The 109930-nt window shown below is 67.5% G+C and carries 92 protein-coding genes and 1 riboswitch (1 of these 93 only partly in view); of the genes, 40 read left to right on the top strand and 52 right to left on the bottom strand.

Annotated elements, in window-relative coordinates; genetic code table 11:
- Positions 1-3384: autotransporter outer membrane beta-barrel domain-containing protein (locus SOM47_RS14955; RefSeq protein ID WP_320506020.1), on the bottom strand; the 3384-nt coding region annotated here is incomplete at its 3' end.
- 616 nt (positions 3385-4000) lie between these two features.
- On the opposite strand from SOM47_RS14955, the gene SOM47_RS14950 reads away from it, so the two are divergent.
- The 3 genes from SOM47_RS14950 (at position 4001) to pnuC (ending at position 8085) form a co-directional block, all read left to right on the top strand.
- Positions 4001-5137 (top strand): phosphotransferase enzyme family protein, encoded by a 1137-nt coding sequence (locus SOM47_RS14950; RefSeq protein ID WP_320506019.1) that lies wholly within the window; start codon positions 4001-4003, stop codon positions 5135-5137.
- Between the two features lie 41 nt (positions 5138-5178).
- A riboswitch (TPP riboswitch) is annotated at positions 5179-5274 on the top strand.
- Positions 5275-5341: 67 nt separating this feature from the next.
- Entirely contained in the window at positions 5342-7513 is a 2172-nt protein-coding gene (locus SOM47_RS14945; RefSeq protein WP_320506018.1) for a TonB-dependent siderophore receptor, read from the top strand.
- Positions 7510-8085 (top strand): nicotinamide riboside transporter PnuC, encoded by a 576-nt coding sequence (gene pnuC, locus SOM47_RS14940; protein WP_200888434.1) that lies wholly within the window; start codon positions 7510-7512, stop codon positions 8083-8085. The genes SOM47_RS14945 and pnuC overlap by 4 nt, the downstream gene beginning before the upstream one ends.
- Positions 8086-8223: 138 nt before the next feature.
- On the opposite strand, the gene SOM47_RS14935 is transcribed toward pnuC, so the two are convergent.
- From SOM47_RS14935 to SOM47_RS14920, 4 genes are all read right to left on the bottom strand, one after another.
- Entirely contained in the window at positions 8224-9579 is a 1356-nt protein-coding gene (locus SOM47_RS14935; RefSeq protein ID WP_042614722.1) for an EAL domain-containing protein, read from the bottom strand.
- Between the two features lie 49 nt (positions 9580-9628).
- Positions 9629-11404: an amidohydrolase gene (locus SOM47_RS14930; RefSeq protein WP_320506017.1), complete on the bottom strand. Its 1776-nt coding sequence runs from the start codon at positions 11402-11404 to the stop codon at positions 9629-9631.
- 149 nt (positions 11405-11553) lie between these two features.
- The gene (locus tag SOM47_RS14925) at positions 11554-11901 is read right to left on the bottom strand and encodes an RcnB family protein (protein ID WP_042614720.1); all 348 of its coding nucleotides are present in this window, start codon (positions 11899-11901) and stop codon (positions 11554-11556) included.
- An 81-nt stretch (positions 11902-11982) separates the two neighbouring features.
- Positions 11983-13485 (bottom strand): FAD-dependent oxidoreductase, encoded by a 1503-nt coding sequence (locus SOM47_RS14920; protein WP_320506016.1) that lies wholly within the window; start codon positions 13483-13485, stop codon positions 11983-11985.
- A 46-nt stretch (positions 13486-13531) separates the two neighbouring features.
- Between SOM47_RS14920 and SOM47_RS14915 the strand changes: the two genes are divergently transcribed.
- The gene (locus SOM47_RS14915) at positions 13532-14017 is read left to right on the top strand and encodes a MarR family winged helix-turn-helix transcriptional regulator (RefSeq protein ID WP_320506015.1); all 486 of its coding nucleotides are present in this window, start codon (positions 13532-13534) and stop codon (positions 14015-14017) included.
- A gap of 219 nt (positions 14018-14236) precedes the next feature.
- On the top strand, positions 14237-14812 hold the full coding sequence (locus tag SOM47_RS14910) for an OmpO family porin (protein ID WP_192084792.1): 576 nt from the start codon (positions 14237-14239) through the stop codon (positions 14810-14812).
- Between the two features lie 317 nt (positions 14813-15129).
- Here SOM47_RS14910 and SOM47_RS14905 read toward each other — a convergent pair whose 3' ends face one another.
- From SOM47_RS14905 to SOM47_RS14885, 5 genes are all read right to left on the bottom strand, one after another.
- On the bottom strand, positions 15130-16155 hold the full coding sequence (locus SOM47_RS14905) for an NAD(P)H-dependent glycerol-3-phosphate dehydrogenase (RefSeq protein ID WP_320506014.1): 1026 nt from the start codon (positions 16153-16155) through the stop codon (positions 15130-15132).
- 20 nt (positions 16156-16175) lie between these two features.
- A complete protein-coding gene (gene secB / locus SOM47_RS14900; protein WP_042614716.1) occupies positions 16176-16694 on the bottom strand; it encodes a protein-export chaperone SecB in 519 nt (172 codons plus the stop codon).
- A 108-nt stretch (positions 16695-16802) separates the two neighbouring features.
- Positions 16803-17240, bottom strand: coding sequence for a rhodanese-like domain-containing protein (locus SOM47_RS14895; protein WP_057509246.1), 438 nt, complete (start codon positions 17238-17240; stop codon positions 16803-16805).
- 113 nt (positions 17241-17353) lie between these two features.
- Positions 17354-17782 carry a hypothetical protein gene (locus SOM47_RS14890; protein WP_042614715.1) on the bottom strand — a complete coding sequence of 143 codons (429 nt, stop codon included), beginning with the start codon at positions 17780-17782 and terminating at the stop codon, positions 17354-17356.
- Between the two features lie 47 nt (positions 17783-17829).
- Positions 17830-18297 (bottom strand): YiiD C-terminal domain-containing protein, encoded by a 468-nt coding sequence (locus SOM47_RS14885; protein WP_042614714.1) that lies wholly within the window; start codon positions 18295-18297, stop codon positions 17830-17832.
- A 35-nt stretch (positions 18298-18332) separates the two neighbouring features.
- Between SOM47_RS14885 and SOM47_RS14880 the strand changes: the two genes are divergently transcribed.
- The 3 genes from SOM47_RS14880 (at position 18333) to SOM47_RS14870 (ending at position 21549) form a co-directional block, all read left to right on the top strand.
- On the top strand, positions 18333-19127 hold the full coding sequence (locus SOM47_RS14880) for a uroporphyrinogen-III synthase (protein WP_042614713.1): 795 nt from the start codon (positions 18333-18335) through the stop codon (positions 19125-19127).
- A gap of 131 nt (positions 19128-19258) precedes the next feature.
- Entirely contained in the window at positions 19259-20248 is a 990-nt protein-coding gene (locus SOM47_RS14875) for a uroporphyrinogen-III C-methyltransferase (RefSeq protein WP_320506013.1), read from the top strand.
- Positions 20245-21549 carry a heme biosynthesis protein HemY gene (locus tag SOM47_RS14870; protein ID WP_192084802.1) on the top strand — a complete coding sequence of 435 codons (1305 nt, stop codon included), beginning with the start codon at positions 20245-20247 and terminating at the stop codon, positions 21547-21549. The genes SOM47_RS14875 and SOM47_RS14870 overlap by 4 nt, the downstream gene beginning before the upstream one ends.
- A gap of 84 nt (positions 21550-21633) precedes the next feature.
- On the opposite strand, the gene SOM47_RS14865 is transcribed toward SOM47_RS14870, so the two are convergent.
- The gene (locus SOM47_RS14865; RefSeq protein WP_101101594.1) at positions 21634-22929 is read right to left on the bottom strand and encodes an acetyl-CoA C-acetyltransferase; all 1296 of its coding nucleotides are present in this window, start codon (positions 22927-22929) and stop codon (positions 21634-21636) included.
- Positions 22930-23022: 93 nt separating this feature from the next.
- Here SOM47_RS14865 and SOM47_RS14860 point away from each other — a divergent pair, with 93 nt between their 5' ends.
- The gene (locus SOM47_RS14860) at positions 23023-23910 is read left to right on the top strand and encodes a hypothetical protein (protein ID WP_042614710.1); all 888 of its coding nucleotides are present in this window, start codon (positions 23023-23025) and stop codon (positions 23908-23910) included.
- 235 nt (positions 23911-24145) lie between these two features.
- Here the strand turns inward: SOM47_RS14860 and SOM47_RS14855 are convergent, their stop codons facing one another.
- The 9 genes from SOM47_RS14855 to glnA all read right to left on the bottom strand — a co-directional run bounded on the left by SOM47_RS14855 (position 24146) and on the right by glnA (position 32782).
- Entirely contained in the window at positions 24146-24778 is a 633-nt protein-coding gene (locus tag SOM47_RS14855) for a superoxide dismutase family protein (protein ID WP_042614734.1), read from the bottom strand.
- A 45-nt stretch (positions 24779-24823) separates the two neighbouring features.
- Entirely contained in the window at positions 24824-25393 is a 570-nt protein-coding gene (locus SOM47_RS14850; RefSeq protein WP_042614709.1) for a superoxide dismutase family protein, read from the bottom strand.
- Between the two features lie 93 nt (positions 25394-25486).
- On the bottom strand, positions 25487-26950 hold the full coding sequence (ntrC, locus tag SOM47_RS14845) for a nitrogen regulation protein NR(I) (protein WP_320506012.1): 1464 nt from the start codon (positions 26948-26950) through the stop codon (positions 25487-25489).
- Entirely contained in the window at positions 26943-27998 is a 1056-nt protein-coding gene (locus SOM47_RS14840; protein ID WP_320506011.1) for a two-component system sensor histidine kinase NtrB, read from the bottom strand. Before SOM47_RS14840 ends, ntrC begins: the two co-directional genes overlap by 8 nt.
- 87 nt (positions 27999-28085) lie before the next feature.
- Entirely contained in the window at positions 28086-28361 is a 276-nt protein-coding gene (locus SOM47_RS14835) for a hypothetical protein (protein ID WP_042614706.1), read from the bottom strand.
- Between the two features lie 70 nt (positions 28362-28431).
- Positions 28432-29175 (bottom strand): N-acetylmuramoyl-L-alanine amidase, encoded by a 744-nt coding sequence (locus tag SOM47_RS14830; RefSeq protein WP_320506010.1) that lies wholly within the window; start codon positions 29173-29175, stop codon positions 28432-28434.
- A gap of 98 nt (positions 29176-29273) precedes the next feature.
- On the bottom strand, positions 29274-30701 hold the full coding sequence (locus tag SOM47_RS14825) for an ammonium transporter (RefSeq protein ID WP_192084811.1): 1428 nt from the start codon (positions 30699-30701) through the stop codon (positions 29274-29276).
- Positions 30702-30721: 20 nt separating this feature from the next.
- Positions 30722-31060 carry a P-II family nitrogen regulator gene (locus tag SOM47_RS14820; RefSeq protein ID WP_042614733.1) on the bottom strand — a complete coding sequence of 113 codons (339 nt, stop codon included), beginning with the start codon at positions 31058-31060 and terminating at the stop codon, positions 30722-30724.
- 312 nt (positions 31061-31372) lie between these two features.
- Entirely contained in the window at positions 31373-32782 is a 1410-nt protein-coding gene (gene glnA, locus SOM47_RS14815) for a type I glutamate--ammonia ligase (protein WP_042614703.1), read from the bottom strand.
- A gap of 224 nt (positions 32783-33006) precedes the next feature.
- Here glnA and SOM47_RS14810 point away from each other — a divergent pair, with 224 nt between their 5' ends.
- On the top strand, positions 33007-33801 hold the full coding sequence (locus SOM47_RS14810) for an undecaprenyl-diphosphate phosphatase (RefSeq protein ID WP_192084813.1): 795 nt from the start codon (positions 33007-33009) through the stop codon (positions 33799-33801).
- Positions 33802-33874: 73 nt separating this feature from the next.
- Complete coding sequence (locus tag SOM47_RS14805) at positions 33875-34693, top strand: META and DUF4377 domain-containing protein (protein WP_042614701.1); 819 nt, start codon at positions 33875-33877, stop codon at positions 34691-34693.
- 481 nt (positions 34694-35174) lie between these two features.
- Here the strand turns inward: SOM47_RS14805 and SOM47_RS14800 are convergent, their stop codons facing one another.
- The 9 genes from SOM47_RS14800 to SOM47_RS14760 form a co-directional block, all read right to left on the bottom strand.
- A complete protein-coding gene (locus SOM47_RS14800; protein WP_042612215.1) occupies positions 35175-35783 on the bottom strand; it encodes a YbhB/YbcL family Raf kinase inhibitor-like protein in 609 nt (202 codons plus the stop codon).
- Between the two features lie 5 nt (positions 35784-35788).
- A complete protein-coding gene (locus tag SOM47_RS14795; RefSeq protein ID WP_042612214.1) occupies positions 35789-37858 on the bottom strand; it encodes a tetratricopeptide repeat protein in 2070 nt (689 codons plus the stop codon).
- Positions 37859-37926: 68 nt separating this feature from the next.
- A complete protein-coding gene (locus tag SOM47_RS14790; RefSeq protein ID WP_080335016.1) occupies positions 37927-38949 on the bottom strand; it encodes a YheT family hydrolase in 1023 nt (340 codons plus the stop codon).
- Between the two features lie 28 nt (positions 38950-38977).
- On the bottom strand, positions 38978-39769 hold the full coding sequence (locus SOM47_RS14785; protein ID WP_042612213.1) for a lysophospholipid acyltransferase family protein: 792 nt from the start codon (positions 39767-39769) through the stop codon (positions 38978-38980).
- 130 nt (positions 39770-39899) lie between these two features.
- Positions 39900-40334 carry a hotdog fold thioesterase gene (locus SOM47_RS14780; protein WP_042612212.1) on the bottom strand — a complete coding sequence of 145 codons (435 nt, stop codon included), beginning with the start codon at positions 40332-40334 and terminating at the stop codon, positions 39900-39902.
- A gap of 13 nt (positions 40335-40347) precedes the next feature.
- The gene (locus tag SOM47_RS14775) at positions 40348-42393 is read right to left on the bottom strand and encodes a phospholipase D family protein (protein WP_249404491.1); all 2046 of its coding nucleotides are present in this window, start codon (positions 42391-42393) and stop codon (positions 40348-40350) included.
- A gap of 5 nt (positions 42394-42398) precedes the next feature.
- Positions 42399-43022: a YceI family protein gene (locus tag SOM47_RS14770; protein WP_042612210.1), complete on the bottom strand. Its 624-nt coding sequence runs from the start codon at positions 43020-43022 to the stop codon at positions 42399-42401.
- A gap of 4 nt (positions 43023-43026) precedes the next feature.
- A complete protein-coding gene (locus SOM47_RS14765; protein ID WP_042612209.1) occupies positions 43027-43503 on the bottom strand; it encodes a SixA phosphatase family protein in 477 nt (158 codons plus the stop codon).
- 34 nt (positions 43504-43537) lie between these two features.
- Positions 43538-44170 (bottom strand): nucleotide-binding protein, encoded by a 633-nt coding sequence (locus SOM47_RS14760; protein WP_320506009.1) that lies wholly within the window; start codon positions 44168-44170, stop codon positions 43538-43540.
- A 126-nt stretch (positions 44171-44296) separates the two neighbouring features.
- Here SOM47_RS14760 and SOM47_RS14755 point away from each other — a divergent pair, with 126 nt between their 5' ends.
- Positions 44297-45781, top strand: coding sequence for an AAA family ATPase (locus tag SOM47_RS14755; RefSeq protein ID WP_042612207.1), 1485 nt, complete (start codon positions 44297-44299; stop codon positions 45779-45781).
- A 48-nt stretch (positions 45782-45829) separates the two neighbouring features.
- On the opposite strand, the gene SOM47_RS14750 is transcribed toward SOM47_RS14755, so the two are convergent.
- Complete coding sequence (locus tag SOM47_RS14750) at positions 45830-46465, bottom strand: tetratricopeptide repeat protein (RefSeq protein ID WP_192084819.1); 636 nt, start codon at positions 46463-46465, stop codon at positions 45830-45832.
- A 163-nt stretch (positions 46466-46628) separates the two neighbouring features.
- On the opposite strand from SOM47_RS14750, the gene SOM47_RS14745 reads away from it, so the two are divergent.
- From SOM47_RS14745 to SOM47_RS14735, 3 genes are all read left to right on the top strand, one after another.
- On the top strand, positions 46629-50318 hold the full coding sequence (locus SOM47_RS14745; protein ID WP_320506008.1) for an indolepyruvate ferredoxin oxidoreductase family protein: 3690 nt from the start codon (positions 46629-46631) through the stop codon (positions 50316-50318).
- 107 nt (positions 50319-50425) lie between these two features.
- Entirely contained in the window at positions 50426-50920 is a 495-nt protein-coding gene (locus tag SOM47_RS14740; RefSeq protein ID WP_320506007.1) for a helix-turn-helix transcriptional regulator, read from the top strand.
- A gap of 18 nt (positions 50921-50938) precedes the next feature.
- Positions 50939-52228: a type II toxin-antitoxin system HipA family toxin gene (locus SOM47_RS14735; protein WP_042612204.1), complete on the top strand. Its 1290-nt coding sequence runs from the start codon at positions 50939-50941 to the stop codon at positions 52226-52228.
- Here the strand turns inward: SOM47_RS14735 and SOM47_RS14730 are convergent, their stop codons facing one another.
- Positions 52229-52846, bottom strand: coding sequence for a DUF938 domain-containing protein (locus tag SOM47_RS14730; protein WP_042612203.1), 618 nt, complete (start codon positions 52844-52846; stop codon positions 52229-52231).
- Between the two features lie 124 nt (positions 52847-52970).
- Between SOM47_RS14730 and SOM47_RS14725 the strand changes: the two genes are divergently transcribed.
- From SOM47_RS14725 to SOM47_RS14670, 12 genes are all read left to right on the top strand, one after another.
- Entirely contained in the window at positions 52971-54602 is a 1632-nt protein-coding gene (locus SOM47_RS14725; protein WP_320506006.1) for a TldD/PmbA family protein, read from the top strand.
- A 33-nt stretch (positions 54603-54635) separates the two neighbouring features.
- A complete protein-coding gene (locus tag SOM47_RS14720; RefSeq protein WP_320506005.1) occupies positions 54636-56270 on the top strand; it encodes a TldD/PmbA family protein in 1635 nt (544 codons plus the stop codon).
- A 21-nt stretch (positions 56271-56291) separates the two neighbouring features.
- Positions 56292-57626 (top strand): TldD/PmbA family protein, encoded by a 1335-nt coding sequence (locus tag SOM47_RS14715; protein ID WP_191769083.1) that lies wholly within the window; start codon positions 56292-56294, stop codon positions 57624-57626.
- A gap of 76 nt (positions 57627-57702) precedes the next feature.
- A complete protein-coding gene (locus SOM47_RS14710; protein WP_320506026.1) occupies positions 57703-58377 on the top strand; it encodes a DUF4159 domain-containing protein in 675 nt (224 codons plus the stop codon).
- A 49-nt stretch (positions 58378-58426) separates the two neighbouring features.
- Positions 58427-59410, top strand: a complete 984-nt coding sequence (locus SOM47_RS14705) for an AAA family ATPase (RefSeq protein WP_320506004.1) — start codon at positions 58427-58429, stop codon at positions 59408-59410.
- Positions 59411-59426: 16 nt separating this feature from the next.
- Entirely contained in the window at positions 59427-60323 is an 897-nt protein-coding gene (locus SOM47_RS14700) for a DUF58 domain-containing protein (RefSeq protein ID WP_320506003.1), read from the top strand.
- The gene (locus SOM47_RS14695) at positions 60320-61468 is read left to right on the top strand and encodes an N-terminal double-transmembrane domain-containing protein (protein ID WP_524539293.1); all 1149 of its coding nucleotides are present in this window, start codon (positions 60320-60322) and stop codon (positions 61466-61468) included. Before SOM47_RS14700 ends, SOM47_RS14695 begins: the two co-directional genes overlap by 4 nt.
- Positions 61465-63636, top strand: a complete 2172-nt coding sequence (locus SOM47_RS14690) for a hypothetical protein (RefSeq protein WP_320506002.1) — start codon at positions 61465-61467, stop codon at positions 63634-63636. The genes SOM47_RS14695 and SOM47_RS14690 overlap by 4 nt, the downstream gene beginning before the upstream one ends.
- Positions 63633-65465 carry a hypothetical protein gene (locus tag SOM47_RS14685; RefSeq protein WP_320506001.1) on the top strand — a complete coding sequence of 611 codons (1833 nt, stop codon included), beginning with the start codon at positions 63633-63635 and terminating at the stop codon, positions 65463-65465. Before SOM47_RS14690 ends, SOM47_RS14685 begins: the two co-directional genes overlap by 4 nt.
- A gap of 318 nt (positions 65466-65783) precedes the next feature.
- Positions 65784-68273, top strand: coding sequence for a DEAD/DEAH box helicase (locus SOM47_RS14680; RefSeq protein ID WP_042612196.1), 2490 nt, complete (start codon positions 65784-65786; stop codon positions 68271-68273).
- Positions 68270-69307: a ribonuclease H-like domain-containing protein gene (locus SOM47_RS14675; protein WP_320506000.1), complete on the top strand. Its 1038-nt coding sequence runs from the start codon at positions 68270-68272 to the stop codon at positions 69305-69307. Before SOM47_RS14680 ends, SOM47_RS14675 begins: the two co-directional genes overlap by 4 nt.
- 81 nt (positions 69308-69388) lie before the next feature.
- Positions 69389-69712 (top strand): I78 family peptidase inhibitor, encoded by a 324-nt coding sequence (locus SOM47_RS14670; protein WP_101101658.1) that lies wholly within the window; start codon positions 69389-69391, stop codon positions 69710-69712.
- Between the two features lie 44 nt (positions 69713-69756).
- Here SOM47_RS14670 and SOM47_RS14665 read toward each other — a convergent pair whose 3' ends face one another.
- The 3 genes from SOM47_RS14665 to SOM47_RS14655 form a co-directional block, all read right to left on the bottom strand.
- On the bottom strand, positions 69757-71625 hold the full coding sequence (locus SOM47_RS14665) for a M56 family metallopeptidase (protein ID WP_320505999.1): 1869 nt from the start codon (positions 71623-71625) through the stop codon (positions 69757-69759).
- Between the two features lie 3 nt (positions 71626-71628).
- Positions 71629-72015 (bottom strand): BlaI/MecI/CopY family transcriptional regulator, encoded by a 387-nt coding sequence (locus SOM47_RS14660; RefSeq protein ID WP_042614135.1) that lies wholly within the window; start codon positions 72013-72015, stop codon positions 71629-71631.
- Positions 72016-72183: 168 nt separating this feature from the next.
- Entirely contained in the window at positions 72184-73317 is a 1134-nt protein-coding gene (locus tag SOM47_RS14655; RefSeq protein WP_320505998.1) for an SDR family oxidoreductase, read from the bottom strand.
- Positions 73318-73499: 182 nt separating this feature from the next.
- Here SOM47_RS14655 and SOM47_RS14650 point away from each other — a divergent pair, with 182 nt between their 5' ends.
- Entirely contained in the window at positions 73500-73844 is a 345-nt protein-coding gene (locus SOM47_RS14650) for a hypothetical protein (protein ID WP_320505997.1), read from the top strand.
- On the opposite strand, the gene SOM47_RS14645 is transcribed toward SOM47_RS14650, so the two are convergent.
- Entirely contained in the window at positions 73822-74892 is a 1071-nt protein-coding gene (locus SOM47_RS14645; protein WP_320505996.1) for a DNA topoisomerase IB, read from the bottom strand. The two genes, SOM47_RS14650 and SOM47_RS14645, sit on opposite strands and share 23 nt — an antisense overlap.
- A 117-nt stretch (positions 74893-75009) precedes the next feature.
- Between SOM47_RS14645 and SOM47_RS14640 the strand changes: the two genes are divergently transcribed.
- From SOM47_RS14640 to SOM47_RS14630, 3 genes are all read left to right on the top strand, one after another.
- Positions 75010-75405, top strand: a complete 396-nt coding sequence (locus SOM47_RS14640) for an I78 family peptidase inhibitor (protein WP_042612075.1) — start codon at positions 75010-75012, stop codon at positions 75403-75405.
- Positions 75406-75751: 346 nt separating this feature from the next.
- Entirely contained in the window at positions 75752-80206 is a 4455-nt protein-coding gene (gene gltB, locus SOM47_RS14635; RefSeq protein WP_320505995.1) for a glutamate synthase large subunit, read from the top strand.
- 70 nt (positions 80207-80276) lie between these two features.
- A complete protein-coding gene (locus SOM47_RS14630) occupies positions 80277-81722 on the top strand; it encodes a glutamate synthase small subunit GltD family protein (RefSeq protein ID WP_320505994.1) in 1446 nt (481 codons plus the stop codon).
- Positions 81723-81741: 19 nt separating this feature from the next.
- Here SOM47_RS14630 and SOM47_RS14625 read toward each other — a convergent pair whose 3' ends face one another.
- Complete coding sequence (locus SOM47_RS14625; protein ID WP_320505993.1) at positions 81742-83835, bottom strand: hybrid sensor histidine kinase/response regulator; 2094 nt, start codon at positions 83833-83835, stop codon at positions 81742-81744.
- A 141-nt stretch (positions 83836-83976) separates the two neighbouring features.
- On the opposite strand from SOM47_RS14625, the gene SOM47_RS14620 reads away from it, so the two are divergent.
- Positions 83977-84867 carry a methylglyoxal synthase gene (locus tag SOM47_RS14620; RefSeq protein ID WP_320505992.1) on the top strand — a complete coding sequence of 297 codons (891 nt, stop codon included), beginning with the start codon at positions 83977-83979 and terminating at the stop codon, positions 84865-84867.
- Between the two features lie 207 nt (positions 84868-85074).
- Here SOM47_RS14620 and SOM47_RS14615 read toward each other — a convergent pair whose 3' ends face one another.
- Genes SOM47_RS14615 through ttcA form a run of 3 tightly spaced genes read right to left on the bottom strand, consistent with a single transcriptional unit; the run spans position 85075 to position 87718 of the window.
- Positions 85075-85854, bottom strand: a complete 780-nt coding sequence (locus SOM47_RS14615) for a M48 family metallopeptidase (RefSeq protein WP_320505991.1) — start codon at positions 85852-85854, stop codon at positions 85075-85077.
- 58 nt (positions 85855-85912) lie between these two features.
- Positions 85913-86818 (bottom strand): recombination-associated protein RdgC, encoded by a 906-nt coding sequence (locus SOM47_RS14610; RefSeq protein WP_042612080.1) that lies wholly within the window; start codon positions 86816-86818, stop codon positions 85913-85915.
- A 12-nt stretch (positions 86819-86830) separates the two neighbouring features.
- Entirely contained in the window at positions 86831-87718 is an 888-nt protein-coding gene (ttcA, locus tag SOM47_RS14605; protein WP_320505990.1) for a tRNA 2-thiocytidine(32) synthetase TtcA, read from the bottom strand.
- Positions 87719-87808: 90 nt separating this feature from the next.
- On the opposite strand from ttcA, the gene SOM47_RS14600 reads away from it, so the two are divergent.
- Entirely contained in the window at positions 87809-88012 is a 204-nt protein-coding gene (locus SOM47_RS14600) for a YdcH family protein (protein WP_042612082.1), read from the top strand.
- A gap of 72 nt (positions 88013-88084) precedes the next feature.
- Here SOM47_RS14600 and plsB read toward each other — a convergent pair whose 3' ends face one another.
- On the bottom strand, positions 88085-90718 hold the full coding sequence (plsB, locus tag SOM47_RS14595) for a glycerol-3-phosphate 1-O-acyltransferase PlsB (protein WP_320505989.1): 2634 nt from the start codon (positions 90716-90718) through the stop codon (positions 88085-88087).
- Positions 90718-91686, bottom strand: coding sequence for a hypothetical protein (locus SOM47_RS14590; protein WP_192084859.1), 969 nt, complete (start codon positions 91684-91686; stop codon positions 90718-90720). Before SOM47_RS14590 ends, plsB begins: the two co-directional genes overlap by 1 nt.
- Positions 91687-91957: 271 nt before the next feature.
- Between SOM47_RS14590 and SOM47_RS14585 the strand changes: the two genes are divergently transcribed.
- Positions 91958-92773 (top strand): S1 family peptidase, encoded by an 816-nt coding sequence (locus tag SOM47_RS14585; RefSeq protein WP_192084861.1) that lies wholly within the window; start codon positions 91958-91960, stop codon positions 92771-92773.
- Positions 92774-92867: 94 nt separating this feature from the next.
- Positions 92868-93683, top strand: coding sequence for a S1 family peptidase (locus tag SOM47_RS14580; RefSeq protein WP_192084863.1), 816 nt, complete (start codon positions 92868-92870; stop codon positions 93681-93683).
- A gap of 41 nt (positions 93684-93724) precedes the next feature.
- Here SOM47_RS14580 and pyrF read toward each other — a convergent pair whose 3' ends face one another.
- The gene (pyrF, locus tag SOM47_RS14575) at positions 93725-94447 is read right to left on the bottom strand and encodes an orotidine-5'-phosphate decarboxylase (RefSeq protein ID WP_192084865.1); all 723 of its coding nucleotides are present in this window, start codon (positions 94445-94447) and stop codon (positions 93725-93727) included.
- Complete coding sequence (locus tag SOM47_RS14570; protein ID WP_042612088.1) at positions 94444-95364, bottom strand: 5'-nucleotidase, lipoprotein e(P4) family; 921 nt, start codon at positions 95362-95364, stop codon at positions 94444-94446. Before SOM47_RS14570 ends, pyrF begins: the two co-directional genes overlap by 4 nt.
- A 99-nt stretch (positions 95365-95463) precedes the next feature.
- Here SOM47_RS14570 and SOM47_RS14565 point away from each other — a divergent pair, with 99 nt between their 5' ends.
- Positions 95464-96123, top strand: coding sequence for a YceH family protein (locus SOM47_RS14565; protein ID WP_320505988.1), 660 nt, complete (start codon positions 95464-95466; stop codon positions 96121-96123).
- A 46-nt stretch (positions 96124-96169) separates the two neighbouring features.
- On the opposite strand, the gene SOM47_RS14560 is transcribed toward SOM47_RS14565, so the two are convergent.
- Both SOM47_RS14560 and SOM47_RS14555 read right to left on the bottom strand, forming a co-directional pair.
- Positions 96170-96697 carry a GNAT family N-acetyltransferase gene (locus tag SOM47_RS14560; RefSeq protein ID WP_320505987.1) on the bottom strand — a complete coding sequence of 176 codons (528 nt, stop codon included), beginning with the start codon at positions 96695-96697 and terminating at the stop codon, positions 96170-96172.
- 47 nt (positions 96698-96744) lie between these two features.
- Positions 96745-98721, bottom strand: a complete 1977-nt coding sequence (locus tag SOM47_RS14555) for a UvrD-helicase domain-containing protein (protein ID WP_320505986.1) — start codon at positions 98719-98721, stop codon at positions 96745-96747.
- Positions 98722-98823: 102 nt separating this feature from the next.
- Between SOM47_RS14555 and SOM47_RS14550 the strand changes: the two genes are divergently transcribed.
- Together SOM47_RS14550 and SOM47_RS14545 are read left to right on the top strand one after the other, a co-directional pair.
- Complete coding sequence (locus SOM47_RS14550) at positions 98824-99546, top strand: SEL1-like repeat protein (protein WP_320505985.1); 723 nt, start codon at positions 98824-98826, stop codon at positions 99544-99546.
- A gap of 28 nt (positions 99547-99574) precedes the next feature.
- Positions 99575-100189, top strand: a complete 615-nt coding sequence (locus SOM47_RS14545) for a thymidine kinase (protein ID WP_320505984.1) — start codon at positions 99575-99577, stop codon at positions 100187-100189.
- A gap of 123 nt (positions 100190-100312) precedes the next feature.
- Here SOM47_RS14545 and SOM47_RS14540 read toward each other — a convergent pair whose 3' ends face one another.
- From SOM47_RS14540 to SOM47_RS14520, 5 genes are all read right to left on the bottom strand, one after another.
- Complete coding sequence (locus SOM47_RS14540; protein WP_042612094.1) at positions 100313-101914, bottom strand: OpgD/OpgG family glucan biosynthesis protein; 1602 nt, start codon at positions 101912-101914, stop codon at positions 100313-100315.
- A gap of 50 nt (positions 101915-101964) precedes the next feature.
- Positions 101965-104424: a serine/threonine-protein kinase gene (locus SOM47_RS14535; RefSeq protein WP_320505983.1), complete on the bottom strand. Its 2460-nt coding sequence runs from the start codon at positions 104422-104424 to the stop codon at positions 101965-101967.
- Positions 104425-104439: 15 nt separating this feature from the next.
- A complete protein-coding gene (locus SOM47_RS14530; protein ID WP_042612096.1) occupies positions 104440-105003 on the bottom strand; it encodes an ECF-type sigma factor in 564 nt (187 codons plus the stop codon).
- A gap of 69 nt (positions 105004-105072) precedes the next feature.
- Positions 105073-105885: a bifunctional DNA-formamidopyrimidine glycosylase/DNA-(apurinic or apyrimidinic site) lyase gene (gene mutM / locus SOM47_RS14525; RefSeq protein ID WP_320505982.1), complete on the bottom strand. Its 813-nt coding sequence runs from the start codon at positions 105883-105885 to the stop codon at positions 105073-105075.
- 111 nt (positions 105886-105996) lie between these two features.
- On the bottom strand, positions 105997-106293 hold the full coding sequence (locus SOM47_RS14520; RefSeq protein WP_320506024.1) for an EF-hand domain-containing protein: 297 nt from the start codon (positions 106291-106293) through the stop codon (positions 105997-105999).
- A gap of 253 nt (positions 106294-106546) precedes the next feature.
- On the opposite strand from SOM47_RS14520, the gene SOM47_RS14515 reads away from it, so the two are divergent.
- Positions 106547-107332, top strand: coding sequence for an ABC transporter ATP-binding protein (locus SOM47_RS14515; RefSeq protein ID WP_042612184.1), 786 nt, complete (start codon positions 106547-106549; stop codon positions 107330-107332).
- 32 nt (positions 107333-107364) lie between these two features.
- On the opposite strand, the gene SOM47_RS14510 is transcribed toward SOM47_RS14515, so the two are convergent.
- Positions 107365-108567, bottom strand: coding sequence for a DUF4785 domain-containing protein (locus SOM47_RS14510; RefSeq protein WP_320505980.1), 1203 nt, complete (start codon positions 108565-108567; stop codon positions 107365-107367).
- Positions 108568-108578: 11 nt separating this feature from the next.
- Positions 108579-109451 carry a lipase family alpha/beta hydrolase gene (locus SOM47_RS14505; protein WP_320505979.1) on the bottom strand — a complete coding sequence of 291 codons (873 nt, stop codon included), beginning with the start codon at positions 109449-109451 and terminating at the stop codon, positions 108579-108581.
- Positions 109452-109681: 230 nt separating this feature from the next.
- Here SOM47_RS14505 and SOM47_RS14500 point away from each other — a divergent pair, with 230 nt between their 5' ends.
- A protein-coding gene (locus SOM47_RS14500) for an acid phosphatase (RefSeq protein ID WP_320505978.1) crosses the window boundary here: on the top strand, positions 109682-109930 show its beginning. 591 nt of this gene lie beyond the right edge of the window; the window shows 249 of its 840 coding nt (coding positions 1-249); the start codon lies at positions 109682-109684; its stop codon lies off the right edge, out of view.

Below are 109930 nucleotides of genomic sequence, written 5' to 3'. Positions count from 1 at the left end.
CATCGACTGGCGGCTGGCCACGTCCAACTGGCCTTCGCCCGCGTTGAACCGGGTGTGGTCTGAGGTCGTGCGGACCCAAGCCGAGTTGAGCGTGTAGTCCGACTTCAGCCGCTGCGCAAGGTTGGGCTCGCCCAGACGCTCATGCAGGGTCATGTCGAACATACCCACTGCTGCGGCCTGGTTGGCCAGGTAGGCGCCGGTTTCCGGGCGGTAGATCTTGGTCGGCGGCGGCACGACCGGGGGATCAACGATCTCCGGGTCCACCGGTGGGTCGATGACGATCGGGTCGGTCGGCGGATCAATCGGGTCAACCGTATCGACGGGATCGACTGGCGGATCGACCGGGTCAACGGGATCCACCGGATCGACCGGCGGATCGACAGGGTCGACCGGTGGCTCAACCGGCAGCTCCGAGCGCAGGTACCAGTCACCATCGGTTGGATCAGTCAGCCCGCCCTGATGCAGGAAGTACTCGTACGAGCCGCCCACCGCGCGGCCCAGCAGGTTGAACACACCCGCCGAATCGCCATCCACCTGCACCAGCTGGATGCCATCGAAGGTCTCCGCGCCCTGCCCGCCCACGTTGTTGACCAGGATGCTGCTCTGGCCGGAGGTGCTGCCGAGCACGTGCAGTTTGTCGGTCAGCGAGGTTTCGTCACCGAGCACGGTGTTCATCTGCAGAACCGCGTTGTCGGCCACGTAATCGCCGGTCACGGTCAGGGTCTTGAATGCCCCGTCGTCATGATTGAACGCGATGGTGCTGTTGCTGGCTGACAGCGTTCCGACCAGCGAGTCACCGGTCATGTCCCACGCGCTGTCTTTCAGGTCCATCAGGGCAACGTTCTGAGCGGCACCCTTGAGCGTGGTTGCCTCAGACAGATCGACAACCGCGTCGTAGCCATCACTGAACACGATGTCGCCCACGAGCTCCGAGCGCTGAGCCTGCAGCACGCTTTGGCCCACTGACCCCGCACCGTCGGTCATCAACAGGCCGCCGCCGCCTTCGATACGAGAGTTCGTCACTTCGACACGGGAAAGACCTGCATCGCGCACCTCGATGGCGGCGGCCGAGCCGGTCAGGATCTGAGTGTCGGTCACCCGCACCGAGTTGATATCCGTGGCCCCCGCCGTGGAAAGGATACCGCGCGCATCCGCGCCCAGCGCCCTGATATCACCGCCAGTGACGTCGATCGTTGCACCCGAGTTGGCATTGATGCCCATGGAACCGGCACCCGACGTCGCCACCCTGATGTTGTTGGCGGTCAGCGTACTGCCCTGGTTGGCGAACAGGCCATCCGCGCTGTCACCGGTGGTGGTGATGTCCACGCGGTCCAGGTCAATGCCAGAGCCTGCAATGGCCATCGCGCCGAAGGACTGCAGCCCACTGGTATGCACTGCAGTGTTGGTCGCCGTGATCGTCGAATCCACGCCGTCACTGAGCAGGCCACGAGACCGCTCTCCGGTGGTCGTGATCGATGCATTGGCAAGTTCGGCCGAACCGCCGGTGGCCACATACACACCGTGCGCGTCCCGCCCCTCAAGCGCGGCGGTGCCGAGGATCGTGCCGTCCACCGTCACCTTTGCACCACTTTCCGCCGAGATCGCCCTGGCCGCACTTCCCGTCGTGGTGATTTCACCGCCTGACAAGGAAACCAGCGAATTCGCGCCCTCGGCTTTCACCCCATAAGCATCCTTACCTTGGGTGCTGATTCCAGAGCCCACCACGGTTGTCTGGCCGCCCGACACGGTGCGCACGCCGTTGGAATAGTCCCCGGTGGTGGAGAGGGTGGAGTTGGCGATGGTCATCGTGCCGTCCCCAACGCGCACTGCATCACCCATCTCACCAGAGGTGGTCACGGTCATGCCGGTCGCGTTCATTTCGCCGCCCGTGCTCGCAAAAAGCCCCGATCCGTTGTAGCCGGACATATCGACCGTCGTGTTGGATGCAGCGACACGGCTTCCCGCGTCGCGTGCATCAAGCCCATGCTGGGTGGTGCCGCCGCCCAACATGATTAATGCATTGCGCACCTCCACCTGCCCGCCCGTGTTTGCGCCCGCACCGATCACATAGGCGCCCGTCCCAGCGATCTCCGTGCCGTCGATCTGTACCGTAGCCCCCTGCGCAGCCTCCGCTCCGTCCGAAGACTCGCCTTCGGTCCGGATGGAGCCACCGGTGAAAACGGCGCTGCTGCCAGTGCCTACGGTTTTGATGCCATAGGCCACTCCACCTTGAGTGAGAATATCGACATTCGTAGCAATCACCGTCCCCCCATCCTGGATATTGAGCCCATCGGCCAGGTTGGACAGGGTTTCGATGCGGGTGTCGGCAAGCTCTGCCGCCCCGTTTGCAGACGCCACCACGCCATGCGCATTGGCACCGAGCGTTGTGATCGAGCTTCCCTGCACGTCCAGCGAGCCACTCTGCATCACCCGCAGTCCAAACGCATCGGCCTGGGTGGTCGTGAAGTCGCTGTCCGTGATGACACCTGAACCTCCCTGCCACACATCCAGACCATGGCCCGCAGACTCGAACGACGAGCCGATGATCACACCAGTGCCGCCCTGTAGGTCCACGCCCTTGCTGCGTGCGCCGGTAGTTTTAACCTGCATGCCCGTCATCTCCAGGAGCGCACCGTCGCGCGCACGGGCGCCGTGGGCCACCATCCCTGAGGTGGCAATCGAGCTGTCAGAGATCGTCAGCCGCGAGCCGGCATCGCCCGTGGCCACGCCACGCGACTGGGCGCCGGTCGTTTCAATCTGCAAGCCTGTGCCCGTAAAGCTTGATCCCCCCAGCACGTGCACGCCGTCACTTACTTCTTCGGTCGTGGAGATACGAGCATTGGCGCCGGTCATGGTGGCCTGCTCCATGACGAGCATGGCATGACTACCGCGTCCGCTTGTCGCGATATCCACGTCAGAGAAGGCAACTGCAGATCCCTCAGTTATCGACTTCATTCCCGCCGACTGGGTGCCCGACGTGGAGAGAGCTGCACCGGAGACAACCACCATTCCGCCAAGGCGCGCGTTCACTGCATTGCTCTGGAATCCCGCGGTGCTTGATTCGCCGCCGGTGAAGTCGATACGGCTTCCGCTTCCCTCGGCGTGGACGCCGTGGGAGCTGTTTGCCCCGTTGCCTGCCGCGCGGACATCGGTCGCAGTGATCGTTCCGCCATTTACCGCCGACAGGCCGTGACTCCAATCCCGCACGTCGCTGTCAGCGTCAATGTCCGACACCTCGCGGTGTACGCCATCGGCCACCACCGGTGTGGCGCCAGTGTTCCAAGAGGTCATCAGGAGTGCGCTGCTGACCGCAAGCGCTAAAGCGTGTCGATTGGAAATCGAGGTTTTCATGTCGTCAGCCGATTTGGAGAATTCAGGCTTCACGATATTTTCTGCTGCTTTCGTGCGGTATCGAAGAACTTCTAAATGGTCCGTGACAACGCTGACGAATCGTCATCCATTAGGCGCAGAGTCATGTCCTCCCGCTGCTGCCCATCCACCACCGCGAGCCAGCCCTGCCGCCTCGAAAGAAAAAGGGCCGGCGGGGGGCCGGCCCTTACCACCACTGCCCCAAGGGGTTCAAGGCAGCAACGGGGCATCGCTGAACGAGAGACTGACCAGCGTTGACACCGTACCGTCGGGAAACGGCGGGTATGTCATCTCAACGCAACGGCGCAGCCGATGCCATGGAAGCAATTCGAAAGTAAATCTGCTGTATCCCTGCGCCGCGAAGGCGTAACGCCGTGGGATGTACCTCGCCGGATCGGGACGGGAGCACTCATGCATGGGAGGGCTGCTGAAAGCCCAGAACGGGCGTCCAACTACCTGGCCTCCAGGATCAAGCGCATCTGGTATCGCCCGGTTGCGCAGGGGGTAGGCCGCCTATTGGACACAGAAACATGATTCTGCGCACCGTCCCACGGGTGGCCCGACGGCTTACCATGTGAGCGCCGCGCGGGCAGCTTGCCGTGCGCATGCCCCCTCGCCCGACCGATATCCGATGAACAGCCCCGCCCACCACGTCCAAGGTCTCGACAACGACGAGGTCCCACCCGACTGGCCTGCGATCAGCGCCGGCGAGATCGCGTGGCTGCAGCGGCGTTTCGTGGAGCTGCAGGGCGACTGCCGGTTGCTGTGGCACAGCCCGCGGCCGTTTTCCGCGGCGGCGCTCGTGCAGGCGCCGCAGGGGCGGTTTTTCATCAAGCGCCACCACTGCAGCGTGCGCAGCGCCGCGGTGCTGTCCGAAGAACATCGCTTCATCGCCCATCTGGCGGCCCAAGGCCTGCCGGTGGTGCAGGTCATTGCCGATCAGAATGGCGCGACCGCACTCGAGCACGGCGTCTGGACCTTCGAAGTGCACGCCGAAGGCATCGGCCAGGACCTGTACCGCGACGTGCCCTCATGGACGCCACCGGCCAGCGTCGAACAGGCCTGGCAGGCCGGGCGCATGCTGGCCCTGCTGCACACCGCCGCAGAAGGCTTCCACGCACCGCAGCGGGCCACGCACCTGTTGGTGGCCCGCGATGATCTGATCCGCGCCGAGGACCCGCTCGCGGCGCTCACCGCGCAGTTGCCCGACCGTCCCGGGCTGGCCGCTTACCTGGCCGACACGCCGTGGCAGGCCGAGCTGCAGCGCGCGATCCTGCCCTGGCACATGGGACTCGCCACGCGGTTGGCCGCCGAGCCTCGCCTGTGGGGGCACAACGACTGGCATGTGTCCAACCTGCTTTGGCAGATCGGCAGCGGCGCTACCACGGTCAGCAGCGTGCTCGATTTCGGGCTGGCCTCGCCCACCAGCGCGCTGTACGACCTGGCCACGGCGATCGAGCGCAATGCCATCGCGTGGCTGCAACTGGACCGTGGCGCGCAGGCGGTGCGCGGTGACATCGCACTGGCGCTGCTGGTCGGCTACCGCGATGCGCGTGCGCTTTCGGCCGACCAGGTCCGGCTGCTGGCCGACCTGCTGCCCGTGGTGCACCTGGATTTCGCGCTGTCTGAAGTTGAGTATTTCCACGCCATCACCGGCTCCCGCGCCAACGCCGACGTGGCCTACCGCACCTTCCTGCTCGGCCACGCCGACTGGTTCCGCACGCCCGCCGGGCAAGGCCTGCTGGCCACCCTCCGCAGCGCTGCCTGAGCGGCTGATTCGCTTCTTCGGCCGTTTTGGTGTGAAATGAGCGCCTGAAGCGGGGGTGCCTGGTTTGACCAGGCTGAGAGAGTCCCTTGGAACCTGATCCGGTTTGCACCGGCGTAGGGAGCTTTGAGCTGCAAGCACATGGACCCATCGGGTCACTGCGCGCGCGCCGTCGCTTCGTCTTTCTTCCTGTTGATGACGAATCGAATGAACCGCTGCCTGCGCCCCACGCTGTTGACCATTGCCCTCTGCGCCGCGCTGCCGCTGCACGCGGCCGATGCCACTGCCGATGTCCCCGACCGCTCACCGACCGAACTGGCTGCCGTGCGCGTGCAGGCCCAGCAGGCGCCGGCCGCCACCATGCCGTCGAGCAGCTTCGGTGCGGCCAGCTGGAAGGACACCCCGGCCTCGGTGAACGTGCTGGACCGCACCCTGCTGGACAGCCGCCAGGTGCGCACGCTGAGCGAAATGGCTGCCAACGATGCCTCGCTGGGCGACAGCTACGCACCGGTTGGCTACTACCAGAACATCGCAATCCGCGGCTTCGCGCTGGATACCGCCACCGGCTACCGCTTCAATGGCCTGGCCACCACCGGCGAGCAGCGCCTCGCGCTGGAGAACATCCAGCAGGTGGAAATCCTGAAGGGCGAAGCCGGGCTGGCTGCCGGCGTGATGGCGCCGGGCGGCATCATCAACTACGTCGGCAAGCGCACCGCCGAAGTGCGCACCGTCACCCTGGGCACCGATTCGGAAGGCACCCGTTACACCGCCGTGGACGTGGGCCACTGGCTGACGCCGCGCTTCGGCGTGCGCGTCAATGCCGCATGGGAAGACAGCGCGTCCTACATCGACCACGCCGACGGGCGGCGCAACTTCTATTCGCTGGCCGCGGACTGGTTGATCGGCGAACGCGGCAAGCTGGAAGTGGATGCCAACTACCAGACCAGCGCACAGCGCTCGGCATCGGGCTTCCAGCTGCTGGGCGCAACCGAGCTGCCGCGCGGCGTGGACCGCTCCAAGATGCTCGGTTACCAGCCGTGGCAGCAGCCGGTCGGCATCGCCAGTACCAACCTGACCGCCCTGCATACCTTTGAGCTGGGGCCGCGCTGGCAATCGCGGGTGTCGGCCAGCCACAGCCGTTCGGTGATCGATGACAACGTGGCCTTCGCCTACGGCTGCTACTACGCCGCGCAGTGCGCCGACGGCAGCGTGCCGGGCAACTACTTCGCGCCCAACGGCGACTACGACATCTACGATTACCGCAGCCCGGACGACACCCGGGTCAACCAGGAACTGCGCGCCGAGCTGCGCGGCAGCGTCGACATCGGCCGCGTCACCCATCAGTTGAGCATTGGCGCCGACACCTTCCGGCGCACGGTGGACAAGCGGCAGAACGTCAACGAGTACGTCGGCACGGCCAACATCCATGACCCGCAGGTACCGGTGTTCGCGCCTTCCCCGTTGCAGCCCGGTGCCTCCGTGCGTCGGCTGGACAGCCGCCAGGATGGCCTGTTCGTGCTGGACCGCATGCGCTTCGGCGATGATTGGCAGTGGCTGGCCGGTGGGCGCATGGTGCGGCTGCACGAACGTGCCTACGACAAGCGCGGCAACCCGGAACGCCACAGCCGGATCTCACGCTTCCTGCCGCAGACCGCGCTGATCTGGAACGCGACCGACCAGGTGAATGCCTACGTCAGCTACGTGCGCGGCATTTCGCTGGGGCAGGAGGCCCCGTTCTGGACGTCCAACGAGGGTGAGTTCCTGCCGCCGGTGCTGTCGCGCCAGCTGGAAGTGGGGATCAAGTACGGCGCCACCGATGCGCTGACCCTTGGCGCGGCGCTCTTCCGCACCAGCCAGCCTTTCCAGTACGCCCGTGCCGATGACAGCGATGCCGGCTTCACCTTCGTGCAGGAAGGCCAGCAGACCCACACCGGGCTGGAGCTGACCGCCAACGGACACCTCACCGAACAGCTGCAGGTCACGGCCAGTGCCAGTGTGTTGCAGGCGCGTGCACGCGATACCGCCACCGCCGCTTACGAAGGTCACCAGCTGGTCAACGTGCCAAAGACGCGGGCCACCGTGCACCTGGACTACGCGCTGCCGTTCGCCGCCGGCGTGGGCGTCACCGGCGGCTGGCGCTATGCCTCATCCAACACCGCCACGGTGGATGGCAGCGTGCGCGCGCCCAGCTACAGCGTGGTCGACCTGGGCCTGCGCTACCAGCACACGCTGCGCCAGCAGCCGGTGACATGGCGGCTGGCGGTGGACAACGTGTTCGACAAATTCTACTGGCGTGACACCGGCAGCAGCGCCGGCGATTACTACCTGTTCGCCGGTGCGCCGCGGCAGGCGCGCCTGTCGGTCACCATCGCGCTATGAACGCCGAACTGTTGGAATGGTCGGCTGCGGCGCTGAGCATCGTCGGTGTGTGGCTGATGACCCGGCGGCGGTTGATTGGCTGGCCGATCGGGCTGGCCTCGGTGGCGCTGTATGCGCTGGTGTTCGCCGAGGCGCGCCTGTACTCGGACACGCTGCTGCAGGTCGTGTTCGGTGGCTTCCTGGTGTACGGCTGGATGAGCTGGCGGCACAGCGCGCAGGCCGATGGCCGGGTGAGCATCGTGCCGCTGCCGGCGCAGCATGTAGTGCGTGATCTCGGCATCGGCGTGGCCTTCGGGCTGGCGCTCGGTGCCGGCATGCACACCCTCACCGACGCGGCGATTCCGTGGCTGGATGCGCTGCTGGCGGCGCTGAGCCTGGTCGCGCAGTGGTGGCAGGCGCGCCGGCACGTAGCGGCGTGGTGGCTGTGGATCTTCGTCGATGTGATCTATATCGGCGTGTACCTGTTCAAGTCACTGCACGTGACCGCCGCGCTGTACGTGGTGTTCATCGGCTTGGCGATGCTGGGCGTGCGCTCGTGGTCGGCCAGCGCCCGCCAGCCGGGATACCGGTAGCGCCGAGCCGTGCTCGGCGGCCGTTCGTTGCCGCGTCACGATGCCCCCGCCGAGCATGGCTCGGCGCTACCAAGGGCATGCTGCGAACCCAGCCGGGTAGCGCTGGGCCATGCTCGGCGAGCGCGCATGCGCAAACCATCAGACCAGCGGCGCCACATGCGCGGCATGGAAGTCATCGGCCGGCATTGGCCGGCCGAACAGATAACCCTGGAACACCCGGCAACCCATGCTGGCCAGCCATGCGCGCTGCTGCTCGGTTTCCACGCCTTCGGCCACGGTGGACACCCCCAGGATGGCAGCGATCTCGATGATCTTGCGCACCAGTTCGCGGTGGCTTGCGTCTCCGCCCATCCCGCTTACGAACGTCTGGTCGATCTTCAGCTCATCCAGTGGCAGCACCTGCAGCAGTGACAGCGAGGAAAAGCCGGTGCCGAAGTCATCCAGCGACCAGGAGACGCCGTCCTCGCGCAGGGCGTTCATTGTTGAAGCGATCTGCGTGTGGTCGTGGGCGAGGGCGGATTCGGTGATCTCCAGGCGCAGCCGGTTGGCCGGCGCCCCGGTGCCGCGCACGATCCCGCGCACGTCGTTGACGAAGCTGTCCGAGGCCAGCTGCAGCGGACTCACGTTCACCGACAATACCCACGTATTGACGCCCGGCAGCGTGGCCCATGCGGCCAATTGCACGCACGCACGGCGCAGCGCCATCAGGCCGATTTCGTGGATCAGCCCGGTCTGCTCGGCCAGCGGAATGAAATTGGCGGGCGACTGCAGCCCGTGCCCGGGCCGGTCCCAGCGCAGCAGCAGCTCGGCCCCCACGACCTGGCCGTTGAGCGCCACCTGCGGCTGCAGGTAGCCGCGCAGTTCGCGCTGGGCGATGCCACGCACCAGCGCGGCATACTGGTCCATCTGGGTGCTGAAGTCTTCGCGGAAGATCGCCAGCACCCCGACGGTCAACGCCATGGCCGTCACCGTATTGAGGCCATGGCGGACCCGGCGCACGGTGTCCGACAGCAGTTCCAGGCCGGCACCCAAGCTGGCCGGGCTGATCGCCAGCCAGGCCAGCGCGACCACGCACAGCGTCGGCAGGATCCAGCGCAGGTAGACGCCTTCGCTGCGGAACAGGAAGAAGGTCGCTGCACCGATCGGCAGCAGGAACAGATGGGTGGAGCGCGCCGCCGCCAAGGTAGGCGTTTCAGCCAGGCTGACGAAGATGGTCATGACCACCAGCACGTGCGCGATGAGCACCATCGGCAGCCGGTCGCGCCGGCGGGCGATGATGAAGCATCCGATTCCCACCAGCGTGAGCGCGCTCAACACCCATGCCAGCACGAGCATGCCGTGACTGCCGTAGTAGGCTCCCCACGCCACGCCATGCAGCACGCAGACCATCCCGCCAAGGTGCAGCAGGCGCTTCACGCGCGGCCATTGCGAGTGATCGGGGAACTTGCGGGTGACCCATTCCCGGCTGCTTCGCGCACTTCCTGTCTCGAGCATGCAAGATCCCTTTTTTTTCCGTCATGGTACTGGTGCAGCGTTGCAGGTGTTACCCACGTTCGGGGCTGGCGATGCCCGGAGATCGGTCATGCGCTGCCCGGTAGATCGTCCTGCCTTCCTTGATGGTCTCGACCACCTTGATGTCCTTGATCGCGCCCGGGTCGACCGTGAGCGGGTTGCCGTCAAGAATCACCAGGTCGGCCAGTTTTCCCGGTTCGATCGAACCCTTTTCCGCTTCTTCGAAGTACGCGTGGGCGGCATGGATCGTGATCGCCTTGAGTGCGTCCAAGGGATTGATCCGTTCATCGGGCCCCAGGATGTCTCCGCTGCGTAGTCGGCGATTCACAGCTGACCACACCACCATCATCTGATTGATCGGCGCGACGCTGAAATCGGTGTGATTGGTCGGCTTGAGCCCCATCGCGATGGCCGTCTTCATCGGGCTGATGAACGATGCCTGCGCGATACCTCTGTTCTTGATGTGCGCCTGCCCGAAGAAGAAGGTGTGCTCGGTATAGAACGAGGGAATCAGCTGATGGTCCACGTACTGCTTCAGCTGGTCCCGGCGGACGAACTGGGAATGGATGACCACCGTGCGACGGTCCTTGGGTGCGGTGCCGGCGGTGGCGGCCGCATGCGCGCCGAGGACGATGTCGATGGCAGCGTCGCCGTTTGCGTGGGCTATGACCTGAAGCCCCCGGTCATAGCAGGTCCTGAACATGCCATCGAGAATGTCCCGCGGAAAAGTGGGCTCCCCTTTCCAGTCTGTTTCTCCGCCGGGGCCTCCGGTCAGGTACGGCGTGGTGAAGTAGGCCGTCCTGCCCTGCGGTGAACCGTCGGCCATGATCTTGCAGCCCCCCAGCTTGAAGCGCTTGTCGTAGTGACCGAATGTCCTGGCGGGGTGTGCCTGCAGGACCTTCTCCAGTTCGCCGATGAACGGGTAGGAGATGATGTCGATGAAGAGCTCACCGCGGTCCGCAGCGCGCTTCAGCACCTCTACCTGTGCGGCCATCGTGGCGCCGTCCTGGGCGGTGGTGACCCCTGCGGCGGCGTACAGGTCCTGCGCATAGCGGAGCTGGCGCGGCTCCTGTTCCTGCGAAGCAGCGGGCATCTGTTCGTGCAGCGATATCCAGGCTGTTTCCATCAGCAGCCCGGTCGGCTCCCGGGTGCCGGGCCGGCGCGCGATGATGCCGCCGGGCGGCGTGGGCGTGGCGGCCGTGATACCGAACTTTTTCAGCGCGGCCGAGTTGAGTACCGCGCCATGCGTGGACACGTGCACGACGACCACGGGAGTGTCCGGGAACGCCGGATCCAGGTCATCGCGGGTCAGCGGGTGGTCGCCGGGAAGCAGGTTCTCGTCGTACCCATAGCCCATGACCAGGTCACCGGGCGCCTTGGACTTCGCTTTCGCGAAGCGCTGGAGTTCAGCGACGATCTCGGCGGCCGTGCTGGCCGGACCCACCGGCGGGGCGGTGACGTTGGCCTGGTCCTCCATCGTCATGGCGTTGAGGAAGTGGCTGTGCGGGTCGATGAAACCCGGCAGCATCGTGGTTCCTGTCATATCGATCAGTTGCGTGCCAGCGCCCTGTGCGCGGGCGACCAGCTCCTGCAGGCGGCCAACGGCAAGAATCCTGCCGTCCTTGATCGCCACCGCCTCTGCCGTGGGTTGCGCGTCGTTCACCGTGACGACGTCACCGCCGAAGTAGATGACGTCCGCGGCATCCTGCGCGGCGGCCATCGTGGCGGGCGCGGAAACCGGCTTGGGCGCGTAGCCCGCACAGCCGCACAGAAGCAGGACGGATAGACCCGTGGCAAGACGTTTCATCTTGGTTCTCCGAGCGGGATCCAGCGCGGTATCCGCCAACGCAGCCTTTGCGGAAAGAGCGGGCCGATGGTGTCTGCAGGGAAGTGCCTGGCGCTGGCCGGACCGATGCGTCGATCCAGCCAGCCTCCTCGTCGCTCATTCGTGTTGAATCACCGATGCAGGGCGTCGATGATCAGGCCAGAGGCGATTTCCACCAGCAGATACTCGCTGTCGGACTGCCGGACCCAACGCTCGCCGCGCCCGGGATCGCGCAGCCGGTAATGCGCGTAATCGTCGACCCAATAGCGACGATCCACCTCCGCCCATTGCAGGCGCTCACCCCGCCGCCACGCCTTCTTCTGCCAGCCGGGCGGCGGCGCTTCGCGGTTGTGCGGTCCGCCAGCATGGGCAGGAGGCCCTTTGCCCTTGGCGTGGTGCGGCGGGTCGGCCCAGGCAGGGGCCACGGCCAGCAGTGCCGCCGTGGTCAATGCAACGCCCAGCAGTCGTGCGCTTGTCATGTAAATCTCCCGACCCGGCCGCGGCGTGCGGCCTGTTGGGGCCGAATATAGATCAGCTGACGTGAAAGAAACCAAGCGGGCTCACTGACCAGGAAACACGCCTGCTTGGTGGCAGCAGTATTGCTCCAGGTGGTCCTGAAGCGCGGCGAGCTCATCCTTGGCAAACGTCCCGGCAAGATATCCATCGGGTCGGATCAACGCGGACGCCTGCTCGTGCAGCCCGTAGAACTGGGCGAAATGGCCCAGTTGATCCTCCATCTCCAGGCCGGGCCCGATGCTGTGGATGTGCAGGCCAGCCCGTGGTGCAACTCTCGAGGGGCCATTGACCAACAGGGTCCAATGCGTGCCCTTGAACAGCATGAACAGACGCGTTGGACTGCCAGCTGCGCCCTGTACGAGGGCATCGGGCGCGCGGGCGCCGGGCGCCAGCTTGCCGGCCGGGTAGCGCCCCACGCACGATAGTGGCGAGGACGGATAGCCGATATCCAGTTGTTGGGCCTCACGGGGACGCCTGTTGTCGCCGTTCTTGAATCCTTCGAGCAGGCGGGTGGAAAGATCGAGCACATCTGCGGCCAGAGGCCGGCGTTCGGCTTCGTAGGTATCCAGGAGCGTATCGGGTGCGCCGGCCAGCACCGCGGCGAGCTTCCAGCCCAGGTTGTAAGCATCCTGCACGCTGGTGTTGAGACCTTGCCCGCCGGTGGGAGGATGGACATGCGCCGCGTCGCCAACCAGGAACGCCGGGCCATTTCGATAGCGATCAGCAAGCCTGGCACCCATTGTGTAGAGGGACGACCAAGCGACCGACTGGACGATGATATCTGCGCGCCCTGTCTGTTGGGCAACGCGTTCGGTGAGCGCGGCCGCAGAGAGATCAATGTCGCCCTCCAACGGAACGGGCGCCTGGATCTGGAACAGCGTGGTGCCCGCAAGCGGGCAGATGGCCATGGGGCCTGCCTCGCCGTTGAACTGATGCCATCTATCGCGCGACAACCCCTCCAGTACGACGTCGGCCACGATTGCGCGCACACCCAGGGTTCTGCCCGGAAAGCCGATCCCCAAAGCACTGCGCACGAAGCTGCGCCCGCCATCGGCTCCCACCAGGTAACGGGCATGCAGGATGCGTTCGCCGTTCGGCGTGGAAAGCACGGCTTCGATGCCATGGGTGCCGACCGCGATACGCGTCAGTTCGACACCGTACTCCGGGGAATGCCCCAGTTCGATCAGACGCTCGCGCATGACCGCTTCGGTCTTGTACTGCGGAACCATCAGCGGCAGGTGATAGGGCTCGGCAGGCGTGGGGTTGCTGGTGTTGACCACTTCCTGATCCACATGGCTCCCGTCTGCTGTGTACCGGCGCACGGTGGGATAGATCCCGCCCGCCGCCATGGCCCGGTCCAGGATGCCGAGGTCTTCAAAGATCTCCTGGGTACGCGGCTGGATCCCTTTTCCGCGCGAGCCCTGGAAGGAAGAAGGGAGCTTATCGATGAGGACAAAGCGCACGCCGCGTCGCGCCAGGTCGATCGCCATCGTGAGGCCGGCAGCACCGGCACCGCAGATCAGGACATCAGTCGAACCCGCCATCATTCAGTCTCCAAGTAGGGTGTAATATGCACATATCAGGAGAAAGCGTATGGCCGCGAAAAAGAAAGTGCAAGATACACATATATCGACGCAGTTGAAGGACCTCCATCGCTCCTTGATCTCGATCGTGAGCGTCATGAACCGTCCCCGGAATGACGAGCGCTTGATCGCAGAGGCCGGCGTGCACCTGGATCAGGCGCTGTTTCGCCTTCTGGTGCTGATTGAGCGCCTGGGCCCGATTGGAGTGGTTGAACTGGCGGATCGCCTGGGCAGGGATTACACGACCATCAGTCGCCAGGTCACCAAGCTGGAGCGCATGGAACTGGTGGTCCGACATGACAACGCCGAAGACCGGCGGATGCGCCAAGCGGTGGTATCTGCCGAAGGCAAGGCCCTGACCGACCAGATCGACCAGGCCCGTGAGCGCTTGGCAAAGGGGATCCTCCGGGATTGGACTCCGGAAGATATTGCCAACCTGGTTCACCTCATGCGCAGGTTTGCCGAGGATCTGGAACAAGGCACAAGGACCGGCTAGAGCGCGTCTCTCTGCCAGGCCTGTCTGCGCGCTTGCGACGGCGTGGTCTTCAGTTGCCCGAGTGCTATCTCCATAGTTCCCTGAACGGGGACCAAGTTCATGTACCAGTCAGTTCAATATTCAGGAGCGATTGCGGTGGCAAACGGATAATTCACACCTGTCGAACGGGTTTTTCAGGCCCGTCCGATCTACCAAAACAAGAAAGGTGTGAGTGTCCCGATGAACAAGATTTCCCTGCTGGCCCTGGGTCTCGTGGTTGCCATGCCGTTCGCGGCCTCCGCCGCTGATGGCCTGTCCTACAACTACGTGGAAGGCGGTTACGTGAACACCGACGCCCGTGGCGGCGATGCCGACGGTTGGGGTGTCAAGGGTTCGGTCGCGGTGCATCCGAACTTCCACGTCTTTGGTGATTACACCGCGCAGGAAACCGAGCGCAGCAACGCTGACGTCGATCAGTGGCGCCTGGGTGTCGGCTACAACTACGGCATCGCGCCGACCACCGACCTGGTGGCCCGCGTCGCGTACCAGAAGTTCGATCCGAAGCGTGGCCTGGACTTCAATGGCTATTCGACCGAAGTCGGCGTGCGCACTGCGTTCACCCCGATGATCGAAGGCTATGCGCTGGCCGGCTACGAAGATTTCAGCGAGAAGCACGGCATCAATCCGGACGGCGAGTTCTACGGCCGTGTCGGCGCCACCGCCAAGTTCAACCAGAACTGGGGCCTGAGTGGCGAAGTGAAGCTGGCCAAGGCCGGTGACCGCGAGTGGTTCGTCGGTCCGCGCTTCACCTGGTAAGAACGCCTGTCGTTAGTGCGTAATACGTAGTTGAAAGAATGGTGTGGTGGTAAGTGCGAAACGGCGTGTGACCTCTCTCCCACACGCCCACGGAGCCCGGCCTTTGGTCGGGCTCTTTTTTTTGGCTCTGATGAGCCTGACGCGCCGGTATGGAAATCGCGCGGTTGGGCTTTTGAACTTTTGAGACGAAAAGTTAAAAAGGTCACGCCCACTCTTAAACTTTCCGCGAGCAGCCGCCGTGCATGGCTTGGCACTATCGGCAAAGAAAAACCCCGGCGTTGGCCGGGGTTGGTCAGGTCAGGGGTGCCCTGCCCGGGTCACTTGAACAGCGTGTCCGGATACTCCGGCTTCTGCTCGCGCGCCAGCAGGGTGCGCAGGCCTTCCGACGGGGTCTGTTCGCCGTGCAGCACGGCGCGAACGCCGTCGGAGATCGGCAGGTCGATGCCGTAACGACGCGCCTGGCGCATCACTTCGTCAGCGGTCTGCACCGATTCCACCACCTGTCCGATTTCACGGATGGCATCCTGCAGCGTCTGGCCACGGCCCAGGGCGAGGCCCAGGCGACGGTTGCGCGACAGATCCCCCGTGCAGGTCAGCACCAGGTCGCCCAGCCCGGCCAGCCCCATCAGGGTTTCCGGCTTGGCACCGATGGCCGCGGCCAGCCGCAGCATCTCGTTGAGGCCACGGGTGATCAGGCCGGCACGTGCGTTCAGGCCCAGCTGCATGCCATCGGCAACGCCGGTGGCCACGGCCAGCACGTTCTTCATCGCACCGCCCAGTTCGGCGCCCAGCATGTCATCGCCGGTGTAGGCGCGGAAGGCGGGACCGTGCATGGCTTCGGCCACGGCCTGGGCGAACTCGGGCACGTCGCCGTGCACGGTGATCGCAGTGGGCAGGCCCTGGGTGACTTCCTTGGCGAACGACGGACCGGTGACCACGGCCAGCGGCACGTCGTCGCCGAGGATCTCGCGCGCTACTTCATGCAGGAAGCGGCCCGAGCCGGGTTCAAAGCCCTTGGTCGCCCATGCCACCCCGGCGCCGGCCGGACGCAGCGGCGCCAGCGCGGTCACGGTTTCGTTGAACGCATGCGACGGCGTCACGACCAGGATCCACGCGGCGCCTTCCACGGCCTGCGCCATGTCGGTGGTCGCGCGCAGCGACTCCGGCAGCGGGATGCCCGGCAGGTAACGGGTGTTCTCGTGGCGCTGGTCGATGGCTTCCACCATCGCCGCGTCGCGTCCCCACAGCACGGTCTCCAGACCGTGCCGGGCGAGCAGGCTGGCCAGCGCGGTTCCCCAGGAACCGGCGCCGAGTACGGCTACTTTGTCAGCGTTATCGCTCATGCGCGGGGTCGGAACGCCGATCAGGCGTTGCCGGCCGGCTCGGAGTTGGCGAGCGAAGACGCTTCACCCTGCTCCTGGCGCTGGCGCAGGGTTTCCGCGTACAGGCCCTCGAAGTTGATCGGCTGCAGGAAGAACGGCGGGAAGCCGCCGGCCTGGATCAGGTCGCTGACCAGCGAACGCACGTACGGGAACAGGATGTTCGGGCACTGGGTGCCGAGCAGCACGTCGATCGACTGCGGGTCCAGGCCAACCAGGCCGAACACGCCGGCCTGCTTCACTTCGGCCACGTACGCGGTGCGGTCTTCGGCCTTGCAGGTCAGGGTGACGGCCAGCACGACTTCGAAGGCGTTCTCGCCCAGGCGCTGCACCTGCTGGTTCAGGTTGAGCTGCAGTTCCGGCTGCACCTGGTCGTTGAAGATGCTCGGAGCATTCGGCGATTCGAAGGAAACGTCCTTGACGTAGATCTTTTCGACGGTGAACGCGGGGCCGTTGGCGGCGTCGACCGGCGCGACGGCGCCGTTGGTGTTTTCTTCGGACATTTCCTGTTGCTCCAGATTATTCGTTGAACGTTATGTTTGATCGGTGTGTTGCATCAACAGCGATGGGGGCGGGCCATGCAGTGCACAACCCCTACCTGCGCCATCAGGTCAATGACGACCCTTGACCAGCGGCAGTTCTGCCTGCTGCCACGCCGGCAAGCCACCATCGAGCACGGAAACCTGCTCGAAACCGGCTTTCTTCAGGGTCTTGGCAGCGGCTTCGGATGCGGTGCCGGCACGGCATACCAGCACCACCGGGCGCTGCTTGGCCGCGGCCACCAGCTTGTGCTCCGGGCCGAACTGGCTGGCCTGCACGTTCTTGCTGCCTGCGATGTGGCCCTTTTCGAAGTCGCTGCTGGCGGACAGGTCCACCACCACGGCGTCGCCGGCGTTCATCAGCTGCACCAGTTCGGCAGGCTTGAGCGACTTGTAGCCACGGAACAGACGGCGGATTTCAGTGACGATGATCGCGGCGGTCAGGCCCACCAGGGCGGCCGACAGCATGGGGTTTCGGCCTGCAAAGGCCACCAACTCTTCGTAATTCACGCAGGTCACGGGTCGATAAGCGGGCGCCGATTGTCGCACAAGGCGGTGGGCGCGGGATTCCAGCGGCGATTTCCGGCGTCAGCCCGGCCGCCGGCGATGGGCCGGGTCGAGCATCAATGCCCTTGCCACAGATCCGGCAGGCCGTTGAACTGCCACCAGCGCTTGCCTTCGGGATCCCAGCGCCAGCGCTCCACCACGGTTACCAGGCGCTCGGCCTGGGTGTTGATGTTGATCACGCCGATTTCCACCCGGCGCTCCACCGTGCCATCGGGCAACGAGGCCGTGCTGCGCTCGCGGTAGGCCGAAACCCGCAGCTGCGAGTAGCGGTTGAGCTCGAATTCGGTGGGCGGGTTGGTCTTGCGCCTTTCGGGGTCGAGATAGCCGACGGCGTCTTCCATGCTGCCCCAGCGGATGGTGGACCCGTAGGCGTTCTGGGTTTCTTCCAGCATCGTGCGCTGTTTGCGGCTGAAATCGGCGGCCATCGACATGAACGAGGCGGCCAGCAGGCTGGACAGCATCAACAACTGGATCAGGCGGCGCATGTGCAGGTGCTTCAACGGTCTGCTCCCCAAGGCATCAGCCTGCCATCCTACCCTTTGGCGAAGGCAACGAAACGACCGCTGAGTTCAGCTGCCGGCTTGCCATCGGTCCCGGGCTGCACCGCGACCACGCCGATCCGCGCCTTGCCGCGCTGCTTGAACGTGGACAGGAAGGTGTCCCAGTCGCTGTCCGGGTCGATCTGCGCCTGTGCATGCAGGTCGCCGTACACCGGGGCGCGGTAGCGCAGCTGGCTGTCGGCCACGTAGACCTCCGCTTCGAACCCGGCCAGGCGCAGGCGCAGGGTCACCAGGGCCCAGCCGGACAGGGTCATGGCCGAGGCCAGGCTGCCACCGAACGCATTGCCCTTGTCATTGACGTTGACCGCCAGCGGCGCGGTGAGCTGCAGCTGGCCATCGGCGTAGCCTTCCAGGCGCAATTGCATCGCCCGCACCGGCGGCATGCTGTCGAGCACCTGTTGCAGGACCAGCAGCGAAGAGGAAACGGGTTCGACGGACATCGGTGGTTACACCTGCAACAACGCGGGCCCGCATAATGCAGGCAATGGATAAACATGCGAAACCGTGTGGTTGGACATTGGTGTCGTTGCGCCCGAAGGGGCAGCACGCGGTGCTGCGTGCCGCCGTGGCCCATTCAGGCGCGTGTACGGTCGGTTTGTCGCCGTGGCGGCTGCAGCGTCGGCCTGACGCCGCAGGGGCTCGCGCCTTGTGCACGGCATTGCAGGCCTCGGTGGTGATCTTCACCAGCCCGGCCGCGGTGGCCGCGGCGGCCTCCTGCGACGGTGGTTTCCTGAATGCTCCCGAACGGCCTTGGCTGGCAGTGGGTGAAGGCACGCTGCGCGCGCTGCGTGCGCACGGTATCGAGCATGCCATCGCGCCGTCGCGGATGGACAGCGAGGGCCTGCTGGCGTTGCCCGTACTGTCCGACGTGCAGGGAATGACGATAGGCCTGGTCACCGCACCCGGCGGACGCGGGTTGATTGCTGCCGATCTGCAGGCGCGCGGTGCCCGGCTGCTGCGCGCCGACGTCTATCGTCGTGTGCCAGTGCAGCTGCCGGCGCGGGCGCTGGCGCGGTTGTCGCGATCACCACGGCCGTGGGTACTGGCGGTCAGCAGTGGCGAAGCACTGGAGCGTGTCTGGGCGCAGCTGTCGCCGGCGTGGCAGGCGCGCTGGCAGGCCGACATGGCGGTGGTGGTCGCCAGCGAGCGACTGGCGGTGCAGGCACGGGCGTTGGGGCTGGCCCCGGTGCGGGTGGCCGCCGGACCGACGCCCAGCCAGATGGCCGCCGCCGCGCTGGCACTGCACGCTGATGTGAAGCAGACCCGGTAGCGCCGAGCCACGCTCGGCGGGATCCATCAGGCGTGGTGATGTCCGGATCCGCTGCCGCCGAACATGGCTCGGCGCTGCCCCTCCCATCCGCGCTGCTTGCCGCTGGCGCATGCAACAGGGATGCTGTCCTGATGACTGAAACTCCCCCACCTACCCCGCCGCAGCGGTCGCTGCGCTGGATCGTCCCGCTGATCCTTGTCCTGCTGCTGGTAGCGGCCAGCGGCTGGGGATGGCACGCCGTGCAGCAATGGCAGGAACGTGCCCGCCTGCAGTCGCAGGCCGACGCGGTCCGGCTGCAGGGCCTGCTGGACAGCGTGGAAGCGCTGCGTCGCGACCAGCGCGCGGCCAGTGCGCGGCTGCAGGACGCGGCCAGCACCAACCGCGTGCTGCGCGATGAAGTGCTGGGCTTGGGCCAGCGCAGCGCCTTGATTGAAGAGAACCTGGCGCGGCTCGCCGAAAGCGCCCGCCAGGACAGCCACGATTTGCATGTGGACGAGGCCGAGCTGCTGCTGACCCAAGCCGCGCAGCGGCTGGATGGCGCCGATGACCTGGCCGGTGCGCGCAGGCTGTATGCGCTCGCCGCCACCCAGCTGGAAGACCTGCCGGCCGCCAGCGGGCTGAACCTGCGCCAGGCGCTGCTGCAGGAACGCAACGTGCTTGATGCTGCAGGCAACGGGCCGCGGGCTGATGCACGGCTGCGTCTGGCGACCTTCGCGCAGGCGTTGCAGACGCTGCCGCTGCAGGCCCCGGCGTCCCCGGCCAACACCGCACGGGAACGACCGTGGTGGGAGGTCGCATTGGCCCCGTTCGTGCAGATCACCCCCAGCCGCCTCAGTGGCCCGCTGACCGATGCCCAGCGCGTGGCCGGTGCCGACGCGCTGCAGGTGGAGCTGACCCTTGCCCGCGCCGCGGTGGAACGCGGCGACAGCCCCGCCCTGCAGCAGGCGCTGGACCGGATTGAACACGGGATGACCCGGCTGTGGCCGGATTCACCGGACCTGCGCAGGCAGCGTGCTGAACTGCGTGCATTGCGCTCGGCGCCGCTGCGCCTGGGCGCACCGGAACTGGGCAGCACCCTGCAACAACTGCGTACTTTGCGCGATGGAGAGACCCCGTTATGAAGCCGTTGCAATCCCTGATCGTGCTGCTGTTGGCCGTGGCGCTGGGCGTCGTCGGCGCGCAGTGGCTGGGCGCCAACACGCTGAACCAGTATGGCGAAGTGATCTTCCGCTACGGCGGTACCGATTACCGAAGCACCCTGCCGCAGGTCGCGTTGCTGGTGCTGGTGACGCTGCTGGTGCTGTGGCTGCTGTGGAGCCTGATCGCTTCACCCTTCCGCGCCTGGGGCCGCTATCGCCGCAAGCAGGGCCGCGTGCGCCTGGTGGATGGCCTGCAGGCCTATGAACACGGCCATTGGCAGCGCGCGGAGAAGCTGTTCGACGGCGCGGCCCAGGACCAGGAAGTGACCGGCGTGGCGCTGGCCAACGCAGCGCGCAGTGCGCGTGCGCGCGGTGACGACGCCGCCAGCCAGAGCTACCTGCAGCGCCTGGGCGCGGCCGATGCCACCAGCCTGGCGCTGCTGCGCGCCGAACAGCTGCTCGCCGACGATCTGCCGGTGGATGCGATCAACACCCTGGATGCGGCCAACCTGCAGCCACTGCCGCCGCGCGGACTGTGGCTGCGCAGTGAAGCGCTGGCCCGCGCCGGCCGTGCCCACGAGGCGTACGGTCAGCTGGGTGCGCTGCGCCAGAGCAAGGTACTGCCCGCCGATGCCCTGACCACGCTGGAAGCCCGGCTGGCGGCGCAGGCGCTGCTGGAAGCGGCCGACGTCAATGCACTCGCCGCGCAGTGGGAGACCACGCCGAAGGCGCTGCGTGCCGACCCTGCGGTGGTATCGGCCTATGCCGCACGTGCGGTGGCGCTGGACTGGGACGAGCCGGCCCTGCTGGCGCTGGAACAGGCGCTGGACCAGCGCTGGAGCGATGAGCTGGTGGAACTGTACGGTGCCCTGCCCGCTTCGCGGCTGGCGACCCGCGAATCCAACCTGGTGCGCTGGCGCCGGGTGCACGACGGTTCGCCCGCGTTGCTGCTGGCACAGGGTCGCGTGGCGCTGGCACAGGGCCGCAACGAAGAGGCCGAAGTGCTGCTGCACGAGGCGATTGCCGCTGGCGCCGGTGCATCGGCGTGGGAAGCGCTGGGCGCATCGTTGCTCGCCCGCGGTGAGACCACGCTGGCCGCACAATGCCTGGCCAACGCACTGCGCGAGCAGCGCGGCGAAGACAGCATCGCGCTGGTACGCCCGGAGCCGGCCGTGGTGGTGGCCCCGCGCGCGACGGTGGAAGAGCAGGTGATGGCGCCGGTGCCGCCGGTGTACGACGCCGGTGAACCGCGCGACGACAACGGTTTCCCCCGCGTTCGGTAGCATTGAGGTAGCGCCGAGCCCTGCTCGGCGTATGCGGGGCTGCCGGCTCGCCGAGCATGGCTCGGCGCTACCGGATCACGCCCCTCAGCGTTCGACGATCGCCACCACGCCCATGCCGCCGGCGGTGCAGATCGACACCAGCGCACGGCCACCGCCGCGCTCGGCCAGCTGCTTGGCCGCCGTGGCGATCACGCGCGCACCGGTTGCCGCGAACGGATGGCCGGTGGCCAGCGACGAACCCAGCGGGTTGATCTTTTCCGGATCGATGCGGCCCAGCGGAGCATCCAGGCCCAGGCGGTTGCGGCAGTAGTCTTCGCTTTCCCAGGCGCGCAGCGTGCACAGCACCTGCGCGGCGAACGCTTCATGGATTTCGTAGATGTCGAAATCCTGCAGGGTCAGGCCGTTGCGCTTGAGCATCTCGGGTACGGCCACGGTCGGGGCCATCAAAAGACCTTCGCCGTGCACGAAATCGACCGCTGCAACCTGCGAGTCACGCAGGTAGGCCAGCGGTTCGTGGCCGTGCGCACGCGCCCATTCTTCGCTGGCCAGCAATACTGCCGAGGCGCCATCGGTCAGCGGGGTGGAGTTGGCGGCGGTCAACGTGCCGCGGCCGGAGACCTTGTCGAAGGCGGGCTTCAGCGTGGCCAGCTTTTCCAACGAGGTGTCGGCGCGCAGGATGTTGTCGCGCTCCACGCCGCGGAACGGGGCGATCAGGTCGTTGAAGAAGCCACGCTCGTACGCGGCGGCCAGCTTGCGGTGCGAGGACACCGCCCACTCATCCTGCGAATCACGCGAGATGTTCCATTCCTTGGCCATGTCTTCGCAGTGGTCGCCCATGCTCTTGCCGGTACGCGGCTCGGCCACGCCGGGGAACTCGGGCTTGAATTCGGAGAACTTGAAGCCCCGCGTCAGCGCGCGGATCTTGTCGCCGGGGCTCTTGGCCCGGTTGGCGGCCAGCAGGCGGGCACGCAGCTTCTTGCCATAGACGATCGGCACGTCGGAGGTGGTATCCGAACCGCCACCGATGCCCGATTCGATCTGGCCCAGGGCGATCTTGTTGGCCACCGCGATGATGGTGTCCAGCGAGGTGCCGCAGGCACGCTGCATGGTGATGCCGGGCGTCAGCGCGGACAGCCCCGAGGACAGGGCGGCTTCACGGCCGAGGTTCCAGTCGCTGGAGTGCTTGATCACCGCCCCCATCGCGACTTCACCGAGCTGCTGGCCATGCAGGCCGAACCGTTCGACAAGGGCGCCGAGCGTACGCACCGACATGCCGAGGTTGCCGACATCCGAATATGCGGTGTTCTGGCGGCAGAACGGAATACGGACGCCACCGAGGATGGCGACGGGTCGGGCGTTGGGCATGGACATACCTGGCATGGGATAGGGTGTCTGCAACATGGCCTGCACGACATGGCAGGCATAATGGTCCCAAGTGTAGCTGCCGCCCTGTGATGGGCCAACCGTGAAACCATGAGCAAAACCGACCCCGCCATGAACGCCATCGGCGTGCTGGCCCTTGAGCTCGCCGATGGGCAGTCGCCCACGCAGGCCGCACTGACCGCCGACCAATCCGGCGAACTGGCCGAGAGGATCGGCCGCGACCTGGCCAAGCTGGTGCCACAGGCCAGCGAGCTGGACCTGGTGTTCGCCGCGGCGCATTTCGACCCGGCCGAAGTACTGCGTCCGGGCTGGCCGATCCACCGCCGCCTGGAAGAGCTGCAGATGCGCGCACCGGGTCGCAGCCAGGGCCCGCGCCTGCTGGCCTTCGGCGCCGATGCCAATGGCGATGTGCCGCTGCCGTTCCAGGCCGATGCCACGCTGAAAGGCGGCGGCCTGCGCGTGCTGCCGTTCCTGCTGACCGGCACGGACGCGGCGACCACCGCAGCGGTATCCGATGCGCTGGAAACGGTGCTGCTGGCCGAGGGCATGGCGCATGCCGATACCGCTCTGTTGGCGCAGAAGGCGTTTGGGGCACGCGTGGAACATGCACGCTATTTCACCGTGAACGATCTCGCCGCGATGATGTCAATGCAGTACGACAACCAGGGCCTGGCGATCCTATGGCCGCTGATCGAGACGGCGATCATGGCGCCGGAGCAGGACGAATGGCTGGATGCCGCGCCGGAGCCGTTGCTGCGTTATACGCAGGGCGAGGCGCGGATGGCGCTGTTCGATCCGGCAGGCTGGTGCACGTACTACGCGCACGGGCGCAATGACTGCGAGCAGTTGAAGGGCGTGTATGAGCAGTACCTTATGCGACAGCGGCAGATGGCGGCGGTGTTGGAGGCGCACGGGGTGCCGGTGTTGTTCGTGCATTGCGAGGCGGGGCAGGATGCGCGGGCTTTGTTGGAACGGTGAATTTTTGCTGCTCGGCGCTTTGATTTTGTCGGGGTGAGGCGATGGTCCGGGTCATGCAGGACACGCCGTGAACCCGTCCTTGGGGGCTCGCTGTTGCCATCCATGGCAACAGACGGTCCTGCCTGACCCGGACCATCGCCTCTGCTGACCGATTTCTGGCGCCGGCGGCGGGGTGGGGATTTGAAAGCAGAACGCCGGCTTTTGCCGGCGTTCCTGTTTGCGTGCAGCTGATTTGTTACGGGGCTTTGATTACGGCGCAGGCCAGGCGGGCGCCGGCGTTGCCGGTGGGCTGGGTCTTGTAGTCGTCGGCGTCGGCGTGGACGATCAGTCCGCGGCCGATGATGTCGAATCCGTCGCCCTTGCCGATGTTGACGTTGGTCGAGACCGGGGCGTCGATGGTCGCTACGCCTTCGGCGTTGGCGGTGATGTTGGGCATGTCGCCGCCGTGGTGCGGGTCGCTGGCCACGCTGCCGTGGTCCTGGGTGCCCGGGTTGAAGTGGCCGCCGGCGCTGGCGCCATCAGGTGCGCTGCAGTCGCCCTTCTCGTGGATGTGGAAGCCGTGCTCGCTGCCCGGCTTCAGGCCGCTGACCTGGCCGGTGACGTGGACGCGGCCGTCGACCAGCTTGAAGCTGACCGAGCCCTTGGTTTCATTGCCTTGGGTCGGTGCCAGTTCGGCGACGGCGGTGGCGCCGGCTTCTGCGGTCGGGCCGGTCATCGGCGGCGGGGCGTCGGCCGGGGGGGTGGCCGCGGTGGCTTCGGCCGGGGTGGCCGGGGCGACGGTGTCGGCGGCGTTTTCCGGCTGCTTGTTGCAGGCGCTCAGGCCAAGGGCGGCAACGGCAACGAACAGCGAAGTGTGGATCAGGCGCATCAGGTGGTTCTCCATTGGATGGGTGCAGGGCCCGCAGCCCAAAGGCTACTTCGTGACGCGGATGAGGCCGCAGGCGATGCGTGCGCCGGCATTGCCGGCAGGCTGGCTCCGATGATCGTCGGACTGGGCGTGCACGATCAGTGCACGTCCGGCGATGTCGTTGGCGGCGCCACCGCCAAGGGTGACGCCTCGCAGGTGGATGTCGACGTTGGCCCGGCCCTGCGCATCGGCGCGCAGGTTGGGCATGTCGCCAAGGTGGTGCGGCCCGCTGCCCGGCGCACCATGCGGCTGCTGGGTCGGGTTGAAATGATTGCCCGCGCTGCTGGCATCCACGGCGCTGCAGTCACCACGCTCGTGCACGTGGAACGCCGGCTGCTGCAGCGGCTGCAGTCCGCCGATCACGCCGGTCACGTGCACGCCACCGGCTTCGGGCACCAGGGCGAGGCGACCGCTGACGATGCTGGCCGAAGCAGGCGACAGATTGCTTTCGGCCATCTGCGCGGTACTCACCACGCTCACCGCCACCGGCGGCGCAGCGGGCGGCGGCGGCGTGGTACCGCAGGCAACCAACAACACGCCGGCAGCAGCCGGCAGGATCAGGCGGATCGAGGACATCGTGGACTCCTTGCAATGCACGTTACGGGCCTGCCTGTCCACGACACATCAACGCCAGGTGTCGAGCGTGCACAGGCAGCTTTGGATTTCGGTTCAATGGCTGCCACGCCGGCGGCCGGCGCCCAGCTTGCGGGTCAACGTATTGCGGCCCAGCCCCAGCCGCGCGGCCGCTTCGGCGCGACGACCATGGGTGACCTGCAGGGCGGCTTCCAGCAATGCATGGTCCACGCGCTCGCGGACCTGTGCATGCAAGCCCTCGGCCCCTTCGGCCAGTCGCTGCCGCGCCCACTGCGAAAGCAGCGCTTCCCACTGACCGGGGTCGGCATGGCCGGCGCGCGGGCCGCTGCGCGCGGCTCCCCGGTTCAGCGCCATCTCCACGTCGGCCGCGCCGATGGTATCGCTGGCTGCCAGCGCCGCCATCCGCCAGCACACGTTTTCCAGTTCGCGCACGTTGCCCGGCCAGTCGTGCTCACGCAGGGCCTGCAGCGCGGACGCAGTCAGCCGCTTGGCCGGGCCGTCGAGCTTGTGCGACGCCGCGGACAGGAACGTGGTGGCGAGCTGGGCGATGTCGTCGCGGCGTTCACGCAGCGGCGGCAGCTGCAGGCGCACCACGTCCAGCCGGTGCAGCAGGTCGGCGCGGAAACGCCCCTGCGCCACCAGCCCTTCCAGGTCCTGGTGGGTGGCGGCGACCACGCGCACGTCGACGTGGATCAACTCCCGGCCGCCCACACGGAAGAATTCGCCCTGTGCCAGCACGCGCAGCAGGCGCGTCTGCAAGGCCAGCGGCATGTCCCCGATTTCATCCAGGAACAGGGTGCCGCCGTCTGCCTGCTCGAAGCGGCCGACATGGCGCCGCTGTGCGCCGGTGAAGGCACCGGCTTCATGGCCGAACAGTTCGCTTTCCAGCAGTTCGGCCGGAATGGCCGCGGTATTCAGCGCAACGAACGGTGCATGCGACCGCGGCGATTCGCGGTGCAGCGCACTGGCCACCAGCTCCTTGCCGGTGCCGGTTTCGCCGGTGATCAACACCGCCAGCGGCGCCTGCGCCAGCTTGCCGATGGCGCGGAACAGGGCCCGCATCGGCGGGGTATCCCCCACCAACTGTGGCGTCTGGTCCGCTTGGCCGGGATCACCCGGGTCGGGATCGTCGGGCAGCAGTGCCTCGGCGCCCGGCAGCGCGCGCCGCGCCAGCGCGACCGCATCGTCCAGGTCGAACGGCTTGGACAGGAACTCGTGCGCGCCGCCGCGGAAGGCACCGGCGGTGCTGGCGACGTCGGTATAGGCGGACATCACGATCACCGGCAGCTGCGGGTGGGCGGCCTTCAGTTTGTCCAGCAGCACCAGGCCATCGTCGCCGGGCATCCGCACATCGGTGAACAGCAGCGCCGGCACCGCTTGACGGGTGAGCGCGTCGAGCGCGGCGGCAGTACTGTCGAAACCTTCCACCTGGTAGCCGGCATCGCGCAGCGCGGTGGACAGTACGAAGCGCACGGCGCGGTCATCGTCGACCACCCAGACCCGCTGGCCGGCGTGGGCGGGATGCGAGGCGTCAGTCATGGGCCACGACCTCATGGGGAGCGCCGCCGCGGATCGGCAGCAGCAGGGTGAATACGGTATGGCCGGGCCGCGAGCGATAGGTCAGCGTACCGCGGTGTTCGCGCGCCACCTGCTGGGCCAGCGCCAGGCCGAGTCCGGTCCCCTCCGCACGGCCACTCACCAGCGGCAGGAACAGGTGTTCGGCGAGTTCTTCAGGCACGCCACGGCCGTCGTCGGCGATTTCCAGCCGCAGCGCCAGCGGGTGCAACTGCTCGGCGATGCGCACGCCATGCTCCACGCGGGTGCGCAGGGTGATACCGCCGGCGCCGGCCTGGATGGCGTTGCGCACCAGGTTCCACACGGCCTGGCTCAGGCGGTCGGCATCGCCATTGAATTCCGGAATGCTGGGATCGTAATCACGCTGCAACCTGACCGCCCAGCCGGCTTCGCTCTCAGCCAGGCGCAGCACCTGCTCCAGCGCGGCGTGGATGTTAAGCGCGGCGTGCGGGGCGGCCGGTGCGGGCGACAGCAGTTGATCCAGCAGGCTGTTGAGGCGCTCGATTTCGGTCCCGATCAGGTCCACCAGTTCGCGCTCGTCGGCATCGCGCTGGGCGATACGACGCGCCAGCAGCTGGGCCGCACCTTTGAGCCCGGCCAGGGGATTGCGCAACTCATGGGCGAGCCCTTTGAGCGCCGCACTGAGCGCGCTGGGCAGGGCCTGGGTCGGGTCCAGCCCGGGAAATTCATCCACCGGGTGGGCTTCCAGCAACCAGCCGCCGTCGTCCAGCCGGCTCATCCAGCCTTCAGCGAAACGTGCGCCCTCGCCCGGCAGCGCAAGCGCCAACCGGTGCAGGCGCAGGCTGTCGCGCTCGTCGCGGGCGAGGAAATGGGCGAGGGCATCGCCCTGTGCTTCCAACGCCACCAGAGGCTGGCCGATCAGGCGGCGCCCGCTGACCCCCAGCCAGCGCGCGAACGCCGGGTTGCAGCCGGTGATGCGCCCTTCGGCATCGGCCCAGGCAACCGGCGTGCCGAGCTGTTCAACGAGGGGCGGCGGCAGGGAAACAGTCATTGCACCAATGTAGTGCAAAACCTGGGGTATTTCAGTCGGAATTGCGGGACGGTCGCGCGAATGAGAAGGCGTTGGAACCGCCAGCGCTCAGGGCGTGCCCGAGGCGTCACGCGCCTTCTTCCAGGCACTTTCGAATTCACGGGCGCTGATCTCGTCATCTTCATCGAAATCGAAGAAAGACAGCGGCTGATCGGCCAGCAGGAAGCGATCATCGCTCTGCCCGGAGGCATCGGACCACACCGCGCGCAATCCGTACACTTCGACCTGGCGCAGGATCTTTTCGCCACGGGCTTCCATCAGCACGTTGCCCTTGCCCAGGTCCGATTCGGCCGGGTGCTTGTAATACTTCTTGTCGGTGTTCATGAACTGTCCTACCCGGGCCAGCAGCCCGGAAATCTAAAAAAAGGGCGCTGAGTGTGCCTCAGAGCGCTGGTTATTGCTGCAGCAGCAGCGAATGCAGGATGCGCGCATCTTCGGCATCCAGCAGCGGGGGCAGGTCGTCGCTGCCGCGGAAGCGCCGATGGAATGCCCCTACGGCCGCATTCCGGTCGTCCAGCGGATAACCGAACGCAGCCAGCGCCTGCCAGGGATCGAAGCCGGCCGGCGGCAGCCCATCGGCAGCGCGTGGCCATACCCCGAAACCGGCCTGCGCGAGCTGCTGCCACGGGAAGAAGCGGCTGGGATCCTGCTTGCGCGAAGGCGCCAGGTCGGCATGGCCGATCACCTGCGAGGGCGGAATCCGCAGGCGCGTGCTGAGGTCCTGCAGCAGCACGATCAGTGACTGGACCTGCGCCTGGCTGAAAGGCGTGTCGCCGTCGTTGTCCAGTTCGATGCCGATCGATGCCGAGTTCAGATCGGTGATGGTGCCCCACCGGCCCGGCCCGGCGTGCCAGGCGCGCCGATCGTCGGCGACCAGCTGGTAGCGCTTGCCGTCGGCGCCGATCAGGTAATGCGCACTGACCTTGCCGCCGCTGTTGGCGCTGCGCAGGGTATCCAGGCTCTGCTGCACGGAATGCTGGTCGGTGTGGTGCAACACGATGATCACCGGCATCCGTGCGTTGTGGTTGGCCGATGGCACCCACGTGGCAAGCGGATTGCGCTCTTCTACCGGCGCACCGGCGCAGGCGGCCAGCAGCGCGCAGGAAAGCAGCAGGGCCAGGTGGCGGATCATCGTCATGCCCCGATTGTACCCATTAAAAAACCGGCGGCCCCCGGACCGCCGGTCACGGCGCACGCAGGCGCCATCAACAAGTTGTTCTGCAGCAAGCAGGTCGATCAGACCTCGTAAGCGGACTCGCCGTGCGAGGTCACGTCCAGGCCGGTACGCTCGGCCTCTTCGGTGACGCGCAGGCCAACCAGCGCCTTGACCAGCAGCAGGATCAACGCGGTCACCACGGCGCACCACACGATGGTGAACGCCACGCTGACGAACTGCACCCACACCTGGTGGCCGATATCCAGGTCGGCCTTGGTGCCGCCCAGCGACTGTGCGCTGAACACACCAGTGAGCAGTGCACCGACGATCCCACCGATGCCATGCACGCCGAACACATCGGCGGTGTCATCGACCTTCAACAGGCGCTTCAAGCCGGTGACGCCCCACACGCAGAGCGCACCGGAGACCACGCCGATGACCAGCGCGCCGATCGGGCCGACGGTACCGCAGGCCGGCGTGATGCCGACCAGGCCGGCAACCGCGCCGGAGGCGGCGCCCAGTGCGGACGGCTTGCCCTTGGTGATCGCCTCCACCAGCGTCCAGCCCACCACCGCCGCGGCCGTGGCCAGGATGGTGTTGAGGAAGGCCAGCGAAGCGACGGTGTCGGCGGCTGCGGCCGAGCCGGCATTGAAGCCGAACCAGCCCACCCACAGCAGCATCGCGCCGATATAGGTGAACACCACGTTGTGCGGCTTCAGCGCGGTCTGGCCGTAGCCGATGCGCTTGCCGACGAAGTACGCGCCGACCAGGCCGGCCACGCCGGCGTTGATGTGCACCACGGTGCCGCCGGCGAAATCGATCGCGCCCATTTCGCCCAGGTAACCGCCACCCCAGACGATGTGCGCCATCGGGATGTAGCTGAGGGTGAACCACAGGATAGAAAACAGGATCACCGCCTTGAACTTGATGCGTTCGGCGAAGGCGCCGACGATCAGTGCGGTGGTGATGCCGGCGAAGGTGGACTGGAAGGCGACGAACAGATAATCCGGCAGGCCGGCGATCGGCGTGTTCCCGACCGAGTCGGGCGAGAAGCCCTTTAGGAAGGCGAACTGGGTGAAGGAGCCGAAGAACGGGTTGCCTTCGCTGAACACCGCGCTGTAGCCATAGGCCACCCACAGGATGATCACCAGCGAGAACACCACCAGGATCTGGCTGAGTACCGAAAGCACGTTCTTCGAACGCACCAGGCCGCCGTAGAACAGCGCCAGGCCCGGCACCACCATCAGCAGCACCAACAGCGTGGAGGTCAGCATCCAGGCCACGTCACCGTGGTCGAAGGTGGGCGTGGCGGCCGCTTCGGCCACCGGTGCGGCGACCGGCTCGGCGGCCAGCGGCTCGACGGTCACTTCTTCGGTTGGCACCGGGGTGACCTGCGCCTGGGCATGCGCAGCGCCGGGGAACGCACCCACGGCCAATGCGCTGAGCAGCATTAGCAGGCACACCAGATGGAACCGGGCTTGCCACCCGGCGAACAGTCGAATCTTCATGCGAGGGATCTCCGAGTGGGTTACAGCGCGTCCGCGCCGATTTCGCCGGTGCGGATGCGGATGACCTGTTCGACAGGCGTGACGAAGATCTTGCCGTCGCCGATCTTGCCGGTGCCCGCTGCGTTCTGGATCGCTTCGATCACCGCATCGGTCCGCTCGTCGGTCACTACGGTTTCAATCTTGATCTTGGGCAGGAAATCGACGACGTACTCGGCGCCGCGGTACAGCTCGGTGTGGCCCTTCTGGCGACCGAAACCTTTCACTTCGGTCACGGTGATGCCGGACACGCCCGCATCGGAGAGGGCCTCGCGGACCTCGTCGAGCTTGAACGGCCGGATGATGGCGGAGATCAGTTTCATGCGCATATCCCGATGGTGGATGGGTCCACGGCCGATGCAGGCCGTGGCGTCTGCAACCACCGGCCACCCCGCGGGGTGGCCGTGGCTGTTGCGCCGAACGTGGTCTGGGCCCTGGCGGCTGTGTCTCTCTCCAAACACAGCCAGTGACGCGGGAGGGAGGTAGGCCCATGACGCGCGTCCGGTCTTGCTTGCCCCTGAACGGATGGAGCACTTGCTACGCGTTGCAGGCTTCATCCATCCCGGCTCCCCAGCCGGAAAAGATGCGGCGATGACGAAGGTGGGAGGGGTATCCTCCGCCATCGCCGCGCGTGCTCAGCTGGCGTAGTACAACTGGTATTCCAGCGGGTGGGTGGCCGCACGGAACTTGGTGACTTCCTGCATCTTCAGCGCGATGTAACCGTCGATGAAATCATCGTCCATCACGCCGCCGGCCTTGAGGAACTCACGGTCCTTGTCGAGGGCTTCCAACGCCTGGTCCAGCGAGGAGCAGACCTGCGGGATCAGCTTCTCTTCTTCCGGCGGCAGGTCGTACAGGTCCTTGTCGCTCGGTGCGCCCGGGTCGATCTGGTTCCTGATGCCGTCCAGGCCGGCCATCATCAGCACGGTGAAGGTCAGGTAGCCGGACTGGATCGGATCGGGGAAGCGCATTTCAATGCGGCGCGCCTTCGGGTTGGTCACGAACGGGATGCGGCACGAGGCCGAACGGTTGCGGGCCGAGTAGGCCAGCATCACCGGTGCTTCGAAGCCCGGGACCAGGCGCTTGTAGCTGTTGGTGCCGGCGTTGGCGAAGGCGTTGATCGCCTTGGCGTGCTTGAAGATGCCGCCGATGTACCACAGTGCCAGCTGGCTCAGGCCACCGTAGCCGTCACCGGAGAACAGGTTGGTGCCGCCCTTGGACAGCGACTGGTGCACGTGCATGCCGCTGCCGTTGTCACCGACGATCGGCTTGGGCATGAAGGTCGCGGTCTTGCCGTTGCGGTGGGCCACGTTCTTGATCACGTACTTCATGCGCAGCAGTTCGTCGGCCTTCTGCACCAGGGTGCTGAACTTGGTGCCGATCTCGCACTGGCCGGCGGTGGCCACTTCGTGGTGCTGCACTTCCACTTCGATGCCGACCTGTTCCAGCGTCTTGCACATTTCCGCGCGCAGGTCGTGCAGCGAATCGGTCGGCGGCACGGGGAAGTAACCGCCCTTCACGCCCGGACGGTAGCCGCTGTTGGCGCCGTCATACTTGGCACCGGTGTTCCAGGCGGCTTCTTCGGAATCGACCTTGAAGAAGGTGTTGCCCATGTCGTTGGCGAAGCGGACCGAATCGAAGATGAAGAACTCCGGCTCCGGGCCGAAGAAGGCCTGCTCGGCGATGCCGCTGGACTTCAGGAAGGCTTCTGCGCGCTTGGCGATGCCGCGCGGGCAACGGCCGTACGGCTGCATGGTGGCCGGGTCGAGGATGTCGCAGCTGATGACGATGGTCGGGTCGGCGTAGAACGGGTCCACGTAGGCGCTGGACGGATCCGGCAGCAGCACCATGTCCGATTCGTTGATGCCTTTCCAGCCGGCGATGGAGCTGCCGTCGAACATCTTGCCTTCTTCGAACAGCGACGCTTCGATGATGCTGACCGGGAAGGTGACGTGCTGCTCGATGCCACGCATGTCCACGAAACGCAGATCGACGAACTCGATCTGGTTGTCCTTGACCAGCTTCTCAACGTTTTCAACGGACATCGGGTGGAACCTCGGTTGGAATTGAATGCCTGGAATTACCACAGCAATCTCCGTGCCAACTTTCGGACCGTCACAAGCCGTTGATTTGCATGAGCGTGCGCCTGAATGGTGCACAACAAAACGCACCATGGTGGTGCGTTACCAGCGCCGCGCACTGCCTTGGTGCGTGGGTAGATGGTCTATCCTCGTCGGCACCTTTGCTGCCATCCGATGATTTCTCCTCCATGTCAGACCTGCTCTCCGCCCTGCTGCTGGGCATCCTAGAAGGCGTCACCGAGTTCCTGCCCATCTCCAGCACCGGGCACCTGCTGATTGCCCAGCATTGGCTCGGCGCGCGCTCGGACTTCTTCAACATCGTCATCCAGGCCGGTGCGATCCTCGCCATCACCCTGGTCTTCCGCCAGCGTCTGTGGACGCTCGCCACCGGCCTGCACCAGCGTGAGAACCGCGACTACGTGATGAAGCTGGGCACGGCCTTCCTGGTGACCGCGGTGGTCGGCCTGCCGGTGCGCCTGGCCGGCTGGGAACTGCCCGAAACAGTGAGTCCGGTAGCGTGGGCGCTGATCATCGGTGGCATCTGGATGCTGCTGGTGGAGGCCTATACGGCACGCCTGCCCGATCGAGACCAGGTGACCTGGACGGTGGCCATCGGCGTGGGCATCGCGCAGGTGGTGGCCGGTGTGTTCCCGGGTACGTCGCGCTCGGCATCGGCGATCTTCCTGGCCATGCTGCTGGGCCTGAGCCGCCGTGCGGCGGCCACCGAGTTCGTGTTCCTGGTGGGCATCCCGACCATGTTCGCCGCCAGCGCGTATGCCTTCCTGGAACTGGCCAAGGAAGGCAAGCTGGCCAGCGAGAACTGGACCGACGTGAGCGTGGCGTTCCTTGCCGCGGTCGTCACCGGCTTCGTCGTAGTGAAGTGGCTGCTGGGCTACATCAAGTCGCACAGATTCACCGCCTTCGCGGTGTACCGCATCCTGCTCGGCGCGGGACTGCTGCTGTGGTTGCCTGCCGGCAACTGAATGCTGCTGGATGCGCGTGACCCCACCCGGCGCGCGCATCCGTTCTGAACCAGGCAATCCAAGGAGAATCCAAATGAAGCGCACCCTGATCCTGTCCCTGCCGCTGGCATTGCTGGCGGCCTGCAGCCAGAACCCGGCCCCGGCGGGCAATGCCGACGACCTCGCTCCGGCACCGGCCGCGGCCGCCGCACAGAAGACCGTCGCGCATCTGGACGTGCAGCGCCTGCAGGGCCAGCACTGGCGCCTGAAGGACGCCACCGGGGCAGACGGCAAGCGCATCGACGCGCTGTTCGCACGCGCCGACAAGCCAGTGACGCTGGACTTCAGCGATGGCCGCGTATCGGTGTCCAACACCTGCAACGGCATGAACGGCGGTTACAGCTTGGCTGATGGCAACCTGGTGCTGTCGCAGCTGGCATCCACACAGATGGCCTGCAATCCGGACCTGATGGCGTTGGACGAGGCCGTGGGCAGCCGCCTGCAGGGCCCCCTGAAGACCGAACTGGGCGACAACGGCGAGCTGACCCTGCGCACCGCCCAAGGTGAGGTGCTGGTGTTCGCGCCGGAGCCCACGGCCGAGACCCGCTTCGGTGGCCCGGGTGAGCGCGTGTTCCTGGAGGTGGCCGCGCAGACCAAGCCGTGCCCGCATCCGCTGATCAAGGACAAGCAGTGCCTGCAGGTGCGCGAAGTGCAGTTCGACGACCAAGGACTGAAGCAGGGCCAGCCGGGCGCGTTCGAGAACTTCTACGACAGCATCGAGGGCTACACCCACGAGGCCGGCACCCGCAACGTACTGCGGGTGAACCGCTTCAAGGTGGCCAATCCGCCGGCGGATGCGTCCTCGCAGGCGTACGTGCTGGACATGGTGGTGGAGTCGGCTGTCGAGAAGTGACGGCGAGCGGGTGAGACCCCCTCGCGGCGTGCTGCTGGAAAAGCAGGTTACGTGATTGGGGTCGGGCGGTGGGGCTGGTCGGGGGACGGCAAGAGCCGCTCCTGCGGGCCTCGTTTCGCGCCATCCATGGCGCTCAACGCCCCCGCCCAGCCCCACCGCCCGGCATCACCGCCCGGCCCCTGGACAGGTTCCGGATGCCGCCAGCCGCGTAATAAGAAAAATGGAAAAGCGGTAGCGCCGACCCATGGTCGGCGAGCGCAGCGGGCTGTTGGCGGGAACATTCCGCCGACCATGGGTCGGCTCTACCAAGGCGCACGTCCCAGGCCACCATGGACCTGTCGAAGGTGGGGCGGGGTGGCTGTGCAGGACCGTCTTTTCGCATGGATGCGAAAAGCGAGCCTCCATGGATGGATTCACGGCGTGTCCTGCACAGCCACCCCGCCCCGCCAACACGCAGCCCTGCAGCTGTTGCCGTTGCTTCTTACAGCGAAGGATTCAACGTGTAAGTGCCATGCAGTGAAGCTTCGGCCAGCACGTGGCCCTGCATCGCACGATGCACGTCGCCGGCGGTGAACGGCGTCGGCAGCTCCAGCGTCGCCACGTCCAGCGCGAACACGCGGAAGAAGTAGCGGTGCATGCGCTCGTCGTTGAACGGGGGATACGGGCCGTCATAGCCCAGGTAGTCACCGGCCATGTCCGGATTGCCGGCGAACCATCCGGTGAAATCGTTCAGTCCCTGGCGGCTGCCCGCCGGGCCGGCCGGCGCGGTCTTGCCCTTGGCCACGAAACCATCGCTGCAGCTGCCGGCAGCAAGCTCGCGCACGTCCGCGGCAATGTCGGCCATCACCCAGTGCACGAAGTCACAGCGCGGCTGGTCGCGCGGAATGGTCATGTCCTGGCGGCCGACGGTGTCGGCGATCGTCGGCACATCCGGATCCACGCAGATCAGCGCGAAGGAACGGGTGCCCTCCGGCACCCCGCTCCACGCCAGCTGAGGATTGCGATCCGGGGCGAACCCATCGGCATCGCCGGCGGCGAACTCGCGTGGGATCGGTGCGCCGTTGGTCAGGCTGGTGCTGGTCAGTTGCATGTGGCTCATTCCTCCGGGTAACCCAGGCGAACCGCGACCGGGGTCAGCAGATCGATGGCAGCGCCCATGACCTCGCGGTAGTTGCGCCAATGGCCGCTCGGCAGGCGCGGCGGACCGATGTTCGGTGCCGGTGGCAGCTGCACGCCCATCACCTCACTGAGCAGCAGCGCCATCGCCTGTGGATCGTTGCCCGCCGCGTCCACGCGCACCAGCACGTTTGGATACAGGTCCTGCTCGCTCAGGACGGCAACCTGGGTCAGCGCACGGGTCAGCCATTCGGCGGCTTCCTGTAGGCTGGTGATCGCCAGCTGCGCGCCGGAGCCATAGGCGATCCAGTCCAGCAGCATGTCGCGCGGATCGCGCAGCACCACCAGCAGGCGCCCCTGCGGCAACGCGGGTCGCAGCGCCCACAGCAGGGCGTTGTCCCAGAACGGCAACCAGTCGATCACCGTGTCGTTGGCCAAGCCGCGCGAAGGCAGGCACGCACGCCAACCGTCCACCAGCGCCTGCGGCGTCAGCTTGCCCGAGGCCAGATCCTGCAGCGTGTTGTAGTTCTGGAAGGCATCGTCCGGCGGCGTGGCGCTGAAGCGGTCAACGCGCACCAGCGGACTGGCCGCGCTGAGCGCGCTCATCACTTTTTCCACGTTCGAACCGGGTGCGCCCCACAAGAACATCGGGCGCGACGCCAGCTCCGGATCGACCTCGCCGAGTGCCGGCCAGCTGGACGGTGGCTTGGCCTGCGGCGGCAGCGGCAGGCGGTTGGCCACGTTGTCGGCATGCAGGTCCAGCCAGGTACGCAGGGCCTCGCGCGGCTGGCCGCCACGGTCATGCACTTCGCCCAGCCAGGTGCGCAGGTCTTCCTTGGCGCGTCCTTCGGCCGCGTCCACCATCTGCTGCACACGGGCTGCAGCGGCGGCGGGGTCGCGCCGTACCAGCCCGTCCACCAGTCGCGTGGCGCCGCTGACACGGCCCGGTTCAAGCGCCAGGATGCGCTCTGCCATGGCTTCGGCTGCGTCCTGTTCGCCGTTCATGTCATGCAGGCGCATGCGGGTCTCCAGCGCCGGCAGGTGCGCCGGCATCGCCGCCAGCCAACGCTCGCCCACGGCCACGGCGCCTTCGCTGCCCACGCCTTCCACCGACAGGCGGGCCAGCCACAGATTGTGCAGCTGGTCGTGGTCGGCCAGCACCGCATCCAGTTCGGTACGCGCTTCTTCGTCGCGGCCCAGCCGCTGCCAGGCCATCAACAGCAGCTGCAGCAGCTGCGGATCGCCCGCGTTGCTGGCCAGCAGCGGGCGAAGGTGGTCGCGCGCCTGCAGGGGCTGGCCGGACTGCAGGGCCATCTGCGCGGCAAAGCGGCGCATCGCCACGCTGTCCTGCCCGGGCTGCTGCAGGGCCTGCTCGATGATCTCGGCCGCTGCGGCCGGGTTGTCCTGGCGCAGTGCCAGTTGCACCAGCAGCCCATGCAGCGCGGTCATCTTCGGGTTCAGAACCAGCACGCGGCGGAATGCCTGTTCGGCGAAAGCCAGCATGTCCTTGCGCAGGTAGGCCGTACCCAGTGCATACACGATGCGCGGATCATCCGGCAGCGCCCGCACGGCGCTGGACAGCTGGGCCAGCGCTTCATCCAGCGCGCCACGGCGCAGTGCCAGCATCCCCGACAGCGCCACCACTTCGGGATTCCCGGCATCCACGCGCGAGGCCAGCTTGAGCTGCTTTTCCGCCTCGTCCACGTCGTTGCGCGCCAATGCCAGGTGCGCCTGCATCAGGTAGGCCGACAGTTCGTTGGGATTGAAACCGGTGGTGCGGCCAAGCGCCGCTTCGGCGTCTTCGAACTGGTGCAGTGCCAGCAGCAGGCCAGCGTGCTGCAGGTGCAGGTCGGCATCGTCCGGGGCAAGTTCCAGCGCGCGCTGCAGGCTCTCAACCGCAGCCGCCAACTGGCCCTGCTGCTGCAGCGCCAGCGCGTGCCAGCGGTAGGCCTGGGGCTGCTGGGGCTCGGCGGCGATCCAGCGGGTGGCCAGCTGCACGGCCTGGTCGGCGTCGCGAAGACGCAGGGCTTGGAGTATCTGATCTTGCATGACGGGTCCGGCTGGAGTGCAAACCCGCATTGTAACGACCCTGATCGATCGTGCAGGCGCGGCCGCGCTCAACCGTCCCGCGCGGCCTGTCCCAGGTGCTGGGCCACCCAGCGTTCAGAGAATCCATCGCCGCGCCAGTTTTCCAGGAAGCCACAATGACCGCCCCATTCGGCGGTCTGAAGGCGCGCCGACCGCGGCAGCTGCCAATCGTTGAAGGTGGTGTATGGAATTACCGGGTCATCCTTTGCCATCAGGATGTCCGCTGGCACCTGCAGGTCCGCCAGCCGCTCACCGGCGATGGAATAGCCATCGAAATAGGCCTGCAGCGAACCGTAGTCGGTATGGTGTTCGACCAGCCAGGCAGTCAGCGCGCGGATGTCCAGCCGCAGTACGCGTTCATCCCAGTCGCTAAGCTCCGGGTAGACCGCCTGCTTGCGCCGCAACGATCCGGCCCACTTGCGCCGGAAATACCAGTCATACATGGCCGGACCGTTTTCGATGCTGTCCATGGTCAGGCCCGGGTCCAGCACCGGGCACACCGACGCCACCCGTTGCAGCGGCACGCCGGCCGCCGGCGCGCGCAGGGCCAACCGCAGCACGAAGTTGCCGCCCAGCGAGTACCCGGCCGCCACCAGCGGCAGCTGCGGCCAGCGGCGGGCGATGTCAGCGGCCGCATGCACCACTTCATCGATGCGGTTGGAATGGAAAATGCCGGGATTGAGGTGGTGGGTGTTGCCGTGGTCACGGAAGTTCAGCCGCACCACGTCGAAGCCTTCGGCCAGCATGCGGGCCGCGGTCATGCGCATGTAGCTGGATTCGGCGCTGCCCTCCCACCCATGCAGCAGCAGGGCGATGCCGCGGGGCGCGCGTGCCTGGATGGCACTGTGCCAGGCCTGCAGGCGCACGCCCTGCCCGCCATCCACGATCAGCTCCCGATGTGCCGCACCGGTAGCGGCCAGCAGTTCCTGCCCGCGACGCAGGCGCAGTCGGCTGGAACTGAGCATCGACTGCAGGTGTGCGTTGCGCAACCAGCGCGGCGGCTGGTAATCGGCCGCCGTCAGGAGTCCGGACGGACCGGAATCAAAGGACATCGCGGGCGCGGGGACGGACACCGTCGGCTCAGCTGCCGGCCATTGCCGCAACGATGCGGGTACGCGAGGTTTCGGCGATGCGCCGGCGACCTTCCCGGTCCTGCCCGCTGATCGGCTCCAGGAAATGCACTTCGGCACGACGGGCCGGCTCGCCCAGCAGGCGCAGGAAGTTGGCGAAGAAACTCTCGCGCGGGCCGAACGCCACCACGGTCTGTGCGTCGCCGCCTGCACCGTAGCGCAGCGCCACCGGCTGCACCGGTACGCCGGTTTCCACCGCCGCCTGGAAGATGCGTGCGTGGAACGGCCCCACTTCATGACCACCACGGGTGCGGCCCTCCGGGAACACACCCACGCCCTTGCCTTCGCGCAGGCGCACGACCATCTGCTGCATCACCCCATCCAGCGATTCGGTGCTGCCCCGCTGGTGGAAGATGGTCTGCCCGCGCCCGGCCAGCCAGCCGACCACCGGCCAGCCGGCAATTTCGCGCTTGGCGACGAAACCCATCATGCGCTGGCTGTGCAGCACGCAGATGTCGACCCAGCTGACATGGTTGGCCACGAACAGCACCGCGCCGTGCAGCGGTTTGCCGATGCGCACCAGGCGGAAGCCGAAGATCCACATGAGACCGGCCGACCACCAGTTGACCACCTTGTAGCCAAGCGGTTCATCGCCCACGCGCAGTTCGCCCCACGGCGGCAGCATGCCGATGAGGATCAGCGGCAGGAACACAAGCAGGTGGATGAGCAGCAGCGGTACGCGGTACAGGTAACGGCACACACGCGCCACGCCGCCACGAGTGGCCGGAGTGGGGGAATTCATGCGGGAACGATACCCGAGCACCGTAGCGCCTGCCAGCACGCGGTGGCCAAAGCGGCTGCGCGGACGGGCCAGCGGCGGGCAACGCTGTGTTCCGCGGCGTCCTGCCGGCGCCGGTCCAGGTGCCGGGCACTCAACCGTGGCCGGCCGCCACCACCGCCAGGGTCAGGCGCGAAGTGCAGACCAGCCGGGCCTGTTCGTCTTCGATGCGGATGTCCCAGATCTGCGTGCTGCGGCCGACATGCACCGCACGCGCGGTACCGGTGACCAGGCCCTCGCGCTTGGCGCGGACGTGGTTGGCATTGATCTCCAGCCCGACGCAGACCTGCTGGCCGTTGTCCACGCAGAGGTTGCCGGCACTGCTGCCCAGGGTCTCGGCCAACACCACCGATGCCCCGCCATGCAGGATGCCGTAGGGCTGGTGGGTACGTGCATCCACCGGCATGGTCGCCTGCAGCCAGTCATCGCCGACCGCAGTGAAGACGATTCCCAGCTGGGATATCACCGTGTTGGCGCTCAGCGCGTTGAGGGCATCAAGGGAAACCGCATGGCGGAATACGGAAGGCACGGCACGACTCCAGTCAGAGGATCGGTACCAGGCCGGCGCCGAAGGCGGTCAGCATGCGCACCAGCAACAATTTCGGGCCGACGTTGACTTCAGGGAAGTCACCCACGGCGGTGTAACAGGCATGGAAGTCCGGGTGCTGCCGCGGCAGCGGCTCGGGGCAGGCCGGGCCCGGCTGGAACTCGTAGTCGGTGGCGTAGCGCCACGGCCAGAAATCCAGGATCGGCAGCGCCTCGGAGGCCTTGCCCATGCTGTAGTTCAGCCCGGACAGCACCGGCGGCTTGCTGCGCGGTGCCACCGTCCAGGAATTCTGTGGATCGATGTCGCGCAGGATGCTGTCGGCCAGGCGCTGGGCGAACACCGGGTCGTCGATGATCACCGCGCCTTCGGTGTTGTAGTTTTCGCTGCGCGGATCGAAGTTGTGCGTACCGATCACGCCGATGCGGCGATCCACCACCAGCGACTTGGCGTGCAGCCCCATGCGTGCGCCCTGGCGGGTCACCGGCAGCGGGCGATTGACCGCCTTGCTGCCCAGGAACGAGGGACGGGTCTCGGTGCGCAGCAGGTCGCGCTCCACTTCACTGCCGGCCGCGCGGCGACGTTCGCGTGCATTCTGGTAGGCACTGCCGGTGCGTGGATTGCTGCGCGGCTGGGCCGCCTCGCGTGCGGTGGCGTCGTTGCGGCTGCCGCTGCCGGGAGGCCGCGCATTGCTACCGGCCGCACTGCCGCCCAGCAGCCCGCCGCGATCGCCTTCCGGGGCGTCGCCGGCGATCGGGTCCGGCAGCAGGTTGCGGTAATCCACCGGAGCATCCAGCGGGAACGGCTTGAACTCGAAGATGTTGAAGCCCAACTCGCGCATGTTGCGGCGCTTGTACTTGTAGGACAGCGCGTAGACGATCGGGTTGTCGGTGGCCGCCAGGCTGTTGGTGGATACCAGCACGCGCGGCGGATCGGCCTGCCTGCGCAGGTCGGCGAACAGCTTGCGCGCCGGCTTGGACAACACCAGGTACGGCGTCTGCAGCAGCACTTCGGATTGTGCCTCGGCGATCAGCCGGTCCAGCTGCGGTTCGGTGACATGCTGCCCGTTGCGTGGCTGCTCGACGGTCTCGCGGCGATGCTTGCGCGGCAGGTCGGCGACGTAGCGCACCGATGCCACCGGCAGCGCGGTATCGACGAAGCTGCGGGTGATCCACGCATCATCGATGGCTTCAGCCAGCACCCGCTCGACCCGCTCGGGCCGCCGATACACGGCCGGCGGCAGGGAAGGCGGGCCACTGTCGAGCAGGATCCGCCCGACATCGTTCAGGCGTTCGGCCGGCACGCTGCGCGGGGCCTTCCAGAACGCTTCGAAGTTGGCCGCCATCACCCGCGCTTCGGGACCGGCCACCAGCACGTCGCGGTCGCGGAAGTTGTATTCCGAATCCCAGTCGTAGTAGTCGTCCTGGTAGTTGCGCCCGCCCACCACGCCGATCGCATCATCGACCACCAGCAGCTTGTTGTGCATGCGCTGGTTGAAGCGGCGGAAGCAGCACAGCACGCTGCCTGCGTAGTCGAAGTAGTTCAGCTGCGCCTTGCCGAAGGTCGGGTTGTAGACGCGCAGTTCGAAATTCTGGTGGGCCGATGACAGTGCGCCGAGGATCTGCAGGTCGGAGATCGCCGACAACTGGTCGATCAGCAGGCGCACCTTCACGCCACGCCGGCTGGCCGCCAGCAGTTCGTCGATCACCAGCCGGGCGCTGTCGTCCTTATCGAAGATGTAGGTCTGCAGGTCGATGCTGCGGGTGGCGCTGCGCAGCAGGTTCAGCCGCGCCACCAGCGCCTCTTCGCCCTCGTCCAGGATGGTGGCGTAATGCCGGGGCTGGTCGGGGGTCGATGCGGTAAAGGCACGCCCGGCCAGCGCGCGCAGCGGTGAATCCTGTGCGCAGCGATCAGCGCGGTCGCAGTCCACGACCGTGGAGCGGGCCTGTACGGCGATCCCCGCGGCACGCTCACGCTCGCTGTTGGACAGCGACGCGCAGCCGCCGAGCAGCAGCAGGCCTGCCAGCATCACCCAGCGGCACATCAGGTTCACGGTTTCGGCGCCTCGCTCAGGCGCGCTCGCAGTACGAAGGTCACTCGATCACTCAGGGCAAGCTGCCAGTTGTCCATGCCGTAGCGGCCCCGCAGGACGGTCCCGCGGCTGACGACATCACAATCATAGCCGGGTCTGGCGCATTCCGCCTTTTCCACCCGCAGCGTTTCCGGATGGCTGACCCCGCGCAGCATCAGGCGGCCTTCGATGTCCCCTCCGTGGTCCACACGGGCGGGGTCGTAGGGAAGCGAATCGAATTCCACCACCGGGTGGCGGGCGGCATCGAAGAACTCTTCCCCGCGCATCCAGCCGGTGTAGCGCGGCTTGCCGGGAATCTCCACCGAGCGGGTGTACATCTTCAGGTGGACCTGGTGGCGCCCATCGGACAGCACCTCGATGCGGCCTTCGAAATGCGGAAAGCTGCCTTCGATGCGCTGCCCCAGCCGGCTGCGCACTTCGAACCCCAGCCGCGAGCGCTGTGTGTCCAGCACCAGCGGCGCGCGGTGCACGACCTGCACTGCCGGCAACGCCGGCAATGCCGCAGGCGGCGCCGGCTGTGCGGCCAGCGCTCCCGGAACCACAGCCAATCCGAGCAGCAGCCCCCTCTGCCACGCGTTCATCGGGTCACGGCCACCAGAATGCGTTGAGGCTGGCGACGCCGGGCTCGATGCTGGCTTCCTTGGGGAACTGCAGCACCGCGATACCCGCCGGCGGCATGCCACGGTAATCGCTGGTCTCGCCCGTGTTCAACAGGGCGACCAGGCGTTCCAGGCCGGGATTATGACCGACGATCATCAGTCGTTCGACGTCGTTGCGGTCGTCGACCAGCCCGATCAGGGTGCCGGGCGTAGCGTCATACACCTTGTCTTCCAGCTTGTGTTCGAAGAAGCCGGTGACGCCGACCACCGCCTCCAGGGTTTCGCGGGTACGGCGTGCCGGTGAACAGAGCACGCAATCAGGCTGCAGGTTGTTGTCCTTGAGCCACTTGCCGGCCGCTTCGGCCTCGGCAAGTCCGACCGCCGACAGGGGCCGGTCAAGGTCAGCCTGGCCGGTGCTGGCCGGTTCGGCGTGGGCATGGCGAAGCAGGATCAGTTCACGCATCGGAGTCTTCCATTGGATGAGGGGTACAAGCGGCTCATGCCTTGTCCAGCCATTTCAGCAGAGGTTCCCAGTCGGCCTGGTGTTCGCGGACCTGGGCGGAGCGGTAATCGAACAGGCTGCGTCCCAGTCCGGTCATGACCACGTAACTCTGGCTGTCACGCAGCTGCGCCACCACCGGATAGGGCCAGTCGGACAGCATCTGGATGGCCTGCTGCGAGGTTTGTGTCCACGGCTTGGTGCGGTTGAGCACCAGCCCGACCGGCAGCTTGCGGTTGTGCACGCGGGCCACCTTGGACAGGCTGTTGAGGAAGCCCACGATGGCTTCGATGTCCAGCGCCGAAGGCAGCACCGGCACCACCACGGCATCGGCGGCGTCGAGGAAATGCAGGATATCGTCGGCCAGCGCACCGGCTGGGGCGTCGATGATCACCGTGTCGGTGCCATCGGGGAGCTTCTGCGCCCATTGCTTCTTCTTGTGCACGTCGATCGGCAGCACCGCGCTTTCCAGCTCGGACCTGCGCTGTGCCCAGCGGGTACTGGAGCCCTGCGGGTCGGCGTCGGCAATCACCGTACGCCGGCCCTGCAGTGCCGCATGTGCGGCCAGGTGGGTGGCGATGGTGGTCTTGCCCACCCCACCCTTGGAACCGGCCACCAGGATGGTCTTCATGCAGGCCTCGCTTCCGGGAGAACGTTGCCCGAGCGTACACCGGTGCAGGTGAGGGGGATAGTCGCGCGGCTGAACCACCCGGGCCATGGCTTTGTTATCGTGGCGCCCCCGAAGGATCGAACCGCCATGAGCGAACTGCAGGACCTCAGCGCCCTGATACGCGCCAATACGCCCCTGATCGTGATCGAGACCCAGGATGAGGGTCGGATCATCGAACTGTTCCGGCAGACCCTGCTGCAGGTATGGCGGGCACTGCACCGCTGGTCGATCACCGAAGGCCTGCGCCGCATCGACCTGGAACGTGAAGACGATGCGGTCGGCCCACCCGATGCCAGTGCGGCACTGCAGATGATCCAGCAGGCCGACCAGCGCGGCATCTACCTGCTGCTCGATTTCCATCCCTACCTGGGTTACGCCAGCCACCAGCGCGCGCTGCGCGATATCATCCAGCGCCGCCACAGCCAGCCGCACGTGCTGGTGCTGATCGGCGCGAAAGTGACCCTGCCGCCCGAACTGGAAGCGCTGGCGACGCGGTTCAACCCGCGCCTGCCCGACGCCAACGCATTGCTGAAGATGCTGCGCGAGGAAGCGGCCGGTTACGCGCGTGAGCACGGCGGCCGCCGCGTCGAGGTCGACAGCGAGGCGGTGAAGAAGATCCTGCGCAACCTGCAGGGCCTGAGCCTGGTCGATGCGCGGCGGATCGCCCGCCAGCTGATCTATGCCGACGGCGCGCTCGGTGACGACGACCTGCCACAGCTGGCGCGGCTGAAGTTCGAACTGCTCAACCGCAGCGGCCACCTGATGTACGAGTACGACACCGCGCGCTTTGCCGACGTGGCCGGCGCCAACCGTCTCAAGCGCTGGGTCAACCAGCGCCGGATCGCGTTCCTGGCAGGCGCCGCACCGGCCGGCCTGGATCCGCCGCGCGGCATGCTGCTGCTGGGCGTGCAGGGCTGCGGCAAATCGATGCTGGCCAAGGCGACCGCCGCTGGTTTCGGCGTTCCCTTGCTGCGCATGGATGTCGGCGCGCTGTACAACAAGTACCACGGCGAAACCGAGTCCAACCTGCGCCAGGCATTGGCATCGGCCGAACAGCTGGCGCCGTGCGTGCTGTGGATCGATGAGATCGAAAAGGGCCTGGCGACCGGCGGCGAAGACGGCGGCGTATCACGCCGCGTGCTGGGCACGCTGCTGACCTGGATGGCCGAGCGCAAGGCAGCGGTATTCATCGTGGCCACCGCCAACCAGGTGCACGAACTGCCCGCTGAACTGCTGCGCAAGGGCCGCTTCGACGAGATCTTCTTCGTCGACCTGCCCGGCCCGGATGTACGCGTGGAACTGCTGCGCCTGCACCTGGCACGTCGTCAGTTGAATGCCGATGATTTCGCGCTGCCGGCGCTGGCGGCCGCGGCGGATGGTTTTTCCGGCGCGGAAATCGAACAGGCCATCGTCGCCGGCCTGTACGCCGCCCATGCCGACCAGCGGGCGCTGGATACCGACGTGCTGATGGCGGAAATCCGCGGCAGCCGCCCGCTGTCGGTGCTGATGGCCGAACAGGTCCAGGCGCTGCGCGAGTGGGCCGCAGCGCGCACGGTCAATGCCGACGATTGATGCCCGGCGCCGGGCCCGCCATCCGGCGGCCTGGCGCGGCATGTCCGTTCAGGGCCACTTCGGCGGCTGCGCGGCCCAGGCCTGCTGTACCTGCGCCAGCGTGGCGCGCTCGCTGTCGCGCCACGTCGGCAACAGACTCGGGTAGTTCGTCGAGGTGCTCCATTGGCCGGGTTCGGTGCGGACGGCGGCGGCATACCACTTGACCGCATCCTCCTTCTGCCCGAGCTCCCACAGGGCCAGTGCGTAGGTCGGCGGAATCCACGACGGATTGCCGCGCAATGCGCTGGCGGCGGCGTGCCACTGCTCCAGCGCCGCCTCAGGCTGGCCCTGGCGGAACAGGTCCCAGCCATGGTTCCAGCGCACCATCCGGCCCGACGGCGAATTGGCTGCGGTGGCCTGCAGCGCTTCGGTGTAGAGCTGCTGGCCAAGTTCGGTGCGACCCTGCGCGATGGCCACACCGGCCAGCTGCACGGTCGCCTCGAGCGACTTGCGCCCCCGTTCGCGCTGGCGCAGCAGCTGGCTGACCAGCTCATCGCCCTCGGCCTGGACCACCACCACCGGAACGGCAGCGGGATCAGGATCGAAATAGAACTCCTGCGGCGCAGGCAGGAGGGGGGCAGCCCATGCAGCGGCTGTCCCCGATACCAGCACCAGGCTGGCAAGGAACTGTCTAACAAGTGACATCGATTTTTCCCCAGGTTGCAACAACAACCTCCCACTTCCTGATCCTAACCGCAGTGCCGTACCAGAAGCGAGTACCGGCCGACGACCGGGCCACTGTTACAATCCGCGCCCTCCGGTCCTGCGCCAGCGCAGCCGGCGCCAGCCGATCCGAACCAGGCCAGCCATGACCAGTACCGCCCAGCTCACGTCTCCCGATTCTGCCGACCAGCTCGACCGCGACTACACGCTCGACCACAAGTACGCGCGCGAAACCGGGCGGATCTACCTGAGCGGTGTGCAGGCGCTGGTCCGGCTGCCGCTGATGCAGCGGCTGCGCGACGCCGCCGCCGGCATCGACAGTGCGGGCTTCATCAGCGGCTACCGTGGCAGCCCGCTGGGCGGCTTCGACCTGGAACTGTGGCGCGCGCGCCAGCATCTGGACGCGGCCAAGGTGAAGTTCACCCCCGGCCTGAACGAGGATCTCGGCGCGACCATGGTGTGGGGAACGCAGCAGACCAACCTGTTCCCGGGTGCCAACGTGCAGGGCGTGTTCGGCATGTGGTACGGCAAGGGACCGGGCGTGGACCGCTGCGGCGACGTCTTCAAGCACGCCAATGCGGCCGGCACTTCGCGGCTGGGCGGCGTGCTGGCGCTGGCAGCCGATGACCATGCCTGCCGCAGCTCCACCCTGCCGCACGGCAGCGAGGACGAGTTCGTCAGCGCGATGATGCCGGTGCTGAACCCGGCCGGTGTGCAGGACATCCTGGACATGGGTGTGCTGGGCTGGGCGATGAGCCGCTATACCGGGCGCTGGATCGGCTTCAAGACCATCGCCGAGACGGTGGAATCGTCCGCTTCGGTGGACGTGGACCCGCTGGCACGGCGCATCGTGCTGCCCGAGGACTTCGAACTGCCCGCCGGCGGCCTCAACATCCGCTGGCCGGACCCGCCGCTGGACCAGGAAATGCGCCTGCACCGCTATGCGGTCAAGGCCGCGCAGGCGTTCGCGCGTGCCAACGGCATCGACCGCACCGTGCTGGATTCACCGCGCGCGCGGCTCGGCATCGTCACCACCGGCAAGAGCTACCTGGACGTGCTGCAGGCGCTGGAATACCTGGGCCTGGACGAGGCGGCCTGCGCCGACATCGGCATCCGCGTGTACAAGGTCGGCATGACCTGGCCGCTGGAACCGCAGGGCATCGCCCGCTTCGCGCAGGGGCTGGAAGACATCATCGTGGTGGAAGAGAAGCGAGCCTTCATCGAGCGCCAGATGAAGGAGCAGTTCTTCAACTGGCCGGCCAGCTGGGGCCCGCGGCCGTCCATCGTCGGCAAGTACGACGAGGAAGGCGAGTGGATCCTGCCGTCCACCGGCGAGCTGACCCCGGCCACCATCGCCGGGGTGATCGGCCGGCGCATCCAGAGGTTCTTCAACAACGACTCCATCGAACAACGCCTGCAGTGGATGCAGGAGAAGGAAGCCGAGCTGGCCCTGCCGCGCGCGAACTTCCCGCGCGTGCCGCATTACTGCTCCGGCTGCCCGCACAACACCTCCACCACCGTGCCGGAAGGCTCGCGCGCGCTGGGCGGCATCGGTTGCCATTACATGGTGACCTGGATGGACCGCAGCACCGACACCTTCACCCACATGGGGGGCGAAGGGGTGACCTGGGCCGGCCAGGCCGCCTTCACCGATACCCCGCACGTGTTCCAGAACCTGGGTGACGGCACTTATTTCCACAGTGGCTCGCTGGCGATCCGCCAATCGGTCGCCGCCGGGGTCAACATCACTTACAAGATCCTCTACAACGACGCGGTGGCGATGACCGGTGGCCAGCCGGTGGACGGCCCGCTGAGCGTGCCGGACATCGCCCGGCAGATGCGCGCCGAAGGCATCCAGACCATCGTGGTGCTGTCGGACATCATCGAGAAATGGACCCGGCAGCGCGACCAGTTCCCGGACGGCGTGGCCTTCCATGACCGCAGCGCGCTGGATGCGGTGCAGAAGCAGCTGCGCGAGGTGAAGGGCGTTTCGATCCTGATCTACGAGCAGACCTGCGCGACCGAAAAGCGACGCCGGCGCAAGCGCGGCAAGCTGGAAGACCCGGCCAAGCGGGTGGTGATCAACTCGCTGGTGTGCGAGGGCTGCGGCGACTGTGGCAAGAAGAGTTTCTGCGTATCGGTGCTGCCGAAAGAGACCGAGTTCGGGCGCAAGCGCGATATCGACCAGTCCAACTGCAACAAGGATTATTCCTGCACCACCGGCTTCTGCCCGAGCTTCGTCACCGTGCACGGCGGCAAGCCGCGCAAGGGCAGCAAGCGTGATGCCTCCACCCTGCTGGACAACCTGCCGGCACCGCCGGTACGGACCGCGCTGGAGCAGCCCTGGAACATCCTGATCACCGGCGTCGGTGGCACCGGCGTGGTGACCATCGGCGCGCTGCTGGGCATGGCCGGGCACCTGGAGGGCAAGGGCTCTTCGGTGCTGGACCAGACCGGCCTGGCGCAGAAGGGCGGTGCAGTCACCACCCACATCCGCATCGCACGCACCCCGGCCGACATCCATGCCGTGCGCATCGCCGCCGGTGAAGCCGACCTGGTGCTGGGCTGCGACATGGTGGTGGTCAACGATTACTGGGCGCTTTCCAAGGTGCGCGCCGGTCGCACCCAGGTGGTGCTCAACACCTATGAAGCCATGCCGGGCAGCTTCACCACCCGGCCGGACATGCAGTTCCCCGCCGCCGACATCGTGGCCGGCATCCGCGTGGCGCTGGGCGGCGAATCGCCGCTGCTGCTGGACGCCACCCAGCTGGCGACCGCGCTGCTGGGCGATGCGATCGCCGCCAATCTGTTCATCCTGGGCTACGCGTGGCAGCAGGGCCTGGTGCCGCTGTCCTTCGATGCGCTGATGCGCGCCATCGAGCTCAACGGCGCGGCCGTTGCGATGAACCAGCAAGCCTTTGCCTGGGGCCGCCTGGCCGCGGTCGACCCGCACGCCGTGCAGCAGGCCGCGGGCCTGGTCCGCAATGGCCACACCTCGGCCGAGACCACGCCGGGTCCGTTGCACGCGTTGCCGCCGGGCGAATGGGAAAGCACCGAATGGGGCGCCACCACCGCACCGCGCAACAGCAGCGACGAACGCGAGCTGCGTGGCCTGCCCGGGCACGCCGGCGATGACGTGGCGTTCCTGCCGCTCGACGATGAGCGGCTGTCGCGCTCGCTGGATGAAATGATCACGCGCCGCGCCGCATTCCTGGTCGACTACCAGGACCAGGCCTATGCAGACCGCTACCGGCGCCTGGTCGATCGCGTGCGCAAAAGCGAACAGGACACGCTGGGCGGCTCCACCGCGCTGACCGAAACCGTGGCCCGCTACCTGTTCAAGCTGATGGCCTACAAGGACGAGTACGAAGTAGCGCGGCTGTACACCAGCGGCGATTTCCAGCGCCGCCTGCAGCAGCAGTTCGAAGGCGATTACCAGCTGCGCTTCCATCTGGCCCCGCCGCTGTTCGCGAAGAAGGATGCGCAGGGCCGCCTGATCAAGAAGGAATACGGCCCGTGGATGCTGAAGGCGTTCGGCGTGCTGGCCAAGCTGAAGTTCCTGCGCGGTGGCAGGCTGGACCCGTTCGGCCGCACCGCCGAGCGCGTCGGCGAACGCCGGCTGATCACCGATTACGAGGCCACCGTGCAACTGCTGCTGGACGGCCTGGATGACCACCGGCTTGCGCTGGCGGTGGAGATCGCCAGCATTCCCGAGCACATCCGCGGCTACGGCCACGTCAAGGAAGCGCACCTGGAGAAGGCCAAGGCACGCGAGGCGACCTTGCTGGCGCAGTGGAACAACCCGCGGGCGCTGCATATCGTCCAGGTGGCTTGAAGCAGACTTGGGGGACGCCTGCCTCAATGTGTACGATCAATTACATTCGTAGAAAGTGAACGAACAATCACTTTTACAAAATGTGAGCTTTCGCTTACCTTTGCGTCATGGCGATTGTCCGCACCCCTGATGATCTCGGGCACCTGATCCGGCAACGTCGCAAGGCGTTGTCATGGGATCAGGCGACGCTGGCTCATCGGGTGGGGGTCAGCAGGCGCTGGATCATCGAGATCGAAAAAGGCAAACCGGCCGCAGCACTCAATCTGGTGCTCAGGACACTCAACGTCCTTGGCCTGCAGCTCGATGCGGCATCGTCCGACGCGGAATCCGGATCCGTCCAGCGCTCGTCGGGTGCCGTCCTGCAGTTGCCGGACATCGATCAGATCATTTCCCGGCGCAGGGTCCAGCCTGCGGCGAGGGTAATGGGCACCACTGCTCGTGGATCAGGACCGGAACAAGGAACGACACGGGGTGCGAGCGTGCGTGAACCCTCTGCCACCTACCGTGTCGACGGCACCGATGCCCCCGCAGAGAGAAGCGTGACCGATCTGGTCAACGGATGGCTGGCGAAAACCACGCCGGCGAAGCCTTCGCCAAAGTAAGACACCGCGGAGAATAGCGTGGCACTGAATGTCCTTCTTTCCGGCGTCGTCGCCGGAACACTGAGCACCGATGCGCATGGCCATCCGACCTTCCAGTACGACAGGGGATGGCTCGATACTCCGGGGGCGTACCCGCTCTCCCTGAGTCTGCCGCTGCTCGGCACCCGATTCGCGCATGAAGTTGTTTCTGCGTTCCTGTGGGGCCTGTTGCCTGACAACGAAGATCTGCTTCAACGCTGGGGATCCTACTTTCAGGTGTCGCCGAGAAATCCAGCCGCGCTTCTCGCCCATGTCGGGGAGGACTGTGCGGGAGCGGTACAGTTCGTACGCGACGATCGCCTGGTTGCCATCCAGAGTGGAACTGATGATGCGGTCGTCGACCTTTCGGATGCCGAACTCTCGGCGCGTCTGTCCGCCCTCAGGAAAACGCGCGGCGTCGGCATGATCTCAGACGAGGTAGGGCAGTTCAGCCTCGCTGGTGCCCAATCCAAGATCGCGCTGATGCAGCGCGCGGACGGTGGCTGGGCCATTCCCAGCGGTCGCGTGCCGACAACCCACATCCTCAAGCCGCCGAGTGGCGACTACGACGGCTTTGTGGAGAATGAGATCTTCTGCTTGCGCTTGGCCCGTCATTTCGGCCTCGCTGCCGCACATGTCGAGAAGGTCACGGCGGGCACCGAATCAGCCATCTCGGTGGAACGCTACGACCGCGTCCTTGGGCAGGACAGGTGGCTACGTGTCCATCAGGAAGATTTCTGCCAATCACTGGCGATCACCCCGCACCTGAAATACCAGAGCCATGGCGGGCCGGGGCCGGCCGAGATTGCAGGTGTATTGTGGAAGCACTCTTCGCAACCGCAGGCTGACGTTGATGCGCTGATGCGGGCGCTCGTCTTCAACTATCTCATCGGCGGCACGGACGCGCACGCCAAGAACTATTCCGTGCTGTTCGGCGCCGATGGCAACGTCCGGTTGGCGCCTCTCTACGATATCTCCAGCGCGCTCCCCTATCCCGGGCTCCAGCAACGAAAGATCAAGATGGCCATGAAGATCGGAAGCCATTACCGGTGGTGGGCTATCCGCCTGCAGGATTGGCAAAGTACGGCGGTGTCGATGAATCTGGATCCTGCGGCAACGCTGCACATGCTCGCAACCATGGCCGCCAGGCTCCCTGGGGAAGCCCACGAGGTCAACCTGCAACTGAGAGCCGAGGGCCTGGGGCATGCTGTTGTGGATCGGCTTGTCCAGGAACTCCACCTCGCGAGCGCACGCCTGCTGGCGAAGTTCAAGGTCAGCCCCGACGCCTGATCACCCCATCCGCCATAGCAGCAACCGGTTGTTGGCCGGCATCGGCAGATCGTCCACTGCGATGAACCCCTGCGCCACCGCCAGCGCCTGCACCGCCTCACCATCGCGGATGCCGCTGCGTGGATCGCGGGCCTTCAGCCAGCCATCGAACTGGGCATTGCTGTCACTGGTGTACTCGCCCCCGTAATTGAAGGGGCCATACACCGCCAGCAGCGCGCCACCTTCCAGCAGCGCAGGCAGGCCGGCGAACAGCGCCTGTACGTGGTCCCATCCCATGATGTGAAGGGTATTGGCACTGAACGCCGCATCGAAGCGCGCGGTCCCGGCCGGCACGGCCAGCGGCGGCGCCGGCGGCAGCGCGGCCTGCAGCGCGAACGGTGGCTGCAGATTGGCCAGCCCGGCATCGTCCCGCCACGCGCGGATCCCCGCCAGATGGTCCGGGTGGTCGCTGGGCTGCCACTGCAGCCATGGCCAGCGCTGGGCGAAGTACGCGGCATGCTGGCCGGTACCACTGCCGATCTCCAGCACGCGGCGGCGATCGGCCATGAACGGGTCCAGCGCGGCGGCGATCGGATCGCGGTTGCGCTCGCAGGCAAGGGAGTATGGCTTTTCGGTCATGGTTCGTGACGAAAGTGGCAGAACGCCATTGTGCCTGTGACACGACCATGACTGCAGTCACTTGTGCCATTGGATGGCGCTGGCGAAAGTCGGGTGTCAACTGAGTGCACGTGGGGTGGTGGCAGTGCGACGTCGTGATTTCCTGGCCTTCACCGGCGCCGGCCTGGCCGGCCTGATGCTGCCGCATGGGCGATTGATCGCCGCCGAGCAGCTGCTCGAACCCGGTGACCCGGCGCTCGGCAAGCGCCTGGCCGATGCCGCGCTGCAGGCCGCGCGCGGCGCCGGCGCCAGCTACTGCGACGTGCGCATCGGCCGTTACCTGAGCCAGGGCATCATCACCCGCGAACGCAACGTGGAGAACGTCACCAACAGTGAATCGGCCGGCGTCGGCGTGCGGGTGATCGTCGACGGCGCCTGGGGTTTCGCCGCCACCCACCAGCGCACGCCGGAGCAGGTCGTGCAGGCGGTGGCGCAGGCGGTGGCCATCGCCCGCGCCAACGCGAAGGTGCAGACCCGCCGCGTGCAGCTGGCTTCCACGCCCGGGGTGGGCGAAGTCAGCTGGCGCACCCCGCTGAAGAAGAACGCCATGGCGGTGCCGGTGCAGGACAAGGTCGGCCTGCTGCTGGACATCAATGCCGCCGCGCTCGGCGCAGGCGCGGACTACTTCAACTCCACCCTGTTCCTGGTCAACGAACAGAAGTACTTCGCTTCCAGCGATGGCTCCTGGATCGACCAGGACGTGCACCGCATCTGGCTGCCCTTCACCGCCACCGCGGTGGACAAGGCCAGCGGCCGGTTCCGCACCCGCAACGGCCTGTCCGCGCCGATGGGCATGGGCTACGAGTTCCTCGACGGTGACCGCAGCGGGCGCTTCGAACTGCCCGGCGGGGTGGTCGGCTACGGCCAGTCCTACGACCCGCGCGAAGACGCACTGGCCGCCGCGCGCCAGGCACGCGAAAAGCTCACTGCGCCTTCGGTGAAGGCCGGCAAGTACGATGTGGTGCTGGACCCGTCCAACCTGTTCCTGACCATCCACGAGAATGTCGGCCACCCGCTGGAACTGGACCGCGTGCTGGGCTACGAGGCGAACTACGCCGGCACCAGCTTCGCCACGCTGGACAAGCGCGATGCCGGCTTCCGCTGGGGCAGCGACATCGTCAACTTCGTGGCTGACAAAACCGAGCCGGGCAGCCTCGGCGCGGTCGGCTACGACGATGAAGGGGTCAAGACCCAGCGCTGGGACCTGGTCCGCGACGGCATCCTGGTCGACTACCAGGCCACCCGCGATGAAGCGCATATCCTCGGGCGCGACGCCTCGCATGGCTGCAGTTACGCCGATTCGTGGTCCAGCGTGCAGTTCCAGCGCATGGCCAACGTCTCGCTGGCGCCGGGCAAGGCGCCGCTGAGCGTGGCGGAAATGGTCAAGGACGTGGAGAACGGCCTGTATTTCCACGGCCGCGGCTCGTATTCCATCGACCAGCAGCGCTACAACGCGCAGTTCGGCGCCCAGCTCTGCTACCAGATCAAGGACGGCCGCATCACCGGCATGGTCGAGGACGCGGCCTACCAGATCCGCACGCCGGAGTTCTGGAATGCCTGTGCGGCGATCTGCGATGAGCGCGATTTCCGCCTCGGCGGCTCGTTCTTCGACGGCAAGGGACAGCCCTCGCAGGTATCGGCGGTATCGCACGGTTCGTCCACCACCCGTTTCAACGGCATCAACATCATCAACACCGCGCGCAGTCTCGGCGCATGAGTCCTGTCCAACATCCACACGTGGAGAGCAGCCTTGCAACGACGTGACTTCCTCGCCCTCACCGGGCTTACCGCGGGCGGGCTGCTGGTGCCCTCCTTCTTCGGCAAGGCGATCGCCGCCGAACAACTGCAGACCGTGCTCGACCCGGCCTTGAAAAAGCGCCTTGCCGATGTCGCCCTGCAGGCGGCGCGCAGTGCCGGCGCCACCTACTGCGACGTGCGCATCGGCCGCTATCTGCGGCAGTTCGTGATCACCCGCGAAGACAAAGTGCAGAACGTGGTCAACACTGAATCGACTGGCGTGGGCATCCGCGTGCTGGTCAACGGGGCCTGGGGCTTTGCGGCCACCAACCAGCTGGCCAGTGCGGACATCGCCAAGGCGGCGCAGCAGGCGGCGGGCATCGCACGCGCCAACGCCGGCATCCAGACCGCACCGGTGCAGCTGGCTGCAGCCCCCGGCGTGGGCGAGGTGAGCTGGCGCACGCCGGTACGCCGCAATTCCATGGAAGTGCCGATCAAGGACAAGGTCGACCTGCTGCTGGACGTCAACGCGGCGGCGATCAATGCCGGTGCCAGCTTCGTCAACTCGATGATGTTCCTGGTCAACGAACAGAAGTACTTCGCCTCCACCGATGGCTCCTACATCGACCAGGACGTGCACCGCATCTGGGTGCCGATGACGATCACCGCCATCGACAAGGAAAGCGGCAAGTTCCGCACCCGCGAGGGCCTGTCCGCGCCGATGGGCATGGGCTACGAGTACCTGGACGGTTCGGCCGCCGGCAAGGTGGTCACCCCCAACGGGGTGGTGAACTACTCCACGTCCTACGACATGAAGGAAGATGCCATCGCGTCGGCCAAACAGGCGCGCGAGAAGTTGAAGGCGCCTTCGGTGAAGCCCGGCAAGTACGACCTGGTGCTGGATCCTTCGCACACCTGGCTGACCATCCACGAATCGGTCGGCCACCCGCTGGAACTGGATCGCGTACTCGGCTACGAGGCCAACTACGCCGGCACCAGCTTCGCCACGCTGGACAAGCGCGAGCAGCGTTTCCAGTACGGCAGCGAACTGGTCAACATCTTCGCCGACAAGACCCAGCAAGGCAGCCTTGGCGCGGTGGCGTACGACGACGAAGGCGTGAAGTGCAAACGCTGGGACCTGATCAGCGACGGCAAGCTGGTGGATTACCAGACCATCCGCGACCAGGCCCATATCCTCGGCAAGACCGAGTCAGATGGCTGCTGCTATGCCGATTCTTGGTCCAGCGTGCAGTTCCAGCGCATGGCCAATGTGTCCATGGCACCGGGCAAGACCAAGCTCAGCGTGGATGAGCTGATCAAGGACGTGGAGAACGGCATCTACATCATCGGTGACGGCTCCTTCTCGATCGACCAGCAACGCTACAACGCGCAGTTCGGTGGCCAGCTGTTCTACGAGATCAAGAACGGCAAGATCACCGGCATGCTGGAGGACGTGGCCTACCAGATCCGCACGCCGGAGTTCTGGAATGCCTGCAGCGCGGTCGCCGACGAGCGCGACTACCGCCTGGGCGGCTCGTTCTTCGACGGCAAGGGCCAGCCGGGCCAGGTCTCGGCGGTCTCGCACGGTTCGTCCACTGCCCGTTTCAATGGCATCAACGTCATCAACACCGCACGCAGCCTCGGCTGACCGGTCTGGAGCCCGAAACCCATGAGCATCTTCACCGAACAGCAGGCCAAGGCCATCCTCGACAAGGTCATCGCCCTGTCCAAGGCCGATGAGTGCACCGCGACCCTGGCCGGGTCCATCAACGGCAACATCCGTTTCGCGCTGAACAACATCTCCACCAGCGGCATCGTCAGTGATGCCTCGCTGGCCGTGGAAGTGGCCTTCGGCAAGCGCGTCGGCACCGCATCGATCAACGAGTTCGACGATGCCGCGCTGGAACGCGTGGTGCGCCGTGCCGAAGACCTGGCCCGGCTGGCGCCGGAGAATCCGGAGTTCATCCCGGCGATCGGCAAGCAGACCTATCGCCCTACCCCGACCTTCAGCGAATCCACCGGCGCCATCGATCCGGCGTTCCGCGCCAAGGTCGCCGCCGATTCGATCCTGCCGTGCCGCCAGGCCGGGGTGATCGCGGCCGGCTTCCTGGAAGACGGCCATGGCTTCGTCGCCACCGCCAACAGCAACGGCAACTTCGGCTACCAGCGCACCAGCAGCTTCGATTACACCTGCACGGTGCGCACCGAAGACGGGCGCGGTTCGGGCTGGGTCGGCCGCAACCTGAAGGATGCGGCCGACTTCAAGGCCGACCAGGACGTGCGCATCGCCATGCGCAAGGCCACCGAATCGGCCGAAGCCAAGGCGCTGGAACCGGGCAAGTACACGGTGATCCTGGAACCGGCCGCCGCCGCCGGGCTGATCAGCTTCATGATGCGCTTCTTCGATGCGCGCTCGGCCGATGAAGGCCGCAGCTTCCTGTCCAGGAAGGGCGGCGGCAACAAGCTCGGCGAGCAGGTGTACGACCCGCGGGTCAACCTGCACGCCGATCCGTGGCACCCCGAAGCGCCGGTGCTGCCGTGGGATGACAACGGCATGCCGCGCGACAAGGTCGCCATCATCGAAAACGGCAAGATCGCCAACCTCGACTACTCGCGTTTCTGGGCACAGAAGCAGGGCAAGACCGCCAACGCGCGGCCGGGCAACCTGCTGATGAGCGGCGGCGACAAGAGCACCGCCGACCTGGTGCGCGGCACCCAGAAGGGCATCCTGGTCACCCGCACCTGGTACATCCGTATGGTCGATCCGCAGACCGTGCTGCTGACCGGCCTGACCCGCGACGGCACGTTCTACATCGAGAACGGGCAGATCAAGCATCCGGTGAAGAACTTCCGCTTCAACGAATCGCCGGTGATCATGCTCAACAACATCGATGAACTGGGCAAGCCGGTGCGGGTGGCCGGGGATGAGTCCAGCTTCGTGATGATGATCCCGCCGATGCGCCTGCGCGATTTCACCTTCACCTCGTTGTCCGACGCGGTCTGATGCCGCACTGGATCGGTAGCGACGGCCGCTGGCCGTCTGCAGGGACGGCGTGAACCGCGCGCAGTTCCTGCGTGCGATGCTCGGTGGCGCCGCCCTGGCGGCGCTGCCGGGCTTCGCCCGTGCCCAGGCCGGTCGCTACGATTTCTGGTTCACCCGGCTGAAATACGATTCCGGCGACTGGGACGTGGACGCGCGGATGCCGTCCAACCTGATCACCTCGCTGATCGATTACACCAGCCTGCGCGTGGACCCGAAGGAACACGTGCTGGACCTGTCCGACCCCCGCATGCTGCAGGCACCGTTCTGCTACCTTGCCGGCCACAAGCTGGTGGAGTTCAATGCCGCCGAGCGCGAGAACTTCGTGCGCTACGTACGCAACGGGGGCTTCGTGTTCGTGGACGACTGCAACCACGATATCGATGGCCTGTTCGCCAAGTCCTTCGAAGCGCAGATGGCCAAGCTGTTCGGCGCTTCGGCATTGAAGAAGCTGCCCAACAACCACGCGCTGTACCGCAGTTTCTTCAGCTTCCCGGAGGGCCCGCCGGCCACCGGTTTCGAGTTGAATGGCTGGGGCGACGACCTGGTGCACGACTACCTCAAGGGCATCGAAGTGGACGGTCGCCTCGGCGTGCTCTACAGCAACAAGGATTACGGTTGCGAGTGGGACTACGACTGGCGCAACAAGCGTTTCCTGGCCGAAGACAACACCCGCTTCGGCGTCAACATCGTGATGTACGCGTTGAACAACTGAGCATGGCCGGGGCGCTGCCCGGCGTTTCCCCCACCTGACAGGCTTGACCATGACTTCCCCTGACCTTGATTCCCTGCTGCCGCGCCTGCAACAGCTGCGCGATGCGCTCGCCCAGGCCGTGGTTGGCCAGCACGAGGTGGTGGAGCAGCTGCTGATCGGCCTGCTGGCCGGTGGCCACTGCCTGCTGGAGGGCGCGCCCGGGCTGGGCAAGACCCTGCTGGTACGTTCGCTGGGGCAAGCGCTGGAACTGCAGTTCCGCCGCGTGCAGTTCACCCCGGACCTGATGCCCAGCGACATCCTGGGCACCGAGCTGCTGGAAGAAGACCATGGCACCGGCCACCGCCATTTCCGGTTCCAGAAGGGCCCCATCTTCACCAACCTGCTGCTGGCCGACGAACTGAACCGGACGCCGCCGAAGACCCAGGCGGCGTTGCTGGAGGCCATGCAGGAACGCACCGTCAGCTACGCCGGGACGACCTACACGCTGCCGCAGCCGTTCTTCGTGCTGGCCACCCAGAACCCGATCGAACAGGCCGGTACCTACCCGCTGCCGGAGGCCCAGCTGGATCGCTTCCTGCTGCATGTGCGGGTGGATTACCCCAGCGAGCAGGAAGAACAGGACATCCTGCGCCAGACCACCGGCAGCAGCAGTGGCAGTGTGCCGAAGGTGATGGATGCCGAGGCGGTGATCGCGCTGCAGGACGCGGTGCGCCAGGTGCACGTCAGCGACGATGTGCTGGCCTGGATCACCCGGCTGGTCCGCGCCAGCCGCCCGGGCGTGGCGGCACCGGCGGCGGTGAACCAGTGGATCAAATGGGGTGCCGGCCCGCGCGCCGGCCAGTCGCTGGTGCTGGCCGCGAAGGCACGTGCGCTGCTGCAGGGGCGCTTTGCCGCCACGCGCGACGACGTGCAGGCGCTGGCCGCGCCGGTGATGCGCCACCGCCTGCTGCTGTCCTTCGCCGCCGAGGCCGAAGGCAAGGGCGCCGACGACGTGGTGGCTGCGCTGCTGCAGGCCGTGCCGTTCCCCGGCTGACCGCGACGACGCACGCGTGGACCACAACGCCCCCATTGCCCTGCCCGCCGACGTCCGCGGCCGCCTGAAGGCCCTGCGCCTGCAGCCCCGCCGTGCGCACGGTGCGCATGGCATCGGCCAGCACGCCAGCCGCAGCCGGGGCGCGGGGCTGGAGTTCGCGCAGTACCGCGCGTACGAACCCGGCGACGAACTGCGCCAGGTGGACTGGAAACTCTACGCACGCTCGGACCGCTTCTTCGTTCGGGAATCCGAGCGCGAGAGTCCGGTAACGGCCTGGATCCTGATCGACACCAGTGCCTCGGCCAGCCAGCGTGATCGCGCGCGGCCGGCGTGGTCGCGGCTGGACCACGCCAGTGCGGTGGCCGCCTGCCTGGTGGAACTGGCGTTGCAGCAGGGCGATCGGTTCGGGCTGCTGGCCATCGGCGGCAGCGGCGTGCAGCTGGTGCCGGCCGGGAGCGGCCCGCGCCACCGCGACCGCGTGCACCTGCAGCTGCGCCAGCTCAGCGCCACGGGCACGTGGCCGCCTGCCGAGAGGCTGCGCCCGGTGTGGGAGCGCGTGCATGCGGGCGACATGCTGGTCGCGCTCGGCGATGGCTTCGATGAGGCCGGCACCCAGCTGCTGGAACGCCTGGCCGCCGCGCGCCGGGATGTCTTCAATGTGCAGCTGCTGACCGCCGAAGAACGCGAGTTTCCGTTTACCGAAGGCCATCGGTTCCGCGACCCGGAGACCGGGGAGGAACTGCTGGGTGACGGCCGCGCCCTGCGCGCGGGCTATCTGCAACAGTTCGCGCAGGCCCGGCGTGCGTTGCAGGCGCGCCTGCAGTCTGCCGGCATCGCCCACGCCACCGGCTGGCTCGACGAGCCACTGGATGCCCCGCTGCAGCAGCTGTTCGGCACGCGGGGCGCCACATGAGCCTGTCCTTGTTGTTCCCACTGGGCCTGCTGGCGCTGGCAACGCTGCTGGTTCCGCTGCTGATCCATCTCGCCCGGCGGCAGCACGAGGTGCCGCTGGACTTCGCCGCGTTGCGCTGGCTGCAGGCACGCGTCCGCCCGCGCAGCCGGGTGCGGATCGACGAATGGCTGCTGCTGGCATTGCGCCTGTTGCTGCTGGCCACGCTGGCGCTGCTGCTGGCGCAACCGGTGCTGCAGGGCGGAACCGCCGATGTGCGGCCGGTCACCGTGGTGGCCCCGGGGCTGGACGGCGCCGTGCTGCGCGGTGCGGACAACGACGGGGACTGGCGTTGGCTGGCCCCCGGTTTCCCGCCGCTGCAGCAGCCGCCGGCAGCGTCGACGGTGGCCTTCGCCAGCCTGCTGCGCGAGCTCGACCAGAGCCTGCCAGCCGGCACACCGCTGGTGGTTCATCTTCCCGATCCGCTGCCCGGGTTGGACGGCGAGCGCATCCGGCTGTCGCGCACCGTGCAATGGCGATCGCAGCCACTGCCGGTGACCGCCGCAGGCACGGTGCCGGAAGCGCCGCGCCTGCATGTCGGCGGCAAGGGAGACCCTGCTGCGCTGCGGGTGCTCGACGCGTTGCAACGCGCGTGGACCGGTTCGCCGCTGTCCGTTGCCAGCGATGCCCTGCCAGCCGACGGCCGGATCGGCGTCTGGCTGGCCGCCGCGCCCTTGCCGCCGGCCTGGCAGGCGTGGCTTGCCGAAGGCGGCAGCGTGCTGCGCGTCGCCGCTCCTCAGCCCGGTAGTGCCGACGCCGGAACCGCGACCTCGCCGTGGTTGCCGGTGCTGCGCGATGCCCAGGGCGCGCTTCTGCTCGAGCAACGCCGCGTGGGCCGCGGGCGCCTGCTCCGCTTCCCGGCCGCACTCTCCACCGCCGCGTTCCCCGCTGTCGCGGAGGACGACTTTCCCCGACGCCTGCGCGATTTGCTGACCCCGCCACCGGTCCCCACCCTGGGCGTGGCGGCGGATCAAGCACCGCTGACCGGCGCGGCAGCCCCACTGCCACGACCGCGTGACCTTGCCCCGTGGATGCTGCTGGCGATCGTGCTGCTGTTCGCGCTGGAGCGTTGGCTGGCGACGTCGGCCCGGCGCAGGAGCACGCCATGAACACCGCCGTGAGCCGCGCCTGGCAGGCAGCACGCCGCCGCCAGGCAGCGCAGGTGATGGCCATCGCGGTGCCGCTGGTGGTCGCGGTGGCCGCACTCGCGTGGCGGCTTGCAACATATGACGTGGCGAGCGGGGTGCTGGCGATCGGCCTGCTCGCTGCTGCCGCACTGGCGACCTGGCGCGCGCGTGCGCTGGATCGCCGCTGGCTGGTTCGCCAGCTGGACCAGCGGCCCACGGCGCGCGACAGTGCCGACCTGCTGTTCACCGACGCTGCAGCGCTCAATCCATTGCAGTTGCGGCAGCGCGAACGCATCGATGCGGCCCTGCGCCAGTATCCACCGGAGCTGCGTGCACGTTGGCCGCGGCGCGCGCTGGCAGCGGTAGGGTGCGCCAGCGTGCTGGTGGTCGCCCTCGCCTTCGGATGGCCCCGCGCTGGCAGCGTGCCGGCCGCTCATGCACCGGTTGTCACGGCAAGCGGCACCGCGGCTGCCACGCCGCCTGCGCTGCAGTCCGCGCGCCTGCGGATCACCGCGCCGTCCTATACCGGCCAGCCGGTACGTACGCAGAGTGAGCTCGACGGCAAGGTCGCGCAGGACAGCCAACTGCGCTGGTCGCTGCGTTTTTCCGGCACGCCCGCACGTGCCGCACTGCAGTTCCACGATGGCCAGCGCATCGAGCTGACGCAGCAGGATGGCCAGTGGACCGGCAGCTGGAAGGCCGCACGCCCGGCCCTGTACCGCGTGGTGACCGAGCCGGCGCTGCGCGCTACGCGCCTGTATCGCCTGGACCTGGTGCCCGACCAGCCGCCCAGCGTGCGGGTGATCGAGCCGGAGGCCACGCTGGTGCTCGGCACGCCCGGCCAGCGCCGGTGGCAGCTGCGCTTCGAAGCCCGCGATGACCACGGCGTGGCCGCCGCGGCACAGCTGAAGGTGACCCTGGCCCAGGGCAGCGGGGAGAACATCACCTTCCGCGAGCAGGTCATCACCCTCAGTGGCAGCGGCCCGGCAACGCAGCGCCGCTTTGCCCACACGCTGGACCTGGCCGCGCTGGGTGCCAGCGCCGGCAACGATGTGATCGCCCAGCTGCAGGTGCGCGACAACCACGCGCCCACGCCACAGTCCGCGCAGAGCAGCAGCCTGATCCTGCGCCTGCCGACCGAAGCCGACGTGCAGGAGGCCGAGCTGGAAGGCATGGTCAAGCGCACCCTGCCGGCGTATTTCCGCAGCCAGCGGCAGATCATCATCGATGCCGAAGCCCTGCTCGCCCAGCGCAGCAAGCTGTCGGCAGACGAGTTCACACGGCGCTCGGATGCGATCGGTGTGGACCAGCGCATCCTGCGCCTGCGCTACGGCCAGTTCCTCGGTGAAGAAAGCGAAGGCGCACCCAGGCCCCCGCCCACCAGCGACCTGCCGACCAGCGATGTGCCCAGTAACGACGTTCCCGCCCCTGCTGCTGCCGATGATCATGAGCACGACGGCCATGCCGCGGACCACGATGATGAGCATGGCCACGATCACGCTGGCAACGACGCGCCGCAGGTGTTCGGCAGCGCCACCGATGTGCTTTCCGAATACGGCCATACGCATGACCAAGCCGAGGCCGCCACCCTGCTTGATCCGCAGACGCGTGCCACGTTGAAGGCCGCGCTGGACCAGATGTGGTCCTCCGAAGGCGAACTACGCCAGGGCCGGCCGAAAGAAGCATTGCCGCATGCCTACAAGGCGCTGGCCTTCATCAAGGAAGTGCAGCAGGCCGAGCGGATCTACCTGGCCCGGGTGGGTCCGGACCTGCCTCCCATCGATGAAAGCCGGCGGCTGGGCGGCAAGCGCGAGGGCATCGACAGTCGACGCCTGCCGCTGGCGGCGCTGACGGCGCCGGACCAGGCCATCGTCGCGGTCTGGCAGCAGCTGGACGGCGCTGGCCAGCCCCCGGACCTGGATGCGTTGAGCAGCTGGCTGCGTGCCAATGAAGCCCGCCTCGCCGACCCGCTCAGCCTTGCCGCATCGATTGAAGAACTGCGCATGGCGCCGGACTGCATGCGCTGCCGCGACGCGCTGCGCGCGCAATTGTGGCGTGCCCTGCTGCGTCCGGTTCCGGCGCCGGCGCGGCGCAGCATCCCCGATGCGATGGGTCAGCGTTACCGCGATGCACTGGGAGCCGGACCATGACGGACAGTCGCTGGATCAGCACGGCGATCATCGCCATCGTGCTGCTGGCCACGCTGCGCTTGCTGCTGCAGCAACGGCGCGGCGCGCACCTGCCGCCCCTGCGGTTGGCCGCACTGCTGGTGCTGCAGGCGCTGGCCGGTGGTCTGTTGCTGCTGGCGCTGGTTCCGCCGCAGCACACCGCGCCCCGCCATGCGCTCACCGTGCTGACTGCCAGCGCAGCGCAGGCGCCTGCGGTAGCCGATGATGCATCGACGGTGCTCGCCTTGCCGGAATCCAACGCGCGCGCGGGCATCGCGCGCGTGCCGGACTTGGCCACCGCCCTGCGCCAGCATCCGGGCACCGAACGGCTCACGCTGGTCGGTGATGGGTTGCCGGCGCGCGATCGTGATACAGCGTTGCCCGCCGAGGTGCGGTTGAGGTTGTCGCCCGCACCGCGCGGCTGGATGGACCTGCAGGCGCCGGCCGTCACCGCCCCCGGGGCGCTCTTCGCCGTGCGCGCACGTGCCCAGGGCGTGCCCGACGGCCGTGCCGAGCTGCTCGATCCTGCCGGCCAGGTCGTCGCCCGCGCCGCGCTGGACAAGCGCGGCGGTGCCCGCCTGGAAGGTGTTGCGCGGGTGGCCGGGCGCACCCTGTTCCAGCTGCGGCTGCTGGACGGCAGTGATCATGCGGTGGACAGCATCCCGGTCCCGTTGCAGGTCGAAGCGCCTGCAACGGTGCGGATGCTGATGCTGGCCGGTGCGCCCGGACCCGAAGTCAAATACCTGCGCCGCTGGGCCGCCGATGCCGGGGTGGAGCTGCAGCTCCAGTCCAGCGTAGGGGCCGGCGTGTCCCTCGGCGATGTGCCGGTGGCGCTCACTCCGGCGCGGCTGGCCGCGACGGACGTGCTGCTGCTGGACGAACGCAGCCTGGCCGCGTTGGGCGCCGCGCAGCGCAACGCCGTGCAGCAGGCCCTGCGCGATGGATTGGGCGTGTTGGTGCGCAGCGCGGGGCCACTGCCGGACAACGCGCGCCAGACCCTGCGTGGCTGGGGCCTGCCGGTCACCGGCAATGGCCAGGCCGCGGCGTTGAAACTGGCGGGCGAATCGCAGGCGGAGCTGTTGCCGGCGCGGCGCGGACCGCGGGCTCCGGCGGCGGAGGCAACGCAGTGGATGGCCGAGGCCGATGCACGTTCCCAACTTGCCGGGGTGCCGGTGCTGGAACAGCTGACCCTGCGCTTCGCTGGCGCCACGCCGCTGCTGCAGGATGCCGACGGCGCGGCCATCGGCGGCTGGCGCGCGAGCGGTCGCGGACGGATCGGCCTGCTGCCGGTGACCGACAGTTACCGCGCGGTGCTGGCCGGGCGCGATGATCGCCATGCCGAGCTGTGGAGCAGTGTGATCGGCCTCATGGCGCGCCCGGTCGCGGCGGCGCCCAAAGTGCAGGTGCGGTCCGATACGCCTTGGGCCGGTGAACGCGTGGTGGTGTGCGGTGTACCAGCCGGCATGCAGGTGGGCGACGGTACTGGAGCCGCACCGGAAACTCTCGTCATCGACCCCGCCACCGGCACACAGCGCTGCGCGGCGTGGTGGCCGCGCCAGGCCGGCTGGCATGAACTGGTGCAGGGCGATGTGCGCCAGGCGGTGTATGTGTTCGACCCCGCCGACGCCACCGCACTGCATCGCCAGCAGCTGCGGGACAGCACGGCGCTGCGCGTCGCCACCGGGCACGGACGGATGTCGGCCGCCACGCAGCAGGTGCCGGGCGCGCGCTGGCCATGGCTGCTCGCCTTCGTGCTGGTCGCCGGCCTGCTGTGGTGGCTGGAGCGGCGCAGCAGCACCGTGGACCGGTAGCGCCGAAGGCAGCGGCAGGAGCCGCTGCCAACGTCGCTTGCGACGGCCCGCAGGGTGCCGATCAGGACGACCGGCATAGCCATGCTCGGCGAGCGCAGCGGAAAGGCGAAGGCGTGACGACCAACGGTCGGCACCCACCAAGAGCAGAAGCTGACGGCCAGCGGCCCTCACTACCGTAGAGCAGGTAGCGCCGAGCCATGCTCGGCGAGCGCAGCGGCGCTCTGCTCGCAGTGAATGATTCACGTGTCTGGGCAGGCGCGTCTCAGGCATTGAGACGAAGCTGTGTTCCCATACCGTTCTTTGCGGCATGTTTTCCTGATGGCTTACGAACTCGCCAAGCGCACCGCCGATGCCGAACACCAGCTCGCTACCCGCGATGGCCTGCCGGCACGTGATGGCGCCCTGCTCGGCGCCCGCCTGCAGCGCCGTTACCACGATCGCATCACCGGCAGCTTCGCCATTCCCGGCCGCGAAGGCCGCTACGCGCCGATCCCGGACAGCGTACCGCCGGCACTTGCCGCCGCCCTGAAAGCACGCGGCATCGACCAGCTCTACAGCCACCAGGCGCAGGCGTGGGACGCGGCCCAGCGTGGCGAACACGTAGCCATCGTCACCCCCACCGCCAGCGGCAAATCGCTGTGCTACACCCTGCCGGTGGTCAGCGCGGCCATGCAGCACAAGGCCAAGGCGCTGTACCTGTTTCCGACCAAGGCGCTGGCCCAGGACCAGGTGGCCGAGCTGCTGGAGCTCAACCGCGCCGGTGACCTGGGAGTCAAGGCCTTCACCTTCGATGGCGATACCCCTGGCGATGCACGGCAGGCGATCCGCCTGCATGGCGACATCGTGGTGTCCAACCCGGACATGCTGCACCAGGCCATCCTGCCGCACCATACCAAATGGGCGCAGTTCTTCGAGAACCTGCGCTACGTGGTGATCGACGAAGTGCACACCTACCGCGGCGTGTTCGGCAGCCACGTCACCAATGTGCTGCGCCGCCTCAAGCGCATCTGCGCCTTCTACGGGGTGCAACCGCAGTTCATCCTGTGCTCGGCCACCATCGGCAATCCGCAGCAGCATGCCGAGGCCCTGATCGAAGCGCCGGTCACCGCCATCACCGAATCCGGCGCCCCCAGCGGGCCCAAGCAGGTGCTGCTGTGGAACCCGCCGGTGGTCAATCCGGACCTGGGCCTGCGCGCCTCGGCGCGCTCGCAGAGCAACCGCATCGCACGCATCGCGATCAAATCCGGGCTGAAGACGCTGGTGTTCGCGCAGAGCCGGCTGATGGTGGAAGTGCTCACCAAGTACCTCAAGGACATCTTCGACCACGACCCGCGCAAGCCCGCCCGCATCCGTGCCTACCGCGGCGGCTACCTGCCGACCGAGCGCCGCGAGACCGAACGCGCGATGCGCGCCGGGCAGATCGACGGCATCGTCAGTACCTCCGCGCTGGAGCTGGGCGTGGACATCGGCAGCCTGGACGTGGTGATCCTCAACGGCTATCCCGGCAGCGTGGCCGCCACTTGGCAGCGCTTCGGCCGCGCCGGTCGCCGCCAGCAGCCCGCGCTGGGCGTCATGGTCGCCAGTTCGCAGCCGCTGGACCAGTACGTGGTGCGGCACCCGGACTTCTTCGGAGATGCCTCGCCGGAGCATGCGCGCATCGCCCCGGACCAGCCGCTGATCCTGTTCGACCACATCCGCTGCGCCGCCTTCGAACTGCCGTTCCTGGTCGGCGATGGCTTCGGCCCGATCGACCCCGAAGTCTTCCTGGAAGCGCTGGCGGAAACCGAGGTGGTGCACCGCGAAGGCGAGCGCTGGGAGTGGATCGCCGACAGCTACCCGGCCAACGCGGTGAGCCTGCGCTCGGTGGCAGATGGCAACTTCGTGGTGGTCGACCGCAGCGGCGGCAAGCAGCAGATCATCGCCGAAGTGGATTATTCCGCCGCCGCGCTGACCCTCTATGAAGGCGCCATCCACATGGTGCAGTCCACCCCTTACCAGGTGGAGACGCTGGACTGGGAAGGCCGCAAGGCCTACGTCACGCGCACCCACGTCGACTACTACACCGACAGCATTGACTTCACCAAGCTCAAGGTGCTGGACCGCTTCGACGGCAACGTCGCCGGGCGCGGCGATTCCCATCATGGCGAGGTGCACGTGGTGCGCCGCGTGGCCGGCTACAAGAAGATCCGCTACTACACCCACGAAAACATCGGCTACGGCCCGGTCAACCTGCCCGACCAGGAACTGCACACCACGGCGGTGTGGTGGCAGCTGCCGCAGGCGCTGCTGCTGCGCGCGTTCGCCAGCAAGCAGGACGCGCTGGACGGTTTCCTCGGCGCGGCTTACGCCCTGCATATCGTCGCCACCGTGGCGGTGATGGCCGACGCACGCGACCTGCAGAAGGCGGTCGGCAACGGCGACGGCGCGTGGTTCGCCATCGCCGACCAGAGCGGCCGTGGCCAGCTGCGCGGCGAAGAAGGCGACCCCGGCGCGGTGGAGCTGCTGCAGCAGTTCGTGCCCACCGTGTACCTGTACGACAACTTCCCCGGTGGGGTGGGCCTGAGCGAGCCGTTGTGGCTGCGCCAGCAGGAGCTGGTGCAGCGCGCGCGCGAACTGGTGCAGCGCTGCGACTGCAAGGCCGGTTGCCCGGCCTGCGTCGGCCCAGTGCTGGCCGCACAGGAAACCGACGACACCACCCCGCGTGCGCTGGCCCTGCGCGTGCTGGACCTGTTCGATGCCCAGGCCTGCGAGCACGTGCCGGAGGTGTCGGTGGTGGTTGCCGATCCGCTGGAGCTGTTGGCACCGTGAGCCTGAGCCTGGACAAGCTGCGGCTGCTGCGGCGGCAGGCCGGTGACGCCAAGGCGGTTACCCCGTCAGCGCCCGCCGGGCCGTTGCCGCAGCCGGCGCCCGGACTGCCCGCCGCCGCCAACGATGCGAAGCAGCCCGACGCGGCGCGTTCGGTGTTTGCGTGGGTGGAAAAGGAGATCCGCCACAAGCCAACGGGCGTGGCCGCACCGCCCCGCCAGGTCGCCGATGCGATGGGGCTGCGCCGCCTGCTCGGAGTGCGCGGGCGCGGCAACGAGACCGCCTCGACACCGCGGGCGCGCGCGCAGGACCGCAGCCTGCCCGGCACCGAGATCGCGCCGGGCCTGCACCTGATCGAATCGTTCCTGCCGGGGGATGTCCCGTCGGCACCGCTGTCGTTGGCCTTCGCCAAGCGCGAGCAGCAGCACGTGGCGCCGCAGGACCTGCTGTTCTTCGATACCGAAACCACCGGCCTGGCCGGCGGCACCGGCACCCGCGCCTTCATGATCGGTGCGGCCGACTGGCACCAGGATCCAAGCCGGGGGCCAGGCCTGCGCATCCGCCAGCTGATGATCTCCACGATGGCTGCGGAGACCGCCATGCTGCGCACCTTCACCAGCTGGCTGGGATCGAGCACGGTGTTTTCCAGCTACAACGGACGCAGCTACGACGCGCCGCTGCTGAAGACCCGCTACCGGCTCGCGCGGCAGGGCGATCCGATCACCGCGCTGGACCACATCGACCTGTTGTACCCGACCCGTCGCCGTTATCGCGGGGTCTGGGAAAACTGCCGGCTGGCCACCATCGAACGGCAGCTGCTGAAGGTGGTGCGCGAGGATGACCTGCCCGGTTCGGAAGCGCCTTCGGCCTGGCTGCGCTACCTGCGCGGCGGCGATGCGGTGAACCTGCGCCGGGTGGTCGAACACAACCACCAGGACGTGGTGACGCTGGCACAGCTGTTCCTGACCCTTGTCGAACAGCAGGCGCAGGCCGATGTGCCACCCCCGGTGAACTGCCTGCCGCTGCAGGCAGGGTGAGCGACCGTTTACCCGACGTTGACGGCGCATGGCGCCTGATGACCCCTCGTGTCATCCATTCATCGACCCGGGAGGTCCGCCATGCGTTCCAATCGTTGGCTGTTGCTCACCTGTCTGCTGCCGCTGGCCGCCTGCAGCAGTACGCCGTCCAGCGCAGACACCGCGCCGACCACGCCGAAGCCGGAAGTTGCAGGCCTGGGCAGCCACTGCCACGGTGACACCTTGACCGCGCTGAGCGGCCAGATGGCCAGCCAGGAAGTCATCGACCGCGCGGTGCGCGACGCCGGTGCGCGAACCCTGCGTGTGGTCAAGCCCGGCATGGCGGTCACCATGGACTACCGCGAAGACCGCGTCACCGTGCGCGTGGATGAGCAGAACAAGATCATCTCTGCCAGCTGCGGTTGATCCCTGCGGCAGGGAGCGGGCGCGCGCCCGCTCCCTGCTTTTCGCTAGAGTTCGACGGCACGTCCATCGGCCATTGCCTTGGCGATCACCTGCCGTGCTTCGCGTGAAGCGCGCTCCTGTATTTCCACCTGGCGTTCGCCAAGCGCGGCCTGCTCGACGCCCAATGCCGCCTGCTGCCTGCCCAGTTCGGCCTGCTTGCTGGCAAGGCGGGCCAGTTCCTCATGTGCGTCGTCCTGCGCCACCTCACGCGAGGCCCGTGCCGCTTCTGCCGCCGCATCCCGGTTGATGTCCGATCCGCCCAGTGCCCGCCGCGCGGTTTCCCTGGCATGTCGCGCGACCGCCCGTGACTGTTCGGCCGTAAGCCGTCCCAGTTCGCCCTGCTGGCGCCCCAGCGCGCTTTGTCGGGTGCCCAGCGCGGCCTGCTGACGGCCTACACGGCCGGCATCGGCATAGGCGGCCTGCAGTTGCTGCAGCAGGGCGCGATCGCGCACCACGTAGCGTTGGTCACCTTGGCGGAACCACAACCCCGGGGTGCCATCGCCCAGGTCATGCCGGGCCTGGGTCACGTCATCCAGCGCCCCATCGGCGTAGCTCTCCTCTCCGTTGACCAGTACATAAGCGCGCTCAGGGCGTTCGCCAAGGTCGAGCCTGCCGTGGGTGACCAGGCTGGTGACCCGCTTCCCACCGTCGCGGGTGAGGACATGGGAAGTGGTGCTGGCCTGTCCACTGCGCACGCTGGGGGCTGCCGGCACTGCGGGAGCTGCCGGTACGGCAGGCACGGGCGGTGCGGGCGGTGCCGGCGGTGCGTCGGGCACCGGGGGAAGCGGTGCGTCGGGCACCGGGGGAAGCGGCGCGTCAGGCGCCGCCGGCGCAGCGGGGGGCAGCGGCGGCGGCGGCATGGCCGCAACCAGTCGCATCGGCAGGATCGCCACGGCCAGCACGGCCGCCGTCAGCAGCGCGGTCAGCGCCTTCGGGCATGCGTGATGCTGCTGCAGCGAGATCAAGCGGCGCTTGAGGCTCTGCCGGCTCGGCGCGGCGCTGGCCACGCCCAGATGCGGATGCGGCATCACGCCCAACTGCAACAGCAGCCGACCGTAGTCCTGGCGACGCTCGCCACGGCCGTCCACGACCGCCGCATCCACCGCTTCTTCGCGGGCCTGGGCGTATTCGCTGACCGCCAGCCGCAGCAGCGGATGGAAGAAGAACAGGTGCTGCGCCAAGGCAGGCAGCAGGCCCCACCGCAGGTCGTTGCGCTGCAGGTGCTGCAGTTCATGGGTCAGCGCGAGGTCCAGCGCATCGCCCTGCAGGGCGTGCCCACCCACCGGCAGCAGCAGCACCGGCCGCAGCGGTCCGACCACCTGCGGCGCATCGATGTCGGCACTCATCCACAGGCGCGGGGCACGGCGCAGGCCATGCGCTTCGGCCGCCAGCTGCAGCGCGTGTACCAGCCCCTGGTCATCGCACGGGGTGGCGTGGGCCAGCAGCGCGCGGCTTCGCCGCCATTCGACGTGGGTCCGCCAGGCCATGGCCAGTACACCGGCCAGCCACAATGCGGCCAGCGCCATGGCCCACCACGGCGTGGTCGCCAGCGCGGACGAAGCGATGCCCTCATCGGCAGTCGCCAACCCCTGTGCCGACAGCGCAGCCGCCTGCACGTACAGCGTTTCACCAACGGCGGGCGTGAGCGATCCGGTCGCCAGCGTCGGCGCCGGCAGCACCGCCAGCTGCAGCGGCTGCGCCCAGAACAGGCCCAGCACCGCCTGCAGCGATACCAGCCACCACATCCGGCAACGCGCGGCCGCGCCCAGTGACGGAACGGCGCGGCAGACGCCCCACACCAGGGCGACCAGCAGCGCGGTCTGCAGGCTGGTCCAGGCCAACCGTTCCAGCAGCACGATCAGGTTCACGTCCATGCTTCAGCCCTCCTGCCGGCGTGACTGCAGCTGTTCGACCAGCGCTTCCAGCTCGGCCAGTTCGTCATCGCTGACCTTGTCGCGCTGGGACAGATAGGCAACGAACGGCGACACCGAACCCTGCAGCGTGCGGTCGACGAACTGCGCGATGGCGCCCTGCACCACGCTGTCCTGCCCGGCGGTGGACTGGTAGCGGTACATGCCGTCGGCCTGCTCGCGGCGCAGGTAATTCTTGCCACGAAGGCGTTCCATCATGGTCAGCACGGTGGAACGTGCCAAGCCACGCGGCTCGCCGAATCCGACCGCCACTTCGCCCACGCTGGGCGTTCCTGCCTCGTCGATGTACTGCAGCAGGGCCAGTTCCTGGTCCCCGATCGTCTTGCGGTGCATGGCACGATTCCTTGGGTGACTACACGTGTCGCCACAGTGCCCATGGCGACAGATGTAGTCAACCCCCCGAAGGTCATGTGCCGACGAACGGCAAAAGGGGTCAGCGTCCTTTTCCGCCTCGCGGAAAAGGACGCTGACCCCGTAGGTGCTACCCCAAGGTCTTTTTAATCAGCCGCGCGGGCCGCCCATCACCGGCAGGATCGCGCCACTGATGTAGCTGGAACAGCTGGGCGCGGCCAGGAACACGTAGGCAGGCGACAGTTCTTCCGGCTGCGCTGCACGGCCCATGTCGCTGTCCTGGCCGAACTCACCGACATCCGGCGCAGCCTTGTCGGCCGGGTTCAACGGCGTCCACACCGGGCCCGGCGCCACGCAGTTGACCCGGATGCCGCGCGGCAGCAGCTGGCTGGCCAGTGCCTTGGTGAAGGCATGGATGGCGCCCTTGGTGGCCGAGTAGTCGATCAGCGACTTGCTGCCGAACAGGCCGGTTTCCGAGCCTGAATTGACGATGCTGCCGCCCTCGCCGAGGTGCGGCAGCACCGCGCGCGCCATCTGGATGTAGCCGCCGATGTTGGTCTGCAGGGTCTCCTGCAGATGGGCGTCATCGAGGTCTTCCAAGCGATGACAGTGCAACTGGAAGGCCGCATTGTTGACCAGTATGTCGATACCGCCGAAAGCCTTGGCCACCTGCTTCACCGCACGGTTGCAGAACTTCGGATCGCGCACGTCGCCGGCGATGACGATGCAGCGTCCGCCTTCGCGCTCCACGTGCTGGCGGGTGACATCGGCATCTTCGTGCTCGTCCAGGTGCAGCACGGCCACATCGGCGCCTTCGCGCGCATACAGCACCGCGACCGCGCGGCCGATGCCGGAGTCGCCGCCGGTGATGATCGCACGCAGGCCTTTCAGCTTCCCGCTGCCCACGTAATCGGGGGCGAGAAAGCGGGGCGACAGGTCAAGTGCGTGCTCGTTGCCGGGCTTGGCGATCGACTGCGCCGGCATCTTTTCAGGTTGCTTGCGGGTGCCTGCCTGGCTCACCTTTTTCTTCGCGGCCTTCTTGCTGGCGCGTGCGTCCTTGGCCTTTTCCTGATCCTGCAGGCGGCGCTGCCGTGCGGCCACCCGCGCACCCCGTTCATCGGTGGCGGCGGTCTTGCGGGTGGCGGTCTTGACCACGCGCTTGCGCGCGGTGCCTTCTGCATCGGCCGGCGCGGCCGCGGCGGCGCGGGTGCCCTTGCGGACCTTCGGGGTGGCTTTCTGGCGGGCGGGGACTTTCTTTGCCGGGACGGTCTTGGCGGTAGCCATGAGATCTCCTCTTGAAGCGGATTGTCCAGGACAGCGCGGTGTGTCCAGAGCGTGCAACCAGTCTCCACATCGCGCGTTGGCGCGGCAGTGAATGCAACGTGCCCGGCATGTGCACGCGTTCATCCCGGCACCACGCCGCAGGCGTCAGTCTGGGCGCCTCGAACCTGATTGGAGCTGCAACGATGATCCGTTATCTCAGCGTGGCCGCGATGGCCGTTTCCCTGGCAGCCTGCAGCAGCACACCGGTGGCTCAGGTGCAGCCGATCGACGGGGTGATTTCAGGCCAGTGCCACCTGGACAAGGTGCAGGGCGCGGTCGGCCTGGCGGCCTCGGCGGCGACCGTGGAACGCGCCCGCGTGGACAGTGACAGCCTGCAGGTGCAGGTGCTGCGCGGCAGCCGCGAGCGCAGTGGCCCCACCGCCAGCGGCAGCGCCGATCCGGCCGCCGGTGCCGCGCATGAAGGCGGCGAGCGGCTGACGATTGAAACCGGCCGCACCAACAACATCACCGCAATTTACTGCGGCTGACCTTTGCCGCCACCCGGCGCGCCCTGCGCAGGTAGCGCAGGGTCGCCTGTTCCCATTGGCGCGGCCCCCGCAGGCCGGCCAGCGCGACCAGTTCACCCCGCTCCCAGCCGTCGAACACGCTGGGATCGATGTAGGCCTTGCGGCACACCGCCGGCGTATTGCCGAGCAGGTCGGCCACCTTGCACACCACCTCGCGCTGCGCCGCCGCCAGCGCGGTCTTGCTGGCGGGCTCGGGCAACTCGGTGGCAGCGAACGCCCGCAGCGCTTCCACGGTGCCGCCCCAGGTGCGGAAGTCCTTGGCGGTGAACTCCTCGCCCATCACCCCACGCAGATAGTCATTGACCTCACCGGAATCCACCGGCTGCAGCGTGCCATCGTCATCGCGGTACTGGAACAGCGCCTGCCCGGGCAGCTGCTGGATGCTTCGCACCTGCTTGGCCAACTGTCTGTCGCCGATCTCCACTTCGTGGTGCTGGCCGGACTTGCCGCGGAAGCGCATCTGCACCCGGCCGCCCGCAACCAGCGCCAAGTGGCGGTTGCGCAGCGTGGTCAGGCCGAAGGATTTGTTTTCGCGCGCATAGGTTTCATTGCCCACCCGCACCAGCGTTTCGGCCAGAAGCGCGACCACGATCGCAAGGACCTTTTCACGCGGGAATCCCGGACGCTTCAGGTCGTTGCGCAGGTGCCGGCGCAGCTTCGGCAGCGCCTCGCCGAAGGCGATGATGCGGTCGAACTTGCCCTCCCCGCGCACCCGCGCCCAGTCAGGGTGGTAGCGATACTGCTTGCGACCCCGTGCGTCGCGCCCGGTCGCCTGCAGATGGCCGTTGGGCCAGGGGCAGATCCACACGTCGGTATAGGCCGGGGGCACGGCCAGCGAACGGATGCGGGCCAGCACCTCGGCGTCGCGCACGACGTGCCCGGCCGGGTCACGGTAGCTGAATCCCTTTCCTGCCCGACGCCGCTGGTAGCCCGGCTGGCTGTCGTCCACGTAACGCAGTCCGGCAGCGCGGGCGGCGGCTTTTTCAGGGGTTGCGGCGGGTGGGCTCATGCACGCAGTGTGGCGATCGCGCCGAGCACGCCGCGTCAATAACGCAACACAAACACGTGGGCGGCCAACAGCCGCTATGCTCACGCTTTCGTCACCTTGAACGTTCCTGGAGTCCGCATGCCGTTCCTGCAGTTGCCGCGCCTGACGCGCCCCTTCCTGCTCCTGCTCCCCGCCACCCTGTTCCTGGCCGCCTGCTCTGCACCGCCGATGGACGAACAGGATGCGGTCACCGCGCAGGCCCAGCAGGCCGCTGAAAAGGCCACCGCCCCCGCCGACGAAGCCGGCAAGGCGACCGAAGCCCCGCCGATCGGCAACTGCGATGCCACCCAGGTGCAGAGCCTGGTCGGCCAGCCCTTCACCGATGCACTCGGCAGCCAGGCCCAGCAGGACGCCAGTGCGAAATCGCTGCGCGTGCTGCGCCCCGGCGACATGACCACGATGGAGTTCGTGGGTGAGCGCCTGAATGTGGAAGTGGACGAGAAGGATGTGGTCAGCGGCCTTCGCTGCGGCTGATTTCCCCAGCGCTGGCAAGCACTTGCCAGCGCCTTGGTTGCGCGTGCAACCGTGTGTTGCGGCATTGCACCATCTATGGTCTAGTCGAAGCATCCGGTGGCATCCCGCGCGCTCCAGGTAGCGCGCCCTGTCTCCTGGAATGAGCGCGAAAGCGCTTGGCGAGCGCCAGGGGAGGCACGCCACCGCACGGGCATCGGCCCCTGCCGGGGGAACGGTCGCATCGACCAACGCCAGGACGCCACTTCGCTTTTCCCTGCCGTCCCGGCACGGCATCCTCATTCCGGTGGTCACGGCGCGTCCTGTGGGCAGGCTCAGGAGTCCCCGCTCACCTGACCAAGAGGCAAAGATGGCCCCCCGCAACCGCCACGGGCTTTACGACCCACGACACGAGCGCGATGCCTGTGGTTTCGGCATGGTCGCCCAGCTGGATGACCAGCCGTCCCGGCTGCTCGTGGATACCGCCATTGCCGCGCTTTCGCGGATGACCCACCGCGGTGGCGTCGCCGCCGACGGCGTGACCGGCGACGGCTGCGGCCTGCTGCTGCGTCGCCCGCAGGTGTTCCTGAAAGCCATCGCCGCCGAAGCGGGTATCAACGTCGGCGCGCGCTTCGCTGCCGGCGTGGTGTTCCTGCCGCACGATGAAACCGCCGCCGCGCAGTGCCGCGCCGCGCTGGAAGCGGAGCTTTCCAAGGCCGGCACGCAGCCGCGCGGCTGGCGCGTGGTGCCGACCGATCCCAGCGTCTGTGGCCAGCTGGCACGCGATACGCTGCCGCGCATCGAACAGGTCTTCGTCGATGCCGGCCAAGCGCAGGACAATGCCGCCTTCACCCTTGCCCTGTTCCTGGCCCGTCGCCGCAGCGAGCAGTCGCTGCGCGAGCACGCCGACTACTACGTCACCACGCTCAGCCCGAACGCGATCAGCTACAAGGGCATGGTGCTGCCGGACAAGCTGTCGCGCTTCTTCCTGGACCTGCAGCGCAGCGACTTGGCCTCCAGCGCGATCGTGTTCCACCAGCGCTTCTCCACCAATACGCTGCCGCGTTGGCCGCTGGCGCATCCGTTCCGCATGCTCGCCCACAATGGTGAGATCAACACCATCGAAGGCAACCGTCGCTGGGCGCAGGCGCGCAGCAAGGTGTGGAAGACTCCGCGCTTCGACATCGGCGAATTCGATCCGGTGATCTCCATGCACGGTTCGGACTCGCAGAGCCTGGACAACATGCTGGAACTGATGGTCAGCGCCGGCATGGAGCTGATCCAGGCGCTGCGCATCCTGGTTCCGCCGGCGACCCAGTCGCTGGAATTCAAGGACCCCGACCTCGCCGCTTTCTACGAATTCCACGGGCTCAACAGCGAGCCGTGGGACGGCCCGGCCGGCATCGTCGCCTGCGACGACCGCTATGCCGTGTGCACGCTGGACCGCAACGGCCTGCGTCCGGCGCGCTGGATGCTCACCTCCGACCGCCATTTCCTGGTCGCCTCCGAAGCCGGCGTGTGGGAAGTGCCCACCGAACGCGTGGTGCGCAAGGGCAAGCTGGGGCCGGGCGAGATGATCGCCATCGACCTCAAGCGCGGCGACCTGCTCGATTCGGAGGCGGTGGACCGCATCAACCGTGGCCGTGCGCCGTACAAGCAGTGGCTGCAGCAGGGCGTGACCTACCTGCAGACCGAACTGATCGATCCCTCGCTGGTGGAAGAACCTTTCGACGCCCGCACCCTGCGCAGCTACCACAAGCTGTACCAGCTCAGCACCGAGGAAGTGGAGCAGGTACTGCGCCCGCTGGCGGAAACCGAACAGGAAGCCACCGGTTCGATGGGCGATGACACGCCGATGGCGGTGCTGAGCCAGCGCAGCCGTCCGCTGTACGACTACTTCCGCCAGGCCTTCGCGCAGGTCACCAACCCGCCGATCGATCCACTGCGCGAAGACTGCGCGATGTCCCTGTCCACCCAGCTCGGCAAGGAGACCAACATCTTCCATGCCGGCGCGGAGACCGTTAACCACGTCATCCTCAACTCGCCGGTGCTGAGCCAGCGCAAGCTGCGCCAGCTGCTGAAGATGGAGCAGTACGCCGACGCCAACCGGTTGATCGACCTGTCCTACAGCGAAGAAGAAGGCCTGCGGGCCGGCATCGAGCGCATCTGCGCGGAGGCCGAACAGGCCGCGCGCGATGGCATCGTCATGCTGCTGCTGTCCGACCGCTATCCGGTGGCCGACCGGCCGATGGTGCATGCCCTGCTGGCCACCAGCGCGGTGCACCACCACCTGTGCAACGCCGGGCTGCGCTGCGAAGTGAACCTGATCCTGGAAACCGGCACCGCGCGCGACCCGCACCACATGGCCTGCCTGCTGGGTTTCGGCGCCACCGCGGTGTATCCATACCTGGCCTACCAGACCCTGTTCGACCTCGGCCGCCGCGGCATCCTCAAACTCAGCAAGGGTGGCGAGCAGTCGCAGATCGGCCGTCGTTACCGCAAGGGCGTGTACAAGGGACTGTCCAAGATCATCTCCAAGATGGGCATCTGTACGGTGGCCAGCTACCGCGGCGCGCAGCTGTTCGAGATCGTCGGGCTGGAGCCGGACGTGGTCGAGCTGTGCTTCCCGGAAACGCCGTCGCGGGTCGGCGGCGTCAGCTTCGCGCGGCTGGATGCCGAAGCGCGCGAATTGACCGTGCAGGCCTGGGATGACCAGGTGCAGCCGGACGTCGGCGGGCTGCTGAAGTACGTGCACGGCGGCGAATACCACATGTACAACCCGGACGTGGTCATGACCCTGCAGCGCGCCTCGCGCTCGGGCGATCCGGCGCACTGGCAGGCGTACTGCGATGCCGTGCACGCACGTCCGCCGTCCGCGCTGCGCGACCTGCTGCAGCTGGTGCCGGCTGCCACGCCGACGCCGCTGGACGAAGTGGCACCGGCCAGCGAATTGTTCCCGCGCTTTGATACCGCAGCGATCAGCCTGGGCGCGTTGTCGCCGGAAGCGCACGAAGCGCTGGCCATCGCAATGAACCGCCTGGGTGGCCGCAGCAACTCCGGCGAAGGCGGCGAAGACCCCGCCCGCTATGGCACCGAGAAGCGTTCCAAGATCAAGCAGGTGGCGTCGGGGCGCTTCGGTGTCACCGCCGAATACCTGGTCAACGCCGAGGTGCTGCAGATCAAGGTGGCTCAGGGTGCCAAGCCCGGCGAGGGCGGCCAGCTGCCCGGGCACAAGGTCAACGAACTGATCGCCCGCCTGCGTTACGCCAAGCCGGGCATCGGCCTGATCTCGCCGCCGCCGCACCACGACATCTACTCCATCGAAGACCTGGCCCAGCTGATCTACGACCTCAAGCAGGTCAACCCGACCGCGCTGGTGTCGGTGAAGCTGGTCAGCCATGCCGGCGTGGGCACGATCGCCGCCGGCGTGGTCAAGGCCGGCGCCGACCTGATCACCATCTCCGGCCACGACGGCGGCACCGGCGCCTCGCCGGTGAGTTCCATCCGCTACGCCGGCGTGCCGTGGGAACTGGGCGTGGCCGAAGCGCACCAGGCGCTGGTCGGCAACGATCTGCGCGCGCGCACGATCCTGCAGACCGATGGCGGCCTGAAGACCGGCCTGGACGTGGTCAAGGCGGCCATCCTCGGCGCGGACAGCTTCGGCTTCGGCACCGGTCCGATGATCGTGCTGGGCTGCAAGTACCTGCGCATCTGCCACCTCAACAACTGCGCCACCGGCGTGGCCACCCAGGACGAGCGCCTGCGCGAGACCTATTTCACCGGCCAGCCCGAACGCGTGGAGAACTTCTTCAGGCTGCTGGCCGAGGAAGTGCGCGGCTGGCTGTCCTACCTTGGCGTGCGTTCGCTGCAGGAGATCGTCGGCCGCACCGAGCTGCTGCGGCAGATCGATGCCGCGCCGCGCGAAGGCGTGCGCGTGGACCTGTCGCGGCTGCTCGCCGATGCCAGCTACGAAGGCAGCCACTGCGCCGCCCAGCGCCTGTACGAATCGCCGGACAGCCTGGCCACGCAGATGGACGGGCTGCTGGCCGATGCCATCGCGCACAAGCGCGGCGGCGACCATCGCTTCCTGATCCACAACACCGACCGCAGCATCGGCACCCGCCTGTCGGGCACCATCGCGCGCGCGCATGGCAACCAGGGCATGGCCGAATCACCGCTGGAGCTGCGCTTCCGCGGCACCGCCGGGCAGAGTTTCGGTGCCTTCAACGTCGGTGGCCTGCACCTGGAAGTGGAAGGCGAAGCCAACGACTACGTGGGCAAGGGCATGGCCGGTGGCCGGCTGGTGGTGCGTCCGCCACGCGGCGCGCGCTTCGAAGCCCGCAGTACCGCGATCATCGGCAACACCTGCCTGTACGGCGCCACCGGTGGCGAGCTGTTCGCTGCCGGGCGCGCCGGCGAACGCTTCGCGGTGCGCAACTCCGGCGCCCTGGCGGTGATCGAAGGTGCCGGTGACCACTGCTGCGAATACATGACCGACGGCGTGGTGCTGGTGCTCGGCAAGGTCGGCCTGAACTTCGGCGCCGGCTTCACCGGCGGGCTGGCCTACGTACTGGACGTGGACCGTGATTTCGTCGACCGCTACAACCACGAGCTGATCGACATCCATCGCGTTTCCGCCGAAGGCTTCGAGAATTACCGCCAGCACCTGCATCGCCTGATCGGCCGCCACCGCGAGCTGACCGGCAGCATCTGGGCCCAGCAGATCATGGACGAGTTCCGCGATTACATCGGCAAGTTCTGGCTGGTGAAGCCCAAGGCCGCCAGCATTGAATCGCTGACCGAAACCCTGCGCCGCGCCGCATGACCGCGCCCTTTCCATCGGTAATGCCGGCCCGGTGCCGGCAGCACCTCCAAGCCGAAAGGCAGAGCCCGCCATGAGCCGCAAGCACGCTTTCCAGTTCCTCGACCTGCCGCGCACGATGCCACAGCGCATCCCGGTGGAACTCCGCACCTCCGGCGACTGGGGCGAGCTGTACGGCAAGTTCGGCAAGGAGGAGGCGCAGTACCAGGCTGGCCGCTGCCTGGACTGCGGCAACCCGTACTGCAGCTGGAAATGCCCGGTGCACAACGCGATCCCGCAATGGCTGCAGCTGGTGCAGGAAAACCGCATCGAAGAAGCCGCCACGCTGTGCCACAGCACCAACCCGCTGCCGGAAGTGTGTGGCCGGGTGTGCCCGCAGGACCGCCTGTGCGAAGGCAGCTGCACGCTGGAGGAATTCGGCGCGGTGACCATCGGCGCGGTGGAGAAATACATCGTTGATACCGCGCTTGCGCGTGGCTGGCGCCCGGACCTGAGCGCGGTGGAGCCTACTGGCCGCACCGTGGCGGTGGTGGGTGCGGGACCGGCTGGCCTGGCCTGCGCCGACCGCCTGGCGCGTGCCGGCATTACCGCGGTGGTGTATGACCGCTACGAGCAGATCGGCGGCCTGCTGCAGTTCGGCATCCCCAGCTTCAAGCTGGACAAGGACGTGATCCGCAAGCGCCGCGAGGTGCTGGAAGGCATGGGCGTACAGTTCCGGCTGGGCGTGGAGATCGGCCGCGATGTCACCGTGGATGACCTGCTGCAGCGCCACGATGCGGTGTTCCTGGGCACCGGCGCCTACCGCTATACCGACGGCGGGCTGCATGGGCAGGACCTGAAAGGCGTGCTGCCGGCGCTGCCGTTCCTGGTACAGAATGCCCGCATCGTCAGCGGCGACAATCCGCAGGGCCGGCCGATCGCCGGCTGGGAAGACCAGATCAGCCTGCCCGACCTCACCGGCAAGCGCGTGGTGGTGCTGGGCGGCGGCGATACCGGCATGGACTGCGTGCGCAGCGCCATCCGCCTGGGTGCGGCGCGCGTTACCTGCGCCTACCGCCGCGATGAAGCCAACATGCCCGGCTCCGCGCGCGAGGTAGCCAATGCCCGCGAAGAGGGCGTGCGCTTCCTGTTCAACCGCCAGCCGCTGTCGATCGAAGCCGGTGCCGACGACGAGGCGATCGGCGTGACCGTGGTGGAAACCCGGCTGGCCGAGCCCGACGCCAACGGCCGCCAGGCCGCGGTGCCGATCGAAGGCAGCGAATCGCTGTTGGAAGCCGACGTGGTCATCATCGCCTTCGGCTTCTCGCCGAGTGCGCCGGACTGGTTGTCCGCGCATGGCGTGGAGGCGGCCAGCAATGGTCGCCTGCAGGTCGGTGGCAAGGACCGCCTGCCATTCCAGACCGCGCATCCGCGCCTGTTTGCCGGCGGTGATGCGGTACGCGGTGCGGACCTGGTGGTGACTGCCGTGGCCGAAGGACGCGATGCCGCCGCCAGCATCGTGCGCCTGCTGCTGGCGTGACCCTGCACGTACACCTGCGCTAGCTTTCCAGCTGGCGCAGGTGCGCGATGCAGCGCTGCAGGCGGCCACGCAACTGGTCGCGCTGGGCGCGGGATGGCGGCACCTGCGCTTCGTTCAGCTCGCGCAGATGGGCGGACAGCGCGACCAGCCCCAGGCTGCCCACGCCGCCGGCCATGCGATGCAGCCGCTGCGAGGCCATGCGCTGGTCTGCCCGGTGCCACGCGTCCTCCAGTGCCGCCACGTCCTCTTCCAGGCTGGCGCGCAGCGTCTGTACCAGCTGGCGGGCGGCGTCCTCCGTACCGAAGCGGGCCACCAACGACGCCAAGGTCGGCGCATCGCTGCGTTCCACCCCGATGCAGGATGCTGCGGGAGCAGCGCCAGCGGCCAGCAGCCCGGGCGCGACCTTGGCGATCGCATCGTGCAGCGTGCGCCGGCTGATCGGCTTGGCGAGCAGGTAGTCCAGGGCCATCCCCCGCATACCGTCGATATCGGCAGTCATGCCGATGATGGGCCCGGGCGCACGGCCCCGTTGCTGTTCTTCGCGGCGGATGTGCTGCACCAGCTCGGCACCGTTGAGGCCGGGCATCTGCTCATCGGTGAACAGCAGCCGCGGTGGGTCGCGGCGCCACGACGCCAGCGCCTGCAGGCCATCGGCGGCCACTTCCACCTCCAGGCCCATGCCGCGCAGCCACCACTGCATCAACAGCTGCTGGGTCGGATGGTCTTCGGCAACCAGCACGCGGGGCGATGATCCGCTGCGTCGCGATGCCTCCGGCCCACAGCCAGGAGCGGCCCGGTTATCCGCCACGGCATCACCGGCGAGCGGCACCGGGGCGTGCTGCAGTTCCAGTTCGATTTCCACCACCGTGCCCTCCCCGGGGACACTGCGCAGGGCCAGCGTGCCGCCCATCACGGTGACCAACTGGCGGCAGATGCCCAGTCCCAGCCCGGACCCGCCATGCTGGCGCGCGGTGGAGCGCTCGGCCTGGGCAAACGGCTCGAACACCGCCTCCTGCCGCTCCAACGCGATGCCCACCCCGGTATCGGCCACGACCAGCCGCAACCGCTGCGCGTAGGCGGTGTCTTCGACCGCCTGCAGGGATAGCGATACACCGCCGTGGCGGGTGAACTTGATCGCATTGCCGACCAGGTTGAACAGCACCTGTCGCAGGCGGGTGGCATCGGCCAGCAACTGCGGGGCCACCCGTGCTCCGACGCGCTGGTGCAGGTACAGGCCCTTGGACTGTGCCACCGGCCGCAGCAGGGCCTCCACGCTCTGCACCAGCGCACGCAGGTCGACCGGCCCGTCCTGCAGATCCATGCCGTCGGCGCGTCCTGCGGACAACGCGACAACGTCGTCCAGGATGCGTGCCAGCATCGACGCGGCGTCGTCCAGGGTGGCCATCACCGCACGCTGGTGCGCGTCCAGCGGTGCACCCCGCAGCCGTGCCAGGCGTTGCAGCAGCACGTGCATCGGTGCGCCGATCCCCGTCCCCAGGCTGGAGACCATCTGCGCGCGCTCGGCCGCATCCGCAGCGGCCTGCGCATGCGCGCGGAGGATCGCCTGTGCACGGGCGTCGGCGTCGGACACGTCCATCCAGTAACCCGTCCAGCACTGCTCGCTGGATGCCTCCAGGCTGGGCCATGCCTGCATGGCGACATGCCGTGGCCCGCGTACGCCTTCGGCGCTGAAACGCAGCGCTAACGGGCAGATGCGACGCACCGCGCGCAGCAACACCGACAGCACCCGCTTCTGGTCAGCGGCATGGATGGCGGCAAGGATGCGCGAAGGATCGTCCTGTAGTTCGCGCGGCGATGCACTGAACAGCTGCGGCGTGTCCCCGGCCAACAGTTCGATGTGGATCCGTCCGTCGCGCGCGCGGCGCGCCTGGAACACGACCACCGGCAGGTTCCTGGATACCTCGTCGATCAGTCGCTGCACGTCACGGCTGCGGCGCACTTCATCGCGCAGCCGCCAGTAGCCGTTCGCCTGCACGAGGGCGATACCGGCAAGTGCCAGTAACAGGCCCGCAACGACGAGCGGCCCCCGCGTCGGCGCCGGCAGCATGAACGATCCCAGGGCGAGGCAGACGGTGACAACGCACGGCGCCACGAAGGTGTCCTTTTCCGCAATCCAGGATCCACCGACGCTAGCAGGCTCATCGCGGGGCACCATCAGGATTGCTGCATAAACGACGACGCCTGGCGTGATCCAGCGCATACACTTCGGCAGTGCCCTCTGGAGAATCTCCGTATGCGACTTGGACTGGCCGCCAACCGGCTGCACCACCATGATGGCGAGGCGGCCCTGTTCCGCTTCCTGCGCGCCAGTGAGGCGGGTCTGCGTGACCTGCAGTGTTCGCTGCATGCGGTGGGCCGCACCTTCGATGCGATCCAGCAGCATGGTCCGTTGCGGGGCGATCCGCTGGTCCGGCAGTATCCGTATGGCCGCGACGGCGGGCTGATGAAACTGGTGGCCGAGGTGGTCGGCATGGGCGCGGAGCGCAGCCTGGACGGCGCCATCTATCTGATCGACCCGGTCGACCCGTCATCGATTTTCCCGGAGGCGATCGCGCTCAAGCGCCAGTGCGTGATCCATGCCAAGCCTTTCATTTCCACCGTGGCCAGCGCGCGCGACTGGGTCGAGGTGGAGCGCCTGCACGCGGGCTTCCCCGCCGATGCGGCCGCGGACGACCTGCACCGGTTCGAAGTGCAGACCCTGGCGCTGATCGCGCACGATGCGATGAAGCCGGCAATGCTGGCATTCGCCGACGAGCACTTCGCCGTGCTGTCGCGGTTTGCTTCGCGGATAGGCACCGGTACCACCGGCCAGCGCTTGAACGAACTGGCATGGAGCCGCGGCTGGCCGGCAGATACGCCGTGGGTGACGCGCTACCAGAGTGGGCCGATGGGCGGTGATGCGCAGATCGCCGACCAGGTGCTGGAGGGGCGCTGCCAGCGCGCCGTGTTCTTTGAAGATCCGCATGTGGCACGGCAGCATGAGGCCGACATCCAGCTGCTGGAGCGGGCGGTGACCACGGTGACCGACCTGGCGGTGTGCATCACGTCGCCGCGGGTGGCGGCGCGATGGGCTTCTGCGGCGGCGTTGCGTTCTGAAGCTGGCTGCGTGCGAGGCTGCGTGTAAGGCCCCTTGGTCTACGTGTGAGGCGTCGGGTGGGCAGGCCAGGCAGGACACGCCGTGAATCCGTCCATGGAGGCTCGCTGTTCGCATCCATGCGAACAGACGGTCCTGCCTGGCCTGCCCACCCGGCGCTCTGATGGTTCATGGGGGTGCCCTGCGCATGGGGAGGGGAAAGAGCGAGGGCAACTGCTGTGGCCCGGCGCAGCCGGGTTACAGCAGTTGCCTTAGCATTGCCTTCAATCTGCGGCCTTCCTGCTGGAAGTAGTCGCGTTGTTGGCGCCAGGCGGGGAAGCGTTGTTCCACTTCGTGCCAGAAGGCGGGGGAGTGATTGGCCTGCAGCAGATGGCAGAGTTCGTGGACGAGGACGTACTCGAAGGCTTCCGGCTTGCCGAGGACCAGGGCCAGGTCCAGGGCCATGCTGCCGTCGGGGGCCAGTGATCCCCATTGCGAGGACATCACCTTCAGCCGGATACGCGTCGGCGCGCGTGGCAGGCCAGGCAGGTAGCGCGGCAGCCAACGCCCTACGTCGGCGCGCGTCTGCGCTTCGTAGAACTCGCGCAGCAGGCGCTTGAGCGTGGTCGGCGTGGCGCGCGCCGGCCAGTGCACGCAGGCACCCTGGTCGTCTATTTCCAGCTTGGCGTAGCGTGCTTCCTGCCAGCGCAGCGGAATCAGTTCGCCGCGCAGCGGCAGCAGTCCAGGCTCGCCCGGCACAAGCGGCGGCGGCATGCGATCGGAGCGGTAGTGCTGCAGCTGTTCGGACAGCCAGCCACGGTGCTGCTCAAGGAACCGCTCGCCGGTCTGCAGGCTGGCACGCAGCGGCAGCGTCAGCCGCGCACCGCGCTCGTCCACGCTGAGCTTGATGCGCCGCGCACGCGGATCACGCACGCGCAGCACATCGATCTCCGCATCGTCCAGCCGCAGTCGCACGGTATCGCGCTGCACGGTGGCACTGGGCGCAGGGGACAGCAGGCGGCGGAGCAGGCGACTCATGCCACCAGCATACGCCGCCACGGGCGGCGCGATATCAGCAACGTCCGCCGCACCCTGTTCAGTCCGCCTTGCTCAGCTTGAAGGCCTCTTCCAGCAGCAGGAACAGGCGACGGATCTCGGCGCTCTGCAGCGCAAAACGCGCATCCAGCTCGGCACGACGACCGTCATCATCCGAATGCTCCAGCTGGTCCAGTGCGCCATCGAGGAACTTCAGCTTGCGCACGATCAGGTCATCGCCGATCACGAAGGACAGGTTGTCTTCGAACACCAGGGCCAGCTTGGTGACCTGCTTGCCCGCGTCCAGGTGCTTGTCGATCTCGTCGCAGCGCAGTTCCTGGTGCTGGCACTTGACCACGGCACCGCCCTCCACCGGGTCCTTCATTTCGCACTCTTCGCCCAGCGACAGGCCGGTCGGCAGCGGTTCGCCGGCGATCCAGCCGGTGAGGATCGAACGCGGCGCCACTTCGGCGTTCAGCGGCATCGCCGGGAAACTGCCCAGCAGCCCGCGGATGTCGGACATGAAGTACTCGGCGGTCTTGCGGCTGGAGCAGTCCACCGCGACGTAGCCATGCTTGAGGTCGATGAAGGCATCGTTGCGCGAGTTCTTGACGAAGGCGCGCGGCAGCAGTTCGTGCAGCAGGTCGTCCTTCATGCGCTTGCGTTCGCGGCCGCCGGGACGACGCCCTTCGTTGGACTCGATTTCCTCCAGCTTGCGCTCGAGCAGGTCGTTGACCACCGCGCCGGGCAGGATCTTGTCTTCACCGCCGACGGTCAGCCACAGGTGCTCTTCGATGCGGTGCGAGAACTGTTCTTTCTCTTCGCGGCCGAACGGGGAGATGAAGCCACGCGAATTCATCTCAAGCGGGCCGACCGGCTTGAGCAGGGCATTCGGCAACTGGGCGTCCACGTTGGAGAAATCGGTGGCGATGGGGAAACGGAAGAAAGTCAGGTTGCGAAAGAACATGGAATTCCGGATTCAGGAGTGAAGGGCGCCGTAGCCATCGTCGGCCAACGGCGTCTCAGGAGGTGCGTCGCGGTGGCGACGCTCCAGGGAATGAAAATCAAACAGGTTCGGGTCCGCCAGCTGCGACGGTTCCACGCTGGCCAGTGCCCGGGCGATCTGGTCCACGCGTCCCGGATGGTCACTATCCCACTGCGCCAGCAACTGGCCTATCTGGCGACGCTGCAGGTTGGGTTGGCTGCCACACAGCGTGCACGGGATGATGGGGAAGCGGCGTGCCTGCGCGTACTGGGCGATGTCCCGCTCGCGCACATAGGCCAGCGGCCGGATCACCACGTGCTGGCCATCGTCGCTGCGCAGCTTGGGCGGCATGCCGGACAGCTTGGCATGGTGGAACAGGTTCATCAGGAACGTCGCCGCCATGTCATCGCGGTGGTGCCCCAGCGCGATCCGGGTGAAGCCATGGCGGGCGGCATGCTGGTACAGCGCGCCACGGCGCAGCCGCGAGCACAGCGAACACTGCGTGCGCCCTTCGGGAATCACCCGGCTGACCACCGAATAGGTGTCCTGTTCGATGATCTGGTACGCCACCCCCAGCCGCTCCAGGTACGCCGGCAGCACATGCGCGGGAAACCCCGGCTGCTTCTGGTCCAGGTTAACCGCGACCAGCTCGAAGGGAACCGGCGCCCTGCGCTGCAGCTGCAGCAGCATGTCCAGCAGGGTGTAGCTGTCCTTGCCGCCGGACAGGCACACCATCACTTTGTCGCCCGCCCCGATCATGCCGTAATCGGCGATGGCCCGGCCGACCTGCCGACGCAGCGCGCGCGCCAGCACGTCCGCCTGCGCGCCAGCCTCGCGGGGTACGCGCGGCAACGGGTCGGGCAGGGACAGGACGTCGGTCATCGGCCCATTCTACCGGCTGGCATGCGCGCTTCGGAGGCCTAGCGAGCGGCGGTTCTCCCGGTGGTCACCGGCGCTGTGTATGCTCGACGGGTGGATATCTACACTCCCGCAGAAATCACCGAGCGCCTGCTCGCGCTGCGCGCCGACCACCGCGCGTTGGACGAACGCATCACGCGCATGGCGGCCAATGGCGAAGACGACCTGGAGTCCAAGCGGCTCAAGCGTCACCGGCTGCAGCTGAAAGACTGCATCGCGCGGCTGGAAAGCCTGCAGATCCCCGACGAGCCGGCCTGAGCCCTCCTGGTGGGTGGCCCGGCCTGGGGCCTTCCGGTGGGTGGCGACCGTGGGTCGCCACGCCCTGCCTGGTCAGTCCTGCGGCGCGGTTTCTTCCGGCCGGGCCGCTTCCGGGCTCACCCGTTCAATGGTGTGGCGCAGCTCGCGGCCGAGGATGAACTTGGCATCCTTTGCCCAGCCGTCCAGGCGCTCGTCGAACAACAGGCGGCTGTTTTCGTCCGGCCAGACCAGCCGCAGTTCGCGCAGCTTCTGGATGAATCCACGGAACAGGGTCTTGTCGAAGAACTCCGGTGCCGCCGGCGCGTACAGCAGGCTCAGCCGCTGCGCGGCCTGCTGGCAGAGGCTTTCCAGTTCCGCCGCGCCCAGCGTGCCGGGACCATTCTTCACCAGCACTGAAATGGCGATGTAGTACCGCTCGAATGCCTGCTGCAGGGAGTGGCCGATCGCGCGCAGGCGGAACACTTCGTCGGTCTGCCCGGTATTGCGCGACAGCACGCCCCCCTCATCCTCGCCGACCTGCTGGAGCAGGCCCTCGCGGATGAACAGGTCGATGGTCTGCTCGATGCGCTGGCCGAATTCGTCTTCGGTCCACGGCAGGAACAGTTCGGCCTGCAGGAAGGGGTACACCGAACGCCCCAGCCGCACCAGGCCGGCGCGGCCCATGCGGCGGTTGTTCTGGAAACAGCACGCGACCCACGACGAAGCGGTGAACAGGTGCAGCACGTTGTTGCGGAAGTAGCTGAGCAGCACGGCGGTGTCGCCGCTCACGCTCAGCACGTCGCCCAGCGGATGCTTGACCCGGGTCAGCACGTTGATTTCTTCGGCGTGAGCGATGATCCGCTCCGGCGAATGCGGGGTGACCGTCACCCGGTCCGAATAGGGCATTTCTTCCAGCAGCGTCTTGCACAGCTGGATCTGTGCGATCAGGTCGGCCTCGCCCATGGCGTGCTTGGGCGTGGACAGCAGCGCCAGCGCCAGCAGGTTGATCGGATTGACGTCGGCGGCCCCGTTGATGCGTACCTGGATGCGCTCGGCCAGGGTGTCGACCGTGCTCGACAGCCATGCCGGCTTTTCATCCTCGGCCACGGCGCGTCCATCCCATTCCGGGGCTTTCTCAGCCAGCACATCGTTGAGCGCGATCGGTTCGCCGAAGTTCACCACCACCTGGCCGAAGTTCTGCTTCAGCACCTTCGGGATGCCCCACAGCAGCGACCAGATCGATTCCTTTTCCTTTGGTCGGCCGGTCAGCTCGTCCAGGTAGCTGCTGCCTTCCATCAGTTTTTCGTAGCCGATGTAGATCGGCTGGAACAGCACCGGCTTGCGCGGCTGGCGCAGGAACGCCTTGAGCGTCATCGAGATCATGCCGCCCTTGGGCTGCAGCAGGCGACCGGTACGCGAGCGGCCGCCTTCGACGAAATACTCGATGGAGTAGCCGCCGGCGACGAGCTGGGCGACGTATTCGCTCAGCACGGCCGAATACAGCGCGTTGCCGCGGATCGAGCGGCGGATGAAGAACGCGCCGCCCTTGCGCAGCAAGGTGCCGACCACCGGCAGGTTGAGGTTGATGCCGGCCACGATGTGCGGCGGCACGATGCCGCGGTCGTACAACAGGTAGGACAGCAGCAGGTAATCCATGTGGCTGCGGTGGCTGGGCACGTACACCACCTCGTGGCCAGGCGCGGCCGCCTTGAACTTGTCGAGGTGGTGGACCAGCACGCCGGCGTAGATGCGGTTCCACACGTGGCTCAGCATGAAGCTGGCCGAACGCACCACCGGGCTGGAGTAATCGGCAGCGATTTCCCACGCGTAGGCGTGCGCCTTCTTCCACGCGTCGGCCGGCTTGCTGTTGTCTCGGCGGGCCTGGGCGGCAATCGCTTCACGCACCGGCTCGGCCTGCAGCACCTGGTCCACCAGCAGGCGGCGGGTGGACAGGTCAGGACCGATCACCGATTCGCGGATGCGGCGGAAATGCGTGCGCAGCACACGCTGCAGCTTGCGCACCGTGCGCTCCGGATCCAGCCCTTCATCCACCGTGGCCCGCAGCGAGATCGGTGGGGCGAAGCGCACGATGGTGCTGCGACCGTTCAACAGCACCGCCAGCAGGCGCCGGAAGCGTCCGACCAGCGCCCAGTTTTCGGAAAACAGCACGGCGAACCAGCCGCTCTGCTTGTCCGGCGCGCGTCCGACGAAGATCGACACCGGCACCAGGTGCACGTCCAGTTCGTCGCGCGACCGGTGCGCCTGCAGCACCTTGGCCAGCGAATCGGAGTGGGTCTTGGCGCCGCGCTGTTCGGGAATGATCGAATTGCTCGAACTGCGCCGTGACAGGGCCACGTAGGCGCGCTTGCGGCCGGTGGGATCACCGGGCAGCGGCACCAGGGGCGAGGGCAGTCCGGCCTGGCGGCAGGCCTTGTCCAGGATCAGCGCATTGGACAGACCGTAGTCCTCCAGCACGTAGACCACCGGGCGGCCGTCGTTGTACTGGCCGGGGTCCTGCGGTTCGATGTCCAGCGACAGCCAGGGCTCGAACAGACGACCCAGCAGCCGCGCCCACCACGGACGCCGGCCGGCGGCGGCGCGCGCGGCAACATGCGCCGGCACCGGGCCGTCGATCGTCATCGGGGACACCTGCGCCGTATCGGCAGGGGTCTGCTCAGGTTGTTCGCCGGGGAACGGCAGCGGATTCTGTTTCGACATCGGCGTCATTATGGCGTAGCCGCGGGCTTTTCATCGTCCCCGGTCTCAACAGGAAGTGCGATGAGCGCGGCGGATTCAGCTTCCATGGCCGCCTGCGCCGTGCGCGCGTTGCGCAACAGCGCGTCGGTATCGGCCAGCGTACGCGTGAGGTACCAGTGCCCCTCGCGGCGGGTCAATGGAATCTGCAGGCTGATTGTCTCTCCTGCCAACGGATACTGCAGGCGTACCAGGGCGTTGTCGCCCTGCTGGGAAAGTACCTCGCCGGCAATCCCGCGCATCGACGCGTCCAGATCAAGCCCATAGCTGGCCAGCACCGATTTCAACGTGGCGATGAACGGCCCCAGCCGTTCCAGGCTGGCAGCCATTCCCGCCTGCTGCAGCTGCTCATCGTTGGTGAAGCCGGTCGCGTTGGCGGCCTTGGTGAGCGCGGCGATGCTGGCCCGTGCCCGCGCCCGGTCGCTTATCGGCGCATCGGCCGCCCACGCCGCCAGCGTCTGCACCACCTGCACGTAGTGCGCCTGCTGGCTGGCGGTGAAGCTGGTTTCATGGCGCAGGTACTGCACGCCGAACAAGCCCATGGACTGCGCGGCCTGGCGCACGGCGGCCGTCTGCCCGGCCAGTTGCCGGTCGAAACTGCGCTGCAGGCGCTGGCTGCCATCGTCGGCGGAAAGGGCCTGCAACATCGGCAGCAGCTGGTCGTGCAGCGGCAGTTCGGTCAGCGGCCAGCGGCTGTGGCCCCGGCTCCACGCCTGGTCCAGTGCCGTGTACTGCGCCGGCGGTACCGACAACCGGGCATAGGCCACCAGGTCGTTGTCGGCAATCGCACGCGCCATCGCCTGCACCGCCGCGACGGGCTCGGCGGGCGGCAGGGCGGGATCGACCGCATCGCGCTGGCAGGCGGCCATCGCCAACAGCAGCATGGCAGCGCAAGCCCACCCACCCGCATGGCGCAGCGCGCGCCGTTTCGTCTTCGACATGATGGTTCGGACTCCCCAGACCGGCCTGCATCTTGACCGGTGTTGCCTGTCAGCAGCAAGACAGCGGCGGTTTCATACCCCCGACCGGGGCCACGGCATTGAAACATACTCGCTGCCGACCGCGGGACGCCGCTCTGCATTCCGGCGTAGTACGGATGGCAGGGTGGGGCCATGTCGTTGCACCCGCCAGCTGTGACGGCGCGCAAGGACTAACCGGTTGGACTGGTCGCCCACTGGTGTCCGGCAATCCGCCGGATCCGAAGGCCGCATCATGAACCGCTATCCTGTTTTTGTCCTGGCCAGCCTGCTCTGCCTGCCCGCGGTGGCCTCTCCGCCGTCGCAACCTGACCAGGCCAGGCCGAACATCGTCGGCGGGACGGAGGTGGCCGACGGCGATAATCCGTTCCTGGTCAGCATCCAGCTTGTTCGCCGTGGCAGCACGCCGCTGGCCCGTCACTGGTGTGGCGGCACGCTCATCTCGCCCTCCTGGGTACTGACCGCCGCACACTGCGTGATAGGCAAGCAAGCCACCCAACTACGCGCGCGCAGCGGAGAGACCGACCTCACCGCGGGCACCGGGACGGACCATCATATCGCCGAGATCCACCTGCATCCCGCCTACGCCAGCACACGCAAGAGCGATGTCGCCCTGCTGCGCCTGGCGGCGCCGGTACCCGACGCGCCGATCATCGGTCTGCTCGGCCAGGAAGGCGTCGGCTTCGAAGTAGCGGGGCGGCTGTTGACGGTAGCCGGTTGGGGCAATCTGTCCTGGTCCGGCGACAGCCCGACGCGCATGCAGCAGGTCGACGTGCCTTTCATCAGTACCCCCGATTGCTCAGCCCTGTACGCAGGCCGTGCGACGGTTGACGCGGCCACCGAGATCTGTGCCAGCCAAGCCGGCCGCGATTCCTGCCAGGGTGATTCCGGCGGTCCGCTGTTCACCCGCGCCCCCGCCGGGGGCTGGGTCCAGCTGGGTGTGGTGAGCTGGGGGATCGGATGCGCTTCCGGCGGCTCACCGGGTGTCTACGCGCGCCTGGCAGGCCCAGGCATTGACAGCTTCATCCAATCGGTCTGGACGGGCGACTGAGCCGTCGCGCCGTCGCCTTGTCACCCTGTCGTCCTGTCGTCCTGTCGTCCTGTCGTCCTGTCGTCCTGTCGTTCCCACCATGGAGGAAAGACCCATGAAACGTGCGGTTTCCGCGCTGTTTGCCGCCACCCTCGCCGTTGTCTCATCCGCTGGATCGGCCGCGGAGGGAGTGCGGCCCGCCATCATTGGTGGCAGCGACGCCCCCGCCGGTGCTTACCCCTTCATGGTCAGCATCCAGGTCCCTGACATGGGCGACACGCCGCGCGCGCGCCACTGGTGTGGTGGCACCCTGATCTCACCGTCCTGGGTGCTGACGGCAGCGCATTGCATGGGCGTGACGGTGGACCAGGCCGTGGTCAGCGTAGGACAAACGGATCTGGACAGGTCTGAAGGCACCCTCCACCGGCTCGCGGAAATCCACTCACACCCGGATTTTTTCACGGGTGGGCCGGATGTGGCGCTGCTGCGCCTGGTGGTGCCGGTCAGTGGAATCGAGCCGGTCCCTTTGCTGGGGCCGGCGGGCAGGGAGTACGAACAGAACGAGAGGCCGGTGGTGCTGGCAGGTTGGGGGCTGGTTGAACAGGTCGGTGACGAGGTCAGGCAGGTGGGCCCACTGCAACATGTCCAGACGCAGATGGTCGATGTGGACCTGTGCCGCGCGCTTTGGGGTGGATCCGGGAGCGTGGATGCTGAGAACGACCTGTGCGCTGGCGGCAATTACCGGGACACCTGCTTCGGCGACTCCGGCGGCCCGCTGCTGGTCAAGGCGCCCGGCGGAGGCTGGTATCAGCTGGGAGTAACCAGCAGAGGCGGCCGCGTGTGTGGCCAGCCCGGCCATCCCGGCATCTACGCGCGGCTGGCCGGTGCGTCGGCGGACGATTTCATCGCCCGCACATGGGACGGTCGATAGGCCACCGTACGCCGGGCGTGCCCCCGGCGTTGGCGCGCCGCTCAGCGCCGCAATGCGGCGCTGATGTCCTGCTGGATGGCCCGTGCCGCCTGCTGTGGGTCGGCCGCCAGTCGGATCGGACGCCCGACCACGATGGCATCGGCGCCGTCGGCGAACGCCTCGGCAACACCGACCGTGCGCTTCTGGTCATCGCCTACCGGGCCGTCCGGGCGGATCCCCGGGCAGACGATGGAGAACCCGGCGCCGGTCGCGGTACGGATCGGCGCCGCTTCCTGACCGGAGGCGATCACGCCGTCGATACCGGCCGCCTTCGCCGCCAGCGCGCGCTCCACGACAACATCCACCGGTTCGCGGTCGATGCCCATCCGGGCCAGGTCTTCGCGCCCCATCGAGGTCAACACCGTGACCGCCAGCACGCGCATGTCGCCGCCAGCAACGGCCGCACAGGCCTCCATCATCGCCGGGTGCCAGCCATGGATCGTGCAGTAGCTCACCGGCCATTGCGCCAAGCGCTTGATGACCGCCGCGGCGGTGGCCGGGATATCGAAGAATTTCAGGTCGACGAACACCCGCTTGTCGCGGCGCGCCAGCTCCTCCAGCACCTGGAAGTACTCACCGGATGCCAGCAGTTCCATGCCGATCTTGTAGAAGCCGACGCTGTCGCCAAGGCGATCCACCCACGCCAGCGCCTGCGCGCGGTCGGGCACGTCCAGCGCGAAGATCAGGCGCTCGTCATCGCGCAGTGGCAGCGGTCCGCGGCTCACGGCGCATAGTCCAGCGCGGCACGCTTTGCATCGTGGCGGGCCTGGCGCGGCTGGCTGAAATCGTTGTTGAACTGCGCCGGCTCGAAGCCGCCGTAGGTCGGGTTCGGCAACATCCACCAGCGCTCGCCGAACCAGTCGTGGTACTGCTGCAGCAGCGCATCACGGCCTTCGTTGGTGTTGGCGGTGACTTCGACGAAATCGCCGAGCTGGTCACCGAACTGCATCAGCACCCGGTACTGCTGCCCGGCCAGGCGGCGGCGGCAGTTCTTTTCACTGCCGGCCTGCTCACAGCCCTCAACCACGGTACCCAGGCCGAGGAACACGCTGTCGTCGGCAACCGGCAGGCCTTCGGCACGCAGGTTGGCCAAGGTGGCTTCCTTCAGGTGCACGGCGCGGTTGGAGATGTACAGCAGGGTGACGCCTTTTTCATTGGCTGCCCTGGCGAAATCGACGACGCCGGGAATCGCCTTGGCCTTCTTTTCGGCCACCCACTGGTCCCACGTCATCTCGTCGTATTCCTTGCCATCGCGCACCAAGCGCGCCTGGTAGGGCGAGTTGTCCAGCACGGTCTCATCCAGGTCCAGCACCACCGCCGGCTTCAGGCCCTTGGCATCATTGCCCCGCTCTTCCGGCACCAGCGCGTCCCAATGGGATTCCTTCAGCGCCGCATCCAGGCGGTCGGCGGCTGCACGGTAGGTCTGCTCGGTGATCGCCTTGTATTCCTGCGCACGCTGTATCCACAGCACCGCGTTCAGGTTGTCGTTGGCGCTGCTGTCCGGTGCAGTGGCAGCGCCAGCCGGCGTGGCGGCGCGGGCTTCTTCAGCGGCGGGCGGGGCGTCGACGCGCTTGCACGCGGACAGGCCGAGCACCGCGATGGCGAGCAGGGACAGGGAGAGAGGGGCGATACGACGACGCATTGGCTTCACCATGTTCAGATCCCCGCCATTTTAACGGCAAAGATGACAGGGGCAGCGGCTATGCTTGATGGCTGTTCCATCGACCCAGCGGAGCCCGCCATGACCGACACCCCCGACACTCCTGCCCGCCCGCTGCTGGATGCCACCCAGGCGCGCCTGCTGGGCTGCCTGGTGGAAAAGGAAGCCACCACGCCGGACACCTATCCGCTGACGGTGAACGCGGCGCAGTCGGCGGCCAACCAGAAGACCGCGCGCGATCCGCTGATGAACCTGGACGCAGGCAATGTGCAGCACGCGCTGCGCCAGCTGGAAAGCATGGGCCTGGCGCGCCAGCATTTTTCCTCGCGTGCCGACCGCTATGAACATCGCCTGCAGGCGGCCCTGGACCTGACCCGCCAGCAGACCGTGGTGCTGGCGCTGCTGCTGCTGCGGGGTCCACAGACGTTGGCCGAGCTGATGACGCGCGCTGAGCGGCTGCATCGCTTCGGCGATGCCGACCAGGCACGCCACGCGATCGAACGCCTGCAGCAGCGCGAGCTGCTGGTGGTGCTGCCGCGTGCGAGTGGCCAGCGCGAAGACCGCTACATGCACCTGCTGTGTGGCGAAGTCGATGGTGCGGCGCTGGCGGCAACGTTCGCCGCGTCGGGTTCGGCGTCGGCTGGCTCAGGCGGCCTTGATCCGGCGCTGGCCGAACGGGTGGCGCAGCTGGAAACCGCCGTTGCCGAGCTGCGCGCCGAGCTGGAAGCGCTGCGCGGCTGAATCGAGGGTTGCCGGCCAGCGGCCGGCACTACCGTGCGGGGCGCGATCAGCGGGCCACGTCGGCCGCGCCCGGCGTGGCGAACAGGGTCACCCATTGCTCGCTGCCGGGCAGCTGGATCGGGCCGCGCTGCTGCATCCCCAGCCGGCGCAGGATCGCCGCGGACGCCAGGTTGTCCGGGCTGATGATGCCGTACAGGTCCTGCAGGCCCAGCGTGCCGCGCGCATGGGCGAACACCGCCTGTGCCGCCTCGCCGGCATAGCCTTGGCCTGCATGCTCGCCCAGCACCGCATAACCGACATCCGGCCCCGGCAGGCCGTCGCGGCGCACCAGGCCGGCATTGCCCAGCCAGGCCCCATCGGACAGGCGCTCGATCGCATACATGCCGAAGCCGTTCAGCGCGTAACTGTGCAGCACGCGCAGCGCGATGTATTCGCGGGCCTGCTCCTCGCTGCGCACGGCGCGATCGCCGATGAAGCGCACGAAACCAGGATCATTCAGCAGGGCCAGCATGCAGCCGGCATCGCGCTCGGGCTCGATGGGCCGCAGGCGCAGCCGGTCGGTTTCAATCTGCACTGCCGTTCCCGTCGCCGTTGTGGTGGCCGATTGTGCGCACTGCGCGCTCAGTCGAACAAGGCCTGGATGGCCGCCAGGCCGGCGCTGGCCCGTTCCTGCTTGCGCGCCGCATCGGCCACCGGATCGGCCCCGTCGCGCTGTAGTTCTTCGGCCGGCAGTTCGGCGAAGAAGCGGCTGGGTTTGAGCCGGACGTGCTCGCCGAACTTGCGCGTCAGCTTGCTGTGGCTCATCCACAGCTGGACCTTGGCCCGGGTGATGCCCACGTACAGCAGCCGCCGCTCTTCCTGCAGCGTGCCTTCGTCCAGGCTGACCTGGTGCGGCAGCACGCCGTCTTCGCAGCCGACGATGAACACATAGGGGAACTCCAGGCCCTTGGAGGCATGCAGGGTCATCATGCGCACCTGGTTGCCGCCATCGTCCTTGTCGTTGCGCGACAGCAGCACCAGCTGGCCGGCCAGGTCGGCGGCGGTGGCGCCGCGCGGGCCGCCTTCGAACCACTGCGCCAGCTCTTCGATGTTGTTGGCGCGGCGCTGGTAACTGGCTTCTTCCTTCGCCTGCTGGCGCAGCTCGCTGAGCAGCCCTGATTCCTTGGCCACCTTGCGGATCATGTCGCCGGAAGAGATCTCGCGGGTCTGTGCGCGCAGGTCACGCAGGATGTCGGTGAAGCGCGACAGGCTGTTGGCCGCACGCGGGGGGAGCTGCTGCAGCGCGCCCAGCGCCTCGGCCGCCTGCGCCATCGGCATGTTCTTTTCCGATGCCAGTTCCGCCAGCTTGGCCAGCGTGCCTGCGCCCACGTCGCGCTTGGGCGCCTGCACCGCGCGCATGAAGGCGGTGTCGTCGTCCGGATTCACCAGCAGGCGCAGCCAGGCCAGCGTGTCTTTGACTTCCTGGCGCTCCAGGAACACCGTGCCACCGGACAGGTGGTACGGCACGCGCGCCAGCTGCATCGCCTTTTCCAGAGGGCGTGACTGGAAGTTGCCGCGGAACAGGATGCAGAAATCACTCCACGGTACCTGCCGCGCCTGGGCGATGAAGGCGATCTCGGCCGCCACTTTTTCCGCCTCGTGCTCGCTGTTGCGGCACTCCCACACCCGGATGCGTTCGCCGTCGGCCTGGTCGCTCCACAGCTTCTTCAGGTGTTCGTGCGGATTGTTGGCGATCAGCGCATTGGCCGCGCGCAGCACCCGGTTGGAACAGCGGTAGTTCTGTTCCAGCTTGATGATCTGCAGCGCGGGGTAGTCGCGCGCCATCTGCTGCAGGTTTTCCGGATTGGCGCCGCGCCAGGCGTAGATGGACTGGTCATCGTCACCCACGCAGGTGAAGTTGCCCTTGTCCCCGGCCAGCTGCTTGAGCAGGCGGTACTGGGCGTCGTTGGTGTCCTGGCACTCATCCACCAGCAGGTAGCCGATGCGTTCGCGCCAGGCGATGGCGATCTCCGGATTCTCCTCCAGCACCTGCACCGGCAGCCGGATCAGGTCGTCGAAGTCCACGGCATTGAAGGCCGTGAGCCGCAGCTGGTAGCGCTCGTAGACGCCGGCCGCTTCCTTCTCGCGGTTGCTGCGCGCCTCGCGCATCGCCTGCTCCGGTGACAAGCCGGCGTTCTTGGCGCGCGAAATAAGGTTCTTCACGTCCTCGATGTCATCCGGCTTGGCGCCATGCATCAGGTCCTTGACCTGGGCGTTGCTGTCGTCGGCATCGAAGATCGAGAAGCCGCGCTTCAGGCCCACCGCAGCGTGTTCGATCTGCAGGAACTTCAAGCCCAGCGCATGGAACGTGCAGATGGTGACGTCTTCGGCGTCCTGGTCACGCAGGCGCCGGGCCACGCGCTCGCGCATTTCCTTGGCCGATTTATTGGTGAAGGTGATCGCGGCGATGCGCCGGGCCGGATAGCGGCCGCAGCCGATCAGGTGGGCGATTTTCTCCACGATGACGCGCGTCTTGCCGCTGCCGGCACCCGCCAGTACCAGCAAGGGGCCTTCGATGTGCAGCACTGCTGCGCTTTGGGGGGGATTGAGTCCGTGCATGTACTGCAGATTGTAGCGGGGGCACCCTGACCTCCGGCAGGTTGCGCTCGCCCGCCCAGCTGCGGATAGTGGCGGCATACCCCGTTTCACAGGAAGTGACCGATGGACCTGAACAGGTTTGCCTGCCGCGCGGTGCTCGCCGCCGCCCTGCTGTCGCCGCTGCATGCCGCCCAGGCGCAGCTGGCCGCCGAAAACGTCCCGCTGTCGCTGCAGGAACACGCAGTGGTCAGTTCACCGGCCTTCCTGAAAGCGCACCCGGACCTGCGTTACCGGCAGCTTGGCCTGGCGGCTGTCGAGCGCGACAAGCTGGAAGATGCGCGTCGTTACTTCCGCCTGGGCGCCCAGCATGCCGACAAACTGTCGCAGGCGCTGATGGCCGAGCTCCTGTGGAACGGCAAGGGCGGCCAGGTCGACCGCGCACTGGGCTATGCCTGGATGGACCTGGCGGCCGAGCGTGGCACCGAATGGCTGGTGGTGCGTCGCGAACAGTACTGGGCCGCCCTGGACGAAGCCGAGCGCAAACGCGCGGTCAGCGAAGGCCAGAAGCTGTACGCCGAGTACGGCGACCCAGTGGCAAAGCCGCGGCAGGAACGCGAAATGCGCCGCAACATGGGGGAGATGACCGGCAGCCGCACCGGTGCACTGGGTTCGACGGTCATGCAGGTCCGCTTCAACGGGCAGATGGTGCGGGTGGTGCCGGAGATCTACTACGCACCGCGGCTATGGCAGCCCGAAGCCTACTGGAAGTGGCAGGGCCAGCAGCTGGACGCGGGCAACGTCAGCAGCGTGGACGTGGGTTCCCCGCATCCGCTGCGCGGCGACTGAGTCCGCCCGCTGCGGCTAGAATCTGCCGATGGCCAAGCTCTATTTCTACTATTCGGCGATGAACGCCGGCAAGACCACTACGCTGCTGCAGAGTGCGCACAACTACCGCGAGCGCGGCATGCGGGTGGCGATCCTTACCCCGCGGCTGGACAACCGCGCCGGCAGCGGCGTGGTGGCCTCGCGCATCGGGCTGAAGGCCGATGGCATGGCCTTCGAACGCGACAGCGACCTGCAGCGCCTGGTTGAAGCCGATATCGCCGCGCACGGCCCGCTGGGCTGCGTGCTGGTGGACGAAGCGCAGTTCCTCAGCCGAGCCCAGGTCTGGCAACTGAGCGAAGTGGTCGACCAGCTGCGCATCCCGGTGCTCTGCTATGGCCTGCGCACCGACTTCCGCGGTGAGCTGTTCGAAGGCAGCCAGTACCTGCTGGCCTGGGCCGACGAGATGCAGGAGATCAAGACCATCTGCCACAGCGGCAAGAAGGCGACCATGACCGTGCGCGTGGACGAGCACGGCCACGCGGTGCAGGACGGCCCGCAGGTGGAGATCGGCGGCAACGAACGCTACGTGTCGGTCAGCCGCGCCGAGTTCAAGAAGATCACCCGCGGCGAAGGCCGGATCGACCCGCTGCTCGCCGGCGGATGAAGCGGTAGCGCGGTAGCGCCGAGCCATGCTCGGCGAGCGCGAAGCGGCTTGCCTCGGCGATCACGGTGCCGGAAGGATTCCGCCGAGCAGGGCTCGGCGCTACCGCTCCCCCGTTTACACGGCTCAGTACAGCGTGCGCTCGGGCGCCCCGGCCGGCGGCGGACTGTACTGGTACAACCAGGTTTCCGTCAGCGTCTTGCCCCCGCTGCGCAGGAACAGCCGAATATCGATCTGCGCGGTGCTGTCATCGCCCGGCACCAGGTCGAACATGGCCCGGTAGCCATTGATCTCGCGCAGCGGCCGGGCCGAGACGATTTCCAGCTTGCCACGGCTCGCCTGCACCACGGCCTCCACCTCGCCCTTGTCGATCAGGCTGGCCAGCTCGCCACCGGCGAAGTCCACCGCGAAACGCCACGAGAAGTAGTTGCGCTTCTTGCCGATGATGCCGCCCAGGCCGGTGCGGGTGGCCACGGTATGCGCCAGCGGCGAACGTGCCGGCGGCTCGGCGCCCCAGTACAGGCGATAGCCGACCAGCAGCTCCTGCCCGGCCTGCGGCTTGTCCTTCGGGTTCCAGAACGCGACGATGTTGTCGAAGGTCTCATCCACGGTCGGGATTTCGACCAGCTGCACCGAGCCTTCGCCCCATTCGCCCTTCGGCTCCACCCACAGGCACGGGCGCTTCTCGTAGAACACGCCGTCATCCTGGTAATGGTCGAATTCGCGGTCGCGCTGCAGCAGGCCGAAGCCACGCGGATTGCGGTCGACGAACATGTTGAAGCGCAGCTCGCGCGGGTTCACCAGCGGGCGCCAGATCCACTCGCCGCCACCGCTCCACATCGCCAGGCCGTCGGTATCGTGGATCTCCGGACGCCAGTCCCACGCCATGCGGCGATCGTTCTCACCAACCTGGAACATGCTGGTGCACGGTGCGATGCCGAGCCGCTCGATGGCCTTGCGCGGGTACAGCGCGCTGTCGATGTCCATCAACAGCACATCGCCATTGGTGATGGCGAAGCGGTAGGCGCCGGCCACGCTGGGCGAGTCCAGCAACGCATAGACCACGATGGTGTCCGAGTCGTTGTCCGGACGTTCGAGGTAGTAGGCGATGAAGTCCGGGAACTCTTCCGGGCCACCGGTCCCGGTGTCGATCGCCAAGCCGCGCGCCGACTGCCCGTACTGGCCTTCCTTGCCGACCGCGCGGAAGTAACTGGCGCCGAGGAATGCAGCGAAATCGCGATCGGTATCCTTGCGCGTGTTGAGCCGGAAGCCGGCAAAGCCGAGATCGGCCGGGAGCTGGCCATCCTTGATCCCGCTCTTCCCATAATCGAAGGCGGCACCGTCGTAGGCCAGTTCCTGCGCCTTGCCGTCGACCACGTCGAACATCCGCACCGGCGAATGGAAGTACAGCCCCAGGTGGAAGAACTTGGCCTGGAACCGGCCCGGCTCATTGCCCCACAGCGCATGGTCCTGGCGGTAACGGATCGACTGGTAGGCATCCCAGCTCAGCGCTTCCACCGGGCCCGGCAGGGTCCGTTTGTGGGTCTTGTAGGGCGCTGCGGCCAGCGCGCGCGCCTGGCCCTTCAGGCTGGCGAAATCGAACGGCACCGGCTGCCCGAGGCGGCGCAGGCCGACCTGTCGGCTTGCCGCGGCGCCCACGTTCAATGCAGGCAGGCCGAAGGCAGCCAAGGCCAGGGAAGCGTTGCGGATAAAATCGCGTCGTTGCATTCGAAGGCAGCCGGGGGCATGGAGGGTCGGCCATTATTCCAACAGATTCGTTAATTGTTGGCACTGGCCGGCGATATCTGTTCAGCTGGCCGCGGCAGGCGGGCCAAGCGCAGGTCCAGCTGGCGGACTGCCGAAGACGGAATGCCGCGCTGGGCGATCAGCAACTGGCGTGCCTCGCGCCACGCGGCAGCGGCGCGCGTGGGGCTGCCCGCCGCCCGTTCGGCCTCGCCCAGGTCGAGCAGGCCCTGCGGCAGCAGGGCCACATGGTCAGGCTGGCGCCAGATACGTACGGCGGTGCGGTAGTGGCTGACCGAGGCCTGGGCATTTCCATCCGCCTTGGCGAGGTCGCCCAGGGCATGTTCGGCCAGGCCGACTTCACGGTGGTCCGGTCCCAATGCGAAGGCCAGCTTGTCCCGCACTTCGCCGAGCACAGGGCCCGCCCACGCCCGGCCCCCATGCTGCAGTGCCAGCAGCGCGCGGGCACGCTGCACCACCAGCGTTTCCGGATGGTCCGGGCCGAACGCCTGCACTGCCGATTGCAACGCCTGGTCGAGTGCCGCGGAGGCCTCTGCGGCCTTTCCGCTACGTGCCAGCATCTGCCCCAGCTGGCGCCGCATCCCGATGGCTTCCGGGGTGCCCGGTGCAGCGCGCTGCAGCAGTGCCAGCGCCTGCTGGTAGCCCTCCCGTGCACGCGCGTCCAGGCCGGCTTCGGCATCCAGCCCGGCCAGCCCCGCCAGCGCACCGGCGATGCCACGCGGGTTGCCCTCCCCGCGCTGGTACAGCGCCAGGGCGCGGATGAAGGCAGCGCGCGCACCACGGACCTGGCCGAGCTGGGTCTGGCAATGGGCCAGTTCGCTGGCGAAGCCCGCCACGGCGGTCGGCAGCAGGTCCTGCTGCTGGTCGGCGACGGACGCTACGGCCTGCAGGTGGGCGACGCACTCGCGGTCACGGCCCAGCATGCGCAGTGCGCGCGCGCGCTGGGTCACCGCTTCCAGCTGCAGCGCGCCCGGCACGTCCCGTTGTGCCTGCAGCAGCGCGCGTTGCTGATCCAGGATGCGCAGGGCCGTCTGGTAGTCACCCAGTCCGATGTGCAGGCGTCCGATGACCCCCTCCATTTCGGCCAGCGCCAGCGGCTGCCCGGCCAGTTCTGCCTGCGCACGCTGCTGTCCGGTTTCCAGCAGCTGGCGCACGTCGAAGTGGCCTTGGCGGACGCTTGCCGCGCGATCAAACAAGCCGATGTTGAAGTCCTGCATCGCCTGCGCGCGGGCGGTCTCCAGGCGGGCCTGGCGCGCCTGCCAGACGGCCATCGTCGATACCGCCAGCAAGGCCGACAGGGCCAGGCTGGCGCCGGTCACGCCCCAGCGATGGCGCTGTAGATACTTGCGCAGGCGATACCCGGTGCCGGGCGGATGGGCGCGCAGCGGCCTGCCATCCAGGAACCGGCGCAGGTCTTCGGCCAGGGCATCGACCGATCCGTAGCGCTGCTGCGGATCCTTGGCCATCGCCTTGCCCAGCAGCAGGTCCAGGTCGCCCCGCACGCGTCTGGCAAGACGCCGCGCGGCAGCCGGCACCGACCTCCCGGCCTCACCCTGCAGCAACCGACGCGATGCGGGCATTGGCTGGACATCCAGGATGGAGCGCTCCCACTCGCTGTCGGAATGCCGTCGCAGGCGGTAAGGCTTGTGCCCGGTGACCACTTCGTAGATCACCACGCCCAGCGAGTACACATCGGTCCGGGTGCTCAGCGGATCGCCCCTTACCTGCTCTGGCGCGGCGTAGTGCAGGGTGAACGCACGCGGCTCGCCGGGGGCGGCCACCGCCGCGACGCCCTCCGGATCCAGCAATTGGGCGATGCCGAAATCCAGCAGCTTGACCCCCCCATCAGCCACCAGGATGTTGGAGGGCTTCAGGTCGCGGTGCACCACCAGGTTGGCATGCGCATGGGCCACCACCGAACACACCTGCAGCATCAGCCGCAGCCGTTCTTCCAGCGGCAGCATGCCGCGCTGGCAGTACTCGGTGATCGGCTCGCCCTGCACGTAATCCAGCGCAAAGTAAGGATGCCCCTGCGGGTCGATGCCTGCGTTGTGCAGCTGTGCAAGATGCGGATGCTGCAGCCGGGCCAGGATCTGCCGCTCGCGCGCAAAGCGCGCATGCAGGCCGGGCTCGGCCAGGCCGCTGCGCAACAGCTTCAGGGCGACCTTGCGCTCGTACATGCCGTCGCAGCGCTCAGCCAGCCAGACCTCGCCCATCCCGCCTTCGCCAAGCAGCTGCAACAGGCGGTAGGGACCGATGCGGGTGCCCTCGCGCGATGATCCGGGCGCGGAAAACACCGGCTGGGCCATGAACTGCTCGCTGTCGCGTGCATGGGCCAGCATTTTTTCCAGCTCGGCGGCCAACCCCGGGTCACGTCCGGCGATCTGCCGCAGGCGTTGCAGGCGACCGTCTTCATCCAGTTCCAGCAGCTGGTCCAGCCATGAGGACAATTCACGCCAGCGCAGGGCATCCATGGGTGGTGTTCGCGCTCAGTCCCCGCTTACTTCGGTCAGCAGGAACAGGCGCGCCTTCTGCCAGTCGCGCCGGATGCTGCGCTCGGAACGCTGGCTCAGTTCGGCGATCTGCTGTTCGGTCAGGCCGGCGAAGTAGCGCAGTTCGACCACCCGTGCCAGGTGTGGATCCAGTGCCTGCAGGCGCTCCAGCGCCACGTCCAGCGCCAGCAGGTCCTCGTCCATGCGGATGCCGCTGCTGCTGTTTTCCGGGATGTCCACCCGTTTGAGGTCACCGCCGCGCTTGCGCGCCAAGCGGTTGCGGGCGTAGTCCACCACCACGCTGCGCATGGCCGAGGCCGCATAGGCGAAGAAGTGCGCACGGTCCTCGAAGCGTGCCCCGCCGCGGCTGCCGAGCAGTTTCAGGTAGGACTCGTGCACCAGCGAGGTGGCATCCAGGGTGCGGCCCTGCTGGCCGGCCAGCTGCCGCCGGGCCATCCCATGCAGCTCCTGGTAGAGCACGGTGAGCACGCGGTCCAGCGAGGCACGGTCGCCGCCGCGCGCGGCGTCCAGCCACACAGTGATGTCAGATCCTTCATCCATCGCAGCGCCTGCTCCCACGGGAGTCGTGGCGCGACTATAGCCCTGTCCAGCGCGCTTGGCGAAAAAGCCTCAGCGCTGGCAGGAACCGCACCAGACGCTGGCCCGCTGGCCGATGGTGGCGTGCTTCAACGGCCGCCCGCAGGACCGGCAGGGCTGGCCGTCACGCCCGTAAACCGACAACTCCTGTTCGAAGTAGCCGGGCGCGCCATCGGGACTGATGAAGTCGCGCAGGGTGGTGCCACCGCGGGTGATCGCATGCTGCAGGATCTGCTTGACCGCCTCCGCCAGCCGTACATAGCGCTCGCGCGATACCTTGCCGGCCTCGCGCAGCGGGCTGATGCCGGCCCTGAACAGGCTTTCGGCCGCATAGATGTTACCCACCCCCACCACCACCGCCTGGTCCATCAGGAAGGTCTTGATCGGCGCCTTGCGGCCACGGCTGCGCTGGAACAGGTAGTCACCATCGAAGGCATCGTCCAGCGGCTCCGGGCCCAGCCCCTGCAGCAGCGGATGGATCTGGCCCGGGGGCTGCCACAGCAGGCTGCCGAAACGACGCGGGTCGTTGAAGCGCAGCAGACGGCCGTTGTCCAGGCTGATGTCCACGTGGTCATGCGCACGCAGCGGCGTATCGCCTGGCAGCACGCGCAGGCTGCCGGACATCCCCAGGTGCAGCAGCGCACTACCGGCTTCGGTATCCAGCAGCAGGTATTTGGCACGCCGGCGCACATCGATGATCCGCTGCCCGGGCAGCAGCGCGGCCACCTCGTCCGGGATCGGCCAGCGCAGCTCCCTGCGGCGCAGGATCACCCCATGGATGGCACGTTCCAGCAGATGCGGCGCCAGTCCACGCCGCGTGGTTTCAACTTCAGGCAACTCAGGCATGAGCAGATTCTACGCCCGCCGGCTGTTGCTGACGGCGTCGGACGGAACCCGCCGAGCATGGCTCGGCGCTACCGCGTTCCGAAGACCCCGGAACCTGTCAGTGCGCCACACTCACCGCGGCGGCGCCGCCAACTCCCGCGCATCCAGGAACCCATCGCGGTTCGCATCCTGCTTGTGGAATCGCTGCACCAGCGTCTGCCGCTGCTGCTCCCGGGTGATCGGCCGCCCCTTGCCGCCCGGCAGCTCGCTGGCGTCCAGCGCGCCATCTCCATCGGCATCCATCCGGTCGAAGGCGTACATCATCCACTGCACATACTCGGCTTCGCTGACGCGGCCATCTGCATCGGCATCGATGCGCTGCAGGTAGGTGCCGGTATCGGTCACCTGCGCCTGCACCGCGCCGGTCATGCAGAGCAGCACCAGGGCCAGGCGCAGAACGATCCGAGGCCCGCGTGGCAGCGAGGTGATCAAGTAGGTGATGGCGGCCTCCTGGCCGGGGTGCGGCCGGTATCTGCGGGGTGCAGACATGATGGCCCCTGGCTTGGCAAACTGCATCCCTGCGCCGCCACGGCGCGCGCCTTCCAGCCGGGAACCTGCGTTGTCCAGCCTGAATCCAGCCGCCGTTGCACCGCCCGCAGCCGATGCCGGCACCCTCCCGCCGTTGATTGAACTGGATCGCGCCAGCGTGATGCGCGGCCAGGTAAAGGTGCTGCACGGCCTCAGCCTGCGCATCGCGCAGGGCCAGCACACCGCGCTGCTCGGACCCAACGGCTGCGGCAAATCCACCTTCATCAAACTCATCACCCGCGAGCTGTATCCGCTGGCACACGCCGACGGTCACGTGCCGGTGAAAGTGCTGGGCCAGAACCGCTGGCAGGTCGACCGGCTGCGCTCGCAGCTGGGCATCGTCACCGGCGACCTCAGCAGCACGCTGGCCGACATGCCGGGCCTGACCGTGGAACAGGCGGTGCTGACCGGATTCTTCGCCAGCTACGTGCTGCCCGCCTTCCGCGAGATCACGCAGGAGATGCGCGAGCGCACGCGCCAGACCCTGGCGATGACCGGCGCGCTGGCGCTGCACGGTCGCACCTATGCAGAGCTTTCGGCCGGAGAGACCCGGCGCGTGTTGATCGCCCGGGCACTGGTCAACCGTCCGCACGCGTTGTTGCTGGACGAGCCATCCACCGGGCTGGACCTGGTGGCCCGGCAGCAGCTGGTCGATACCATGCAGTCACTGGCGCGCCAAGGCATCACGCTGGTGCTGGTCACCCACCACGTGGAAGAGATCATTCCCGAAATCGACCGCGTGGTGCTGCTGCGCGACGGCCGTGTACTGGCCGATGGCACGCGCGCCGAACTGCTGTGCGATGCGCCCTTGTCGGCCGCGTTCGGCGGCTCGATCTCCGTGGTGGAGCAGCACGGACGGCTGGCCGCGTACGCGGGATAGCACCGCACGGCCGTTGCAACTGGGCAGCCGGATCAGAACCGAAGCGCGGCAGCGCGCGACTCGATCGATGCCATCCGGCTCTGGTCCTGCAGTTGCAGGTCGCGCAGTTCATACGGCGGGCCAAATCCCGCCGGCAACGCGGCCTGGTCGAACGGCAGTACCAGCGCCCCCTGCCCGGGACCCTCGAACCAGGCGGCGGCATGGGCCTGCGCGACGGGTTTCAACTGCCCATCGGCCGCGCTGGCGTACAGGGTGCCGCGTGCTTCGTAACGCCCCGCTGCTGCCACCTGCAATGACACGCTGACCCGGCGGCTGGCGGGATCAGCCGTGGCCTGCCCGCTGAAACGCGCCGTCGGCAGCGCGGCAGCGAAGGCGACCGCGCCATCACGCAGCGCGCCGTCAGCCTGTGCGAACACCTGCAGCTCCCATAGACCCTGCGTGTTGCCCACGTCGGCGGGAATACGCACCTGCGCGCGCAGGCTGCCATCTGGCATGGGCCGCAACTGCTGCGGCCAGCTGCGGCCATCCGGTGCGACCAGCAGCGCATGGCCGCCGAAACCGCTTCGGGGCGTGCCCGCCTGGGGGCTGCCGGCGCCGTCTTCGCGCAGGCGTGCCTGCAACTGCAGGCTGTCGCCGGCCAACACCCGCGAATGGCTGGCCTGCACTTCCAGCCGCAGCGGGCTGTTGGGCTCCAGCACCTGCACCACGTAGCGGCCCCGTGCCTGGCGACTCTGCAGGCGGTAGACCCCGGCCATGCTGGTTGCGCCGGAGCGCAGCATGCGCGTGCCCTCGCCGACCGGCATGCCGGCATCCTGCAACACACGTGCATCGACCATGTGGGCCCCGCTGCTTCGCCCTGCCGGATCGCGCAACTGCAATGACCCCGCCGACAGCGCGCGGGCGCCCGGCGCCGGACTGAGCTGGATCACCGCGTCCGGTGCGGTCAGTGGCAACGCCAGGCCGCGCTGCAGTTCGGTTGCATCGACCTGCAGCCAGTAACTCCGGCTGATGGCAACGTACGGCGCAGGCGCCTGCAGCGGCCGCGCCGGGTCCAGCGCCCAGGCGAAGGCCAGCGGCTCCCTCTCGCTTTGATCGGGGGGCAAAGGCGCGGCGGCCAGTGCAGCCGGTACCTGGTCGCCCGCCGCAGCGGCGCGCAGCGGGTGTGCAGCCCCTGTGGGGGCCGTGGACAGGATCGCCAGCGTGGCAGCGGCCAAGAGGGTGGAATGCATGGTCATGAGGGTCTCCGTCACTGGGTCAGGGCGTTGCGCAGGAGCGTGCCGAGACCGAAACACCCGCGGCGGCTCTGGTTGTGGCTGAGGGGTTCGGCACCCCGGGTGCGCGACGTATCGGTGAACCACACGGTGCCGGCCGCCTTCTGGCTGCTGCAGTCGAGGAAACCGTCCGAACACGAAGAAAGCCAGTTCTGGGTGAACTCCAGGCCGAGGGTGGCGGCATAGCCTCCGCAGTAACTGTCGGCGTCCGTAGGCGCCGAGTCGACATCGCTGCCGACCACCGCGCCGAACGGCTTGGGCAGTGCCGGGCGACCGGCGGTGCCATACAGGTTCTGCGCGTTGTAAGTGGCCATGTGGGCCACCTGCTGCTGACGCACCGCGTCGTTTCTCTTGCCCAGCAACCAACCCAGCGCGGTTTCGAAGATGTTTCCGTTGATCACCGCGTCCGCCAGGGGCGTGCCGGCCGAAGAGGGCGCCAGCGCGGTGACCTTGCGCACCACGCCGATGAGCTTCGGATAACGGCTGTCGTAGGTCGGGTTGGAGAGGATCCAGCGCACTACGTTGCCGCCGTTGGAATGGGTTATCACCACCAGCTCGGTGATGCCGCGGCGGTCGATGAAGCGGGTCAGCTGGTCGGCCAGGCAGCCCGCGGCTTCCGGCTTCCACATGTACTGGTTGAAGTCGCAGTTGATGACCACGTAATTGCGCTTGTCCGGCAGGCCCGTGCGGACGGTGTCGATGATGGCCGGCTGCCAGTAGGTCCGGGTGGCATTGGTCGGTGCACCAGTGCCATGCACGAAGGCCACGCCGACCACGTCGGTCGCCTGCGCCGGCTGCGACCCCACCAGCAGGGCCAGTGCGGTACTTCGTAGTGCGGTGCTGTGCATCGCGTCTCTCCCATGCAGCGGATCCCCCCGACCGGCTGTGGTCCTGATGCTCAACGCAACGCGCGTGGACGTCCGTGCGCTGCCCCGGGAATCAAGACATTTCCGACATTCGGCAGCGGTTTTGTCCTAAACAGAGGGCCGTGCCGGTTCTGGCCGTATGCGCGATGGACGCTGCACAGGGCGAGCCGGACTGCGATCATTGCCGGCGAACCCCTGTCCCGAGCCTGCCCATGTCCTTGATCTCCCGCCGTGGCCGCACCCTGCCTTGGCTTGCCGTCGCACTGTCCCTGGTGGGATGCGCGGCAACCACCAGCCGGCCGACCGCTGTTGAAGCCGACGTCACGACCAAGGCGGTGGGCTACCTGGATGCGGCGTCGGTGCCTGCCAGCCTGGCGCTGGTGCCTGCACCGCCGGTGGCCGGCTCGGCCGGCTTCGCGCTGGACGAACAGATCAGCCGCGAGGCACGGGCGCTGCGCGGC

Origin of the sequence: Stenotrophomonas sp. CFBP8980 (assembly GCF_034046095.1) — a bacterium.
In the GTDB taxonomy this organism is placed as follows: Bacteria; Pseudomonadota; Gammaproteobacteria; order Xanthomonadales; family Xanthomonadaceae; genus Stenotrophomonas; species Stenotrophomonas lacuserhaii.
The sequence above is the reverse complement of the archived record's forward strand: the minus strand, read 5'-3'. Positions and strand labels throughout refer to the sequence as shown.

Excerpts from the sequence above, each read along its gene's own strand:
- SOM47_RS14935 (WP_042614722.1), bottom strand. The coding sequence starts at position 9,579 with ATGCTCGAGACAGGAAGTGCGCGAAGCAGCCGGGAATGGGTCACCCGC.
- SOM47_RS14800 (WP_042612215.1), bottom strand. The coding sequence starts at position 35,783 with ATGCAACTGACCAGCACCAGCCTGACCAACGGCGCACCGATCCCACGC.
- SOM47_RS14790 (WP_080335016.1), bottom strand. The coding sequence starts at position 38,949 with ATGTCCTTTGATTCCGGTCCGTCCGGACTCCTGACGGCGGCCGATTAC.
- SOM47_RS14715 (WP_191769083.1), top strand. The coding sequence starts at position 56,292 with ATGAGCATCTTCACCGAACAGCAGGCCAAGGCCATCCTCGACAAGGTC.
- SOM47_RS14665 (WP_320505999.1), bottom strand. The coding sequence starts at position 71,625 with ATGGACGTGAACCTGATCGTGCTGCTGGAACGGTTGGCCTGGACCAGC.
- SOM47_RS14645 (WP_320505996.1), bottom strand. The coding sequence starts at position 74,892 with ATGAGCCCACCCGCCGCAACCCCTGAAAAAGCCGCCGCCCGCGCTGCC.
- SOM47_RS14630 (WP_320505994.1), top strand. The coding sequence starts at position 80,277 with ATGAGCCGCAAGCACGCTTTCCAGTTCCTCGACCTGCCGCGCACGATG.
- SOM47_RS14795 (WP_042612214.1), bottom strand. The coding sequence starts at position 37,858 with ATGCAAGATCAGATACTCCAAGCCCTGCGTCTTCGCGACGCCGACCAG.
- SOM47_RS14740 (WP_320506007.1), top strand. The coding sequence starts at position 50,426 with ATGGCGATTGTCCGCACCCCTGATGATCTCGGGCACCTGATCCGGCAA.
- ntrC (WP_320506012.1), bottom strand. The coding sequence starts at position 26,950 with ATGACTGACGCCTCGCATCCCGCCCACGCCGGCCAGCGGGTCTGGGTG.
- secB (WP_042614716.1), bottom strand. The coding sequence starts at position 16,694 with ATGTCCGAAGAAAACACCAACGGCGCCGTCGCGCCGGTCGACGCCGCC.
- SOM47_RS14875 (WP_320506013.1), top strand. The coding sequence starts at position 19,259 with ATGACTGAAACTCCCCCACCTACCCCGCCGCAGCGGTCGCTGCGCTGG.
- SOM47_RS14555 (WP_320505986.1), bottom strand. The coding sequence starts at position 98,721 with ATGCACGGACTCAATCCCCCCCAAAGCGCAGCAGTGCTGCACATCGAA.
- gltB (WP_320505995.1), top strand. The coding sequence starts at position 75,752 with ATGGCCCCCCGCAACCGCCACGGGCTTTACGACCCACGACACGAGCGC.
- SOM47_RS14530 (WP_042612096.1), bottom strand. The coding sequence starts at position 105,003 with ATGGATGAAGGATCTGACATCACTGTGTGGCTGGACGCCGCGCGCGGC.
- SOM47_RS14785 (WP_042612213.1), bottom strand. The coding sequence starts at position 39,769 with ATGAATTCCCCCACTCCGGCCACTCGTGGCGGCGTGGCGCGTGTGTGC.
- SOM47_RS14755 (WP_042612207.1), top strand. The coding sequence starts at position 44,297 with ATGAGCGAACTGCAGGACCTCAGCGCCCTGATACGCGCCAATACGCCC.
- SOM47_RS14840 (WP_320506011.1), bottom strand. The coding sequence starts at position 27,998 with ATGACTGTTTCCCTGCCGCCGCCCCTCGTTGAACAGCTCGGCACGCCG.
- SOM47_RS14765 (WP_042612209.1), bottom strand. The coding sequence starts at position 43,503 with ATGCGTGAACTGATCCTGCTTCGCCATGCCCACGCCGAACCGGCCAGC.
- SOM47_RS14880 (WP_042614713.1), top strand. The coding sequence starts at position 18,333 with ATGCAGGCAATGGATAAACATGCGAAACCGTGTGGTTGGACATTGGTG.
- SOM47_RS14685 (WP_320506001.1), top strand. The coding sequence starts at position 63,633 with ATGACGGACAGTCGCTGGATCAGCACGGCGATCATCGCCATCGTGCTG.
- SOM47_RS14825 (WP_192084811.1), bottom strand. The coding sequence starts at position 30,701 with ATGAAGATTCGACTGTTCGCCGGGTGGCAAGCCCGGTTCCATCTGGTG.
- mutM (WP_320505982.1), bottom strand. The coding sequence starts at position 105,885 with ATGCCTGAGTTGCCTGAAGTTGAAACCACGCGGCGTGGACTGGCGCCG.
- SOM47_RS14850 (WP_042614709.1), bottom strand. The coding sequence starts at position 25,393 with ATGTCCTCGATCCGCCTGATCCTGCCGGCTGCTGCCGGCGTGTTGTTG.
- SOM47_RS14810 (WP_192084813.1), top strand. The coding sequence starts at position 33,007 with ATGTCAGACCTGCTCTCCGCCCTGCTGCTGGGCATCCTAGAAGGCGTC.
- SOM47_RS14690 (WP_320506002.1), top strand. The coding sequence starts at position 61,465 with ATGAACACCGCCGTGAGCCGCGCCTGGCAGGCAGCACGCCGCCGCCAG.
- SOM47_RS14660 (WP_042614135.1), bottom strand. The coding sequence starts at position 72,015 with ATGCACCGCAAGACGATCGGGGACCAGGAACTGGCCCTGCTGCAGTAC.
- SOM47_RS14695 (WP_524539293.1), top strand. The coding sequence starts at position 60,320 with ATGAGCCTGTCCTTGTTGTTCCCACTGGGCCTGCTGGCGCTGGCAACG.
- SOM47_RS14680 (WP_042612196.1), top strand. The coding sequence starts at position 65,784 with ATGGCTTACGAACTCGCCAAGCGCACCGCCGATGCCGAACACCAGCTC.
- SOM47_RS14945 (WP_320506018.1), top strand. The coding sequence starts at position 5,342 with ATGAACCGCTGCCTGCGCCCCACGCTGTTGACCATTGCCCTCTGCGCC.
- SOM47_RS14505 (WP_320505979.1), bottom strand. The coding sequence starts at position 109,451 with ATGCACAGCACCGCACTACGAAGTACCGCACTGGCCCTGCTGGTGGGG.
- SOM47_RS14905 (WP_320506014.1), bottom strand. The coding sequence starts at position 16,155 with ATGAGCGATAACGCTGACAAAGTAGCCGTACTCGGCGCCGGTTCCTGG.
- SOM47_RS14860 (WP_042614710.1), top strand. The coding sequence starts at position 23,023 with ATGAGCAAAACCGACCCCGCCATGAACGCCATCGGCGTGCTGGCCCTT.
- SOM47_RS14570 (WP_042612088.1), bottom strand. The coding sequence starts at position 95,364 with ATGCGTCGTCGTATCGCCCCTCTCTCCCTGTCCCTGCTCGCCATCGCG.
- SOM47_RS14865 (WP_101101594.1), bottom strand. The coding sequence starts at position 22,929 with ATGCCAGGTATGTCCATGCCCAACGCCCGACCCGTCGCCATCCTCGGT.
- SOM47_RS14770 (WP_042612210.1), bottom strand. The coding sequence starts at position 43,022 with ATGAACGCGTGGCAGAGGGGGCTGCTGCTCGGATTGGCTGTGGTTCCG.
- SOM47_RS14615 (WP_320505991.1), bottom strand. The coding sequence starts at position 85,854 with ATGAGTCGCCTGCTCCGCCGCCTGCTGTCCCCTGCGCCCAGTGCCACC.
- SOM47_RS14710 (WP_320506026.1), top strand. The coding sequence starts at position 57,703 with ATGCTCGGTGGCGCCGCCCTGGCGGCGCTGCCGGGCTTCGCCCGTGCC.
- SOM47_RS14920 (WP_320506016.1), bottom strand. The coding sequence starts at position 13,485 with ATGATGGCGGGTTCGACTGATGTCCTGATCTGCGGTGCCGGTGCTGCC.
- SOM47_RS14820 (WP_042614733.1), bottom strand. The coding sequence starts at position 31,060 with ATGAAACTGATCTCCGCCATCATCCGGCCGTTCAAGCTCGACGAGGTC.
- SOM47_RS14620 (WP_320505992.1), top strand. The coding sequence starts at position 83,977 with ATGCGACTTGGACTGGCCGCCAACCGGCTGCACCACCATGATGGCGAG.
- SOM47_RS14650 (WP_320505997.1), top strand. The coding sequence starts at position 73,500 with ATGATCCGTTATCTCAGCGTGGCCGCGATGGCCGTTTCCCTGGCAGCC.
- SOM47_RS14670 (WP_101101658.1), top strand. The coding sequence starts at position 69,389 with ATGCGTTCCAATCGTTGGCTGTTGCTCACCTGTCTGCTGCCGCTGGCC.
- SOM47_RS14705 (WP_320506004.1), top strand. The coding sequence starts at position 58,427 with ATGACTTCCCCTGACCTTGATTCCCTGCTGCCGCGCCTGCAACAGCTG.
- SOM47_RS14540 (WP_042612094.1), bottom strand. The coding sequence starts at position 101,914 with ATGCAACGACGCGATTTTATCCGCAACGCTTCCCTGGCCTTGGCTGCC.
- SOM47_RS14585 (WP_192084861.1), top strand. The coding sequence starts at position 91,958 with ATGAACCGCTATCCTGTTTTTGTCCTGGCCAGCCTGCTCTGCCTGCCC.
- SOM47_RS14510 (WP_320505980.1), bottom strand. The coding sequence starts at position 108,567 with ATGACCATGCATTCCACCCTCTTGGCCGCTGCCACGCTGGCGATCCTG.
- SOM47_RS14545 (WP_320505984.1), top strand. The coding sequence starts at position 99,575 with ATGGCCAAGCTCTATTTCTACTATTCGGCGATGAACGCCGGCAAGACC.
- SOM47_RS14760 (WP_320506009.1), bottom strand. The coding sequence starts at position 44,170 with ATGAAGACCATCCTGGTGGCCGGTTCCAAGGGTGGGGTGGGCAAGACC.
- SOM47_RS14750 (WP_192084819.1), bottom strand. The coding sequence starts at position 46,465 with ATGTCACTTGTTAGACAGTTCCTTGCCAGCCTGGTGCTGGTATCGGGG.
- SOM47_RS14835 (WP_042614706.1), bottom strand. The coding sequence starts at position 28,361 with ATGAACACCGACAAGAAGTATTACAAGCACCCGGCCGAATCGGACCTG.
- SOM47_RS14745 (WP_320506008.1), top strand. The coding sequence starts at position 46,629 with ATGACCAGTACCGCCCAGCTCACGTCTCCCGATTCTGCCGACCAGCTC.
- SOM47_RS14655 (WP_320505998.1), bottom strand. The coding sequence starts at position 73,317 with ATGGCTACCGCCAAGACCGTCCCGGCAAAGAAAGTCCCCGCCCGCCAG.
- SOM47_RS14535 (WP_320505983.1), bottom strand. The coding sequence starts at position 104,424 with ATGGATGCCCTGCGCTGGCGTGAATTGTCCTCATGGCTGGACCAGCTG.
- SOM47_RS14640 (WP_042612075.1), top strand. The coding sequence starts at position 75,010 with ATGCCGTTCCTGCAGTTGCCGCGCCTGACGCGCCCCTTCCTGCTCCTG.
- SOM47_RS14910 (WP_192084792.1), top strand. The coding sequence starts at position 14,237 with ATGAACAAGATTTCCCTGCTGGCCCTGGGTCTCGTGGTTGCCATGCCG.
- SOM47_RS14870 (WP_192084802.1), top strand. The coding sequence starts at position 20,245 with ATGAAGCCGTTGCAATCCCTGATCGTGCTGCTGTTGGCCGTGGCGCTG.
- SOM47_RS14855 (WP_042614734.1), bottom strand. The coding sequence starts at position 24,778 with ATGCGCCTGATCCACACTTCGCTGTTCGTTGCCGTTGCCGCCCTTGGC.
- plsB (WP_320505989.1), bottom strand. The coding sequence starts at position 90,718 with ATGACGCCGATGTCGAAACAGAATCCGCTGCCGTTCCCCGGCGAACAA.
- SOM47_RS14885 (WP_042614714.1), bottom strand. The coding sequence starts at position 18,297 with ATGTCCGTCGAACCCGTTTCCTCTTCGCTGCTGGTCCTGCAACAGGTG.
- SOM47_RS14950 (WP_320506019.1), top strand. The coding sequence starts at position 4,001 with ATGAACAGCCCCGCCCACCACGTCCAAGGTCTCGACAACGACGAGGTC.
- SOM47_RS14930 (WP_320506017.1), bottom strand. The coding sequence starts at position 11,404 with ATGAAACGTCTTGCCACGGGTCTATCCGTCCTGCTTCTGTGCGGCTGT.
- SOM47_RS14590 (WP_192084859.1), bottom strand. The coding sequence starts at position 91,686 with ATGTCGAAGACGAAACGGCGCGCGCTGCGCCATGCGGGTGGGTGGGCT.
- SOM47_RS14550 (WP_320505985.1), top strand. The coding sequence starts at position 98,824 with ATGGACCTGAACAGGTTTGCCTGCCGCGCGGTGCTCGCCGCCGCCCTG.
- SOM47_RS14890 (WP_042614715.1), bottom strand. The coding sequence starts at position 17,782 with ATGCGCCGCCTGATCCAGTTGTTGATGCTGTCCAGCCTGCTGGCCGCC.
- SOM47_RS14580 (WP_192084863.1), top strand. The coding sequence starts at position 92,868 with ATGAAACGTGCGGTTTCCGCGCTGTTTGCCGCCACCCTCGCCGTTGTC.
- SOM47_RS14730 (WP_042612203.1), bottom strand. The coding sequence starts at position 52,846 with ATGACCGAAAAGCCATACTCCCTTGCCTGCGAGCGCAACCGCGATCCG.
- ttcA (WP_320505990.1), bottom strand. The coding sequence starts at position 87,718 with ATGACCGACGTCCTGTCCCTGCCCGACCCGTTGCCGCGCGTACCCCGC.
- SOM47_RS14925 (WP_042614720.1), bottom strand. The coding sequence starts at position 11,901 with ATGACAAGCGCACGACTGCTGGGCGTTGCATTGACCACGGCGGCACTG.
- SOM47_RS14610 (WP_042612080.1), bottom strand. The coding sequence starts at position 86,818 with ATGTTCTTTCGCAACCTGACTTTCTTCCGTTTCCCCATCGCCACCGAT.
- SOM47_RS14805 (WP_042614701.1), top strand. The coding sequence starts at position 33,875 with ATGAAGCGCACCCTGATCCTGTCCCTGCCGCTGGCATTGCTGGCGGCC.
- SOM47_RS14775 (WP_249404491.1), bottom strand. The coding sequence starts at position 42,393 with ATGTGCCGCTGGGTGATGCTGGCAGGCCTGCTGCTGCTCGGCGGCTGC.
- glnA (WP_042614703.1), bottom strand. The coding sequence starts at position 32,782 with ATGTCCGTTGAAAACGTTGAGAAGCTGGTCAAGGACAACCAGATCGAG.
- SOM47_RS14915 (WP_320506015.1), top strand. The coding sequence starts at position 13,532 with ATGGCCGCGAAAAAGAAAGTGCAAGATACACATATATCGACGCAGTTG.
- pnuC (WP_200888434.1), top strand. The coding sequence starts at position 7,510 with ATGAACGCCGAACTGTTGGAATGGTCGGCTGCGGCGCTGAGCATCGTC.
- SOM47_RS14520 (WP_320506024.1), bottom strand. The coding sequence starts at position 106,293 with ATGACCGGCGCGGTGCAGGCGCAGGTGACCGATACCGGCACCTACCTG.
- SOM47_RS14830 (WP_320506010.1), bottom strand. The coding sequence starts at position 29,175 with ATGACGATGATCCGCCACCTGGCCCTGCTGCTTTCCTGCGCGCTGCTG.
- SOM47_RS14565 (WP_320505988.1), top strand. The coding sequence starts at position 95,464 with ATGACCGACACCCCCGACACTCCTGCCCGCCCGCTGCTGGATGCCACC.